Annotated in this window: 102 protein-coding genes and 1 other RNA gene (2 of these 103 cut by a window edge); 7 read left to right on the forward strand and 96 right to left on the reverse strand. The window is 55.2% G+C overall.

The genetic code is table 11. The annotated features are described in order from the left end of the window. The 37 genes from ileS to EH198_RS11515 form a co-directional block, all read right to left on the reverse strand. A protein-coding gene (ileS, locus tag EH198_RS11340) for an isoleucine--tRNA ligase (RefSeq protein WP_124695655.1) crosses the window boundary here: on the reverse strand, nucleotides 1-1,559 show its 5' portion. 1,531 nt of this gene lie to the left of the window's left edge; only the first 1,559 of its 3,090 coding nucleotides appear in the window; its start codon is at nucleotides 1,557-1,559; the stop codon falls past the left edge of the window. Nucleotides 1,560-2,553: 994 nt separating this feature from the next. After that, nucleotides 2,554-3,039 (reverse strand): DivIVA domain-containing protein, encoded by a 486-nt coding sequence (locus EH198_RS11345; protein WP_124695656.1) that lies wholly within the window; start codon nucleotides 3,037-3,039, stop codon nucleotides 2,554-2,556. Nucleotides 3,040-3,275: 236 nt separating this feature from the next. After that, nucleotides 3,276-4,058 carry a YlmH family RNA-binding protein gene (locus tag EH198_RS11350; protein WP_124695657.1) on the reverse strand — a complete coding sequence of 261 codons (783 nt, stop codon included), beginning with the start codon at nucleotides 4,056-4,058 and terminating at the stop codon, nucleotides 3,276-3,278. Nucleotides 4,059-4,061: 3 nt separating this feature from the next. Beyond that, nucleotides 4,062-4,331 (reverse strand): YggT family protein, encoded by a 270-nt coding sequence (locus EH198_RS11355; protein ID WP_124695658.1) that lies wholly within the window; start codon nucleotides 4,329-4,331, stop codon nucleotides 4,062-4,064. Between the two features lie 7 nt (nucleotides 4,332-4,338). Next, nucleotides 4,339-4,788, reverse strand: a complete 450-nt coding sequence (locus tag EH198_RS11360) for a cell division protein SepF (RefSeq protein WP_124695659.1) — start codon at nucleotides 4,786-4,788, stop codon at nucleotides 4,339-4,341. After that, a complete protein-coding gene (locus EH198_RS11365; protein ID WP_124695660.1) occupies nucleotides 4,788-5,486 on the reverse strand; it encodes a YggS family pyridoxal phosphate-dependent enzyme in 699 nt (232 codons plus the stop codon). The genes EH198_RS11360 and EH198_RS11365 overlap by 1 nt, the downstream gene beginning before the upstream one ends. 95 nt (nucleotides 5,487-5,581) lie before the next feature. Next, nucleotides 5,582-6,433 carry a peptidoglycan editing factor PgeF gene (gene pgeF / locus EH198_RS11370; protein ID WP_124695661.1) on the reverse strand — a complete coding sequence of 284 codons (852 nt, stop codon included), beginning with the start codon at nucleotides 6,431-6,433 and terminating at the stop codon, nucleotides 5,582-5,584. 134 nt (nucleotides 6,434-6,567) lie between these two features. Further along, on the reverse strand, nucleotides 6,568-6,912 hold the full coding sequence (locus tag EH198_RS11375; protein ID WP_232101558.1) for a YlmC/YmxH family sporulation protein: 345 nt from the start codon (nucleotides 6,910-6,912) through the stop codon (nucleotides 6,568-6,570). Nucleotides 6,913-7,059: 147 nt separating this feature from the next. Continuing rightward, entirely contained in the window at nucleotides 7,060-7,842 is a 783-nt protein-coding gene (gene sigG, locus EH198_RS11380; RefSeq protein WP_124695662.1) for an RNA polymerase sporulation sigma factor SigG, read from the reverse strand. A 101-nt stretch (nucleotides 7,843-7,943) separates the two neighbouring features. Continuing rightward, nucleotides 7,944-8,663 (reverse strand): RNA polymerase sporulation sigma factor SigE, encoded by a 720-nt coding sequence (sigE, locus tag EH198_RS11385; protein WP_124695663.1) that lies wholly within the window; start codon nucleotides 8,661-8,663, stop codon nucleotides 7,944-7,946. Nucleotides 8,664-8,758: 95 nt separating this feature from the next. Continuing rightward, a complete protein-coding gene (gene spoIIGA, locus EH198_RS11390) occupies nucleotides 8,759-9,706 on the reverse strand; it encodes a sigma-E processing peptidase SpoIIGA (RefSeq protein ID WP_124695664.1) in 948 nt (315 codons plus the stop codon). 311 nt (nucleotides 9,707-10,017) lie between these two features. Next, nucleotides 10,018-11,130, reverse strand: a complete 1,113-nt coding sequence (gene ftsZ, locus EH198_RS11395; protein WP_124695665.1) for a cell division protein FtsZ — start codon at nucleotides 11,128-11,130, stop codon at nucleotides 10,018-10,020. 60 nt (nucleotides 11,131-11,190) lie between these two features. Continuing rightward, entirely contained in the window at nucleotides 11,191-12,453 is a 1,263-nt protein-coding gene (ftsA, locus tag EH198_RS11400; RefSeq protein WP_124695666.1) for a cell division protein FtsA, read from the reverse strand. Between the two features lie 271 nt (nucleotides 12,454-12,724). Then, the gene (locus EH198_RS11405) at nucleotides 12,725-13,480 is read right to left on the reverse strand and encodes a cell division protein FtsQ/DivIB (RefSeq protein ID WP_124695667.1); all 756 of its coding nucleotides are present in this window, start codon (nucleotides 13,478-13,480) and stop codon (nucleotides 12,725-12,727) included. Nucleotides 13,481-13,543: 63 nt separating this feature from the next. After that, nucleotides 13,544-14,827 (reverse strand): UDP-N-acetylglucosamine 1-carboxyvinyltransferase, encoded by a 1,284-nt coding sequence (gene murA / locus EH198_RS11410; protein ID WP_124695668.1) that lies wholly within the window; start codon nucleotides 14,825-14,827, stop codon nucleotides 13,544-13,546. A 287-nt stretch (nucleotides 14,828-15,114) separates the two neighbouring features. Next, complete coding sequence (gene murG, locus EH198_RS11415) at nucleotides 15,115-16,224, reverse strand: undecaprenyldiphospho-muramoylpentapeptide beta-N-acetylglucosaminyltransferase (RefSeq protein ID WP_124695669.1); 1,110 nt, start codon at nucleotides 16,222-16,224, stop codon at nucleotides 15,115-15,117. 5 nt (nucleotides 16,225-16,229) lie between these two features. Beyond that, a complete protein-coding gene (spoVE, locus tag EH198_RS11420; RefSeq protein ID WP_124695670.1) occupies nucleotides 16,230-17,327 on the reverse strand; it encodes a stage V sporulation protein E in 1,098 nt (365 codons plus the stop codon). A gap of 52 nt (nucleotides 17,328-17,379) precedes the next feature. Beyond that, nucleotides 17,380-18,801, reverse strand: coding sequence for a UDP-N-acetylmuramoyl-L-alanine--D-glutamate ligase (murD, locus tag EH198_RS11425; protein WP_124695671.1), 1,422 nt, complete (start codon nucleotides 18,799-18,801; stop codon nucleotides 17,380-17,382). A gap of 3 nt (nucleotides 18,802-18,804) precedes the next feature. Continuing rightward, entirely contained in the window at nucleotides 18,805-19,770 is a 966-nt protein-coding gene (mraY, locus tag EH198_RS11430; protein WP_124695672.1) for a phospho-N-acetylmuramoyl-pentapeptide-transferase, read from the reverse strand. Nucleotides 19,771-19,791: 21 nt separating this feature from the next. Then, complete coding sequence (locus EH198_RS11435) at nucleotides 19,792-21,195, reverse strand: UDP-N-acetylmuramoyl-tripeptide--D-alanyl-D-alanine ligase (RefSeq protein WP_124695673.1); 1,404 nt, start codon at nucleotides 21,193-21,195, stop codon at nucleotides 19,792-19,794. Next, the gene (locus EH198_RS11440; protein WP_124695674.1) at nucleotides 21,192-22,679 is read right to left on the reverse strand and encodes a UDP-N-acetylmuramoyl-L-alanyl-D-glutamate--2,6-diaminopimelate ligase; all 1,488 of its coding nucleotides are present in this window, start codon (nucleotides 22,677-22,679) and stop codon (nucleotides 21,192-21,194) included. The genes EH198_RS11435 and EH198_RS11440 overlap by 4 nt, the downstream gene beginning before the upstream one ends. A 41-nt stretch (nucleotides 22,680-22,720) precedes the next feature. Then, nucleotides 22,721-24,646 carry a stage V sporulation protein D gene (locus EH198_RS11445; RefSeq protein ID WP_124695816.1) on the reverse strand — a complete coding sequence of 642 codons (1,926 nt, stop codon included), beginning with the start codon at nucleotides 24,644-24,646 and terminating at the stop codon, nucleotides 22,721-22,723. An 82-nt stretch (nucleotides 24,647-24,728) separates the two neighbouring features. After that, the gene (locus EH198_RS11450) at nucleotides 24,729-27,002 is read right to left on the reverse strand and encodes a penicillin-binding transpeptidase domain-containing protein (protein WP_124695675.1); all 2,274 of its coding nucleotides are present in this window, start codon (nucleotides 27,000-27,002) and stop codon (nucleotides 24,729-24,731) included. 71 nt (nucleotides 27,003-27,073) lie between these two features. Beyond that, on the reverse strand, nucleotides 27,074-27,439 hold the full coding sequence (locus EH198_RS11455; RefSeq protein WP_124695676.1) for a hypothetical protein: 366 nt from the start codon (nucleotides 27,437-27,439) through the stop codon (nucleotides 27,074-27,076). Nucleotides 27,440-27,463: 24 nt separating this feature from the next. Continuing rightward, nucleotides 27,464-28,417, reverse strand: a complete 954-nt coding sequence (gene rsmH, locus EH198_RS11460) for a 16S rRNA (cytosine(1402)-N(4))-methyltransferase RsmH (protein WP_124695677.1) — start codon at nucleotides 28,415-28,417, stop codon at nucleotides 27,464-27,466. A 33-nt stretch (nucleotides 28,418-28,450) separates the two neighbouring features. Beyond that, nucleotides 28,451-28,888, reverse strand: coding sequence for a division/cell wall cluster transcriptional repressor MraZ (mraZ, locus tag EH198_RS11465; protein WP_124695678.1), 438 nt, complete (start codon nucleotides 28,886-28,888; stop codon nucleotides 28,451-28,453). Between the two features lie 55 nt (nucleotides 28,889-28,943). Beyond that, nucleotides 28,944-29,135 (reverse strand): hypothetical protein, encoded by a 192-nt coding sequence (locus EH198_RS24890; RefSeq protein WP_148091499.1) that lies wholly within the window; start codon nucleotides 29,133-29,135, stop codon nucleotides 28,944-28,946. Nucleotides 29,136-29,352: 217 nt separating this feature from the next. Beyond that, nucleotides 29,353-30,624 (reverse strand): adenosylhomocysteinase, encoded by a 1,272-nt coding sequence (locus EH198_RS11470; RefSeq protein ID WP_124695679.1) that lies wholly within the window; start codon nucleotides 30,622-30,624, stop codon nucleotides 29,353-29,355. Between the two features lie 37 nt (nucleotides 30,625-30,661). Further along, complete coding sequence (gene bshC, locus EH198_RS11475; protein ID WP_124695680.1) at nucleotides 30,662-32,290, reverse strand: bacillithiol biosynthesis cysteine-adding enzyme BshC; 1,629 nt, start codon at nucleotides 32,288-32,290, stop codon at nucleotides 30,662-30,664. Between the two features lie 216 nt (nucleotides 32,291-32,506). Beyond that, on the reverse strand, nucleotides 32,507-33,427 hold the full coding sequence (locus EH198_RS11480; protein ID WP_124695681.1) for an ABC transporter ATP-binding protein: 921 nt from the start codon (nucleotides 33,425-33,427) through the stop codon (nucleotides 32,507-32,509). Continuing rightward, nucleotides 33,424-34,419 (reverse strand): ABC transporter ATP-binding protein, encoded by a 996-nt coding sequence (locus EH198_RS11485; RefSeq protein WP_124695682.1) that lies wholly within the window; start codon nucleotides 34,417-34,419, stop codon nucleotides 33,424-33,426. Before EH198_RS11485 ends, EH198_RS11480 begins: the two co-directional genes overlap by 4 nt. A gap of 13 nt (nucleotides 34,420-34,432) precedes the next feature. After that, nucleotides 34,433-35,380 (reverse strand): ABC transporter permease, encoded by a 948-nt coding sequence (locus EH198_RS11490; RefSeq protein ID WP_124695683.1) that lies wholly within the window; start codon nucleotides 35,378-35,380, stop codon nucleotides 34,433-34,435. A 3-nt stretch (nucleotides 35,381-35,383) separates the two neighbouring features. Further along, nucleotides 35,384-36,316 carry an ABC transporter permease gene (locus tag EH198_RS11495; RefSeq protein WP_124695684.1) on the reverse strand — a complete coding sequence of 311 codons (933 nt, stop codon included), beginning with the start codon at nucleotides 36,314-36,316 and terminating at the stop codon, nucleotides 35,384-35,386. A gap of 424 nt (nucleotides 36,317-36,740) precedes the next feature. Further along, nucleotides 36,741-38,450 carry a peptide ABC transporter substrate-binding protein gene (locus EH198_RS11500; protein ID WP_124695685.1) on the reverse strand — a complete coding sequence of 570 codons (1,710 nt, stop codon included), beginning with the start codon at nucleotides 38,448-38,450 and terminating at the stop codon, nucleotides 36,741-36,743. A gap of 150 nt (nucleotides 38,451-38,600) precedes the next feature. Further along, nucleotides 38,601-38,987, reverse strand: coding sequence for a DUF3397 domain-containing protein (locus EH198_RS11505; protein WP_246014209.1), 387 nt, complete (start codon nucleotides 38,985-38,987; stop codon nucleotides 38,601-38,603). A 6-nt stretch (nucleotides 38,988-38,993) separates the two neighbouring features. Next, nucleotides 38,994-39,962, reverse strand: a complete 969-nt coding sequence (locus EH198_RS11510) for a ketopantoate reductase family protein (protein WP_124695686.1) — start codon at nucleotides 39,960-39,962, stop codon at nucleotides 38,994-38,996. Nucleotides 39,963-40,143: 181 nt separating this feature from the next. Beyond that, nucleotides 40,144-40,788 carry an RsfA family transcriptional regulator gene (locus EH198_RS11515; protein WP_124695687.1) on the reverse strand — a complete coding sequence of 215 codons (645 nt, stop codon included), beginning with the start codon at nucleotides 40,786-40,788 and terminating at the stop codon, nucleotides 40,144-40,146. Between the two features lie 341 nt (nucleotides 40,789-41,129). On the opposite strand from EH198_RS11515, the gene EH198_RS11520 reads away from it, so the two are divergent. Both EH198_RS11520 and EH198_RS11525 read left to right on the forward strand, forming a co-directional pair. Further along, complete coding sequence (locus EH198_RS11520) at nucleotides 41,130-41,366, forward strand: DUF2626 family protein (protein WP_124695688.1); 237 nt, start codon at nucleotides 41,130-41,132, stop codon at nucleotides 41,364-41,366. Between the two features lie 175 nt (nucleotides 41,367-41,541). Beyond that, entirely contained in the window at nucleotides 41,542-42,693 is a 1,152-nt protein-coding gene (locus tag EH198_RS11525) for a coiled-coil domain-containing protein (RefSeq protein WP_246014211.1), read from the forward strand. Nucleotides 42,694-42,715: 22 nt separating this feature from the next. Here EH198_RS11525 and EH198_RS11530 read toward each other — a convergent pair whose 3' ends face one another. Next, nucleotides 42,716-43,957: an extracellular solute-binding protein gene (locus tag EH198_RS11530; RefSeq protein ID WP_124695689.1), complete on the reverse strand. Its 1,242-nt coding sequence runs from the start codon at nucleotides 43,955-43,957 to the stop codon at nucleotides 42,716-42,718. Nucleotides 43,958-44,116: 159 nt separating this feature from the next. Next, nucleotides 44,117-45,448: a PhoH family protein gene (locus tag EH198_RS11535; RefSeq protein WP_124695690.1), complete on the reverse strand. Its 1,332-nt coding sequence runs from the start codon at nucleotides 45,446-45,448 to the stop codon at nucleotides 44,117-44,119. Between the two features lie 105 nt (nucleotides 45,449-45,553). Here EH198_RS11535 and EH198_RS11540 point away from each other — a divergent pair, with 105 nt between their 5' ends. After that, entirely contained in the window at nucleotides 45,554-46,123 is a 570-nt protein-coding gene (locus tag EH198_RS11540) for a YhcN/YlaJ family sporulation lipoprotein (protein WP_124695691.1), read from the forward strand. A 70-nt stretch (nucleotides 46,124-46,193) separates the two neighbouring features. Here EH198_RS11540 and EH198_RS11545 read toward each other — a convergent pair whose 3' ends face one another. The 6 genes from EH198_RS11545 to EH198_RS11570 form a co-directional block, all read right to left on the reverse strand. Next, on the reverse strand, nucleotides 46,194-46,646 hold the full coding sequence (locus tag EH198_RS11545) for a pyridoxamine 5'-phosphate oxidase family protein (protein WP_124695692.1): 453 nt from the start codon (nucleotides 46,644-46,646) through the stop codon (nucleotides 46,194-46,196). Nucleotides 46,647-46,758: 112 nt separating this feature from the next. Beyond that, complete coding sequence (locus tag EH198_RS11550; protein ID WP_124695693.1) at nucleotides 46,759-47,844, reverse strand: LCP family protein; 1,086 nt, start codon at nucleotides 47,842-47,844, stop codon at nucleotides 46,759-46,761. Between the two features lie 84 nt (nucleotides 47,845-47,928). Further along, a complete protein-coding gene (locus EH198_RS11555; RefSeq protein ID WP_124695694.1) occupies nucleotides 47,929-48,228 on the reverse strand; it encodes a YlaH-like family protein in 300 nt (99 codons plus the stop codon). A gap of 195 nt (nucleotides 48,229-48,423) precedes the next feature. Further along, on the reverse strand, nucleotides 48,424-50,265 hold the full coding sequence (gene typA, locus EH198_RS11560) for a translational GTPase TypA (protein WP_124695695.1): 1,842 nt from the start codon (nucleotides 50,263-50,265) through the stop codon (nucleotides 48,424-48,426). A 188-nt stretch (nucleotides 50,266-50,453) separates the two neighbouring features. Further along, a complete protein-coding gene (locus EH198_RS11565; RefSeq protein ID WP_124695696.1) occupies nucleotides 50,454-50,960 on the reverse strand; it encodes a hypothetical protein in 507 nt (168 codons plus the stop codon). 236 nt (nucleotides 50,961-51,196) lie between these two features. Beyond that, the gene (locus EH198_RS11570; RefSeq protein ID WP_124695697.1) at nucleotides 51,197-51,856 is read right to left on the reverse strand and encodes a TerC family protein; all 660 of its coding nucleotides are present in this window, start codon (nucleotides 51,854-51,856) and stop codon (nucleotides 51,197-51,199) included. Nucleotides 51,857-52,018: 162 nt separating this feature from the next. Here EH198_RS11570 and EH198_RS11575 point away from each other — a divergent pair, with 162 nt between their 5' ends. Next, nucleotides 52,019-52,705 (forward strand): TerC family protein, encoded by a 687-nt coding sequence (locus EH198_RS11575; protein WP_185702856.1) that lies wholly within the window; start codon nucleotides 52,019-52,021, stop codon nucleotides 52,703-52,705. A gap of 167 nt (nucleotides 52,706-52,872) precedes the next feature. On the opposite strand, the gene thiI is transcribed toward EH198_RS11575, so the two are convergent. From thiI to EH198_RS11605, 6 genes are all read right to left on the reverse strand, one after another. Beyond that, complete coding sequence (gene thiI / locus EH198_RS11580; protein WP_124695699.1) at nucleotides 52,873-54,153, reverse strand: tRNA uracil 4-sulfurtransferase ThiI; 1,281 nt, start codon at nucleotides 54,151-54,153, stop codon at nucleotides 52,873-52,875. 1 nt (nucleotide 54,154) lies between these two features. Further along, entirely contained in the window at nucleotides 54,155-55,306 is a 1,152-nt protein-coding gene (locus EH198_RS11585; protein ID WP_124695700.1) for a cysteine desulfurase family protein, read from the reverse strand. A 110-nt stretch (nucleotides 55,307-55,416) separates the two neighbouring features. After that, nucleotides 55,417-56,121, reverse strand: coding sequence for a lytic transglycosylase domain-containing protein (locus tag EH198_RS11590; RefSeq protein ID WP_124695701.1), 705 nt, complete (start codon nucleotides 56,119-56,121; stop codon nucleotides 55,417-55,419). 153 nt (nucleotides 56,122-56,274) lie between these two features. Further along, nucleotides 56,275-56,670 carry a hypothetical protein gene (locus tag EH198_RS11595; protein ID WP_246014212.1) on the reverse strand — a complete coding sequence of 132 codons (396 nt, stop codon included), beginning with the start codon at nucleotides 56,668-56,670 and terminating at the stop codon, nucleotides 56,275-56,277. Between the two features lie 10 nt (nucleotides 56,671-56,680). Next, nucleotides 56,681-56,905, reverse strand: a complete 225-nt coding sequence (locus EH198_RS11600; RefSeq protein ID WP_124695702.1) for a DUF1540 domain-containing protein — start codon at nucleotides 56,903-56,905, stop codon at nucleotides 56,681-56,683. Nucleotides 56,906-57,069: 164 nt separating this feature from the next. After that, entirely contained in the window at nucleotides 57,070-57,564 is a 495-nt protein-coding gene (locus EH198_RS11605; RefSeq protein ID WP_124695703.1) for a YpuI family protein, read from the reverse strand. 190 nt (nucleotides 57,565-57,754) lie between these two features. Here EH198_RS11605 and EH198_RS11610 point away from each other — a divergent pair, with 190 nt between their 5' ends. Beyond that, entirely contained in the window at nucleotides 57,755-59,644 is a 1,890-nt protein-coding gene (locus tag EH198_RS11610; protein ID WP_124695704.1) for a S8 family peptidase, read from the forward strand. 11 nt (nucleotides 59,645-59,655) lie between these two features. Here EH198_RS11610 and pdxR read toward each other — a convergent pair whose 3' ends face one another. Next, nucleotides 59,656-61,245 (reverse strand): MocR-like pyridoxine biosynthesis transcription factor PdxR, encoded by a 1,590-nt coding sequence (pdxR, locus tag EH198_RS11615; protein ID WP_246014214.1) that lies wholly within the window; start codon nucleotides 61,243-61,245, stop codon nucleotides 59,656-59,658. 95 nt (nucleotides 61,246-61,340) lie between these two features. On the opposite strand from pdxR, the gene EH198_RS11620 reads away from it, so the two are divergent. Further along, a complete protein-coding gene (locus EH198_RS11620) occupies nucleotides 61,341-62,561 on the forward strand; it encodes an aminotransferase-like domain-containing protein (RefSeq protein WP_124695705.1) in 1,221 nt (406 codons plus the stop codon). Nucleotides 62,562-62,692: 131 nt separating this feature from the next. On the opposite strand, the gene rnpB is transcribed toward EH198_RS11620, so the two are convergent. The 31 genes from rnpB to EH198_RS11775 all read right to left on the reverse strand — a co-directional run bounded on the left by rnpB (nucleotide 62,693) and on the right by EH198_RS11775 (nucleotide 101,412). After that, nucleotides 62,693-63,107, reverse strand: an RNA gene (gene rnpB / locus EH198_RS11625) — RNase P RNA component class A. A gap of 98 nt (nucleotides 63,108-63,205) precedes the next feature. Further along, nucleotides 63,206-64,321: a Nif3-like dinuclear metal center hexameric protein gene (locus EH198_RS11630; RefSeq protein ID WP_124695706.1), complete on the reverse strand. Its 1,116-nt coding sequence runs from the start codon at nucleotides 64,319-64,321 to the stop codon at nucleotides 63,206-63,208. Continuing rightward, nucleotides 64,297-65,076 carry a tRNA (adenine(22)-N(1))-methyltransferase gene (locus tag EH198_RS11635; RefSeq protein ID WP_124695707.1) on the reverse strand — a complete coding sequence of 260 codons (780 nt, stop codon included), beginning with the start codon at nucleotides 65,074-65,076 and terminating at the stop codon, nucleotides 64,297-64,299. Before EH198_RS11635 ends, EH198_RS11630 begins: the two co-directional genes overlap by 25 nt. Further along, entirely contained in the window at nucleotides 65,073-65,891 is an 819-nt protein-coding gene (locus tag EH198_RS11640) for an NfeD family protein (RefSeq protein WP_417629351.1), read from the reverse strand. The genes EH198_RS11635 and EH198_RS11640 overlap by 4 nt, the downstream gene beginning before the upstream one ends. 96 nt (nucleotides 65,892-65,987) lie before the next feature. Further along, a complete protein-coding gene (gene rpoD / locus EH198_RS11645) occupies nucleotides 65,988-67,118 on the reverse strand; it encodes an RNA polymerase sigma factor RpoD (RefSeq protein WP_124695709.1) in 1,131 nt (376 codons plus the stop codon). 40 nt (nucleotides 67,119-67,158) lie between these two features. Further along, nucleotides 67,159-68,979 (reverse strand): DNA primase, encoded by a 1,821-nt coding sequence (dnaG, locus tag EH198_RS11650; RefSeq protein ID WP_124695710.1) that lies wholly within the window; start codon nucleotides 68,977-68,979, stop codon nucleotides 67,159-67,161. A gap of 40 nt (nucleotides 68,980-69,019) precedes the next feature. Beyond that, nucleotides 69,020-69,499, reverse strand: coding sequence for a YaiI/YqxD family protein (locus EH198_RS11655; RefSeq protein WP_124695711.1), 480 nt, complete (start codon nucleotides 69,497-69,499; stop codon nucleotides 69,020-69,022). A 215-nt stretch (nucleotides 69,500-69,714) separates the two neighbouring features. After that, the gene (gene glyS / locus EH198_RS11660; protein ID WP_124695712.1) at nucleotides 69,715-71,790 is read right to left on the reverse strand and encodes a glycine--tRNA ligase subunit beta; all 2,076 of its coding nucleotides are present in this window, start codon (nucleotides 71,788-71,790) and stop codon (nucleotides 69,715-69,717) included. Then, on the reverse strand, nucleotides 71,783-72,670 hold the full coding sequence (glyQ, locus tag EH198_RS11665; RefSeq protein WP_124695713.1) for a glycine--tRNA ligase subunit alpha: 888 nt from the start codon (nucleotides 72,668-72,670) through the stop codon (nucleotides 71,783-71,785). Before glyQ ends, glyS begins: the two co-directional genes overlap by 8 nt. A gap of 487 nt (nucleotides 72,671-73,157) precedes the next feature. After that, the gene (gene recO, locus EH198_RS11670; protein WP_124695714.1) at nucleotides 73,158-73,913 is read right to left on the reverse strand and encodes a DNA repair protein RecO; all 756 of its coding nucleotides are present in this window, start codon (nucleotides 73,911-73,913) and stop codon (nucleotides 73,158-73,160) included. A 36-nt stretch (nucleotides 73,914-73,949) separates the two neighbouring features. Next, complete coding sequence (locus tag EH198_RS11675) at nucleotides 73,950-74,093, reverse strand: YqzL family protein (protein WP_124695715.1); 144 nt, start codon at nucleotides 74,091-74,093, stop codon at nucleotides 73,950-73,952. Between the two features lie 103 nt (nucleotides 74,094-74,196). After that, complete coding sequence (gene era, locus EH198_RS11680; protein ID WP_124695716.1) at nucleotides 74,197-75,090, reverse strand: GTPase Era; 894 nt, start codon at nucleotides 75,088-75,090, stop codon at nucleotides 74,197-74,199. Between the two features lie 373 nt (nucleotides 75,091-75,463). After that, nucleotides 75,464-75,883, reverse strand: coding sequence for a cytidine deaminase (locus tag EH198_RS11685; RefSeq protein WP_124695717.1), 420 nt, complete (start codon nucleotides 75,881-75,883; stop codon nucleotides 75,464-75,466). A 408-nt stretch (nucleotides 75,884-76,291) separates the two neighbouring features. After that, the gene (locus EH198_RS11690; protein ID WP_124695718.1) at nucleotides 76,292-76,687 is read right to left on the reverse strand and encodes a diacylglycerol kinase; all 396 of its coding nucleotides are present in this window, start codon (nucleotides 76,685-76,687) and stop codon (nucleotides 76,292-76,294) included. Then, complete coding sequence (gene ybeY / locus EH198_RS11695) at nucleotides 76,687-77,181, reverse strand: rRNA maturation RNase YbeY (protein WP_124695719.1); 495 nt, start codon at nucleotides 77,179-77,181, stop codon at nucleotides 76,687-76,689. The genes EH198_RS11690 and ybeY overlap by 1 nt, the downstream gene beginning before the upstream one ends. Further along, nucleotides 77,178-79,439, reverse strand: coding sequence for an HD family phosphohydrolase (locus EH198_RS11700; protein ID WP_124695720.1), 2,262 nt, complete (start codon nucleotides 79,437-79,439; stop codon nucleotides 77,178-77,180). Before EH198_RS11700 ends, ybeY begins: the two co-directional genes overlap by 4 nt. Nucleotides 79,440-79,453: 14 nt before the next feature. Continuing rightward, nucleotides 79,454-80,425 carry a PhoH family protein gene (locus tag EH198_RS11705; RefSeq protein WP_124695721.1) on the reverse strand — a complete coding sequence of 324 codons (972 nt, stop codon included), beginning with the start codon at nucleotides 80,423-80,425 and terminating at the stop codon, nucleotides 79,454-79,456. Between the two features lie 6 nt (nucleotides 80,426-80,431). Continuing rightward, entirely contained in the window at nucleotides 80,432-81,622 is a 1,191-nt protein-coding gene (gene yqfD / locus EH198_RS11710; RefSeq protein ID WP_124695722.1) for a sporulation protein YqfD, read from the reverse strand. Then, nucleotides 81,619-81,912, reverse strand: coding sequence for a sporulation protein YqfC (gene yqfC / locus EH198_RS11715; protein WP_124695723.1), 294 nt, complete (start codon nucleotides 81,910-81,912; stop codon nucleotides 81,619-81,621). The genes yqfD and yqfC overlap by 4 nt, the downstream gene beginning before the upstream one ends. Nucleotides 81,913-82,156: 244 nt before the next feature. Further along, nucleotides 82,157-82,765 (reverse strand): hypothetical protein, encoded by a 609-nt coding sequence (locus tag EH198_RS11720; RefSeq protein WP_124695724.1) that lies wholly within the window; start codon nucleotides 82,763-82,765, stop codon nucleotides 82,157-82,159. 31 nt (nucleotides 82,766-82,796) lie between these two features. Further along, nucleotides 82,797-83,795, reverse strand: coding sequence for a flotillin-like protein FloA (floA, locus tag EH198_RS11725; protein ID WP_124695725.1), 999 nt, complete (start codon nucleotides 83,793-83,795; stop codon nucleotides 82,797-82,799). A 62-nt stretch (nucleotides 83,796-83,857) separates the two neighbouring features. Beyond that, nucleotides 83,858-85,216, reverse strand: a complete 1,359-nt coding sequence (locus EH198_RS11730; protein ID WP_124695821.1) for an NfeD family protein — start codon at nucleotides 85,214-85,216, stop codon at nucleotides 83,858-83,860. A gap of 229 nt (nucleotides 85,217-85,445) precedes the next feature. Further along, complete coding sequence (locus EH198_RS11735) at nucleotides 85,446-85,889, reverse strand: GatB/YqeY domain-containing protein (protein WP_124695726.1); 444 nt, start codon at nucleotides 85,887-85,889, stop codon at nucleotides 85,446-85,448. Between the two features lie 15 nt (nucleotides 85,890-85,904). Next, entirely contained in the window at nucleotides 85,905-86,078 is a 174-nt protein-coding gene (rpsU, locus tag EH198_RS11740; protein ID WP_005547957.1) for a 30S ribosomal protein S21, read from the reverse strand. Nucleotides 86,079-86,217: 139 nt separating this feature from the next. Then, complete coding sequence (locus EH198_RS11745; RefSeq protein WP_124695727.1) at nucleotides 86,218-86,577, reverse strand: histidine triad nucleotide-binding protein; 360 nt, start codon at nucleotides 86,575-86,577, stop codon at nucleotides 86,218-86,220. A 133-nt stretch (nucleotides 86,578-86,710) separates the two neighbouring features. Further along, entirely contained in the window at nucleotides 86,711-87,040 is a 330-nt protein-coding gene (locus EH198_RS11750) for a hypothetical protein (RefSeq protein WP_124695728.1), read from the reverse strand. Further along, complete coding sequence (locus EH198_RS11755; RefSeq protein WP_124695729.1) at nucleotides 87,027-90,557, reverse strand: AAA family ATPase; 3,531 nt, start codon at nucleotides 90,555-90,557, stop codon at nucleotides 87,027-87,029. Before EH198_RS11755 ends, EH198_RS11750 begins: the two co-directional genes overlap by 14 nt. Beyond that, a complete protein-coding gene (locus tag EH198_RS11760) occupies nucleotides 90,554-91,735 on the reverse strand; it encodes an exonuclease SbcCD subunit D (protein WP_124695730.1) in 1,182 nt (393 codons plus the stop codon). Before EH198_RS11760 ends, EH198_RS11755 begins: the two co-directional genes overlap by 4 nt. A gap of 242 nt (nucleotides 91,736-91,977) precedes the next feature. Further along, complete coding sequence (locus tag EH198_RS11765) at nucleotides 91,978-96,141, reverse strand: UvrD-helicase domain-containing protein (protein ID WP_124695822.1); 4,164 nt, start codon at nucleotides 96,139-96,141, stop codon at nucleotides 91,978-91,980. 2 nt (nucleotides 96,142-96,143) lie between these two features. Next, entirely contained in the window at nucleotides 96,144-99,647 is a 3,504-nt protein-coding gene (gene addB / locus EH198_RS11770; RefSeq protein ID WP_124695731.1) for a helicase-exonuclease AddAB subunit AddB, read from the reverse strand. 340 nt (nucleotides 99,648-99,987) lie between these two features. Beyond that, nucleotides 99,988-101,412 carry a class I SAM-dependent rRNA methyltransferase gene (locus tag EH198_RS11775; RefSeq protein WP_124695732.1) on the reverse strand — a complete coding sequence of 475 codons (1,425 nt, stop codon included), beginning with the start codon at nucleotides 101,410-101,412 and terminating at the stop codon, nucleotides 99,988-99,990. Between the two features lie 211 nt (nucleotides 101,413-101,623). Between EH198_RS11775 and EH198_RS11780 the strand changes: the two genes are divergently transcribed. Continuing rightward, a complete protein-coding gene (locus EH198_RS11780) occupies nucleotides 101,624-102,610 on the forward strand; it encodes a Na/Pi cotransporter family protein (protein WP_124695733.1) in 987 nt (328 codons plus the stop codon). 46 nt (nucleotides 102,611-102,656) lie between these two features. Here EH198_RS11780 and mtaB read toward each other — a convergent pair whose 3' ends face one another. The 13 genes from mtaB to grpE form a co-directional block, all read right to left on the reverse strand. Continuing rightward, the gene (gene mtaB / locus EH198_RS11785; protein WP_124695734.1) at nucleotides 102,657-103,994 is read right to left on the reverse strand and encodes a tRNA (N(6)-L-threonylcarbamoyladenosine(37)-C(2))-methylthiotransferase MtaB; all 1,338 of its coding nucleotides are present in this window, start codon (nucleotides 103,992-103,994) and stop codon (nucleotides 102,657-102,659) included. A 3-nt stretch (nucleotides 103,995-103,997) separates the two neighbouring features. Further along, a complete protein-coding gene (locus tag EH198_RS11790; RefSeq protein WP_124695735.1) occupies nucleotides 103,998-104,762 on the reverse strand; it encodes a 16S rRNA (uracil(1498)-N(3))-methyltransferase in 765 nt (254 codons plus the stop codon). A gap of 159 nt (nucleotides 104,763-104,921) precedes the next feature. After that, on the reverse strand, nucleotides 104,922-105,602 hold the full coding sequence (locus EH198_RS11795; protein WP_124695736.1) for a site-2 protease family protein: 681 nt from the start codon (nucleotides 105,600-105,602) through the stop codon (nucleotides 104,922-104,924). 2 nt (nucleotides 105,603-105,604) lie between these two features. Continuing rightward, complete coding sequence (prmA, locus tag EH198_RS11800; RefSeq protein ID WP_124695737.1) at nucleotides 105,605-106,747, reverse strand: 50S ribosomal protein L11 methyltransferase; 1,143 nt, start codon at nucleotides 106,745-106,747, stop codon at nucleotides 105,605-105,607. Between the two features lie 149 nt (nucleotides 106,748-106,896). Further along, complete coding sequence (locus tag EH198_RS11805) at nucleotides 106,897-107,472, reverse strand: DNA-3-methyladenine glycosylase I (RefSeq protein ID WP_124695738.1); 576 nt, start codon at nucleotides 107,470-107,472, stop codon at nucleotides 106,897-106,899. A gap of 190 nt (nucleotides 107,473-107,662) precedes the next feature. Next, complete coding sequence (locus EH198_RS11810) at nucleotides 107,663-109,309, reverse strand: DUF4179 domain-containing protein (protein ID WP_124695739.1); 1,647 nt, start codon at nucleotides 109,307-109,309, stop codon at nucleotides 107,663-107,665. Further along, a complete protein-coding gene (locus EH198_RS11815) occupies nucleotides 109,269-109,817 on the reverse strand; it encodes an RNA polymerase sigma factor (protein ID WP_124695740.1) in 549 nt (182 codons plus the stop codon). Before EH198_RS11815 ends, EH198_RS11810 begins: the two co-directional genes overlap by 41 nt. A gap of 131 nt (nucleotides 109,818-109,948) precedes the next feature. Next, on the reverse strand, nucleotides 109,949-110,401 hold the full coding sequence (locus EH198_RS11820) for a hypothetical protein (RefSeq protein ID WP_124695741.1): 453 nt from the start codon (nucleotides 110,399-110,401) through the stop codon (nucleotides 109,949-109,951). A 164-nt stretch (nucleotides 110,402-110,565) separates the two neighbouring features. After that, entirely contained in the window at nucleotides 110,566-110,745 is a 180-nt protein-coding gene (locus EH198_RS11825) for a YfhD family protein (protein ID WP_124695742.1), read from the reverse strand. A gap of 55 nt (nucleotides 110,746-110,800) precedes the next feature. Further along, a complete protein-coding gene (locus EH198_RS11830; RefSeq protein ID WP_124695743.1) occupies nucleotides 110,801-111,157 on the reverse strand; it encodes a hypothetical protein in 357 nt (118 codons plus the stop codon). A gap of 346 nt (nucleotides 111,158-111,503) precedes the next feature. Next, the gene (dnaJ, locus tag EH198_RS11835; protein ID WP_124695744.1) at nucleotides 111,504-112,625 is read right to left on the reverse strand and encodes a molecular chaperone DnaJ; all 1,122 of its coding nucleotides are present in this window, start codon (nucleotides 112,623-112,625) and stop codon (nucleotides 111,504-111,506) included. Nucleotides 112,626-112,742: 117 nt separating this feature from the next. Then, nucleotides 112,743-114,587, reverse strand: coding sequence for a molecular chaperone DnaK (gene dnaK / locus EH198_RS11840; protein WP_124695745.1), 1,845 nt, complete (start codon nucleotides 114,585-114,587; stop codon nucleotides 112,743-112,745). Nucleotides 114,588-114,811: 224 nt separating this feature from the next. Then, on the reverse strand, nucleotides 114,812-115,343 hold the 3' portion of the coding sequence (gene grpE, locus EH198_RS11845; RefSeq protein WP_124695746.1) for a nucleotide exchange factor GrpE. The gene runs 59 nt beyond the window's last position; only the last 532 of its 591 coding nucleotides appear in the window; its start codon lies off the right edge, out of view — the gene reads right to left on this strand; the stop codon is at nucleotides 114,812-114,814.

Here is a 115,343-nt window from a genome sequence, read left to right on the forward strand (position 1 = left end):
CTGTCGAACCATACGTCGATCACTTCGGAGGTGCGCACCATCTCCGCGCCTTCCTTGAACGGGCTGCGAAGGCGGATGTTATCCACATACGGCTTATGCAGCTCGATGTCTTCCGGCACATCGCCGACCGCCATTTCTCTCAGTTCGGCGATGCTGTGCGGCGCAAACTCCTTGCCCGTCTCCTGGCAGACCCATACGTTCAGCGGAGTGCCCCAGTAGCGGTTGCGGCTGATATTCCAGTCCACCAGCTCGTCGAGGAACTTGCCGAACCGGCCTTCGCGGACATGGCCCGGATACCAGTCGACGCCATTATTGTTGGCAATCAGCTGATCCTTGATGGCCGTTGTGTTGATGAACCAGCTGTCCGTTGCGTAGTACAGCAGCGGTGTATCGCAGCGCCAGCAGAACGGATAGCTGTGCTCGTATTTCTCCTTGCCGTACAGAAGGCCCTTCTCCGACAGCATCTTGACGATATCAAGGTCGCAGTCTTTCACAAAGCGTCCGGCAAAATCGGTTACCGTATCGGTATATTTACCCGACGTATCCACCACGTTCACGAAGCTGATGCCGTTCTCGCGGCCGGTTTTGTAGTCGTCCTCGCCATGGGCCGGGGCCATATGCACGATCCCCGTACCGCTGGCATCCGTAACGAAGGAAGCGCCGACGATGACATTGCTTCTCTCCGCCTGAATGTAGCTGAACGGAGGCTGGTACGTCTTGCCGACCAGATCGGAGCCTTTCAGCTCTGACAGCACCGTGTGTTCGCCTTTCGCCACTTCTTCCACCAGATTTTTCGCCATGATATAGACGCCATCCTCTTGCTGCACCCGCACATAATCCATATCCGGATTGACCGCAAGGGCCATATGCGCCGGAAGCGTCCAAGGCGTCGTCGTCCAGGCCAGAACATATTCGCCGCTGTCATCCAGCTTGAATTTGGCCGTGGCGCTGAGATCTTTAACCGTCTTGTACCCTTGAGCCACTTCATGCGAGCTGAGTGTTGTCTGGCAGCTCGGACAGTAAGGGCTGACGCGGTGTCCGCGGTACAGCAGCCCTTTCTCATGAACCGTTGCGAGAATGTTCCACACGCTCTCGATGTATGTGTTATTCAGCGTGACGTACGGGTTGTCAAGATCGGTCCAGTACCCGATTGCTTCCGTAAATTCGCGCCACTGTTTCTCGTAGCCGAAGACGCTGTCTTTACACTTTTTGATGAACTTCTCTACGCCGTAGGCTTCGATTTCCTGCTTGCCCGAGATGCCGAGCTGCTTCTCCACGCCAAGCTCGACCGGCAGGCCGTGGGTATCCCATCCGGCCTTGCGCACAACGCGGTAGCCCTTCATCGTCTGATAACGGCCGATGAAGTCCTTGATGACGCGGCCGAGCACATGCCCGATATGCGGAGCGCCGTTAGCAGTCGGCGGTCCTTCGTAGAAGACATAGTTCGGCTTGCCTTCGCGATACTCGATCGATTTGCGGAACGTATTCTCCTCGTTCCACTTCTTTAAGATGCGGACGTCTCTGTCCCGCGCTTTTTCTTTGATGTCTACTTTATGCATATATTCCATTCCTCTCGTGGTTTTGTCTTAAAACCGTTTTCGATCCCCCTAAATCCCCCTTAGCCAAGGGGGACCCCGAGGGCCCGCCCTCTGGACACCCGGAAATTTGTCGAGGCCCAGGGCAGCGGCGGTTTTTTAGCTACTGTCGGCGGGATGCCCGCTTGCCGCAAGCGGCCGCTCTACGTTGGCACCCGAGCCGCGATCCCGTTAGGGCAGCACTCGCGAGGGGCCTCGGCGGGCGGGGCGAAGCCCGCTCGCACTGGGTCTCCCCCAGGCGCCCGAGCCGCGATCCCGTTAGGGCAGCACTCGCGAGGGGCCTCGGCGAGCGGGGCGAAGCCCGCTCGCACTGGGTCTCCCCCAGGCGCCCGAGCCGCGATCCCGTTAGGGCAGCACTCGCGAGGGGCCTCCGGCGGGCGGGGCGCAGCCGCCCGCGTCCATGCGTCGCTGTAAAGGCCCCTCGCGGCGTCCCCGCAAAGGGATGCCGCGAGGAAGGGCCGCTCCGCCGCCAAACCCCGCTCCCTACCCGCCAAGCCCCCCACACCTCGCCAACCCTTGCGGGTGTCCAGAGGGTGCAACCCTTGGGGTCCCCCTTGAGAAAGGGGGATTTAGGGGGATCGCCCTCCAAAAACAAATAAACGCCCCGCCCCCAAAGGGGCGAGGCGACGCTCGCGATACCACCCTAATTCCGCGCAGATTCCCTCCCGTATAGACGGCCAAAGATCATACGCGATCTCAGCTCCCGCGCAAAGACGCGGGTCCGGTGTAACGTCCGGGAGACGGCTCGCCCTACGCACGACACAAAGTTCGTTTCAGGTTCGCTTCTTGGGGAGGATATTCCGGCATGGTTTGAACATCGGCTTTCAGCAGTCGCCGACTCTCTGGGGATCGTTGCCATGACGTACTGGTCCCGTCATCGAATACTTATGGAATGTTGCAGATATGTTCTATTTATAGCCTCTTTAACGATAAAAGTCAACAAGCCAAGACAATGGCCTCAAAATACTTCTTCGCGGACCTCGCGGCTCTCCAGCGCGTCCCAATCGTCCTGGGACAACAGCTCGAGCTGAGCTTCAACCAGCGTCCGGAACCGTGTACGGTAAATGGAGGCCTGCTTGCGGAGCTCTTCGGTTTCGATGGCTACTTTGCGGGATTTGGAAAGCGCCTCATTGATAATGCGGTCGGCGTTCTTCTCCGCTTCCTTGATGATGAGCTGCGATTCTTTCTTGGCGTTATTCTTCACTTCGTCGGCAGCTTCCTGGGCAACAATGATGGTCTTTGACAAAGTCTCTTCGATGTTTGTAAAATGGTCCAGACGCTCCTGCAGGGCCAGAAGCTGATTGTGCAGCTCCTTGTTCTCTCGGATGACGCTCTCGTAATCCTTGATGATCTGATCCAGAAATTCATTGACCTCGTCTTCATCATAACCTCGGAGCCGCCGGGCAAACTCCTTGTTATGTATATCGAGCGGCGTTAATGGCATGCTGTGCACCTCCTAGAAATTTCGGGCCTCTTCCGCCCAGCCGTCACTTCATCTTTTCGGACGAAGAAGGAAATCTGAACAATAAGCTAGCTTAGGACAAGGCAAGCGGCCCATTTTTTCCGTGACTGTCTGAGATTTCGCCTCTTTTAAAACTATCGGCGTCCAGCTCCACAAATGTTAGCTGCCCTATAGAGTTAATCAATTTCGACAAGCGGACTGAAATTCCTGCAAGAAATTTATATAAATTTGCCGACCCGAATCCGATATCGGGCTTTTTTTGTCAGTCCGCCGACCTCGAGCACTTTAAAACGCCCAAAGCCCTGAACGGAGACGACATCGCCTTCGTTCAGATGGCAGGAAGGGTCTTCCTCCACCTTCCAGTTAACCCGGACGCGTCCAGCCTTGATGGGAACGAGAATTTTTGCCCGGCTAAGCCGGCACACATCCGCCGCGATGCCGTCCAGCCTCAGGGAAGACACGGTAAGCTCCATCGTATCCAGCTTGACCTCGGCACGCCGCAGCTCCGATACCGGCAGTATCTCCACGCTGACGGGAGCACGGCCGACGCTGCTCATGTGGAGGGCCAAATAATCGGCGATATCCGACGTCACGACGGCATGGCAGCCGTCCTCCAGAACGTGGATATCGCCGATTTTGCTTCGCTTAATCCCCAAACCGAGCAGGGAACCCATATAATCCCCGTGCTCCAGTTCCGGAAGTTTCTGCTCCGCCGGTGTTATATTCAGCACCTTCAGTGACATATCTTCATCTTCCAAATCACGGTAATCAGGAGCAATCAGCGCTCTCCGCCGCTCCGCTTCTTCATGCCCGCCCCCCCATTTGACTTTCACATCCGGTTGACGGTTCACCAAAGATTGCAGAATATACCCCTGCCGCGGATCGAGGAAATCCGTCAGCTTCAGTTCATGATAACGGGCCGCATTCTCCACCCATTCATAGGCCCGGTCCACAAACGGCCGCTCATCTGGCTGAAAATGACCGTAAATTTCGTTCTTCATATTTTATCCTACCAGATAAAACAGTACGGACCGCAATCCGTTCGCTGCAAGCTCAAGCACGAGCAGCGCTACGACCGGCGAAAAGTCGATCGTTCCGAACAAGGGAGGAATAATCTTGCGGAACGGCGTCAAATAAGGCTCCACCAGCTTTCCAAGCAACTCTCCGATGAAGTTGTCCCGGACATTGGGCAGCCAGGACATCAGCACGTAGAAAATAATCATGTAAAAGTAAATATTAAACAGGATATCGATAATGGAATTGATTTGGGACAAAGCCCGTTCACCTCATTCTGTTATAGTCTTGATCGTCTGCGAGAATTTCCGAAATGTTGCCTTGAATTTCAACGGTATCGGGCGTGCAGAGAAAGATATTCCCGCCAATTTTAGAGATGCCGCCCCCCAAGGCGTACACCGTTCCGCTCAAAAAATCGATAATCCGCATCGCCTGATCGTTGCGGACCCGCTGCAGATTGACGACGACGGTGCGGTGCGAGCGGAGATGGTCGGCGATTTCCTGAGCTTCGTCGTACGACCGGGGTTCGTACAGCACGACCTTGACATTCTTTTGAGAATGGATGCTGACGACATTCCCGACCCGCTGGTTTTTGCGCGTTTCTACAGGACCCGGAACATCATCTTCCTCATCATGCTGACCCAGCGGTTCATGCTCAACGATCTCCTCTTGTTCCTGTAATCCCAAAAAGCTCATAAAGCGGTTCATGACACCCATTATGATTCCTCCTCATGGCCTACCAGTACCGTCCCCAGGCGAACCCAGGTGGCTCCTTCTTCAATCGCCACTTCAAAATCATTCGACATGCCCATCGACAGTTCTGTCATCGGCTCCGCCGTCAGCCCCAAGCCGTTAAGCTTGTCCCGCAGTTCGCGAAGGCCGCGAAACACCGGACGGGTAAACTCCGGATCTTCCTCATGCGGCGCCATTGTCATCAGTCCGATGACCTTGAGCCGGTCAAATTTCGAAATCTCCTGCAAAAAATCCGGAACGCCATCCGGATTCAGACCGAACTTTGTTTCTTCCCCGGAGATATTCACCTGAAGCAATACATTGACGTCCAGACCGGCCACTTCCGCCTTCCGGTGAAGTTCTCGGGCCAGCGACAGACGGTCCAGTGAATGGATATATTGAAATTTGCCGATGATATCCTTCACCTTATTGGTCTGTAAATGCCCGATAAAATGCCATATCCCTTGACTTCCAAGCGCTTCCCACTTGCTCTCCGCATTCTGCCAGCGGTTCTCGCCGATATCTCTAAGACCGGAAGCCAGCACGGCTGAGGTTGTCTCCAGCGACACATATTTGGTCACCGCGATAATCTTGACGTCCCGGGTGTCCCGTCCGCCTTTGACGCACGCGCGTTCAATGCGCCGGCTGACTTCGGCTATTCGTTCCTGCAATGTCGAGGACAACAGTCAACTCTCCTTTTTTACTCAAAACAGACTTAATAAGTTTCCGAAGGTTCCCCGCATTGTTCCTGAGTAAACCTCGAAGTCTAGGCCCCACCTTATGGGGATGTTATTCCGATCCAGCTCGCCATTCTTCCCGTAACCCCATTTTCCTTGCGGTAAGAGAAGAACAAATCATGACTGCAGCTTGTACACCAAGTTGTACATTCGATATGAGTCGGCAATATTCCTGCTTTTATCATAATGCGTCGGTTCAATTCTTTCAAGTTGAGCATCATTTTGCCAATATGTGCTGTCGAAGGGCTGTACAGGCTCGCCGCTGATTCCTGTTCCCTGTCCAGACTGTCCTCCAGCCTGCGGACACGGTCCATCACGAAATCGTCCACCTCGTAACAGCAGGCTCCGATGCTTGGCCCGATGGCTCCCCGGATATTTTCCTTGCGGCTTCCGTAAACGTCTTCCATCCGCCTTACCATAGCCAAAGCGATTTCGGCCACTGTTCCTTTCCAGCCCGCATGGGCCAGACCGACGGCTCCCGCCACCGGATCATGAAAGAAGAGCGGCACGCAATCCGCGTAAAAAGAAACGAGGAGCACGCCGGGCACATTGGTCAAAAGTCCGTCCGTATCCGCAAAAGCCGAAGAGCGGTCAAGACTGCCCCGCCCCTTGTCGTCTGCCGTTACAACAGCGATTTCCGCGCCGTGCACCTGCTCCCCGCATGTCCAGTCTTCGAGCGAAAAGCCGAGGCTTTCGGCGACCATTTTGCGGTTCTTGATGACATCCTCCGGAATGTCGCCTACATGAAAAGCGCAGTTCAGGCTTTCGTAAGGCGCGCGTCCGGCGCCCCCGGCCCGCCCGGTAAATCCGGCAGTTATTTTCGAATACGGGCCAGTCCACGGCTCTAGGCTGAATAATGCCGGACTGCCGCTTTTTTGAACAAACGGTTCCATTCTCTCACCCCGCCTTTAAGTGTACCACAAGACAGACCTATAAAGTGGAGGACGGCCTTTGATGCGGTTTCCCAAGGTGTCCGGCTTGGACTTGCTTGCACATTTTCTTCTTCGCAAAAAAGACAGCGCAGCGTTCAGTACGTGCGCCGTTCATTCCTTTCTTCCCGCTGAAGCACCAGGATTTCACGCTCTTCCGCCTCCAGCGAAGGCCGGGGCTCCTCCATTTTGACGAGCACGACATCCGAACCGATCTTCACAATATTCCGCCAAGGAATGACGAGGTCGGCTCCGCCGCCGAACAGTCCCAGAAACCGCGTATATCCCGGAACGATAATGGCATCGATAACCCCGCGCCGCAAATCCAGCTCCAGGTCGCTGATCTGCCCGAGACGCCTCCCGTCGACAATATTGATGACATCCTTAGCCTGGAAATCGGAAATTTTCATTTTTTTGCCCGAAGCCAATGTTTCCTGATTCATGTCCGCCACCTCTGTAAGTTCAAACGTACACCTAAGTATATGTGCCGGCGGCTTGGTCAAATGCCTCTAATTACAGCTTTTCAAAAAAACAACCCCACCTTGAGGCCGGGCCCTCGGGTGGGATTGGTTGTCCTATTTTCTTCTAGGTTATGACTTCACATGCTTTTGCATCTGCTGAATGGCCGATTTCTCAAGCCGGGACACCTGCGCCTGGGAAATGCCGATCTCCTCGGCGACTTCCATTTGCGTCTTGCCCTCGAAAAACCGCATCGACAGGATGCGTTTTTCCCGCTGCCCCAGCCTCTGCATCGCCTCCCGCAGCGCAATTTCCTCAATCCAGGAGACGTCTTTATTTTTGTCGTCGCTGATCTGGTCCATGACGTAAATCGGATCGCCCCCGTCGTGGTAGATCGGCTCGAATAAGGAAACGGGGTCCTGAATGGCATCGAGTGCGAACACGACATCCTCTTTCGGAACACCCAGCGCCTCGGATATTTCAAAAATCGTGGGCTCCCGCGAGTTCTGGTTGGTCAGACTGTCTCTCACCTGCAGCGCCTTGTAGGCGATATCCCTGAGCGAGCGGGAGACGCGTATCGGATTGTTGTCCCGTAAGTAGCGGCGGATTTCGCCGATAATCATCGGCACCGCATAGGTGGAAAATTTTACGTTCTGCGACAGGTCGAAGTTATCAATGGCTTTCATCAGCCCGATGCAGCCCACCTGAAACAAGTCATCAACGAATTCTCCGCGGTTGTTGAACCGCTGGATTACGCTCAGCACCAGTCTCAGATTGCCGTTGACCAATTTCTCTCTGGCGGATTTTTCGCCCTTCTGCTGCAGCGAAGTGAACAGCTCCCGCATCTCCACGTTCGTCAGAACGGGCAGCTTGGCGGTATCCACACCGCATATCTCGACTTTATTTCGGGTCATGATGATTAACCTCCCAAGGAGAAACATTACTGTACATTATCTCCCCGGTCGGCCATTTTATTCCTTGGCCATTCGTCCGCTTGGCCGCTCTTTAAGAAGGACTAAACCATCTTGTTGAACTCCTTGCGCAGCCGTTTGATTATTCTTTTTTCCAGCCGGGAAATATAGGATTGGGAGATGCCGAGCAGATCGGCGACGTCTTTCTGCGTCTTCTCCTCGCCGCCGCGCAGTCCGAACCGAAGCTCCATAATGAGCCGTTCCCGCTCGCTCAGCTTTTCCAGCGCCTTTTGCAGCAGCTTGCGGTCCACCTGTTCCTCTATATTGCGGTAGATGGTGTCATTCTCCGTCCCGAGCACGTCCGACAGCAGCAGCTCATTGCCGTCCCAATCGATATTAAGCGGCTCGTCGAAGGATACCTCGCTGCGCGTTTTGCTGTTGCGGCGCAGATACATGAGGATTTCGTTCTCAATACAGCGCGACGCGTACGTGGCCAGCTTGATTTTTTTCTCGGGGTCGAACGTGTTGACCGCCTTGATCAGACCGATTGCGCCGATAGACACCAGGTCCTCGATATTGATGCCGGTATTTTCGAATTTGCGGGCTATGTACACGACAAGGCGCAGATTGCGCTCGATCAGCATTGCGCGTACGGCCGCGTCGCCCGAGGGGAGCCGCTGGAGCAAATAATCCTCCTCCTCCCGCGTCAGCGGCGGGGGAAGCGCCTCGCTGCCTCCGATATAATAAATTTCCTGGCTTTTCAAACCCAGCAGAAACAGCACTCGGTAATACTGGAGCTGCAGCGTCAGTTTCCATTTGATCATCGTTGTTCCTCCTTCCAGAAGTTAGCACTGAAAGCTGCCGCATCCGCTTCTACCATCCGTATGCCAGGGCCTGCACAATTCCGGACGGAAATGCGTCAGGCAACTCCTCCCGGATGAACGGCAGGCTCTCCCTGCGCCAAGTCGGGATGAATAATCGCCCGGTAGGCCCCATCCCCGGACAGCGTGCCGCCGTCTAGGCCAATTAATACTTTCCTGTGCTCGGTTGTCTCTTCGCCAAGCGTTACGGCAACATGATCGGGCTTCAGCGCAAGCATAAAGGACGCTCCCCTGTTCACTCCACGGTAGGGTACAAGTCTTAGCCGGTCCTGCCATACAAAGGACTGCCCGTCCGTTTCCAAAAGCAGCTGATCCGCCCCTTCCTGCGATAAGCGCCCTTTCCAGCTCTCCGGCAAATAGTCCTCCCACAGCGAAGCTTCCATCACCATAACGGGGGTTTTGGTCAAAGGGTCGTACAGTCGGTTGCCCGTATCGAGCAATCCGGAGCAGGTGACCGTCACGCCTTCAATTTCCACTTGTACGGTGCCGATATAAGCTTCAAGTTTCTCTCTTCGCAGGCGGGAAGAATGAACGGCTTTGTAACAGCCCAGCACAGGCAGCAGTATGAACAGCACGAACCAAAATCCGATTTTTAGCCGGTAAGCATAACCTCCAGCCGCCGTATACAGAATTCCGTTCCAGATATCCCCGGAGCTCTGAAGCAGGTAATGAATGCCCAGAATGCCACCCGCCGCAGCAAAATTAATGATATAGAAGGCCCCTATGCTCCGGAAAAAACCCTGCAGACTGGAAAAACCAAAAGCGACCCAAATCATAATGACCGACAAGCCGAACTTGATCAGAAAGGTATACATAAACGAAAGCTCCGGCACAAACATCATGACGACATACGTTGCGCCAACCAAGGCGGAAAGCCAAAGCCTCCACCACTTGGTCCTGACCTTGATCATCCATCCGGTAAGCCACAGCAGCACCGCGTCGATCAGCAAGTTGGCGGCAAAGATCAAGTCGATATAAACTACCATAAAATTCACCTGCCTAAGGCCGATATTGGTAGCCACTAGATGCTTGGCTTCAGGTCTTTTTGCTGCGATAGGAATAGTATAGAAAGTCTGAAGTCCAAAGTCTGTCTAAACCTGGTAGGCGTTAGCGGGCTATTTTTGTCGAGTTTTCTTGTATCTCACCTATCCAGAAAGCCTATGCTTGGATGCCGGTTTTCAGTACATGCATTTCTTCTGCCACATAAAAAAAACGGAAGCCTTCCTTTTCTGGATGGCTTCCGTTGGATCTTGCAACTATGCAATTGGATTATAGCAGAAACTTAAAACCGGCAGGATCAGTCGTGATTGCCCCGTGAGCGGTTGCGCAGAAAGGTCGGAATGTCCAGCTGGTCGGAGCTCGTTTGGTTGCCGAACGGGCGAAGGTTGTTCGCCTTGTCCGGCGCAGGCTCGGTCTGATTCGAAGCCGGACGGCGTCCGGGCGCTGCAGGAGCTCCCTTATGCTCGAAGCCGGTAGCGATTACCGTTACCTTGATCTCATCCTTCATGGTCTCTTCGATAATCGCACCAAAGATCATGTTGACTTCGGGGTCAGAGGCAGAGGTGACGATCTCGGCCGCTTCATTGACTTCATACAGCGACAGATTGGAACCACCGGTGATGTTCATAATGACCCCTCGCGCGCCCTCGATGGAAGTCTCAAGCAGCGGACTCATAATCGCCTTGCGTGCCGCTTCGGAAGCCCGGTTCTCACCGGTCGCGATTCCGATACCCATCAGCGCGGAGCCGCGTTCCGTCATGATCGTCTTCACATCGGCGAAGTCAAGGTTGATCAGGCCGGGAACGGCGATCAGGTCGGAAATGCCCTGTACCGCCTGTCTCAGCACGTTATCCGCTTCGCGGAACGCCTCCAGCATCGGAGTCTTCTTATCAACGATTTCGAGGAGACGGTCATTGGGAATGACGATAAGCGTATCGACTTTTTCCTTCAGCGCCTCGATGCCAAGCTCAGCTTGCGTAGAACGCTTGCGGCCTTCAAAGGTAAAAGGGCGGGTAACTACGCCAACCGTGAGCGCTCCGCATTCTTTGGCGATTTCAGCAATCACCGGCGCAGCGCCTGTGCCGGTACCGCCGCCCATGCCTGCGGTAACGAACACCATGTCGGCTCCCTTCAAAGTATTCGAAATCAGATCGCGGGATTCTTCGGCCGCCTTCTTTCCAACCTCCGGATTGGCGCCTGCGCCCAAGCCACGGGTCAGCTTGTCCCCGATTTGCAATTTATGTTCCGATTTGGCCATATGCAGCGCCTGGGCGTCCGTATTAACCGTGATGAACTCTACGCCCTGCACGCCATTTTCGATCATCCGGTTGACAGCATTGCTGCCGCCGCCGCCAACGCCGATGACCTTAATTTGCGCCAGGCTCTCCATTTCAAAATCAAATTCCAACATATTGTTCCCTCTCCCCCTCAATGTGCTTGGATGGCCGGTCCAAGTGTATCTGGACGTTCACTATATGAAATCGCTGAAAATATTTTTGAGTCGCTCCACGAATCCTTGCTTCTGGACGGCCTCCTGGCTTGGCGCGGCATTCGGCTTGCTGCGGCTGACCGTTTTCTTGTTCGCGCTAGCAGAGCTGCCGCGTCCCCGAAAGCTGCGGACGATGTGGTGCAAAATGCCGACGCCGCTTGTAAATCCGGGGTCTCTCACCCCGATGTAGTCGGGAACCGCAATCCGGACGGACGCGGATAATTCCGCTTGCGCCGCCTTCAAAACGCCCGGCATCGATACAGTGCCACCCGTTAGTATATAACCTCCCGGAAGGTCGCTGTAACCAAGCCGTTTCACTTCTTGAAGAATCAGGTGGAAAATCTCTTGGACCCGAGGCTCGATAATGGCCGCCAAATCCTCCTGATTGAACTCCTTCTCCACATTGCTGCCGATTCTCAGCACCTTGAACACAACTTCGGAGGATGCGTCGTCGATCCAGGCGCATCCATATTTAAGCTTTACTTTCTCCGCCTGGTCGGTTAGCGTACGCAGTCCGTAGGCAATATCATTCGTAACAAATTCTCCGCCGATCGGTATCGTTGAGGTTGCAATAAGGGAACCTTCTTCATATACGGCTATCGTCGTTGCGCCAGCACCGATATCCACCAGTACCGCTCCCATTGATTTTTCGTCTTTGGAAAGCGCTAACCCGCCGGCTCCAAGAGACATCAGCACAAGATCCTTGATCTTCAGTCCCGATTTCTCCACACAGCGCAGCAGGTTATGTATTGGCGTCTTGGCTCCGGTAACGATGGTGGCTTCCACTTCCAAGCGAACACCGATCATTCCGCGCGGGTCCTGAATGCCTTCAAGACCATCGACGATATATTGCTTAGCGACGACATCGATCACCTCACGTTCAGGAGGCAGAGCGATGACTTCCGCAGCCTTGAGAACGCGCAGGATATCCTCCTCGCCGATTTCGCGATCTTCATTCTGGACGGCAACTACGCCATGGCTGGATTGCAGGCCGATATGATTGCCGGAAATGCCGACATACACTTCGGATATTTGAATGCCCACCATCTGCTCGGCGTGCTCAACGGCGCTTTTGATGGATTGGACCGTCTGGTCGATGTCTACAATCGCGCCCTTGCGTATGCCCTCCGAGTCGGCAGATCCGACACCGATAATATTCAAGGTTCCATTGGTAACTTCCCCGATAATTGCCCGAACTTTGGATGTACCGATGTCCAAACTAACAATGATGTCATTGTTGCTCAAGCCCTATGGCACCTCCTGATTGATCGTAATGGTTTCCAGCCGCTTTCCAGAGACGGGAAACGTCTTTCTACATATTCCACATACCTATTCCTTTCCCTCTTTTTTCTACAAATTTTTTGACCGGAAATAAAGAACTTTTCTTGGAAATGAAAGCAATAAATGGATGAAAAAGAGTTTGCTCAAATTTCAAAAAATCCGGAGAAAAAAGAGGGATGAAATTTTATTGCCCATAAAACCGATTGTAGCATTTTTTGCTCTCTGTGAGTAGTGGCTATTTATCTTCGGCGCCCTCTTGAGCACTGTCGCTCTGGAAGGGAACATAGGAATCCGCCTCAAGCATGGTGATCATTCCCGGTTCTTTCGTTTCAATGACCTGGTTCAAATACTCCACTTTGTCTTTCAGCAGCGAAACGGCCGTAGTCACTTCAAAGTGCGAACGGGTATAAAGCTTGATCCGGTCCGGAAAAGAGAGCGTCGGCGACGGCACGATTTCGGAGATGTCGCTGGTCAGTTCATTCGGTATCCCTGCCAGCGCCCCGCACAGCTTCGCCTTATAAGGGTCTGAAGCCTTCCAGCCCGTCAGGATCGGCTTCTCCACGGCGATTCCGCTCTCATCAATGGATACCGTCGCGCCGCTGGAAAGGATGGCCTTCAAGCTGCCGCTCGGATCAAGCTCATAGGCTACCGCCGGAAATTCCGTAATCTGAACGGAAACGACGCCGGGAAAACGCTTGTCCACCGTTACCTTTTGCACCGTCTTCAGTTCAAGCAGCGACTGCTCCACTCCACTTTTCGATACGGCAAAAAACTGCCCACCTTTTTTGAGACCGCTTTGCTGAAGGAGCTCTTCCGAGGTGGAGTATTTGCTGCCGCGGAAGTCGATTTCCGTAATGCGGCTGGCCGGCGAACGAAAAAAAATGACGCCAAGCAGCGCGATAAACAGCAGCATCAGGATCGCCGTTACTTTGCGGCTTCTTTTTTTCTTGGGCTTGTCCTCTTGGAGAACAGGCAGTCGGGTATTTGGCATTCTATAGTCTCCGTAGTAAGGCCCTGCCTCCCCCCGTCTTTCAATTGGAGGAGACAGGGGAGTTTAATTGGCCAGATCGATGGGTCCCGGAACAGGCATCTTGCGGCTGATGCGGGCGCCCAGCTTCTGAAACAGCAGTTCAATGCCGTCGTATCCTCTGTCAATATGATGAGCCTGCTCGACAACGGTGGTGCCTTGGGCGGCCAGCCCCGCAATGACAAGCGCCGCGCCGGCCCGCAAATCGGTCGCTTCCACCGTTGCCCCGTAGAGCCGCTTGACGCCGCGGATGAACGCACGGTTCAAATGGGTGGAAATATCGGCGCCCATGCGGGCCATTTCTTCCACATGCTTGAATCTGCCTTCAAATACAGTCTCCTTGATGACGCTAAATCCGTCAGCCAATGCGAGCAGCACCATGATCTGGGACTGAAGATCCGTCGGAAAAGACGGATAAGGCGAAGTTACAATGCGTTCTACGGACCGGGGGCGCCCCATACAACTAATATTAATTATATCATTGCAAACTGTGATTTGAACACCGGCGCGCTTCAGGACGTGAATCAGCGAATTCAGATGACCCACATTGGTATGCGTGAGCGTGACGTCTCCCCGGGTCGCCGCGGCGGCGATCATGACGGTGCCCGCGACAATCCGGTCTGGAATGACTTCATAGCTGCAGGACTGCAGCTTCTGTACGCCCTGGATCGTAATCGTATCGGTGCCCGCTCCGATAATGGAGGCGCCCATCCGGTTCAAGAAGTTCTGAAGATCCTGTATCTCCGGCTCCCGGGCCGCTCCGGAAACTGTCGTGGTGCCCTCCGCGGTCGCGGCGGCCATCATAATATTTTCCGTCGCACCAACGCTCGGATAATCCAGATGAATGTCACAGCCCCTCAGCCGTTCCGCACTGCAGTAAATTTTCCCGTTTCCTTCTTCGATCTCCGCCCCAAGAGCCTGCAGTCCCCGCAGATGCAGATCGATCTTGCGTTCGCCGATTGCACAGCCTCCCGGCTGATAGATGGTTACCTCCCCGAATCTGGCCAGCAGCGGCCCCATCAGGAAGATGGAAGATCTCATTTGCTTCATCAAGTCTTCCGGAACATGGGATGAACAGGCGGGCGCAGTATCCACCGTTACCGTATCCCCGTCATGTCCGGCCCTGCAGCCAAGCCGCTCCATAATCGCGAGCATCGTTTCGATGTCCAGCAGATTCGGCACATTATGCAGCGAGTGAACGCCTTCGGCCAGCAGGCTAGCCGCCAGAATGGGCAGCGCCGCGTTTTTTGCTCCATGGATGCGTATGGTGCCTGACAGGGGAATTCCACCCTCAATCACCAATTTGTCCAATGTATCACCTCCGAGATTACCGCTCACCCCCCGCTTGATGCCGTCGGCGCTTTGTAATAAAAGCACGCTTAAGCCGGCAAGGGCAGCCGCTTCCGTCTACGTTAGGCAGGCGAAAAATCTCTCATCGGACGCAAGTTGCACGCCCTCCGCCCTTCCGGTAAGCAGCCCTAGGTGATAGTCACGATTTATACGATATCGTATGTAGTTTCCCTCGGGTGTGTGACAGGATGGAGCACAGGAACGCGGGATGCTGCCGCCCACCTGCTCCGTGCCTGGCGGACAAGCGGTCACTTGCCGCCAGTAAGCCTCCGAAGCTCCTGAAGGACAAGTGCGGCGGAATCCCGCTTGCCCAGTTTAAGCGAAGCTTCGGACATTGTCTTCCGGACGGCCGGATCGCCCGTAATGGAGCGGACCGCCTTGTACAGCGACTGTCCCGTTAAATCCTTCTCCAGGATCACAACGGCCGCTCCCGCGCGCTCCAACTGCCTAGCATTCGCTTCCTGATGGTTGTTTGTGACATTGGGAGAAGGAATAAGAACGGATGGGATGCCCAGCGCCGTAATTTCGGCGATAAAAGAAGCTCCCGCACGGTTCACAATCAGGGAAGTGCAGGCGAGCACCTCCGGCATATTATGAACATAGGGAAGCACATGCAGCCAGTTCGGAAGGCTTCCCAGCTTCTCGCGCAAGCTTTTACGTGTCTCCTCGTAATAAGGCTCGCCCGTGACGTATACGTAATGGACCTGCGGTTCCTTGACGGCAAGTGAAGCCATTTCGATCATCGCCTCATTGATCGCTTTCGCTCCCCGGCTGCCGCCGACCACCAGCACGACCGTGCTTTCCTCGGGAATGCCGAGGGAAGCGAAGCCCCGCTCCGGGTTCGCCTTGCTCACCGTTGTTGCGCGCGGATTCCCGGTGTAGATCACGCGCTTGCTTCCCGGAAAAGCCGATTCGGTTCCCTCGAAGCTGACCGCAACTGTACTCGCATACCGGCTTAGAAAACGGTTGGTCAAACCCGGAATGGCGTTCTGCTCATGGATCAGTGTGGGGATGCCGAGCTTGGAGGCGGCATAAACGACAGGGCCGCAGACATATCCGCCCGTCCCGACGACAACGTCGGGTTTGAACTCCTTCAGCATCCGCTTGGACTCCTTCACGCCTTTCAGGAAACGCATAACCGTCTTCACATTGTCCAGGGACAGCTTCCGCCGGAACCCGGTAATATCGATCGAGCGGAACGGAAGGTTTTCCTGGGGAACCAGCTTGCTCTCGAGCCCGCGCGTCCCGCCGATATATAAAAATGCGGAGTTGTCTTCCTCCGCCTCCAGCTGCCTTGCCACGGCGACAGCGGGATAAATATGCCCTCCCGTGCCGCCGCCGCTTAATACGATACGCATTGCCTTCACCTCGCATAACGGGATAAATTAAGTAAAATGCCGAGCGCCGTAAGCATCAGCGTCAGCGATGAGCCGCCGTAGCTGATCAGCGGCAGCGTAATGCCCGTGACCGGCATCATGCCGATGACCACGCCGATGTTAATGACGACCTGCACCGCCACCATACAGACGATTCCAACGGCCAGATAGCTGCCGAAGCGGTCCGGCAGGCTCATGGCCACCCTCATTCCCCGCCAGATCAGGATAAGGAACAGAGTCAGCACCGCAAGTCCGCCGATAAAGCCCAGTTCTTCGGCCAAAATGGAAAAAATAAAGTCCGTCTGCGGCTCTGGCACATAGCTGTATTTCTGCCGGCTCATGCCGAGCCCGAGTCCCCCAAGTCCGCCGGGGCCGATCGCATACAGCGACTGGATGATCTGGTATCCCTTGCCGAGCGGATCGGACCAGGGATCAAGGAACGCGGTAATCCGCTGGATCCGGTAAGGAGCGGCTGCGACCAGCGCGGCAAATCCGGCGACTCCCGCCGCGCCGAGTCCCAGAAGATGCTTCATACTCGCCCCGGCGGTAAAGACCATCATTAGGGTGGCCCCCATCATCACCGTTCCTGTACCCAGATCGGGCTGAAGCATGATCAGTCCGAAGGCTGTCCCGATCAGGGCCAGCGGAGGCAGAAGCCCCCGCGTGAACGAAGTGATGTTGTAATCCTCGCGGCTCATCCAATTCGCCAGATAGAGAATCATCCCCATCTTCATGAACTCGGAGGGCTGGATGCCGAAAGAGCTGATGCCCAGCCAACTGCGCGCGCCGCCGCGCACAACCCCGATTCCGGGGATCAATACAATCACAAGGAGAACGAAGCAGACGATAAGCGCCGGCCTGGACAGCCTCTTCAAGACACGATAATCCACGTTCGCCGTAAAGAACATTGCGGCAAGACCCAGGACGGCAAAGAGCAGCTGTCTTTTGACAAAATAAAAAGAATCGCCATAATTTCGAAAGCCCAGCACGGAGCCCGCACTGTAAACCATAATCATGCCTATGGCCAGCAGCGCCAGAATCGGAATCAGCAGCCAGATATCCGGCGCGGGACGGGTCTTGTTCATGAGGAGCACACCTCTTGCATCGTAGTGGAGGCTTATCCAATCGCCCCCCTACTTACAGATTATGCACCGCCTCTTTAAAAATACGCCCGCGCTCTTCATAGGATGTGAACATGTCCCAACTGGCGCAGGCGGGCGACAGCAGTACCACATCCCCCTCTTCGGCGAGGGCGGCGGCTTCCCGCACGGCCTTTTGCAGCACCGAGGCGGCGCTGTCTTCATTATCGACCGTGACAACCGTCTTTAACCCGGCGAGCTTCGCGACATGCGCGAGCTTGTCCTTCGTCTGCCCTAGGACCACCATCGCTTTGACGCGCCCTTCAAGGACCGGAACCAGCTCCAAGTAATCGGAGCCGCGGTCAAGCCCTCCGGCGATCAGCACGATCGGCTGGCGGAACGAGGTGAGCGCCATCGACGTCGCCTTGGAGTTGGTCGCTTTGGAATTGTTGTAATACGCCGCGCCGCCCTTGCCCGCGACGTATTCCAGCCGGTGCTCCACGCCGCGGAAGGAAGCCAGCGTTTCGGCGAGTCCTGCAGGGTCCGCCCCGGCGGCAATCGCGACGGCGCAGGCCGCCAGCGCGTTCTCCACGTTAAAGCGGCCGGGAAGTCCGATGGAGGCCACCTCGGCGATCACCGTATCGCTCTCCGTATAGTCGCGGTAGACAATGACCCGGTTCAGATCGTCCTCGGTACCCGGCACGAAGGAGGGACGGACAAACACGCCCTGCACCAGTTCTTCCGTCATCGAAAACGGCAGAATAACCCCCTTGATATAGGGCACAAGCTCTCTGCAATATGAATCGTCCCAATTAAGCACTGCCGTATCGCCCGCTCCCTGATTGGCGAACAGCTTCGCTTTGGAAGCCACGTAATCGCTCATATCGCCGTGGTAGTCGAGGTGAGTCTCGGCCACATTCAGCAGACAGCCCACTTTGGGCCGGAATTCTTCCGTCCCTTTAAGCTGAAAGCTGCTCAGTTCCACGACCATCCAGTTGTCCGGGGAAGCTTCCTGAGCCGCCTGGCAGAGCGGAGTGCCGATATTTCCGGCCACAATCGGCTTCATACCGGCGGCTTCCAGCATTTTTCCTACCCAGGTTGTTGTGGTCGTCTTGCCATTGGACCCGGTAATGCCGATGATCGGCGCCGCGCACAGATGATAGGCTACCTCAACCTCCGTCACCACCTCGATGCCCAGCTCCAGCGCTTTGCGGACCGGCGCAACGCTGTACGGAATGCCTGGATTCTTCACGACGAGCCGCACGCCTTCGTGAATGAGTCCGTCCGGATGGCCACCGCATATAACAGAAATTCCCAAAGACTCCAGTTCGGAAGCTTCGGGACATTGTTCTCTCTCTTTTTTGTCGTTCACCGTGACGACGGCGCCGCGCTCATGCAGCACCTTGGCCACCTGAACGCCGCTCTTCGCAAGCCCTAGAACGATCGTCTCTTCACCGCGGTACTTATCCGGATGTTTCATTTTCTACAACCCCTTGCTGATATAAAGTCCCAGGCCGGCCAGCACAATGCCTACCGCCCAGAAGGTAATGACGACACGCCATTCCGACCAGCCGCCAAGCTCGTAGTGATGATGGATCGGGCTCATTCTGAAAATACGCTTGCCGCGTGTCTTGAAAGACGCGACCTGCAAAACGACGGACAGCATCTCAATGACAAAGACGCCGCCGATTACTACAAACAGAAGCTCTGTTTTGGTGACAATGGCAATAGCGCCGAGAGCGCCGCCAATGCCGAAGGAGCCGAAATCTCCCATAAACACCTTGGCAGGATGGGCATTGAACACCAGAAAGCCTAGTACCGCACCAATCATCGCCGCCGCACATACTCCAGCCGCAATTGAAGTGGCCTGCATGGCCACTACGGCAAAAGCAGCGAGCGCAATGGCGCTGACGCCCGATAACAATCCATCTACTCCATCGGTAAAATTGACCGCATTGGTTACAGCCATCATCATGAGGATAATAAACGGATAGTAGAACCAGCCGCCCCAGTCAAAGCTGATGGCTGTGCCCGGGATGCTGATGCTTGTATTGTGTCCGGCGGAAATCAGCAGGCCGCATATAACGGCGCCCACCAATAACTGTCCAAACAGCTTTTGCCGCGGCGTCAGTCCGAGGGAGCGTTTAAAGACGATTTTGATATAATCATCCAGGAAACCGACCAGGCCATAGCCAAGCGCGGATACCAGAAGGACATAAAAGTCCGTATTTACAACTGAAAATTTCAGAAAAGACAAGGCGAACGCCAGCATGATGATGATTCCGCCCATCGTAGGCGTTCCTGCTTTTTTTAAATGAGTTTGAGGCCCGTCGTCGCGGACCTGCTGTCCGAATTTCATGCGGCGCAGCAGCGGAATGATGAGCGGAGCGGCAATCACCGCAAGGATAAAGGATACAGCGATAGTCAGAAGCAGCAGTTGATAATCCACGGGTTCACCCTCTCCAAATCTTTAACTTTGATCAAAATGGGCATGCAGACGCTGAAGCGATTCTTCCAGCCTCATTCCTCTGGATGCCTTAAACAGCACGATATCTTTAGGATCTGTCTTCTTAAGAAGGAGATCGGTCATTTCGGACTTGTCGGTAAAAGCGTACACCCGGTCCGGACCGAACCGCAGCGCAGCAGCCTCGGCCAGATGTGCGGAGAGCGGCCCGTATGCAAAGACAAGGTCGACTTTCTCCGGGTCCAGATAGGCCCCGACTTCCGCATGGAAGGCGGCTTCGTCCGGCCCAAGCTCAAGCATGTCCCCCAGTACCGCAATTTTGGCGCCTGCACCCTTCATAGACTGAAGCACATCGATCGCGGCTTTCATCGACGTTGGACTGGCATTGTACGCATCGTTCAGCAGCGTAAGGCCGGAGGATGCGTGGATCAACTCGATCCGCATTCCGGTCAGCTTGAGCCTGCCGAGGCCGGCAGCCATCTCCACTTCGTTCACTCCGTAATGGCTTGCCACCGCCATCGCAGCCAGACTGTTCACGACATTATGCCTGCCGGGCAGCGGGAGCGTGAAGACATGCTCGCCGTGAAGGCTTGAAGTGAACGTCGTTCCGCTCTCATGCGCCATAATTCCTGTCGGATAATCGTCATTGCCGGTCCCAAGTCCGAAACGGAACGTCCGCAGATCTTCCGGCGCCGCAAACCCCGGCTCGCCCATCACCTCGGCAAGCAGCGGCTCATCCCCGTTATAAATGAGCAGGCCGCCGGGTTTAAGCCCTTCGGCGATTTCCAGCTTCGCCCGCGCGATTTCCTTGCGCGAGCCCAGCTGGAGAAGATGCGATTCGCCCACATTGGTAATGACGGCCGTGTCGGGCTGAGCCAGGGACGAAAGCAGGGAGATTTCCCCCCGCGAGCTCATGCCCATCTCCAGCACGGCGATTTCCGTATTGGCCGCCATGGACAGGACGGTGAGCGGCAGGCCGATATGGTTATTGAAATTCCCCTGCGTCTTGTGTACTTTGAACCGCGTCTCAAGCAGAGCGGTAATGATATCCTTGGTCGTCGTCTTCCCGTTGCTGCCGGTGACGGCGACAACGCGCGGAGCCACTTCCTTAAGATAAGCGGATGCCAGGCGCTGCAGCGCGTCCAGCGTGTCGTCCACCAGAACCGCATTTCCTTGCGGAGCAGCGCCTTTATTCCGCGTCCACAGCGTTGCGGCTGCTCCTACTTTCAGAGCGGACTCGCTGTAATCATGTCCGTCAAAGCTGTCGCCGACCAGAGGCACGAACAGGCAGCCGGGCGTAATTTTACGGGAGTCGGTAACAACTCCCGTAGCTTCCGCATCGGCTGCGCTGCCTGGGGACAGCTCGCCCCCGCACATGGCGGCAATGCTTTGCAGTGTTCTTGTAATCAATGGCTTCTACCCCTTATGGCTTCTTTGGCGACGATGCGGTCATCGAAATCGAGAACGGCGCCGCCAATCAGTTGGTAGGTCTCATGACCTTTCCCCGCAATCAATACTACATCGCCGGGGCTTGCCACATCAATAGCTTTCCCGATTGCTTCGCGCCGGTCAACAATCAGCTCATACCGGCTGCGGTCCACACCGTCATCGATCAACCCTGCTTCGATGTCCTTCAAAATGGTCTCCGGATCTTCGGTCCGCGGGTTATCGGAAGTGACAAGAATGTGATCGCTGTAATTGGCGGCGATTTTGCCCATCAGCGGCCGTTTCGTCCGGTCGCGGTCGCCGCCGCAGCCGAAGACGGTCAGCACTTTCCCCTCCGCAAATTCCCGGACCGTGCGAAGCACATTTTCCAGTCCGTCCGGAGTATGCGCATAATCCACAACGACCGCGTACGGCTGGCCTTCGTCCACCGACTCCACGCGACCGCTCACGCCCGGCACCGCTTCAAGGCTTGCCTTGATATCCGCAAGCGGAACTTCCTCCAGCAGGGCGGCCGTTATGGCGGCAAGCGCGTTGTACACATTGAATTTGCCTACCATTTTCAGCGAAATATCGGCTTCTCCCTTAAAGGTATCCACGTGAAATGAGGTGCCTTTGGCCGTAATGGAAATTTGCGAAGCGCGGACGTTGGCGTCATTGTCTATCCCGTATGTAATGATTTCCGCCGCTGTCTGGGCCGCAAAGTAAGAGCTAGCCGCGTCGTCCGCATTCAGTACGGCGTATTTGCGTTCTTCTTTCCAGGGGGAAATTGCATTTCCGAGTCTGGAGAAGAACAGTCCCTTCGCCGCACGATACTCTTCCATCGTATGATGATAATCCAAATGATCCTGTGTCAAATTGGTGAAAATAGCGGTGCGGAAATCCGTCCCTTTTACCCGCCCCTGTTCGAGCGCATGCGAGGAAACCTCCATCACGCAGCACTGCACGCCCTTGGAAACCATGTCGTTCAGCGAACGCTGAAGCTCAAGAGACTCCGGCGTCGTACGGGGCATCGGATAGCTGACCCCGCCGTAACGCATTTGAATCGTCCCGATGAGCCCCGTCTTTACACCGTGATCCTCCAAAATGCGTTCGATCAGATAGGTTGTCGTCGTCTTTCCGTTTGTTCCGGTAACACCGATCATTTTCATCCGGCTGCTGGGCGACCCGAAGAACGCACCCGCCAGAACGGACATCGCAAACCGGCTGTCATCGACTACGATCTGCGGCAGATTGATATCGAGCTTGCGTTCCACAACAAGCGCCGCCGCACCGCTTGATGCCGCCTGCGGCGCAAATTCATGCCCATCTACGGTAAAGCCGGGGAGGCAGATGAACAAATCTCCGGGCTTTACCTTCCGGGAATCAGCCTGCAAATCGGTAATCTCGGTTTCGCCGTTCCCAAATAAATGCGAAACCGCCAGACAAGAAGACAGTTCTTCAAGTTTCATCTCAATCCCTCGCTCTATTGTATCGAATAATCTCTTTATCATTATGGACTGGAAGAGCCCATATAAATCCTGATCGTCGATCCCCGTTCCACTCTTGTTCCCGGTTTGGGAGCCTGATTGATGACCGTATCTCCGGTGCCGGAACGGACAAGGTTGAAATTCATATTCATATCCTCGTAAATATCCTGTACCGTGGCGCCTACGAGGTCCGGTACGGTGTCGATCGGCGTCTCCCCGAGCTTGTAGGCTTTGGGCAGTTGGTCCGCCCGCTTAGGCACCTTCATATAATGCAGGGAATCCTCCAGAATGTTCTGCACAATCGGCGCGGCCACGACGCCGCCAAACTGAATTCCTTTCGGATTGTCCACCGCGGTGTAAACGACAATTTGCGGATCATCCGCCGGCGCGAAGCCGATAAATGAAACGATATGCTCCGTCGCGGAATACCGTCCGTTAATGACTTTTTGCGCGGTCCCCGTCTTGCCGCCGACACGGTAGCCGTCAATGAACGCCGGCCGGCCGGTTCCTTTGGCGACGACACTCTCCAGCGCCTCGCGCACCTTCCGGGACGTTTCTTCCGTGATGACCTGCCGTTCCATCTCGGGCTTGATCTCGGATACGGTCTGACCGGTATCCGGATTGATCCACGCTTTGGCGACATGCGGTTTATACAGCTTCCCGCCGTTGATGGCCGCCGATACCGCCGCGATCTGCTGGATCGGCGTCACCGATACGCCCTGTCCGAAGGCCGTGGTCGCCAGTTCGACCGGACCGACCTGCTTTGGCTTGAACAGGATGCCGTTCTCCTCGCCGTTTAAGTCGATTCCCGTTTTGCTGCCGAAGCCGAAATTGCGGATATATTGGAACAGCGTATCTTTTCCGAGCCTCTGTCCGAGGGCGACAAAACCGGGATTGCAGGAATTTTCGACCACCTGCAGGAATGTCTCGCTGCCGTGGCCGCCTTTTTTCCAGCAGCGCAGCTTCGCTCCGCCCACCTCAATAAAGCCGGGATCATAGAAGCGTTCATTCTTCAAATCAACCTTATTCTCGTTGAGCGCAGCCGCGAGCGTAATGATTTTGAACGTCGAACCGGGCTCGTATGTCATCCATATCGGCAGGTTCCGGTTATATATCGCGGAATCATACTCCTTGTACTGCCCCGGCTCATATCCCGGGCGGCTTGCCATCGCGAGGATCTCCCCGTTCTTCGGATTCATGGCGATCGCCCAGCTCGCATTGGCCTGATATTTGACCATGGCCTGATCGAGTTCCCTCTCCATGATGGATTGAATCTGCTTGTCGATGGTCAATTCCAGATTCAGACCGTCCTGCGGCTTTGCGTATTTCTCGGAAGAGCCGGGCATCAGCCGTCCGCCCGCATCGGACAAATACGAAATGTTTCCGCCGATTCCTTTCAGCAGCTTCTCATAAACGCTTTCGATCCCCGTAATCCCCTGATTGTCAATGCCGGTGAATCCGAGGATATGCGCCGCCAGATCTCCATAAGGGTAAAACCGTTTGCTGTCCTCAGCCACAACGATGCCCGGCAGCTGCAAATCACGAATGTCCCCGGCAAGCTCCATCGTAATTTTGCGTCCGCCGGGCTGCAGTCTCACCGTGGATTCACGTTTTGATAACAAGGTCACCAGCTTATCCTGCGTCATTCCCAGAAGAGGGGCCAGCTTCATCGCTGTCCCTTCCTTGTCCTTAACCTGCACCGGAATAGCGTACACGGTCGGCGAGCTGATGTTATAGGCCAGCGGAATCCCTTCGCGGTCCAGGATTTCGCCGCGTTTGGCCGTAAAAGGGATGTTCCGGCGCCACGAATCCTCCGCCTTGGCCGACAGTTCTTCGCCCTTGGACAGCTGTACATAGGCAAGACGCAAGACCAGAGCTATAAACAACACGGCAAGCCCCAGCAAAGTCCACAACATCCGCCGCCGCGACACGACTTTCGAAACTTTCATTTCCGTCATCCCCGCTTTCCCTGCAATAGACATGTTCTCTTTCCTTCATGACTATTCAGGACAAACAGGGCTTAGAACAAGCCTAATTCGAGGAAGCGGCATTCTCTCCGGTATTCAAATCCGAAGTTGATTCGGAAGCTGATTCGGAAGTCGGTTGGGTGCTTGGGTCGCCCGCTTCAGTTGACACTGTATCGGATTCTTCCCCCATTTGCTCATCGGGCTTCAGGGTCAGGGTGACTTTCGTTTTGCCGTTATTTACGGACTCCTGCTGCTTCGAGACGTACCCTTCTCCATCGACCTGGATACCCACCTTCAGCAAGGTTAGCACTTCAAGCGCATCCCGAAGCGATTCGCCGCGCAGATCGGGGATGGTCGGCTTATCCCCCTGCTCGCTGAGCAGGTATACCTTCTGCCCGGAGGACAGCGCCGTTCCTGCTGCGGGATACTGGCTGACCACGGACGGACCGCCGCCGACGCTTTCGAAGTCAAATCCCTGGTCGATAAGCAGTTCTTTGGCCGACTTCATCGTCTGGCCGACCAGGTTTGGAGCAGTCCGCGCAGACACCGCATTATCTCCGGACTTCTTTCCGTTCTTGTCCGTTTCCGCGTACACTTTGGGGACACCCATATATTCCAAAGACTGGGAGACAATCTTCTGGAACACCGGCGCCGCCGCCGTGCCCCCTCCGACGTCTCCTTTCGGCTCGTCCATAATGACGATGACCGAAATCTTGGGATCATTGACCGGAGCATAACCTATGAAGGAGACTAAATTCTTGGTGCGATCATACTCTCCATTGGCACCCACTTTGATCGCCGTACCGGTCTTGCCGGCCACCCGGTAGCCTTCAATATAAGCGTGTCGGCCGGTTCCGATTTTCTGGTCGGCGACAACCTGCTCCAGATAACTCCCCGTTTTCCTGGCGCTATCTGCCGATATGACCTGACGAATAACTTCCGGCTTCGTAACGGTCGTCTTCCCGGTATTGGGGTCTTCGATTTCCTTCACCATATGCGGTTTCATTAACTTACCGCCGTTGGCGACGGCCGATACCGCTGCAAGCTGCTGAATCGGCGTAACCTGAACTTTCCCGTGACCATAGGCTAGAGTAGCGAATTCAACCGGCCACTCTGGGGTAATTCTTCCTTTGACCTCTCCGGGAAGGTCGATGCCGGTCTTGTCATCAAAACCGAAATTATCGATATATTGTATAAGCTTGTCTCTTCCCAGCATTTCATAGCCCAGCTTAACAAAGCCTACGTTACTGGAATGCTTCACGCCATCCAGGTAAGTAATTTCCCCCCAGCCTCCGCGCAAATCATTAAGACGCCGTTTGCCGATCATGATATAGCCTGACTGAAATGTCGCATTTGGATCGAACAGCTTCTCCTGCACCGTCCCGGCCAGCGTGACTATTTTGAATGTCGACCCCGGCTCGTAAATGGACTTGATCGCATGGTTATAGAAGTCTCCCTGATCCTGAGTCTCCCAGTATTCATTAGGATTGAAGGTAGGCAGATTGGCCATGCCCAGAATCTCCATCGTGTTCGGATCGGCGGCGATTACCGTCATGCTCTTCGGTTGGTATTTCTCGTAGGCTTCCTTCATCGCATCTTCGATGTAATATTGAATCGTACTGTCGATCGTCAGCTTGAAATTGTCGCCGTTGACGACCGGCTTATACGTTTCCGCGGCATCGGGAAGTTTGACGCCTTTGCCGTCGCTCTGGTAATCGAGATAGCCGTCACTGCCCTTAAGCAGTTTGTCGTAGAAGTATTCCAGTCCGGCTACGGCATTGCCATCACGGTCCGTATACCCGAGAACATGGGCGGCCAGCGAGTTTTTGGGATAGTACCGTTTCTGGTCCTTAACCCAACCGATGCCGGTTTCGCGGATATCATGCTCCTTCTCCAACTTCTTCTCGAACTCGGTAATCTTGTTGGCAACTTCCTGATCGACCTTCCAGCCTTCGTTGCGGACCTCGCGATTCTTGTATAAATTGCCGTCCTTGTCCTTGGCATCGATCAGATCTTCAAGTTCCGGTACCGGCTTGTTCAAGATCCCATGCAGTCCCTCTACTACCTCGTCCCGGATGCCCAGCTCCTGAATTACGTCTGGCTCCACGACTACCGTATAGGCGGGCACGTCGCTGGCAAGCATGCTGCCGTTGCGGTCGGTAATTTGTCCGCGCTGTGCTTTGATGATCGTCGTATGCGCCCAAGTGTCCGCGGCCCTTTTTTGCCAGAAGTCCCCCTGCAGCACCTGAATCCAGAATACCCGTCCGACCAGAACAAGAAAAAAGAGGGTAATACATCCCCCTATGAACAGTGAACGAAGCTTTATTCTTTTTATCATACGCGAACCTCACAACCTCTATTTTACAATCCTGACGGCCGCTACCGGCTCATTTCAAACCCGGCTGGGCATTAGTTGTTCCGGGAAACGGTGATGCTGTCTTCCGGCACACTGTAACCCTGTTCCCGGGCTTTCATCGCCACCTGCTGCTCAAGATCCTGCTTCTCTTTCTGAAAGACGGCAATCTGCTTCTTGGCCTTTGAAATTTCCGCATCCAAATCTTGCGCCTGCTTGTTCAAATCGTAAATGTGGACATAGCGCCATACCAGAACGCTGGACACAAGGACGAATAAGGCAAGAGTCAGCAGATACAGAAGCTTTTCCTGCATAGGGAGCGTCGTTCGCCTTGTAACTACTTTAGTCTTTTCGCGGTAGCGCGGATTAACTTTCTGTTCCCTTTGTTGCTGCACTGCCAAATTGCCGCGGGTATACGCCATCTCTGACTCTCCTTTTATCGTCTTTTACAATTTCTCCGCAATGCGCAGCTTGGCAGAACGGGCACGAGGATTGAGTTTAAGTTCCTCTTCGCCGGGTATAAGCGGCTTGCGATTGATCAGTTTCACCTGGCCTTTCCCGCCGCACACACACAGCGGAAAATCCGGCGGGCACGTACAGCGGCCCACATAGCCGTTCAGGATTTGCTTGCAAATCCGGTCCTCCAGGGAATGGAACGTAATCACGGAAACTCTGCCTCCGGGAGCCAGACACCGCACAGACGCATGCAAGGCCTCTTCAAAAGCGCCCAATTCGTCGTTAACGGCAATGCGCAGCCCCTGAAAGCTTCGTTTGGCGGGATGTCCGCCCGTCCTGCGCGTCGCGGCCGGAATTGCCTCCTTGATTATATCGGCTAATTCCCCCGTACTTTCAATAGGGTTCACCGCTCTTCGCTCCACAATTTTTCCCGCGATCCGTCTGGAGAACTTCTCCTCTCCGTATTGGAACAGCACGCGCGCGATTTCCCGCTCCGGCCAAGTGTTGACGATTTCGGCAGCAGTCAATTCGGCGCTCCGGTCCATCCGCATATCGAGCGGAGCGTCATGGTTGTAACTGAAACCGCGCTCTCCTTCGTCAAACTGCGGGGAGGAAACACCGAGATCGAACAGAATTCCGTCCACCTGGGGGACGCCGTCTTTCTGCGGAACCGCCTGCAAAGACCCCAGCACTTCCTCCAAATCCCGAAAATTCGTCTTGACCAAAATGACTTTGTCTCCGAATGCGGCCAGCTTTTCCCTGGCGTTATCCAACGCCCAATCATCCTGATCGAGCGCGATCAGCCGTCCCTTGCTGCCCAAGCGGGAAGCGATCAGGGCACTGTGCCCGGCTCCTCCGAGCGTACAATCCACATAGATGCCGTCTTCTCTGACGCGCAAGCCTTCCGTCGCTTCTTCCTTTAGAACCGTGATGTGATGAAACAAGTTGCAGCCCTCCAAACAGTATTCGGTAAATAATTATAAATCAAAGTTGAAATCCACCAGCTTCTCGGCGATTTCGTTGAACGACTCCTCCGACTGCCCGAAGTACTGTTCCCAAAGCTCCTTGTTCCAGATTTCCACCCGGTTCGATACGCCCAGAATGACACATTCCTTGTCCAGCTTCGCATACTCTCGCAGATTGGCCGGCAGAGTCACCCTGCCCTGCTTGTCCCACTGGCATTCCGTCGCTCCCGAGAAAAAGAAGCGGCTGAACGCGCGGGCGTCGGACTTCATCAGCGGCAGACTTTTCAGCTTTTGTTCCATGATTCCCCATTCATCCATGGGATAAACGAAAAGACAGGAGTCGAGTCCGCGGGTCGCCACAAAAGAGGCTCCGAGCAGTTCACGAAATTTAGCCGGTATAATGATACGGCCTTTATCGTCAATGCTATGCTGGTATTCCCCCATAAACATTGGCTGCCCACTCCTTAATCCCCTCGGGTCCCCACTTCCCCCCACTTTTCACCACTTAAGCATAATAGATTCGTCGCCAAAAATCAAAAACCTTTTTCCGTTTTAAGGTATTTTCTTCCTGCGGCAAACTCTCCTCCAGCATGTCTATATTTGGCGGAAAATACGTTGGCAAGCGCCATGCGACATCAAACGGGGCATACCCTATCGAACCCGGATGAAAGACCTCTGGCGAAAAACCGCCGGTCACCGCTCAGGAGGGAGTTTCAGGGGCTAATTTATCAAAGCAGATGACGGAACCGAGCTTTATGTCGAAGAGACCGGTCAGGGGTTTCCTGTCACGAAAATCCGAAAAAATAAATGGTTCGAGTTTCCAGACCTCCACCCGGCCGCAAAAAAGCACCTCGCGCCAATGCAGGATTGGCCAAGGTGCAGTTGCTCGTTAAAGCTATTATTTTCGCCTCAAATTAATCGTTCAGGTTCCAGCTGTCGAGATAAGCGATCTGCTCCGGAGTCAGGGAGTCGATGCCCAGCCCCATGCTTTCCAGCTTGTAGCGGGCCACCTGCTCGTCCAGTTCATAAGGAACATTTTCGACTTTGACGCCGATCTCGCGGTAGCTGTCATTCACGTATTTTAGCGAGAGTGCCTGAAGCGCAAAGGTCATATCCATGATTTCCGCGGGATGCCCGTCCGCCGCGCCCAGATTAACGAGCCGCCCTTCGGCCAGCAGATACAGCTTGCGACCGTCCTTCAGCTGATACTCCTCGATATTTTTACGGACAACACGCTGCACTGCCGCTCTTTCCGCAAGCTCCGGCTTGTTGACCTCCACATCAAAATGGCCGGCGTTGCACATAATGGCTCCATCCTTCATCACATCGTAGTGCTCACCGCGGATGACGTAGCGGTTGCCCGTTACGGTAACGAAGAAATCGCCCAGCTTGGCTGCTTCCACCATCGGCATGACATGGAAACCGTCCATATGCGCCTCAACCGCCTTGATCGCGTCGACTTCCGTGACGACAACGTTGGCGCCGAGCCCTTTGGCCCGCATCGCCACGCCTTTGCCGCACCAGCCGTAACCGACTACAACGACCGTTTTGCCCGCCACCATCAGGTTGGTCGTGCGGATGATGCCGTCCCAGGCCGACTGTCCGGTGCCATAGCGGTTATCGAACAGATGCTTGCAGTAGGCATCGTTGACGGCAACCATCGGGAACTTCAGCACTCCTTGCTTCTGCAGAGCCTTCAGCCGAATGATGCCGGTCGTCGTCTCCTCCGCCCCGCCGCGGATATTCTCCATCAGGTCGGGCCGTTCGGAATGCAGCAGCGTCGCAAAATCGCCGCCATCATCGATAATGAGGTCAGGCTTACTTTCCAGCGCCTTGATGTTGAGCGCCTTAAATTCCTCGGGGGTCGGATTATACTTGGCAAATACGGTAATGCCGTCTTCCACAAGCGCGGCGCATACATCGTCCTGAGTGGAGAGGGGATTCGAGCCGGTAATCGTTACCTCCGCTCCGCCGGCCTGAACGACTTTGGCCAAATAAGCGGTTTTCGCTTCCAAATGCAGCGTGATCGATACTTTCAGCCCTTTGAACGGCTGCTCCGCTTCGAATTGCTCTCGGATACGGTTCAATACGGGCATATGCTGGCGAACCCAATCGATTTTGAGATGCCCCTCGGGAGCGAGCGACATATCGGCTACGATACTTTTTTGCCGGGATAAAGAACTCATTAAATAACCTCCTGATTATCGTATGTTGTTATTTCGCTTACATATATATAATGCGATGCGTTCCACTGTAATCCGCCGGAATCTCCATCAATTCGTCCAGCCAGGAAAGGCCGTACCGGTTCAAATAATACATGATATTGTAAACTCGTTCCTGGAGTCTGCCCAGAGGCATCAGCGAACGTTCAATCCGCTCCCACTGCCGCAGCGCGGCTTCGCTCTGCTTGGCCATCGCATCCTCTACTTTACCTTGCAAAAAGGAAATCTGATCCAGTATTTTTTCTTTATTGCTTCCGCCCAGCTTGATCAGACCGGCCTGGACCGTGCCGATTTGTTCAATAAGGGGATCGTACATGGCGGCAAAAGCAGCCTTGGTCTCTTCAAACCGTCTGCCAAGCTCCAGCTCATCCTGAGCCTCCAGCCACCGGCGCTTCTTCTCTTCGAGGCCTTCCAGAACATCGCCGAAAGCCAGCCCGTATTTCTCCAAATGCTTGTGCAGCGTACCTTCTACAATGGTAAAAGACATGCGGGGAATGATCAGCGGCATCCGCATTCCCATCTGACCAAAAGCCCGGCCCGTAATCCCCCAATACGATATCTCGCCCTGTCCCAGCACGGTTGCCAGTACAGGCAGAAGATAATCCTGCATAAGCGGACGGGTCAGCACGTTATTACTGAAGCGTTCGGGATGGCGGTCCAGAAGGTCCAGCAGTTCCTCGCGGGAAAAAGAAACCGTCCCCTTGCGGTCCGTGAATACGCCGTCCTTCTTGATTAGCAGCAGCCGCGCGCCTTCATGAATGTAAAAAAGGTTCGCTCCGCCTTCCGTCACATCAGCCTGAAGCTGAAATCCCCCAGCCTTAATATCGGCTGCCGTCCTGTGGTAGTCCGCTTCGAGAACCTCATTGTTCTCGATCAGCGAGCGGAAGAACGGCTGCTCCAGCCGCCGCAGCTCCGGGTCCGCCGAATCCAGCAGCACAAGACCGAACTTGCCGAACAGCGAGCCCATGATTTCCGCAAAAGCTGCGCTCATACTGCCGGTGCGGGCGGAGGTCCGCATAAGCTCCATCATTTCCGCCTTAAATTCGCTTTCTTGAAGCAGCTCTTCGAGCTGTTCAAGAGGCTGTCCCCAAGCCTCTTGCCCTACTTCAATATGGCTGACCGAGGAACGTCCCGTTTCCGGGGCCTCGATTTTCAATTTCGTTACTTCCCCCGAACGGTTCAGCACATACGTATGATTGACCTCGTCCCAGTCGTGGTCCTCTCCAGCAATCCAAAATAGCGGAACGACCGGCCGGTCCAGCTCCCGGCTCGCTTCTCTAGCGGCAAGGATGGCTGTGACCGCTTTATAGATGACAAGCAGCGGTCCCGTAAACAGGCCGCTTTGCTGCCCTCCGGCTACGACCAGCGTCTCCGGCCGTTCAAGCAGGTCAAGCGATTGCCTTACCGCTTCGTGGTTATTGTATTTTGCGTTATAGGCCCGCAGGACTTGCGTTAGCCTGCCACGGTCAGCCCGGGCGCCTGCGCTTTCATCCAGCCAGGCGGCTCGCTGCCGCTTGTTGTGGGGCATATGAAAATGACCGCCGTAGAAATGCGCCGCCGCCTCGTCGTTATCCATGAACCCGCGGGCGAGCGCCGGTCCGCCAGGCAGCGGCTCCGGTACAACATTCATCTCAGGTAGCCTCCTGTTCTCAAACTTCTTAAATGATTGTATCCAAAGGAACACGCCGCGTCAAAGCTCGTCCCCGAATTTCTTCATTAATATAAGAAGTCCAGCTTATGAATTCTAAAAAAACAAGGTTTCCGGCAGCTCTCTCAGAGAGGCCGGAAACCCCGGTGCTTTCATGCGTTTAACCTTTGGAACAAGAGACATTAACTGTACGGAGATTTATGCGAATGCCTTGGCTACCCAGTGGCCTTTCGAAACCTCAACCAGCTTCGTCTCTTCATCATTAGTCTTCTCGTCAGCCGCATAAATCGGGCTGGCAAGCTCGTCATGCATATGCAGCCGCTTCTTGTTGACCTCGATTTCCGGATCGGGAATCGGAATGGCCGACAGCAGCGTTTTCGTATACGGATGAAGCGGGTTGGCGTACAGCTCTTCACTTTCGGCCAGCTCGACCATTTTGCCCAAGTACATAACTGCTACACGGTCGCTGATATGCTTAACCATGGACAAATCATGCGCAATGAACAGATAAGTCAGACCCAGACGGTTTTGAAGCTCTTTCAGCAGGTTGACAACCTGGGCCTGGATCGAAACGTCAAGCGCCGAGATCGGTTCGTCGCAGACGATGAATTTCGGATTTACCGCAAGGGCGCGGGCAATTCCGATCCGCTGGCGCTGCCCGCCGGAGAATTCATGCGGATACCGGGTCGCATGGTCATGATTAAGGCCGACCATGTCGAGCAGCTCTTCGATCCGTTTTTTCCGTTCTGCGCGGCTTCCGGCCATGTTATGAATGTCCAGCGCTTCGCCGATGATGTCCTGTACCGTAAAGCGCGGGTTGAGCGACGCATACGGGTCCTGGAAAATCATCTGCATATCGCGGCGCATGGCTTTCATTTTGCCGGGAGACAGATTGTAAATATCCGTGCCGTTAAACTTGACGCTTCCTGCAGTCGGTTCGTACAGACGCAGGACCGTGCGGCCTGCCGTCGTCTTGCCGCAGCCGGACTCGCCAACCATACCCAGTGTCTCGCCTTCCCGAATCGAGAAGCTGATGTTATCAACCGCTTTGAGCACTTTGCCTTTGCCTACATTGAAATATTTCTTAAGGCCATCGACCTCAATCAATTGCTTGCTCAAGAGCGTTGCACCTCCTTGGCCATCGCATGCAGATTCCAGCAGCGCGCGGAATGCGTGTCGCTGAATTCCGTAGCGTCCGGATCAATTCTTTCACAGATCGCCATCGCTTCGCTGCAGCGCGCGGTGAACGGGCAGCCGATCGGCGGTTTAATCAGATCGGGCGGCGTGCCGACGATCGGAATTAGAGGCTCGCCTTTCTTTTGATCCAGACGCGGCATCGAACGAAGAAGACCCTTCGTGTACGGATGCTGCGGATTCTTAAAGATTTCCCATCTTGTACCCGTCTCTACCACTTCACCCGCATACATGACGATAACCCGGTCGCACATGCCTGCGACAACCCCGAGGTCATGCGTGATCAGAATAATGGAGGTGCCGAGCTTTTGCTGCATATCCTTCATAACGTCCATGATCTGAGCCTGGATCGTAACGTCGAGAGCCGTTGTCGGCTCGTCCGCAATGAGCAGCGCCGGACGGCAGGCAAGCGCAATCGCGATCATGACACGCTGGCGCATACCGCCGGAAAATTCATGGGGATATTGATAAAAGCGGGCCTCGGCATTCTTGATGCCGACAAGCTTCAACATATCGATGCCTTGCTTGGTAGCTTCGGCCGCTGACATTTTCTGATGTTTGATCAATACTTCCGTGATTTGCTTGCCTACTTTAATCGTAGGGTTCAGTGAGGTCATCGGGTCTTGAAATATCATGCCAATGTCTTTGCCGCGAATAGCTTCCATTTCTTTCATACTCTTCTTCAGAAGATCTTGTCCCTGGAAAATAATTTCGCCCTTCTTCACTTTGGACGGCGGCGAAGGAATCAGCCGCATAATTGATTGGGCGGTAACGCTTTTTCCGCTGCCGGACTCACCGACGATCGCTACCGTTTCCCCTTTGCCAATCTCGAAATTCATACCGCGGACGGCCTGTACTTCACCGCCCTTTACAAAAAACGAAACATGCAAATCTTTAACCTCTAAAATCGGGTCCATTATCGTTCACCTCCTATTTCTTCAATTTAGGATCAAGGGCGTCGCGAAGACCGTCGCCGAAAATGTTAAAGGCCAGCATAGTGATACTGATCAGAATTGCCGGGAACAGCATGCGCCACGGGAATGCCAGCCAGCCGGTCAATGCATCGCTGATCATCGAGCCGAGCGAGGCTTTAGGGGCCTGCACGCCGAGTCCGAGGAAGCTCAGGAAAGCTTCGGCAAAAATCGCGTTCGGAACGGACAGGGTAACCGTTACAATGATAGGCCCAACAGCGTTCGGCAGCAAATGCTTGAACAGCAACCGCTTGGAACCGGCGCCCATCGAGCGGGAAGCCAGCACGAACTCGCGGTTCTTAAGCTGCATAATCTCGCCGCGCACAATCCATGCCATGTTAATCCAGCCCGTAATCGTCAGCGCCAGAATAATCGTCCAAAGGCTTGGCTCCAGTACGACCAGCAGCAGGATAACGGTCAGCAGATAAGGAATGGAATACAGAACTTCGGAAATCTTGTTCATGATGCTGTCCGTACGACCGCCGAAGAATCCCATAATTCCACCGTAAATTACACCGATTAGAAGGTCGATCAAGGCTGCGGCCAGACCTACGATCAAGGAAATACGAGCACCGTACCAGGTGCGGACGAATACATCGCGGCCCAGATCATCGGTGCCGAACCAATGCTCGCCGTTTGGAGGCTGGTTCGTGTTCAGCAAATCATTGGAATAATAATTGAACTTGGTAATATGCGGTCCGATAATTGCGCCAATAATAACCAATACCAGCAGTCCGAGCGAAGCCATTGCCATTTTGTTCTGGCGCAGCCGCTGCCAGGCATCCTGCCAAGCTGACAAGCTCTCGCGCTGAATGACTTCCGCCTGCTTCTCGTCCACGCCGATCTTGCGGAAATCTTCGGGCTTCAGATTGACGCCCTGCGGAACCCTATGTTGTTCAGTTGCCACTCTTTAGCCCTCCTTTCCTCCGGTCAGTTTAATGCGCGGATCTACGAAGACATACGCAACGTCCGTAATAAAGCGCGCAACCATCAACAGAAGTCCGTAAAATATCGTAATCCCCATAATAATCGGATAATCGCGTACACTTATCGCTTCGACGAACTGCTTACCAATGCCCCCGATCCCGAAAATCTGCTCGATTACGACGGACCCGGTAACAATGTTGGCCGTCATCGGTCCCATATAAGTTACGACCGGCATAATACCGTTGCGGAGTACGTGGCGGAACAGGATGACTCCCCAGCTAAGGCCTTTGGCCTTCGCCGTCTTGATATAATCCGCATGCAGCACTTCAAGCATGCTTGAACGGGTCAGCCTCGCGATGAACGCAATCGGCTGCGCCGACAGCGCTGCTACCGGAAGAACATAATCCAGCGGATCATTAAAGCCCATAACATCAACCCAGCCCAGCTTGGAAGCAAAAACATACTGCAGCACCGTTGCAAGCACAAAGCTTGGCACCGCAATCCCGAGCACTGCGAGAACCATCGCCGCGGTGTCGATAAATTTCCGGTGGTACAGCGCAGCAAGCATTCCGAGCAGTATGCCGACAATAACCGACACGATAATGGCGACAAGCCCCAGCTTGAGCGAAGCGGAGAACGTCTGACCGATAATGTGCGACACGTCTTGGTTCATTCGTTTCATGGAAACTCCAAAATCACCCTGAATGATGTTACCCAAATATTTGATATACTGCTGGGAGACGGGCTTGTCCAGACCGTATTGTTCATACAGCCGCTGGCGGATTTCGTCCGGAATTTTCTTCTCGGATGTAAACGGATCACCCGGAATGGCTTTCATCAGGAAAAACGTGGCCGAGATCAGCACAAATAGCGAAACCAGCATATAAAAAAACTTATTGGCAACATAGCGTACCATGCCCGTCAACACCTCCTTCGACAAATTTTTCACACCTAATAAGATTTTATGAAAAAATTAACCAGTTGTCCATTTTCTATATTTGTAAATTACCCATAATATTCACAAGTCAACTGACACATAAGAAAAGCACCGATAGGTGCCCTTTCGAGATGTCGTCGAATCCTTCATTACCGGTATCTTTTCTTGCGATCAAAGAATGGTTCAGCTTCGCTGGACACTTATACATTCTTTAATCTTAAGAAAAACGGCTGCGCCTTCTTATAGGGACGGCATCCGTTTCTCGTAAAAATATAAGATAGAAGGATAATCGCGCAGCTTATAAAAATTTATATTTCAAAAAAAAAGGGATATATATGGAGTTCCACATATATATCCCGAAGTGCAAGAACATCTTCAGATATTTAATTATTCAATTAAAATCTTAGTGCTCGAGCAGGTAAGCGTGAGTCAGGTCAACCGCACCGCTGAAGTCATGAGTAATGCCTTTCAGGTAAGTCTTCATCAGCGTGTTGTTTGTGTAGTAGTAGATCGGAATCAGGATCATATCGTCTTGAATGATCATTTTCTCGGCTGCGGCGAATTTCTCTTGACGAACAGCCATATCGTCTGTTGCTTTCGCGTCGGCAATCAGCTTGTCGTATGCAGGGTTGGCATAGCCGGTATCGTTGTTGCCGCCTTTCGTTACCCACATATCGAGGAAGGTCATCGGGTCGTTATAGTCCGCTGTCCAACCTGCGCGGGCAACCTGGAAGTTCTGATGCTGACGGTTTTCAATAAATACGGCCCATTCTTGGTTTTCCAGCTTCACATCAATACCCAGAGCGTTCTTCCACATGTCAGCGATAGCCAGGGCAATTTTCTTGTGGCCTTCACTTGTGTTGTAAGACAGGGTGAACGCTGGGAGCTTAGTCAGGCCTTCTTCTTTCAGACCTTGTTCAAGCAATGTTTTGGCTTGTGCATCATCTTCTGTAAAGTAGCTGTCTTTAATAGCCGTACGGTATTCACCGTTAGCGCCGGCAATGCCCGGAGGAACAAATCCGAATGCAGGCAATTGTCCGCCCAGTGTAACCTTGTCGATCAGCGTTTGACGGTCGATCGTCATGGCAAGCGCCTTACGGATCTTGACGTTGCTGAAAGGTTTTTCGGTTACGTTAAACTCGTAGTAGTACACACTTGCAATACCTTTTCTTACGAACTCATCCGGATATTTTTGCTGTACGATCGGAAGTTGTTCAGTCGGAATTTCCCCGTTAGGATTACCAGCATAATCTAATTGGCCGCTTTCGTAAGCTTGCAGCTCGGTAGCGCTGCTGTTCACGAGCGAGAAGTCGATTTTGCTCAGCTTAATGGAATCTTTATCCCAGTAGTTATCGTTCTTCGAAACTTGCAGCGATTGGCCGGTCGTCCATTCGGTCAGTGTGAAAGGACCATCAACAACCATCGTATCTTTGCTTGTTGCCCATTTTGCGTTGCCTTCAACCGATTTGTGAACCGGATAGTAAGTATAGAAGGAGAGCAGACCCAGGAAGTAAGGAGTCGGCGCTTTCAGCGTCACTTCGAGTGTCTTGTCGTCAACCGCTTTAACGCCTACTTGGTTGAAGTCGGTAATTTTCTTGTCATAGTAGTCTTGAGCGTTCTTAAGGTAGTACAATTGGTATGCATAAGGCGCTGCCTCTGCAGCGGCTGGATCAAGGACCCGTTTCCAAGCGCGGACAAAGTCGCCGGCTACCACAGGGTCACCATTGCTCCATTTAGCGTCGCGAAGGTGGAACGTATATACTAATCCGTCAGCGGAAATATCCCATTTTTCAGCGATGGCCGGCTCAGCTTGTCCGGTTTCATCGTTCATGCGGGTCAAGCCTTCATACATAGTCTTCAGTACCGTGTTGGCTTGGCTGTCTTGCGCCAGTGCCGGATCGAATGTCGGAGGCTCGGCACTCAGGTTAATTTTAAGCGTTTGATCGGCGGCAAGTTTCTCGCCCGATGCGCTACCGTCAGTAGCTGCCGGAGTGTTGCCCGCAGTGTTGCCAGTGTTCGTGGCAGCATTATTGCCACCGCCGCATCCTGCAAGCACAGTTCCGATGACTAAAACGAGTGCGAACAGGAGCAAAAGACTTTTACTCTTCTTCATCTAGCAGTTCCCCCTAAATAGAATGTGGTATATGGTTTATGATTATACAACCAGTGGTCAAAAAAATCTAGAGGAATGTCCTCCGAATATGATTTTTTTTAATTTTTTTAACGTTATGTGACAACCGATCTCCTTTTATGTTAGATTACATCACATAACCCGCATGATATACTTGATCATTCCAAAGACCATGAAGATCACATAGCCAGTCCCCATAACCAAAAAGCCGAGTCTCCAGACCGCCCGCAGCAGTCTTTTTCCATCCACTCTCCCCTTGATGCGATTCTGTGCGCCGCCAATCAGTCCGGCCGCAATCAGCACCAGGATGAGAATCAAATAGAATCCGAAGCCCGATTGAAAAAGGTTGTTAAACAGCGCCGATACGGAAAAAAGAAGAAAAACGGTCGTCACGTCCATAGCCAGCTGAAGTGCCGGCTTCTTGCCCCGACCCAGGGAAACGGAGATATAATAAACAAGAAAAAAAGGAAGCACAGGCATAAAGCTTAATGCAGTCAGCGAATTGCGGAGCCATTCCAATCGGCTTCACCTCTCCTTTACAAACATGCCTTCGACCATCCGGATTACCCATCGGTGCGCGGCGGCATCCACGCCCGCCCGTTCCGCCATCGCCACCAGACTGCCGTTGATCCAGCGGATTTCCGTCTCCCTAGATGACAGTACATCCGCCAGCATGGACGAATGATTGCCCGACGTCGCCCGGCATACCTCCAGTATGTCGTCCCACAGGCTGTCTTCATGGGAAATTCCGCAAGCATCGTAGACAGCCGCCGCTTCCTCGTACAGCTCTCTCATCATGCGAACGCGCAGATCCGTACACAGCAGCTCACCGTTCGGAATACGCCATATGGCGGTCAGGGGATTGATTACCGCATTGATTACAAGCTTCCGGAAAATCATGGTATTCACTTCATTCGACAGAAGAACGGAAAATCCTGCTGAAATAAGCGTATCCGCCAACCGGACAGCCACATTGTTCCGAACGGTCTCGCCTCCGCCCCACAAGCCGATGGACGTCTGCCCGCCCCCGGCGTGAACGACCCGTACCGGAGACTCCCGTTTCGCTCCCTCCGTCGTAACGGCGGCGTATAAAGAAGCCGCAGGCAGCAGCTTCTGCAGCAGTTCCATATGCCCCCAGCCGTTCTGCAAGCATAAAAGATTCAGATTGGTCTCCCGAAGAGGTCCAAGAAGCTCCGGCAATATACGGTGCAGCACCCCCTGTTTAACGGTGAGCACGAGCCAATCTCCGGGCGTTTCCGGATAGCGCTGCGAAAATTCGCGTATAGGCACCGCTTCGATCTCGCTTCCCGGAATGATGATCGGCTGCCTTCCGTCAATATGGCTTATCGTCAAGCCGGTTTCTGAAAGCGCCGCGCACTGCTCATCGCTTCTGCACCACAGCCGGATGCTTGTTCCGGAACAGATGAGCTTCCCTGCCAGCAAAAGCCCCAGCGAGCCCGCTCCGATAATATCGATTTTCACCGCGCCAGTCACCGCCCGTTAATCTTTAGATTATTAGTTTCAGAGGTCCCCGCGAAGCATCTTAGCATGCTCGAAACCACGGCCGGCTTTGCGGGGTTACTGGTCTAGTATAACGCGCCGATGACAAAAGGAAAATCCCGCCATCACGGCATTTTTCATGCCGATAGCGGGATTTCTTCAAGCTTGCGAGACTTCATTCGATCCGTTCCAGATTTCCGTTGGCGTCCATCTTGAACCGGTTCTTGATTTCCTCTTCTTCTTCGCTTAAAAAGGCCAGCCTGCGGGCACGGTCCATGATCTGAATCAGCGCCTTGTAATCGTCGTTAACTACACGGTAATCGCTTTGGGCCGTATTGACTTCTTTGGACAATCTCTCATTTTCCGCTCTCAGCTCCGCCAGTTCCTCTTCCTTATCACGAAGATCCCTCTCCAGCATTTTCAACTGACGGCCGGCTTCCTGGTAAGTGCCTTTCCACTGCCTTAAGAACCGGATGACAGCGTCGATGGAGAGGGAGTTCTGGGCCTCTTCACTTCCGTAGTCGTCTTCGCCGTCACCGATGATGAAACCGGCTACCTGCGCCCCTCTGGATAAGGTCTGTTTTTTCAGATAGCTCCTTTTCTGACGCTGTCCTTTCGCAATGGCAATCGCTTCCTCGTAGCTCTTGCGCACACAGCTGTTCCAGCGAAATCCGCAGGCTGCCGATGTCCTGCCGATTTTTTCGCCCACTTCCTCAAAAGCGGCCAGCTGCGTGCTTCCTTCCCGGATATGCCGCAGGGTAACCTCCGCCAAAATGAGATCGTCTTCCTCGCTCCAGGCATCTTGTCTAATGGCTGTCATAGAGCCAAACCTCCTAGTAACATCTTGAAATAACCATCTTCGTAACCGGCGGTGCCGCCGGCAAGTGAATGGGGATAAAAGCTGCTTACTTCATTCCTATGCCTCTCATAGAGTTCATAGAATCTATTTGATACTCATTTGTATTTCCATTTTGCCTTCCGCTCATACGCAAAACGGGAAATAATCCCTTCTCAGCGCCCATTATCTCCGTCAATAACACAGGTCACATTCCCAGTGAAATCGGTTTCTTTTTTTATTGAATTCGTTTACACTATTTTATTCACCGGGTATAATGGATTAGAGGTATTCCGTTCGTTCTAACCTAAGGAGGGGATGGTAACGTGGCTCGGATGTTTCGGGTTCTGGGATTCTTTACGCTGGTAATCGGCCTGATGGCCTTTGCGGGAAAAATGGTCGAGATGGCTTTGCTGTTCTTTTTGCAGACCGCATTTTTCGTTATCCTGGGGTATATGAAATTCACCGAAAGAACGTATATCCTTCTGTTTTGGGGTTATATGATCGTCACTTTTACAGGTTTCAGCTATTGGACGATCTTCGAGATGGGCCTTCCCCTGTAAGCCGCAAGTCACTGCAGTACATCTGAACAACTTAGTAAGTTGAAGCCCCACGTCATGTGGGGTTATTTTGTGTCCCGTGATATAGGCCGAAGCCCTGAAAAGGGGTATGATATTTTTACAGGGTCAAACATATTATACCTACATAAACGTTTAAATCTTGCAAGGAGGTGAGACGGTGCTCTCCCCCAAACGACTGGCTGCCGCCCTGACTATACCGCTCTTCTGTTCGCTGCTGCTGATCCAGCCGGCACCGTATCTGTCCGCCGATCCGCTGCCAAGCGAGCTGTCCCCCGCTCCTTCCGTTTCCTCCCCTTCTTCCATGTCGTCTTTTCCGGATAATGCCGAGACCCGCAGGCTCATGCAGCAAACGTTGTCCGCGGCTGAAATACAAAAGGAAATCGAACGCATAGGAACTGAGCAAAGCACATTGAAGCAAACCACGGCGGCATTGACACGGCAGGCTGCTGAGAAAAAGAAGGGTATCGCGGAAAAAGAAAAGCGGGCAGGCGCGGTTGTGCGCGCTTACTATACGGGAGACAGGGACCCTCTGCTTACGGCCTTTCTGTCGGCAAAAACCTTAAGCAAATGGTTTATTCTGCTCGATTACTACGAGATGATAATGGGACGTGACAAGGAAATTCTGGCGGAGTATGAGCAGCAATATAAAAACTTACAGACCACGCTGGCTGCGGCGGAGCGTTCTTCGAAGGAACTGGCGGAGCTAAAGAGCGCTTTAGAGGAACAGAAGCTTCGGATCGAGGCTTTGCATAAAGATATTGAAGGCGGCATTCAGAGCAGCGGCGATCCGCAGAATATGACGGCGCTGCTGGAGGAGTTTACGGCATACTGGCAAAACATCGGGATGCATGAAGTCAAAACCTATTTCAAAGCGCTGTCTTCGGCGATGGATCATCTGCCGGAGTTCGTCGAGAGCCGTGACGGTGTTCTCACACGCCGGGGGACGACTTACGATTTGAATTTGAAAGAAGAGGACTTAAACGAATTTTTATATTCGCAGAACAAACTGTTCAATAATTTCTCCTTTACGTTCGAGAACGGTTCGGTTATCGCCGCCGGTAAGAATGGGGACTTATCGCTTCGTCTGCAGGGTCATTACACGATACAGGAGGAGCCCCTCAACGGGCTGATGTTTCATGTGGACAGCATCATCTTCAACGGCCTTGAGCTGCCGGATACGACACGCGCATCGCTGGAAAAGGAATTCGATCTCGGCTTCTATCCGTCCAAGATCGTCTCTTTCCTTCACGCCACTGAAGTGGACAGCAAGGACGGCGTTCTTCATGTGAGGCTTAGGCTATCGTTCTGATAAGGATAGGCCAAAAGCACGGTCACGGCTTGTCTTCCTCCGCCCCGGTTGAAGACAAAATCGCTGCGATATAGCCTGCTGAGTCCACTTTGCCGGCCAGCAGCAAACCCGCTGCCGACGTGATTTCGTTCCATTCCGCCTCTGGCTCCCCTTCAAGAGTATCTCCATCCGCCAGCAGACTGACGGTATTAAACGGAAGACTCCCGCCGCCGGGCAATCCCGAGCGATACGGCTCCTCCGCCCCCGGCAGCCGTCCGGTATTCTCAAGCCAATCGTGCTGCGCCTTCTCCGAGGTTACATAGGTCAGCCAGTCGGCCGCGGCCTCCGGACTTCGGGACTGCGCGGAGAGGGCAAAGCTGCGGCTGTACAGCGTCCGCTCCCCCACTCCGTCTCCCATCCACGGCAGTTCCGCCGTCAGGGCTCCGCCTCCGTTCTTCTCCCACTCGGACAGGCGAACAATAGCTGCGGCGATGTTCCCCTCCCGCAGCATATTCCAGATTCCTCCGTCCAATCCATCCGTCAGAAAGAGGGAGCCGCGGTTCTGTACAATCCAGTCGAGCGCCTTGCGGCTCGCCGGAAACAGAGCGCTCCCGGCGCTTTCCATAAAGGCGGACAAGCCATAAGCATTGTTCGCGTCCATTGCGAGCACGTACTTCTTGGGCTCTTTGCGGATCTGCTCCAACAGCCGGTTCCATTGATCAAGTGATCTCGGAAGCGCCTCCGCTTCAAGCTCCTTCATCCGCTGGGGCGAATAAACGAAGACATAAGGATCGATATCCAGCGGCACGCCCCAAGCGTACCCGTTCCATTGCAGCAGCGGCAGCAAAGGGGCGAGCGGCGTTCCCCCGGCCGAGCTTTCATATACGTCTACGGGAAGCAAATATCCTTGCTGCGCCAGTCCCCTGATATGATGGGCGTCAGTCATAACGATGTCGGATCTGTCTCCGACCGTCAGTTCCTTCATCAAAGCGTCTTCTCCGGCTGCCTCCCCGAGATTGTTCAGTTCGATGGTCACACCGCTGAACAGTGTGTAGTTTCCGCTTATTTTTTTCAGTTCCCGCAGCTCATTATCGCTGAGCGATACCGATATGCGCAGATGGACAGGCTCGCCTTTTTGCCGGGATGAGTAGTCTTGTACCTGCGACTGATATTTGTTCAGGGGAGGCGGCCCGTCCAGCCGGTTCAGATCCATGCTGGGAGACAAGCTCGTCAGCGACAGCAGCAAAATTGCAAACAGAAGCCAATAATTTTTGCGTCTCAGCATGTTCTCCTCCTTGTCCGTTACAAGCCCGTCCTTCCCATTGTACCAGCCTGCGGCTCATTTGTCTGCCTGTTAATGACAGCGCTTTCCTTCTGTTATATATGCAGGAAGGGCCGGGAGTTGGCCCCCCGGCCCTTCCTGTTATCTGAGATACGAACGTCCTTACAGCAAATCCGCAGCCAATTGGGCCAGACGGGAACGTTCGCCTTTTTCCAGCGTAATGTGGCCGCTGATGCCCTGCTGTTTGAACTTTTCAACGATATAGCTAAGTCCGTTACTGGCGGCATCGAGATAAGGATGATCAATCTGCTCGGGGTCTCCCATCAGAATGACCTTACTTCCCTCGCCCGCTCTGGAGACGATCGTCTTCACTTCGTGACGCGACAGGTTCTGCGCTTCATCAATGATGATGAACTGCCCCGGAATGGAGCGTCCGCGGATATAGGTCAACGCTTCTACCTGAATGCTTCCGAGCCCCATCAGAATTTTGTCGATGTCTCCGGCTTTCTTCGTGTCGAAGAGGAATTCCAGATTATCGTATATCGGCTGCATCCACGGCCGGAGCTTCTCGTCCTTTTCTCCAGGCAGATAGCCGATGTCCTTGCCCATCGGAACGACAGGCCGGGCAATTAGCAGTTTCTTGTATTTATGCTCATCCTCCACCTTGAACAGTCCGGCGGCCAACGCAAGAAGCGTCTTGCCTGTACCTGCTTTGCCGGTGATGGTGACAAGCGGAATGTCTTCGTTAAGGAGCAGTTCCAGAGCCATCCGCTGCTGCGCATTGCGGGCGCTGATCCCCCATACGGGATCGTTCCCGAGGTACAGCGGCTCCAGGCGGCTGCCGTCGCCGCTCACCTTGAGCAGTGCCGATTTGCCGCTGCCGATCTCGTCCTTCAGAATGATGAATTCGTGGGGGTAGAGAGGATAGGACAGCTGCAGCTGCTTGACGGAAAGGGAGCGAGTGCTGTAATACTCGTCAATCAGCGCCGGGTGAACGGGCAGCGTCTGGTAACCGGCATACAGTTCATTTAAATCGCCTGTTCGGTCGGACAAATAGTCCTCCGGTGTAATACCAAGCACATCAGCTTTAATGCGGACCAGAACATCTTTACTTACAAGTACGACCGGCCGGGGATCGGCCTTCTCGTTCTCCTCCTGCAAATAATTAAGCGCCACAGCCAAAATCCGATTGTCAGTGGATACCTCGCCGAACATTTCCTGCACCTTGATAAAGCTGCGGTGATTCAGTTCGACCTTCAGCTTGCCCCCATGCTCAAGCTCCACGCCGCTGTGCAGATGGCCCCGCTCGCGAAGCCCGTCGAGCAGGCGGGACACCGTGCGGGCATTGCGTCCGATTTCATCGGCGTTCCGCTTCTTATTATCGATCTCCTCCAGCACCACGGCGGGAATGATGACTTCATTCTCCTTAAACGAAAAAATCGAATTGGGGTCGTGAAGCAGTACATTGGTATCCAGTACAAAGATCTTTTTCATGTTATCCCCTCCACAGCGCCTGGTTTGTCTTAAAGATACATAACTCTTTCCGCCCCTGGTAAAGATAAAACCAGAACGTATATTGGACGAAAGGAGCAAGCATCCATGAGAAAATCAATGTGTCTGTTGCTGGTCCTTACGCTGCTGCTGACAAGCTGCGGTATGGTCAAAAAACAGTCATCACCCTCTCCTCAGGATAAACAATCGGCAATGAATGGCATAAATAACAGGGAACGCGGGGTAAGACCGCTGGCAGACGAGGGAACGGAAACGCCTCAGGCTTCTGCACCGAACGGAACGGGCGTTGTTACGCTTAGCGACGCCGAGCTGAAAGACCATCTGGAACGGTTGGCTAAAAGAGTCCCCGGCGTAAAGGGAGCACACTGCGTCGTGATGGGCAAAACCGCCGTTGTCGGCATCGACGTGGACGGATCGCTCAGCCGTTCCAGAGTGGGTACGGTCAAATACTCGGTTGCCGAGGCTTTGCGCAAAGACCACGTGGGCGTTAACTCGCTCGTGACCGCGGACGCCGATGTGGCGGCGCGTATCGCCGAGCTGAGCCGACACTTCCGCCAAGGCCGCCCCGTCTCCGGATTTGCCGCTGAAATGGCCGATATCATCGGGCGGATTATTCCTCAGCTTCCCGAAGATACGACGCCACGGGGCCAGCAATAACCTTTATATCGTCAGTTTCACCCGCAAATTAAATGATGACAAGGTCAAAAAAAGCCCAGTGAACTCCTCACTAGGCTTTTTGCATTGCGGCAAACACTTGTCCATCGAGCTTTTCCGCCGCACGCTGGTCGTAGGTTTTGGCATATTTTGGAGCCGATTCCAGCTGTGCGCCATAAAAGAGCGCATTCCGCACCGCCGAGATTTGCACATCAAAGCAACACATCTCGAACGGAACCTCGGGAAGCGGATCGATCTTGACAACGGAACGGCCGTTAATGGCATGAACCGTCCCCTCCCCAAAGATGGTCAGCGTGACCAGAGGGTTCTCCTTCATGTTTCTGACCAGCCGGGAACGGTGGTCGATCGCCAGCCGGAGCGTGGTAGCATTCACCGCATACACCCACGAAATAGCCGTGGAGGTAGGGCCGCCGCTTTCCGCATCGACGGTATTAAGCAGCACGAATGTTTCGTTTTGCAGCATCTTCAGCAGAGATTCGGTAAGCTGGGCAACGGATTCGGACATGATGACAGGCCCCCTTGTGCGGCATAGTAGAGCTTAGTTAATTATATTATACCATAAGCCCAAACTTGCATTCAATTTGGGAAAGCTGCGGCTATTGTCAGATGCGGCGCTTCTAAGGGGCTGCGGATGCCGCTGGAGCGGCTCCGGCCAGCCGGTCTTTCAGACTCCGCTTCGCGGCGTCAAGCTCTTCTTCGTTAATATATACATAAGGGCTGCGCCAGGTGCCGGTTACCGGCTTGAATTCCACGTTATTTTTGGACATTTGCCAATACGCCGCGATCATATTCTTGATTTGGTCCTTCTCAAGGTCGGTCTGCATATTATCGTTGATCGCATCCAGCACGCCGCCGATTTTGACAACTCCGCCAAGCGACTGCATCTGATCCATGAGCGAATGCAGCACTTCGCTTTGCCGCCGGTTGCGGTCGAAATCGTCGGAGGCTTTCGTCTTCGGATCGCAGTTGGATTTGCGATAACGGACATAGTCGAGCGCCTTGTCGCCGTTCAGCTCGGCGGGACCCTTTTTCAAATTGATGTCGGTGCCGTCCGCGCTGTCCGTATAACACATATCTTCGCTGATGTTAACCTTGACGCCCCCAAGCTCGTCGACCGCCCCGCGGAAGCCTTGGAAATTAAGGACCGATACATAGTCGATTTTAACGTCAAGATACTTGCCCATCATGGTCTTCATTTCATCCTCGGCCGAGATGCCTGAAGTATCTTCCTTACTCTTGAACCTCGAATAGAATTCGTTGATCTTCGTCCTCTTGTAGCCGGCCAGCTCCATATACGTATCGCGGGGAAGCGAAACGATCGTCGCCGATTCCGTCTCCGGATTGAGCGCGACCACCATGATAACATCCGTCAGATACGATTTATGCTTCGGCCGGTAATCCGTTCCGAGCAGCAGCATGGTCAGCGGCTTGACCTTAGCCGAGCTATCGGCGGCCACCGGTCTGTCAACGCCCGTATCCAGCACTCCGCTGTCCAGCTTATAGTATAAATACAGGAAGTAACCTACCACGACGAGCGCCGACAGCATCATGAGAATTAAAATCAATTTTCCGAGCCGGGCCATAAAGCCAGGTTTCTTGTTCTTCTTGCGGATCCCATTCTTGGAAGCTTGCCCAGCGGGCCTTCTGTTTCCGCCCCCCTGTCCTCTGGACCTTGGAGGCAAACTGCCGTTACTTGTGCTCATAATTAAATAAAGTCCTTTTCTTCATTGGGAATAAGTAAAATGTTACTAAAATATCAGACGTACCTTTTGCTCAAAAGTTGCGTTTCACCGCCGCTTTGCGGTGTCTGCCGCCGCCTTGCGTTTCTGCCTTGCCTCGACGAAATAACGGACCCGTACGAGCAGCATCAGGCCGACCGCGACCAGCAGGCACTGAATAATCGGCAGCTTGTCATGCTGAAAAACGAGCAAAATACCCGCACCGATGGCCATCATCGCATAAAGCAATATTTCCTTCAGCAGAGGCAGCTTCTGATTCACCCGAAATACCCGGTTATACACATAAGTAAGCAAAATGAAAATAACGACATAGGCAATTAAGGGGTGCTCCGCAAACCAGATTTGCAAGGGTACAGTCACTCCTTCCGGGTAATGGATACTGCATCCATTATATCATCGAAGGGTACTCTGCCGCCTTAAAAACATTCGGATGCCTATAGCCAAATAATGCCGTTCTGCTTTTATCATATATGTCCGCAAGGACAAATCAGCCGCCGGAATAAATTCCGGCGGCTGATTCCATTATAGGCGGATTGCCCTTGATTACATATTGGCCTCAGCCATTTTGCGGTGTTTCTCCGCGCGCTCGCGTTCGCTCTTGTTCAGAATTTTCTTGCGCAGGCGAACAGATTTTGGCGTTATCTCGCAATATTCGTCATCGTTCAAATATTCAAGCGCCTGCTCCAGGGAGAACAGGACCGGAGTCTTCAGCTTAACGGTGTCGTCCTTCGTTGCGGAACGGACGTTGGTCAACGCTTTTTCCTTACAGATATTCACGACGATATCGTTGTCGCGCGTATGCTCGCCCACGATCATGCCTTCGTAAATGTCGGTGCCCGGCTCGAGGAACAGCGTACCGCGGTCTTCCACACCCATCATGCCGTAGAAGGTGGAAGTTCCGGTCTCGGTCGAGACAAGCACGCCCTGGTGGCGTCCGCCAACCTGGCCGCCGATCAGCGGGGCATAGCTGTCGAACGCATGGTTCATAACGCCGTAGCCGCGTGTCAGTGTCAGGAAATGCGTGTTGTAGCCGATCAGACCACGCGCTGGAATCAGGAATTCAAGACGGACCTGACCGTTGCCGTTGTTGATCATATTGACCATTTCGGCCTTACGGCTGCCCAGGCTTTCCATAACGGAGCCCGTGCTGTCTTCCGGCACGTCGATAAGAAGGCGCTCCAGCGGTTCCATCTTGGCTCCGTCAATTTCCTTGACGATAACTTCAGGCTTGGAAACCTGCATTTCATATCCTTCACGGCGCATGTTCTCGATCAGAATGCCGAGATGCAGCTCGCCGCGGCCGGAGACGATAAAGGCGTCCGGACTGTCGGTTTCGTTCACACGCAGGGAGACGTCGGTTTCCAGCTCCTTGAACAGACGCTCGCGCAGTTTGCGGGAGGTTACCCACTTGCCTTCCTTGCCGGCGAATGGAGAATTGTTGACCAGGAAGGTCATCTGCATTGTCGGCTCGTCGATCTTCAGAACAGGCAGCGCTTCAGGGTTCGCCGGATCGGCAATCGTCTCGCCGATGTTGATGTCCTTGATGCCGGCAATCGCCACGATGTCGCCCGCGCCGGCTTCTTCGGTCTCCACACGCTTCAGGCCTTGGAAACCGAACAGCTTCTCGATGCGAGCCGACTTGTGCTTGCCGTCGCGCTGGATAACCGTTATGGCCTGACCTTGACGGATAATTCCGCGGTTGACGCGGCCGATGGCGATACGGCCCAAATACTCGTTATAGTCCATCAGGGTAACAAGGAATTGCAGCGGCTCTTCAACGCTCTCCGTCGGAGACGGGATATGCTCGATGATGGTTTCATACAGGGCAAGCATGTTGTCGTCCTGCTTCTCCGGATCAAGGCTGGACGTTCCGTTCAGCGCGGAGGCGTATACGACAGGGAATTCAAGCTGATCGTCGCTAGCTTCCAGCTCGATGAACAGATCCAGCACTTCGTCGATTACTTCGCTCGGCCGGGCGGCCGGACGGTCGATTTTGTTGACGACGACGATTGGCGTCAGATTTTGTTCAAGCGCCTTGCGCAGCACGAATTTCGTCTGCGGCATGCAGCCCTCGTAGGCGTCGACGACAAGCAGAACGCCGTCAACCATCTTCATAATCCGTTCTACTTCTCCGCCGAAGTCGGCGTGTCCGGGCGTGTCCACAATGTTGATGAGAAAATCTTTATAGGTAATGGCTGTGTTCTTGGCCAGAATCGTAATGCCGCGTTCCCGTTCCAGATCGTTGGAATCCATGGCGCGCTCCTGTACCGTCTCGTGCTCGCGGAAAATACCCGACTGCTGCAGCAACTGGTCGACGAGCGTAGTTTTGCCATGGTCAACGTGGGCAATGATCGCTATGTTGCGAATTTGTTCTCTTGAATGCATGATTTGTATCCAAATCCTTTCATTTATCAAATAAAAACTTTAAAAATTTGCAAAGGGAATCGAAGGCTTCATAAAAGAAGCGCCGGACGCTAAACCCGACGCTTCAACATTATTTTCAATTGTATCGTGAAAGCACAGTGAAAAGCAAGTCTTTTCATGAAAAAACAATTTTCCAAGAAGAAAGAAACTTACCAGCCCCTGTTCCATTTGTTCCGGCCGCCGCTCCGTCTCACGATCAGCCATATTCCTCCCAGAACGAGAACCGCTCCGAGAATATACATGATCCCTGTACCGAGCAGGCTGAAAAACATTAAAACAAGACTGATCACGCCAAGAATGACAGCACCGGCAGTCAGTCCGCCGCTCCTCGGAGAAACGAACAGCGAATACTCGTACAAGCCGACCGCCACGCCAAGCGGCAGCACCGGCCAGAGATAAGCCATCAGCCCCCAGCCCCACGTATTGCAGAGTCCAAACAGCAGACCGTACACAGTGAGAATACCGGCAGGTATAAGGGCGGCAGGCGTCAAGCGTCTGCCAAAGACAAGAACATGCAGGAACAATCCCGGCAGGAGGATTATAAGCGGCCACAACGCCCGTCCCAAAAATCCGAACACTCCCAGTTTTCCCAGCAAAATAACGAGACCGGCGCACACGATGAACAGACCCAGCTTCATGTCGTTTTTAGAGGACATCCTACCACTCATCCCTTCAACAATCGCATCTCTTTCCCACCGCATCGGCATGTCCGACGCTTCGGGATTCTTCATTATTTTATCCGAAAAACGCAAAAAGCGCCAATATGCGCCACGTTGCGTGAAGCTTCTACTTTTTATATTTCAAAAAAATACCCCATAAATGGGGCCTCTCTTGAAGGTTTGTTCCGATGCCTGATTATTATATCAACAATTGGAGCGCACAGTTACTTATTCTATCCCGCCTTCGGTGTGTGCCGTTTAATCCCTCCAGCCGCAACGACGGCGACGCCCAGCGCAACGGGCAGCAGAGTATGCATAGTCGGAAGCAGGATGGACAGCACCGCACCCAGCTTGGCGTCATGCAGCAGCATCTCCCCGGCGGTATAGGCGAGAATGTATGCCCCTATGTAGATAAGCACCGGAAAACGGTGCAGCCAGCCGACGATAATGCCGCTGCCCCATACAACAATCGGAATACTGAGCGCAATCCCGATGACTATAAGAGCCAGATCGCCTTTCGCCAGACCGGCAATGGCAAGCACGTTGTCCAAGCTCATAATGAAATCGGCGGCCAAAATAGTCCGGATCGCTTTCCACACCGTGGAGCCTTCGCTCACGCGGATTTGGTCTTCTTCCTCCAGCAGCAGCTTAAATGAAATCCACAGCAGCAAGATTCCGCCGCCCGCTTGAATGTAAGGAATCTTAAGCAGCAGCACCGCCGCCAGCGTCAATATGCAGCGCAAAAGGACAGCTCCCGCCGACCCCCACCATACCGCCTTTTTGCGCTGTTCTTCCGGCAGGTTTTTGCTCGCCATCGCGATAACCATCGCATTGTCTCCGCTGAGAACGAGATTCACCATTAATATTTCTCCAAGCAGCCATATCGAATCCATCGCACATACCTCCCGAACCGGCATGTAACTACTTGTATGCTCGGAGGCGACAAGCTATGCTTCCCGTCCCATTTTCACTGTATGGAAGAATGTCCCCATGAGATTCTGCGTATACAATATTAGGAGATATCTGGGCTTTGCATAGGAGTGAATAGTGTGAACATGCTCGGGGAATTTATGCTGGGATTGCTGAATATCATCTTCCTGGATCTTGTGCTGGCCGGAGACAATGCGATTGTTATCGGCCTGGCCGCTCGGAATCTGCATCCCGCTACACAGAAAAAGGCTATTGTCCTCGGGACGGCGGGAGCCGTGGTGCTGCGTATTGCCGCCACGCTGCTCGTCGTCTGGCTGCTGGAAATCCCCTGGCTGCGGCTGGCGGGCGGACTGCTGCTGCTCTGGATCGCTTACAAGCTGCTGACCGATGGCGGCGGCCCCGCCGAAGTAAAAGCGGGAGACAACATCGGGTCGGCGGTAAGGACCATTATTGTTGCGGATGCCGCCATGGGCCTGGATAACGTAATCGCCATTGCCGGTGCGGCGCGGCACAATACGGTTCTGGTCGCCCTAGGTCTTCTCATCAGCGTGCCCATCGTCGTCTGGGGCAGTACGCTGTTCATCCGACTGCTGTCCAACTTTCCCTGGATTATCTATGCGGGGGCTGCGGTCCTGGGATATACGGCTGCCGGAATGATCGCCGAGGAGCGGGAGATGGAATCTTTTTTTGCTTCGCATCCCCTGCTTCGCGCCCTGTTCTACGGGCTTGTCATTACCGTCATCCTTGCCGCAGGGTACCGCAAGCGCCGGTCCGGCAGCGCGGATGAAGGACAGGAGAAAGCAGCCGGTTAAGCCGCAGACATCGGATGCCGGATGCCGTGTGGTGCACACGAAAATGGCCGTACTCCGGAGGATTCAGAAGGCTTCGCGAGCCGCCGGCAAGCTTGGAGCGACCGGTCGCCGAAGTCTACGCGGATAGAACGAAAGACCCGCCCAAGCAATCGCAGGGCGGGTCTTTTTCAGAACCAGTCTTCCTTGGCGGAAGAGATTAAATCGGCTTCATCGTCAGGGCTCTCATTTCCGTACGGAGTAATATCTACCGTAACAGCCGCCTCAACCGCCTCGGCAAGCCGCTCCGCATAACCAGGGAGTGTCGCTTCGATCTTCTCGATGATCCGCAGATTCGGGTTAGTCGTCGGCGACTTTGGCATGAACAGCGTACAGCAGTCCTCATAGGGGAGAATCGATAAATCGTAGGTGCCGATTTGCTTCGCAAGCTCCACAATATCGGCTTTGTCCATCATGACGAGCGGCCGCAGCAGCGGCAAATCGGTTGCCCGGCCGATGACGTTCATGCTCGGCAGTGTCTGACTGGCGACCTGGCCCAGACTTTCGCCGGTGACCAGTGCCAGAGCGCCTTCTCGTTCGGCCAGCTTCGTCGTAATCCTCAGCATTGCCCTTCGCATCAGTGTGATCATCAGATTGTCCTGGCCGATTCCGGCAAACGAGGTCTGCACTTCAGTAAACGGAACCAGGTGCAGCCGGATTCTTCCGGCGTACCGCGACAGCACCCTGGCCAAATCGATGACCTTTTGCCTCGCTTCCCGGCTTGTATAGGGATAACTGAAGAAATGAACGCACTCCACCTCCAGCCCCCGACGCATGGAAGACCAGGCCGCCACCGGGCTGTCGATTCCTCCCGAAAGAAGGAGCATCGCCTTACCGTTGGTACCGAGCGGAAAGCCGCCAACCGCGGGAATATTCTCGCAGAAAATATATGCATACTGCTCCCGGACTTCCACCCGAAGCTCCAGCATCGGTGTTCTGACGTCGACGGACAGCGCCGGAAAGGTCTTCAGCAGCGGAGCGGACACCAGACGGTTCATTTCCTGGGAGCCATGCGGGAAGTCCTTCCACACCCGCCGGGCGTTCACCTTAAAGGTCGTGCCCGGTTCGGGGTTGACCTTTTCGATAAATCGAAGGCTTGCCTCCACGATTTCTTCAAGCTCGGGCTTAACGGCCTTTACCGGACTGATCGATGAAATGCCGAACACTTTGGCGAGCGCTTCCACCATTTCTCCAGCCGGTTCTCCGTTCAATTCCACGTAGATTCGCCCATATTCCTTGATCAATCTGGCCATCGGATAAGGCTTGACTATTTCCTTGACATGCCGCAGCATCGTTTTCTCGAAACGGCTGCGGTTCTTGCCTTTGAGCGTAAACTCCCCGAAACGCAGCAGCAGCATGTCGGCGTATTCTGTGCTTTTTCCCGCCAAACGCGCGGGTTCTATCGTTTTCATGTTACCGCATGCCTCCTTCCGCAATCTTTAAAGCTTTAACCGCGCCCAGCAGCGCCTGTTCCAAAGCGTCGACATCGGCCGGGGTATGCTCATCCCCGAAGCTGATGCGGATGCCGCCAAGCGCCGTACTTTCATCCCGGCCGATCGCCAGCAGCACACGGCTCGGTTCGGCCAGCCGCGACGAACAGGCGGAGCGGGTGGATACCTGCATGCCGAGCTGCTCCAACTGACGCGCCATAACTTCGCCCTTCATGCCGGGATAAGAAAAATGCACGATATGCGGCGCACCCGACTCGCTGCTATTTACAGTAAATTCAGGTATTTCCCGCAAAAATGCGAGCAATCTGTTCCGGAGCGGCAGGATGCGGGAGACGAAGTCACCGCGCCGCTCGGCAGCCATTCTTACGGCCTTCGCCCCCGCGACGATCGCCGGCACATTTTCCGTTCCGGCGCGGAGTCCCCCCTCATGGGAGCCTCCGCTCAGCAGCGGAAACAATTGAATCCCTTCTTTGACATACAGCAGGCCGACTCCGCGGGGACCGCGGATTTTATGCGGAGACAGGCTGTATAAGTCCGCTCCGAAATCCCCGGGACTAGCGGGAAGCTTGCCGAAGCCCTGAACCCCGTCCACATGAAACAGCGTCCGGGGATTGGCCGCCTTGACGGCGCGGCCGATCTCCGGCAGCGGCTGCACTGATCCGATTTCATTATTGACATGCATTACACTCACAAGCACCGTATCTCGGCGCACGGCGGCGCCAACATCCTCGGGATTAACCGCTCCGGCCGCGTCAGGCCGGACGAAGGTTACCTCCCAGCCCATTTTTTGCAGCTGCAGACAGCTTTCATAGACGGAAGGATGCTCCAGTTCTGTCGTTACGATATGGCGTCCCCTGCCCGCATAATGCAGGGCTGCGCCTTTGATGGCCAGATTGTTGCTCTCGGTCGCCCCGGAGGTGAACTTGATTTCCCCCGGAAGAACGCCAAGCGCCGCGGCGCATACTTCCCGGGCGCGCTCGATCAGAGCCGCGGCCTCGGCTCCGGCGCGGTGCAGCGAGGAGGGATTCGCATAATGCAGCCTCATCAGCTGCTCCACTGTCCGCGCGACCTCATCATAGGGCGGCGCTGCGGCGGCATAATCCCAGTAAATCATATATGGCAAAACTCCTTTGCTGGCAATAAAGTGAAAGGATCAAACAGAGAATCCGGCGTCCGAAACACGGCGCGGACGGAATGTCCCGTTTGACCCTTTCTATTATACCGCTATACCGCGTATTTGGCGCGGGCGCGTTCAATTTTGGCAATATAGGCCTGAGTCTCTTCCGGCAGCTTGTCCAGCTGCCCGAACATCTCTTCATCCGTGCTGACTCCAAGCTTGAGCACACGGCCCGGGCCGGCGTTATAGGCGGCAAGCGCCATATTTTCCTGTCCGTTGAACCTCTTAAGCTGATACGATAAGTAGCGGACGCCTCCGTCGATGCTTTGGGCCGGATTGAACGGATCGGAAACGCCCAAGCCTTCGGCGGTGCCGTCCATCAGCTGCATAAGCCCTTTGGCGCCCGCAGAGGAAACGACATTTGGATTGAATGAGGACTCCGTATCGATGACCGCCTTAATCAGGTCGACAGGCACTCCGTATTTGGAAGAAGCCGCCTGGATTAAATCGTCATATTCAGTCGGCTCTGCCGCTGTATGCGCAGCGCCGTTAATCGCCGAATCCGTCATTTCCCCGGAAATAGCGCCTGCCGATACGGCACCGACTCTCTGCCACAGCAGCCCGATTCCGGACGAAGAAACCCGAGATGGTACTTTATCCGCTTCTGTTCCTCCAAGAATTTCCTCAAACCGGGAAGATCCCGATGTTGAACTTTCATTATTTTTTGCCGAAACGCCCGGATCGGCTGAACTTCTCAAGTTAATCCACTTCAATTGGCCAGACTGGCTGGCAACGGCGGGGTTAATCTCCATGCTGCCGCATTCCCTCTTCCCATGATTTCATACTATATCCTCTATATCGGTATTTGGATTTAAATTGTTAAATTTGCCTTCAAAAAAGGCTTTCAGCCCCTTTTTTCCAGGTCTGAAAGCCTTTTTCGCGAACCGTACTTGCTCTTTCTGATCTTACCGTGCGAAAGGAATCATAACAAAATAGCTCAGCGTCGCAACAATGCCAAGACCGATCGCCCAAGCACCGGCTGTCTTGCGGCCTTTATTGTAGGCATAATAGCCCACCACTGCCGCGGACGGCCCCAAAATAACCGGCCAAATGAACAGAGAAGCAATCCCTAAGACTAGTCCGACATAGCCAACCGTCTTATACGCTTCTCCTTCCCTGTCCGCCGACCTCACAGCCGAACCGGTTGAAGGATTGGAACGGACCGGAAGCGGACTTACCTCGGCAGCGTATTCCTCACGATGCTCAGGCGCTTTCCGAGGGTAATCGACTCTGCGCGGGCGCAGCGTGATTTTTTTACGTCTGGAACCTTTCGGTCCCGAACCCTTTTGTCCACTGTTCATAGGGCGCCTCCTATGATTTCGGCTTGAAGGTCAGACAGCAGGTTGCGGAAGAGTTGTTGGCGACATCGCGATGATCCGCGAAGGTCATTTCTTCGGCGAACTCTTCCTTCGCTCGGCTGCCCGAGTGCTTGTCGATTTCGATAATGATCGAATCGGCCCGGCAAATGTTGCTTTCTCCCCAATAATTACAGTTGCTTACACTGCAGTTAACTACCGTTTTTGCGGTATTATTCATTATTTATCACCTCGGGTTCATTATGTCCTTCCGGCTGCGCCGCTATACGGCTTGGGAGCTCCCAAATGTGGACAGTCCGGAAGCAGCATTGAAATCCAAGGATGTGATATGAGAATGAAAAAAGCCTCCCGTGCACTCTCATGCAACCGGGAGACTTTGGAGAGTTATACTTGATTTTGCATACGTCGTTCGGTCAAATAATCGTTCTCGTAATACGTAAGGTCATCCCGCAGTTCTTCATACACCTTGGTAATATCCAAAATGATATCGCGCGCCGGACGAACCGGCTTTTTGCGGAAGCGAATGGCATCTTGTCCGGTATAGGCATATCGGCCGTCTTCCGAGTAGCTTTCATTCTTCGGATAAAAGAAGTTGTTGACGCCGAAATGATAAACGTTATAAAGCGCTTTTTGCGCAAAATCCTCATTAAACGTGGCGCGGCGGAGCGCAACTCCCAGCTTCTCGTACGACATCTCGGAGAATACCAGCAAATGGCGGAGATCGGACAGGAATCCTTGGTAAAAATGCGTCAATTCTTCATCCTGCTCGGGCGAGAGCTGCGGCAAAGCGTAGTGGTTCAGGAACGCCTCCATTTTCTCGATGGCATATTTAAGCTTTTCTCTCGTCGTTTCGCACAATTTCTGAACATTGGCTGACATGGCGGTAGCTCCCCCTTATTGTCGTTGGCTTTAATTTCATTTGACTGCTGTTACATTCCTTGCAATTCAATCGTTTTCATGTCTATCCTATCACAAAATAATGAACGGCGGTATCCTTTTTAAGCATGCATAAATCCGGCTGCTGTCTCCCATTCTAACCTTATTACATTGCCAGGGAGGAGCGGAAATTATGTCGCGTAAAAATATTGCCATCGCCGGTCTGCTCACCGCGGTCTGCGCTTCCGTGCTGGTGCTGAGCCTGACTTCGCGTCCGGAAACGAGTCCAATCGGGCGGCATCAAGGAAACGTGCGTCCCCCACAGGAGCATTCCCTGAAAAAGACCGCCTTGGTACAGGATGTGTACGCCACGGAGAAGCTGAACCGCGTCGACGCGGGCAGAGATTTGCGCGCGATGCTCACGGGAACGGCAGGAAAGTCGCCGCGTGATGTTGCATTATATGCGGGAAGCTTGCAGCGCAGCCACGGGCATATTGCCATGCTGATGTGGATTGATTTTTCTTCGGGAACAGTCAAAACGTTCAAATCGGTTCCGCCGGACGGCACCCGCGAGCAGCAGCAGCGGCTTCGTCAGTATCTGAATGCCGCCAAGTCGGCTGTGAAAAAGCATCAAGCCTACGAATCGCCTTCTTTTGCTGTCGGTGAGCGCAAATACTTCATTATGAGCCAGCGGAGCCCGGATGGAAAGATCGGCGTTCTCGCCCTGATTGACCAGACCGTGCTGAACCGGGTGGCGGAACATCAGCGCAAGAATCTGCGCCTCATTCCCTACCCCAAGGAAGGCAAATTCCACATCGAGTCCGTGCATGCCGACACGCTGCGGGACATCACCGTCAAGACCGGGCATGACAACGAGAACGCGAGCCATTATTACGAGAATGAAATCGTTGTCCGGTTCAGGGACGGGCATCCGAGGTCAAGCCAGCTTAAGACGATATCCGCAGACATTCACTGCGCTGCGCCCCGCAAGCTGGGCTACTCTTACATTTTCCGCTCCTCCGATATGACCTACTCTCAGCTAAAGACGTATTTTTACTATAAGTGGCAGCCGCTGTATACGGAACCGCACTATATGTACTTAACCAATGATGCGGAGGGTGAAAATACAGCCGAGGTGGTTACGCCGAACGATCTGCTGTTCTCCGCCTATCAATGGAATCTGCCGGCAATCGAAACGAGCCGGGGATGGAATTTGTCCAAAGGGAGCAACAAAGTCACAGTCGCGGTAGTCGACACCGGCGTTCAGGCAGACCATCCTGACCTAAAAGGACAACTGCTCCCCGGATATAATGCCATTACCCCAAAAGGGAAACCGGATGACGATGTAGGCCACGGCACCCATGTCTGCGGCATTATCGGAGCCTTGGTCAACAATAGTGAGGGTGTGGCGGGCATCAGCTGGTACAACAAAATTTTGCCCGTCAAAGTGCTGGACAGCTCCGGAGCCGGCACTACTTATTCCGTAGCCGAGGGCATTATCTGGGCGGCGGATCACGGGGCCAAGGTCATTAACCTCAGCCTGGGCAATTATGCCGATTCGCAGTTCCTGCACGATGCAATCAAGTACGCCTACGACCGGGACGTCCTGCTCGTATCCGCCTCCGGCAACGACAACACGGAACGCCCCGGTTACCCTGCGGCATACCCCGAGGTGCTGGCTGTCGCCGCGACGAACGCTTCGGGTGAGAGAGCGTCCTTTTCCAACTACGGCGATTATATCGATGTTTCCGCGCCCGGCGAAAGCATTGCCAGTACGTATATGGGCAGCCAGTACGCCGCGCTGTCGGGGACTTCTATGGCCAGCCCGCATGCCGCCGCCCTCGCCGGTCTGGTTCGTTCGCTGAACCCGGATTTGTCGAACAAAGAGGTAATGGATCTCATGACCAAGAACACCGTCGATCTTGGCACCCCGGGCCATGACAAATATTTCGGCTGGGGGCAGGTGGATATCTACAAAACGCTGCAGGCTGCATCCGGCGGCGAGGTTCCTCTGGAGCTGTGGCCGCAGCATGTCAAGGAGAAAATTAACTTGCTGGAACGCAGACTGAAAGCCAACCCGTAAATAGCGGCCGGTCATCTCTTTGTTCCGGTCATGGATTCCTTCAGCAGCGGCATCAGAAGCAGCAGTCCGCGTTCCATTTGCTCTTCCTCCATTTGCGCATAGCAGAGCCGGATATAGTTTGTCGAAGGTTCGCCGACATGGCATACATTTCCGGTCAGAAAAGAGATGCCCAGGCGAGACGCCCTTCTGTACAGCTCCCCGACATGGACGGAATGCGGCAGCTCCAGCCACAAATTGAGTCCGCCTTCGGGGAGTCTCCATTTTACCCCCTGAGGCGCATGACGTTTCAGGAGCTTTGCCGCTCTTTCCATCCGGGACCGCAGCGCGGACCGCAATCCCTTCATATAGGCGTCATATCGGTCCGAAATGAACGGGAGCACCGCAAGTTGGATCAGCAGCGGACCGCCAAGATCGCTGGCCGCCTTGGCGGCGGTCAGCCGTTCGAGGATATCGCCTTCGGCGGCGACGCAGGCCATCCGGCAGCCCGGGGCAAGCACTTTGCTGAAGCTTTTCATGTAGACGACATGCCCATCCCTGTCCATACTCTTGATGGATGGCGGAGGGGGAGAATGAAAATACAGATCGGAAAAAGGATCGTCCTCCACAATGAGACAGCGGTAGCTGCGGGCAAGTTCCAGCAGCCGCTGTCTTCTTTCCATGCTCATCGTTGCCCCGCTCGGATTCTGGAACGTAGGCACCGTATAAATCAATTTGGGCGGACGCCGGTCGCACAGCTTCGTCAGCAGGTCGATGCGCATGCCGTCTTCATCCATGGGAACGGATATCATCTCAGCCCCCCTTCCCGCAAACACGTCGATGGCTCCCGTATAGCTGGGCTCTTCCAGGTATACCGCATCGCCGGGACCAATAAATGTTCGGGCCACCAGATCGATTCCCTGCTGGGTTCCGCTTGTAATCATCAGACTTGCGGCGGACAGCGAAATGCCGCGCGTCCGCAGATGCTTGGTCATCACTTCCCGCAGCTCCAGATCCCCTTGAAAATTACCGTAGGCCGACATCAGCTCCGGCCGCTTCGCCACAAGCATCGTCATCGCCTCGCCGATTTCCTTCAAGGGAAGCAGTCCGGAATGAATGGCTGCCAGATGGAAGGAATATTCCGCCTCTGAATAATCAAAATTCCGCCAGAGCTGCGCTCTCGGCAAATAATCTTCAAAGTCTTCCTGCCATCCGAATCTTTTCCTTGTTCCAGTCTTGTCCTGTCCAGTGTTCCTTCCCGGAATCCGGCTTTGGCCGCGCTCGCCCTCCCCGTTATTCCCGTAATTGCTGCCAGCGTCCCGTTTCCAGTCTCCCGTCCGTCCGCCGTTACCTGTACCGAACTCCTCATCCTCGCGATTTCCGTCTTTCGCCGGGGAGACAAAGCAGCCGAGGCCGTGGCGGCGAACGATCCGCCCTCGCCGTTCCAGGTCGGCATACGCCTTGCTGACCGTCACCTGGCTTACGGCGAGCGAGACCGCCAGCTTCCTTACGGAGGGCAGCCTCATTCCCGGCTGAAGCAGTCCGGAAGCTATGCGCTGTCCAAGCGCCTCGCTGATCTGCAGCGGGAGCGGCTTGCCGCCGGTGCGGCTCAATTCGATATGCATCGTCAGGTCGCCTCCACTGTTATATTCGTATCTTTACTGTTATACTGCTCTGCCGCTATGATACCATCAAATCACAGGGTAAGGAGCAAAATAGCATGAATATTGTTTATTCCACTATGGCGCAACATCTCGGCTCGTCGGCCGTACGCGATATTCTTAAGCTGACTCAAGGGAGTGATGTCATCTCATTGGCCGGCGGACTGCCGGCGGAGGATTTGTTTCCCCTCGAAGCGGTTCGTGAAGCTTACAACCGGGTTCTTTCCGGACACACCTCCGTACTGCAATACGGCTTGACCGAAGGCTATGCTCCGCTCCGCGAAAAAGTCGCGGCAAGACTTTCCCGGCAGGGAATCGCGGTATCTTCGACGGAAGTGCTGCTGACCACCGGCTCCCAGCAGTCTATCGATCTGTTCTGCCGAATGCTGCTCGACCCCGGCGACACCGTTCTCGTAGAATCTCCGACCTATCTGGCCGCTCTACAAGTGCTGGGGTCCTACCGCGCAAACATCGTCGCTGTAGCCAGCGACAAGGACGGCATGCTGCCGGACGATCTGGAGCATAAGCTCCGGCTACACCGCCCCAAGCTGCTGTATGCCGTTCCGACCTTCGGCAACCCCACGGGAGCGACCTGGAGCGAAAGCCGCAGACGCAGTGTTGTAGAGCTGTGCCGACGCTCCAGCACGCTCATTCTGGAGGATAACCCCTACGGCGAAATCGCGTTTGCCGGGGGCGACAGAACCGGACTTCTGCCGCTCGCAGCCATCGACGGCGAAATGGGAGGCGGCGCCGTCGTGTACACCGGCACCTTCTCCAAGATTGTCGCCCCGGCCCTGCGCACAGGCTGGATCGCGGGCAGCCGGGAGCTTGTCTCCACGGTCGCAAGAGCCAAGCAGGCGGCCGACCTGCATTCCAGCACCATCGACCAGCGCGCCCTGGATGAGCTGCTGTCGGGATATGACCTTGACGGTCATATCGCCGCCATTTCCCGCGAGTACGCAGCTCGGATGAAGGCACTCTCTTCCGAGCTGCGGTCCCGGAATTGGAAAGGCGCCCATTGGGAAGAGCCTCAGGGAGGCATGTTCCTGTGGCTGACGCTGGACAAGACCGTCAATACGGCGGAGCTGCTGCCGCTTGCCGTCGCCCGCGGCGTTGCCTTCGTGCCGGGTGAGGTGTTTTATCCTGGTGAACCGGATCGCAGCACTATGCGGCTCAACTTCACCCATACGCCGCCGCATCTGCTGCCGCTGGCCGTGAAACGGCTGGGAGAAGCGCTGGAAGAATGGAGCGGCAGACAGCTGGAATCATTGCTCCCCTGAAGCCTCTGTTAAGGACCTTTTCTATATGCATTTCAAGTAGATATTTAAAAAGCGGCGGCGCTTCCGGTTTCCCGGATGCGCCGCCGCTTATGACGTGCGATAGACTTGTCTGATATTAGGTGTTGCCAGTTTAGGAAAGTTTGCCGTAAGCCGGGTTCTGTGCTCTTTGTGGTATTGACGGGAACTACCCTCCCACTGTGAGCGACAATCATCTATCTAGGCCGTACATTGCTGCACAGCTCCAGCGACCAACCCGAACGCGCCTCAGGCGAAGGCTGCCTCCTCCTTGCGGAATCGGCCGCGTTCCATTAGGTCTTGCTCCAGGTGGGGTTTACCAGGAACGAAGTCACCAGCGTTCCTCGGGGTCTCTTACACCTCGGTTCCACCCTTGCCTGTGCCGCCTGCAAGCAAGCGGCCATCGGCGGTCCATTTCTGTGGCACTATCCTTCGGCTCGCGCCGACTGGACGTTATCCAGCACCCTGCCTTATGGAGCCCGGACTTTCCTCCCGCGGCTCAAGGCCGCCGGCGATTGTCTGTCAAACTTTCCGAACAACATTGTATATTATACAGATTGCACAGTCTCAGTACAAGTGTAAAGATTACCCTTTTTCCGGTGAAGTGCTCTCAGAATTCTCTTAGCTAATTAGGTAAATTGGAACGGTTCCGTATTCACTTCGGAAGCGTAAGCAAGAGTTCCGTATTTATGCTCCGCCAGCTTGGCCTTGATCCATTCAGCCACCTTTTCCTTCATAATCTTCTCGGCGTTATGGCCGGGATCGATCAGCGCGACGCCGGCCATCAGCGCATCCTGCGCGGTATGGTAGTCGATATCGCCCGTGACCAGCACATCGGCGCCGCGGAAGATGGCGCTGCCAAGGAATTTTCCGCCCGATCCGCCAAGCACGGCGGCTTTGCGGACAGGCCGCTCCAAGTCCCCCACCACGCGCACCTTTTCCACGTTCAGACCGGTTTTCACGGTTTCCACGAACTGCCCCAGAGTTGTCGGCTCTTTAAGCTTGCCAACCCGGCCCAGTCCGAAGCTGCGGCCTTTGAGATCCATGGAATAGAGGTCATAGGCGACTTCCTCGTAAGGATGGGCCTTTAGCATTGCCTGAATGACCTTGCTGCGGATGCCAAGCGGGACGATCGTCTCAATCCGGATTTCCTCCGCCCGCTCCATTTTGCCCTGTTCTCCGATGTAAGGGTCGGTTCCTTCGCGGGGAACGAACGTGCCGTAGCCCTCGATGTTGAAGCTGCAGTGGCTGTAATTGCCGATCCAGCCCGCCCCGGCGTTCAATACGGCATCCAGCACCTTCTGATGATGGTCCTTCGGTACGAAAACGACGAGCTTGGACAGCTGTTCGGTATGAATATCCTTCAGCGGAGCGGCATTCTCGATACCGAGCGCCTCGGCCATCCAGTCATTCATACCGCCCTCGGTCACATCCAGGTTCGTATGGCTGATATAGACGGCGATATCGTTCTTGATCAGCTTCTCGTACAGCCGTCCCATAGGCGTATCCGTCTGCAGCTGCTGCAGCGGCCGGAAAATAATCGCGTGATGCGCAATAATGAGATTGCAGCCCCGGGATATCGCTTCCTCCACGACCGCGTCGTTCACATCGAGTGCAACCAGAACGCCGGTGATTTCTTTTTGAAGGCTGCCGAGCTGCAGGCCGATTTTGTCGCCTTCCTCCGCTACATGCTTCGGAGCAAGCTGCTCCATGTATTGAATTACGGTTTGTCCTTTGGCAAGCATGCCAACACCTCCGTGATCTCTTGGATGAATTCCCCGATCTCCGAGCGTTTGCTTTCGGCAGATTCCTGCTCCGAGTGCGAGAGCGACTTTCGGATACGCTCCAGCTTCGATATTTCGTCCTGCCATTTGGCAAAAAAGACCGGGTTTGGCTGCCTGATCAGCCAAGGCCCCATATTCAGCAGCATATCCATGCGGTACGGGCGTTCCCCTCCGGCCTTTGCCGCATCGGCATACAGGCTTTCGTTGGTTACGCCCGTATCCTTATCTTCCGGCACGGCGGTTAGGACTTCATACCGTTTGCCGTCCTCTTCAAGAAGAGCTTCCGCGGTCAGCACCCAGCCGTTATCCAGCAGCCACCGGCGAAGGATATCCTCGCCGACGTTCGGCTGAAGCAGCAGAGTCCTTACACCCCCCAGCTTGCCTTCCAATGAGCCCCGGTTAAGAATCGAGGCAATGAGAGCGCCGCCCATGCCCGCAATTGTGATACAGTCCGCTTCTTCCGGCCGCAGCACCTCCAGCCCGTCCCCGCGGCGGACGGATATACGACCCGTTAGTCCCGCATCCTGCACAGCCTTTTGAGCCGCGCGGAACGGTCCGGGGTTCACCTCCCCGGCCACTGCGCTTGCGGCTCGTCCGGTCTGCACAGCGGCCAAAGGCAGCAGCGCATGGTCCGAGCCGATATCGGCCAATTTTGAACCGCGTGGAATTTGTTCCAGCAGCAGTCCCAGTCTTTGCGATAATTTGACGTTGTTCATGTAGCCACCCACGCAATCCATTTTTTTCGAAAAAGAAATAGCGCCGTAAGTTCGGCTGCGATTTTGCCGATCAACAGCAGAGAAATCCACGCCGGGTAATCCCACCGCAGCAACAAGCTGTCTATTTCGGGCATGAGCCACAGCAACACGCCGACTCCGAAATAGACGCCGGAAACGCCTTTTACCCTATGGTACAGCAGCCAGCTCAGCCAGATCATCAGCACGCACAGCGGTAGCCAGAGCATTTGCAGTTCCCAAACCCCCGCCTCCGGACGAACCCTGCCCGCGAAACCCGCGTACAGCAGACAGAGTGCTCCGTATCCGCTGAAATGAAGCAGGCCGATCCGAAGCACAAAGCCAAGAATGATCCAGAGCAGCCCGCAAGCTCCCACGAAAATCGGAATCCAAATCCCATCATCCAAATTATGGAGAAAGAGCATCCATAAGCCGAAGCCCAGTGTCAGAAAACTGCCGATTCCCGCCAGAGACAGGCCGATTACCGGCATTTTGTTCCTCAATAAACCGGCATATCCATAGCATACCACAAGCACCGAGACTGCTGTCGCAAGTTGCAAACCCCAGGGAAAAACGCTAAAATAAAAACCAATTAACAAAATCAAGGAAATAATTCCAAAAGAAAACATCCATATTTTAATATTTCCCTGCTGCAAATTTTGCAGCGTTATCGGATTTCTATTGTTTACCGTGCCTTCATCATTGTATAGATTGGTCAGAAAATCGCAGTACTGCTCCGGAAGGAGCTTGGTGCGGCGCCAGTACTGAATTTCTTTTAAAATAATGTCACGCTTCTCCACATTCAACGGCTCTTATCCCTCTTTTCAGGCGGTACCTATGGCAAATAGACAAAAGGACCTCCTGCCGCATGCAGCAGAAGGTCCTTGAAAAGCCGGTTATTCCAGAAAATCCTTAAGCCGTTTGCTGCGGCTCGGATGGCGCAGTTTGCGCAAAGCCTTGGCTTCGATCTGGCGAATCCGTTCCCGGGTAACGCCGAATACTTTGCCGACTTCCTCCAGCGTTCTCGTCCGGCCGTCGTCAAGGCCAAAGCGCAGGCGAAGCACATTCTCCTCACGCTCGGTCAGCGTATCGAGCACATCCTCCAGCTGCTCCTTAAGCAGTTCGTAAGCGGCTGCGTCCGCAGGAGCGAGCGCCTCCTGATCTTCGATAAAATCGCCCAAATGGGAATCGTCTTCCTCCCCGATCGGGGTTTCCAGCGATACCGGCTCCTGGGCAATCTTCATGATTTCCCGTACCTTCTCTACGCTAAGCTCCATCTCGGCCGCAATTTCTTCCGGCGTGGGTTCGCGCCCCAGCTCTTGAAGCAGCTGACGGGACACGCGGATCAGCTTGTTAATCGTTTCCACCATATGAACGGGAATACGAATGGTCCGCGCTTGGTCGGCAATGGCCCGAGTGATGGCCTGCCGGATCCACCAGGTTGCGTACGTACTGAATTTGAAGCCTTTGTTGTGGTCGAATTTCTCTACCGCTTTGATTAGGCCCATATTGCCTTCCTGGATGAGATCGAGGAAGAGCATACCCCGGCCCACATAACGCTTCGCGATGCTGACCACCAGCCGCAAATTCGCCTCGGCCAAACGGCGCTTCGCTTCTTCGTCGCCGTTCTTGATCCGCATGGCCAGTTCAACCTCGTCGTCGGCCGACAACAGCGGCACCCGTCCGATTTCCTTCAGGTACATGCGGACGGGGTCGTTAATCTTGATTCCGGGCGGAAGCGACAAATCATCGTCAAAGCTGAAATCGTCGCTGTCCCCACTCTCATTCTCGTCATTCGGACGAAGCGTCACTTCCTCGTCGTTGTCGTTAACGACTTCAATCCCCAAATCGCTGAGCTGCTCATAAAATTCATCCATTTGCTCGGGGTCCTGATCAAATGGCGACAGTTTCTCCATAATATCTTTAATATTCAGTGAAGATCTTTTCTTGCCAGACTCAATAAGCTGATCTTTAACCTGGTCGAGCGTAAATTCCGTCTCCAGTTCGGTATGCTGTTCGTTCGCCATTATTCGACTCCCTCCTCCCTAGGTACATCCTGTCAAACATTCACTGTCTGTCTAGGGCTATAATCTCACTTGCTATTTGTGCCGCACGCAAAAAATCACCGGCTTTTTCCGCCTCAATCATTTCTTCCCGTTTCTTATCCATCATGCGCTGTACGGGGTATTTCCGCACTTCACGGATATAATCGTCCAGCACCTGCGGACTCCAGTCCGGCGGGGATTCCATCATTGAAATGGAGGCCGCGACCTTCTCCAGCCGGTCGTCCTGCAGCGAGGACAGAAACCGGCTGATATCCGGCTGCTTGCCTTGCGCGTAATAGGCGTATAGATAAGCGGCAATTGCCGCATGATCATCGATGTTGAAATCTTCTCCCAGATGTTCATTAACATAGGTGGCTGCGTCACCATCCTGAAACATCAGGGACAGCAGACTCCGTTCCGCTGAGTGGTAAGCCGGAAGCAGGGCTCTTGCCTGGATCCGCCCTTTTTTATGCCTACCATTATTCCACCTTTTATCGTTATTATCCCCTTCGGGAATGTTTTTTTGCATCGAAGCCCTGAGCAAATTGCAATCCTGCTTCAAGCTGTCATAGCTGAGTTCCAGCTCGGAGGCAATTTCCTTCAGATATACTTCTCTTTCCGTAGAGGAATGAAGGGATGCGATTACTTGCAGCGCCTCCTTGACATAGGCGATTTTGCCGTCTTCCTCTAGGAGTATATGGTTTTTTTTCAGATATATAAGCTTAAATTTCACGGTCGAAACCGCAGACTCAATGATCTGTTCCCTGAAGCGCTCTCCCCCGTACTCCGACACGAACTCGTCTGGGTCCATGCCGCCGGGCAGCACCGCCACCTTGACGCGCAAGTCCACGGCTTCGAGCATCGAAAGGGTCTTCATCGCCGCAGCTTGTCCCGCCCGGTCTCCATCATAAGCGATTACGACTTCGTCGGCCAATGCCTTTATCATCGACGCATGGTTCTCCGTAAGCGAAGTCCCCATAGTCGCTACGCCGTTATGCACACCCGATTCCCAAGCCGAAATGACATCCCCGTATCCTTCAAAAAGAACGATTTGCCGCGTTTTGCGGATGGATGCTTTGGATTGGTGCAGATTGTACAGAATCCGGCTTTTGTTAAAGAGCTTGCTCTCCGGGGAATTTATATACTTCGGCTGTCCTTCCCCAAGAATTCTACCGGCAAAAGCCACTACTTTACCGGCACGGTTCGCAATCGGAAAAATAATCCGGCCGCGAAAACGGTCGATATAACCTTTGCCCTCGCTTCTGGCCGACAGCAGGCCGCCTCTCTCCATTTCGGCGAGGTCAAAATTACGTCTTTCCAGAAACTGCAGAAGCGTATCCCAGCGGTCCGGGGCAAATCCGATCTGGAATTGGTCGATCATTTTATCGCTGAATTTCCGGGATCTTAAATAATCCATGGCGGCTTTGCCGTGTTCCGTATTCTTCAGAAGATAATGATAGAACTTCGCAGACCATTCATACGCCTGGAGCAGCCGGTCGATTTCCGGGTTGTGCGCAGACTGAATGCCTCCCGCGCCTTCCGGCACCGGAATGTCACTTTCTTCGGCCATGATTTTAACGGCTTCGGGAAAGGATAACCCTTCGATTTCCATCCTGAATTTGATGGCATTTCCACCCATGCCGCAGCCGAAGCAATGAAACACTCCACGATCCGGAGTTACTGTGAAGGAAGGGGTGCTTTCCGAATGGAACGGGCAGAGGCCCCATAAATATTTCCCCCGCTTGGTCAGATGGACAACCTTTCCTACGGTATCGACAATATCATGCCGCGACAGCACGCTTTCGATAACTTCCTCGGGAATATTGCCGTGTCCGCTTGCCACTTACAACCACCTTCATCTCTTGACAAATAAATAGTATTCGCTACAGCTGAACATTCTCCTGCAATAAATTCAAAAGTTTTGTCAGTTTATGTTGAAAAAAATTTCGGTCCTCCGCAGAAAACGGTTTTGGGCCTTTGGAGTGACGGCCCCTTCTGCGCTCTTTCGCCCTTGCATGCCTTCCTTCCAGCATCATATCCATGTTGGTCTCGTCGTATGTCTGTCCCCTGAAGGATAGGACATGGCATCCTTTCGCAAGCGCCAGAGCCGCCAGGCCGTAGTCGCCTGTCAGCACGACATCCCCGGGCTTGATATGATTGGCGATGTAAAGATCGGCGCTTTGATCGCTGTTGTCCACACGGACGACCGCGACGCCTTCCCCGCCGCGAAGCTCATGGGCGTAAGACGACACCATCATTACCGGAACGCCGCAAGCACGGGCGACATCCGCCGTTTCCTTCTTGACCGGACAGGCGTCCGCGTCGACCACTATGGTCCTTCCCCGAGCATCCGAGCTGTTCATAGGCTGTCACCGTTTCCCGTGTAATATATATACGCGCCTATCCCCAAAAATCCTTCCGTCTTCTTCCGAATCTTTAAAAAGCATAAAATACGGAACGAAAGCCGCAAGCTTACGCTTTTGGCGCCGTTCCGTATATTTATACCCTAAACCGGCGTTCTATACCACCAGGCTGATATTTTCTTCATGAATAGCCCTATTATCGGCTAAATGACAAGCTACCAGACCAGTTTGCTGAAGTCAGCAAAGTTCTTCAAATCAGCGTCAATGTTTGCCAGCAGCGAAAGCCGGTTCGCCCGCACCCGCTCATCCTCGGCCATGACCATGACGGAATCGAAGAAGACGGTTATCGCATCGCTGAGACCAGCCAGCAGCGTGAGCGCCTGAACCGCATCATCGTCTTCCAGCGCTTTTTGGTACGGCTTGTGCAGCGACTGCCAGGTTTCGTACAGCGCGCTTTCGGCCGCTTCACCCAGGAGCGCGGAATCCAGAACGGCACCAGTAGCTTTGGCCGCCAGATTGCTGACCCGGTTGAAAGAATCAACCGTATTCTTGAAATTCTCCTTGGACTCTACAGCATCCGCGAGCGCCTGGCTTCTGGCGACAACGGCAACAATATCGTCGTATCCCGCAGCCATGACCGCGTCGACCACATCATAGCGAACATTGTCCGACAGAAGACGCTTTACGCGCAGTCCGAAGAACTCATACAGGTTTCTACGCAGTTCATCCACTGAAAGTTTCAATTTTCGAGTATTTTCATGAACCTGAACGGCAATTTCGAAAATTTCGTTCAAGCCGACCGGAAGCCCCCGCTCCAGTACGATCTGTACAATGCCCGCGGTCTGGCGGCGCAGCGCATAAGGGTCCTGAGAGCCGGTAGGAATAATGCCGATGGAGAAGCAGCCGACGATCGTATCAATTTTGTCGGCAATGCTCACAATCGCGCCGGCTTCCGTAGACGGAATGGCATCTCCGGCAAAACGCGGCTGATAGTGCTCGAAGATCGCCTTGGCCACCTGCTCGTCCTCACCCGATTTGCGCGCATAATCCTCGCCCATCGTTCCCTGAAGCTCCGGAAATTCGTACACCATCTGCGTAACGAGATCGAATTTGCAGATATCCGCTGCACGGCTAACTTGAGCGGCCGCCTCCGATGCCGTCTGAAGCTTGCCGGCCAGGCTGTCCGCGATTTGGCGGATGCGGCGGACCTTGTCGGCGACGCTGCCGAGTTCTTCGTGGTAAACAATGTTTTCGAGCTTGGCGAGCGCATACTCAATCTTAAGCTTCTGATCTTCTTCATAGAAGAACTTCGCATCCGACAGACGGGCGCGCAGCACCTTCTCGTTTCCTTTGGCGATGGTCTCCAGATGTTCAGCATTTCCGTTGCGCACAGTGACGAAATATGGAAGTAGTTTGCCGCCCTCGTCCAGTACGGGGAAGTACCGCTGATGCTCCCGCATCGAAGTGATCAGCACTTCCTGCGGAATATTCAGGAAAGCCGGATCGAACGTTCCGAACAGCACCGTCGGCGTTTCCACCAGGAACAGCACTTCTTCCAGCAGGTCGTCCTTGATCGCAATCGTCCAGCTTTTATCGGCAGCAAGTTTGTTGAGTTGTTCAAGTATCAGGGCCTCTCGTTCCTTGACATCGGCAATGACATGCTGGGACCGCAGGCTTTCTACATAATCGGCAGGCTGTCCGATGACGGCTTCCTGCCCGAGGAACCGGTGGCCACGGCTGACATTGCCGGTTTTGACGCCCGTAATTTCAAAGTTGATAGGGTCGCTGCCGAACAGCGCAACCAGCCAGCGGATCGGACGAACGAACTTGAAATCATACGCTCCCCAGCGCATATTCTTCGGGAACGTCATCGCGTTTACAATTCCGGTTAGCCCTTCGGCAAGCAGGGAAGAAGTGTCTATACCTTCGCTGTTCTTGGTAGCATAAATATATTCGACTCCGCCCACTTCCTTAAAAGTGAACTGTTCGGGTGAAACGCCCTGGCTGCGGGCGAATCCAAGGGCCGCTTTGCTCCACTCGCCGGCCGTGTCAAGGGCGATTTTGCGGGAAGGCCCTTTGACTTCTTCGCTGACATCCGCTTGTCTTTCGGCTACATCCCTTACGAGAACGGCCAGACGCCGCGGCGTTGCGAACGACTTCACTTCTCCGTGCTCAAGGCGGGAAGCATCCAGCCATTTTGTCATTCTGTCCTGAAGCTGCTCCATCGCCGCCCGGATAAACCGCGCGGGGATTTCTTCCAGCCCGATTTCAAACAGCAAATCCTTAGCCAAGCTGAACACCTTCTTTCTTCAGCAGCGGGAAGCCGAGCTTCTCGCGCTCCTCCACGTAAGTCGCCGCCACCTGGCGGGCCAGATTGCGCACTCTTGTAATAAAACCTGTTCGCTCCGTCACGCTGATTGCGCCCCGGGCATCCAGCAGGTTGAATGTATGCGAGCATTTCAGCACATAGTCATAGGCGGGGAATACGAGATGGCGGTCCATCGCCCGGCGCGCTTCCGCTTCATACGTATTGAAGAGACCAAACAGCATGCTCACGTCCGAAACTTCAAAGGTGTAAGTGGAATGCTCCACCTCCGGCTGATGGAACACGTCGCCATATGTCAAGCCGTCCACCCATTCCAGTTCGAACACGTTCTCCTTCTCCTGAATATAAGAAGCGAGACGCTCCATGCCATAGGTGATTTCAACCGAAACCGGACTGGTCTCGATGCCGCCCACCTGCTGAAAATAGGTAAACTGCGTAATTTCCATTCCATCCAGCCATACTTCCCAGCCGAGTCCCGCGCAGCCAAGCGACGGATTCTCCCAGTTATCCTCGACGAACCGGATATCATGCTGCAGCGGATCAACGCCAAGCGCCTTCAAGCTGTCCAGATAAATCTCCTGAATGTTATCCGGGGACGGTTTGATAATGACCTGATATTGATGATGCTGATACAGACGGTTCGGGTTCTCTCCGTAACGTCCGTCGGAAGGACGGCGGGACGGCTCGACATAGGCGACCTTCCACGGCTCGGGTCCGAGCGAACGCAGGAATGTCATCGGGTTCATCGTGCCTGCGCCTTTTTCCGTGTCGTACGGCTGAACGATAATACAGTTCTGTTTCGACCAGAACTCATTCAGCGTCAAAATCATCTGCTGAAAATTCATGTTACCGACTCCTTCGCTTTAAGTTTGAGAACTGCCGCAATTCGCGGTTTTTGGGACCGGCGAACTTAACGCCCGGCAAAACGTCTTGCGATGGAGGCGGTGTTTCTATGCCGGAAGAGAAAAGATTTCCTCTTTCCAGACCAAAAAGCTCCCGCCCCCATGCCTGAAATTCAGACATAGGGACGAGAGCCAATCTATTCTCCCGCGGTTCCACCCTACTTGATTCCGTTCTTCACTGACTGCTGCCGGTGCTGACGAAATCCACTTTTCATGCTGCCGCTCCGCACTCCCGGGTGCCGTTTCATGATCGCTGCTTTACCGGGCTCTCACCGTCCCCGGCTCGCTAATTCAAGCAATCGCTCACTACTTTCCCGTTCTACATGCGTGCCGGCTCAGCCGGCGGCGGCCTTCTCGTTATTTGCCTTTGGTAAGGCATATTTCAACAAGAAGAAACTGTTCCCTATATTAACGGAAAATCCGGCGTTCGTCAAATATTGTATTTATCGAGCTGATCCAGAAAATTTTGCGACTTCAGCCGCAGACCCAGCTGGGTATCCATGAACGCCCGCATGATTTTCTTCAACTCTGTCCGCGTACTCTCCTTGACGTCGACATTGCCCAGACGGGTGAGATCCAGGGCAGCGAACAGACGGAGGAGCTTTAATGCGCGGGGCGAAACCTCCATTGCCGGCGGATCATTGTGGCGGCAGCTTCGGCACAAAGCGCCGCCCAGCCGGGGACTGAGCAGCAACTCATCTTCCGCCTTCTCCCGCCCGCAGGCAACACATGAATCAAGTTGCGGTGCGTAGCCGGCGGCCTGGAGTATTTTCATCTCGAATACATTGATAATAACTCCCGGCTCCTTCCCCTCTTCCAGCGCGTCCAAGCAGGCTGACAACTGCCGGAACCAAAAGCTTCCCGTCTCCTCATCATGCAGCACCCGATCCAGCAGCTCGCAGGCATAAGAGCCGTAAGCTGCTTTAATCAGATCTTCCCTGATGGGATGATGGGAGTTCATAATCTCGCCGGAATTCAGCGTACCAAGCCCTCCGTTATTCCTAAAAAAAACATATTGCCCCAACGTAAACGGCTGGACCAGGGCAGCATGGCGGCTTTTTACTTTTTTGGCTCCCCGGACGAGAACACCTACTTTACCCGCGTTTTCGGTGCAAAGCGTAATGATTGCATTCCCTTCGCCGTAGTCCATACTGCGGATGACGATCCCTTCCACCCTGTGTAGCATGCCTCTTCCCCCAACCACTCGGCAAGCAACCAGTCTTTATTGCGCTTCTTCGTCATAGACCTGCTCTTCTTCCGCCGGGCTCTCGGCCGCCAGATTCAGCGGTTCTCCCGCTTCCCGGTACAGCAGATAAGCATCGACATCACCAGTCATTGCAAAATACTTCCACGAAAAATCTCGCATTCGTATTTATCCCCCTTCGCAAAACACGATGTCTTCACAAAGTAGGATGTGCGATGGAACGGGTTCTATCCTTGCAATTACTGGCAGTCGATTGTGATGAAGATCACAGGTCTTTATGGAAGCCCAAATCGCGCAGTACGCGTTCATGGTTGCGCCAGTCTTTTTTCACCTTTACCCAAAGCTCCAGAAACGTCTTGGACCCGAGCAGATTCTCAATATCGGTACGGGCCCTTCTGCCGACTTCCTTCAGCATAGCGCCTTGTTTGCCGATGATAATCCCTTTTTGCGAATCCCGTTCGACAAAAATTACAGCGGAGATATGCACCACTCCGTTCGGCTCTGCGCGCATATCCTCAATGGCCACCGCAATGGAATGCGGCACCTCCTCACGGGTCATGTGCAGAATCTTCTCGCGGATCAGCTCGGCGATAACGAACTGCTCCGGATGGTCGGTCACCTGATCCTCTGGATAATACTGCGGGCCTTCCGGCAGGTATTTCTGCAATTGGTCCAGCAGTGTATTTACATTGCTCCCTACCTTGGCTGAAATTGGAACGATCTCGGCAAAATCATGCAGCTTGCTGTACTCCGTGATCAGCGGAAGCAGCGCCTCGGGCTCCAGCTTGTCGATTTTGTTCATCACCAGAATAACAGGCGTCTTGAGTCCCTGAAGCTGCTCGGCAATAAAACGGTCGCCTCCGCCAAGTCCCTCGGCGGCGTCAATCAGAAACAGCACCGCCTCAACCTCGCCGAGTGTGCTCATCGCCGTCTGGTTCATGTAATCCCCCAGCTTGGACTGGCGTTTATGGATGCCGGGCGTATCAAGGAAGACGATTTGCGAACCGTTTGTCGTGTAGACTCCGTGAATCTTGTTGCGGGTCGTCTGCGGCTTATCCGACATGATGGCGATTTTCTGCCCGATGACCTGATTCATCAGCGTCGATTTCCCTACATTGGGTCTGCCGATAATGGCGACAAAACCCGATTTGAATGACATATAATCTCAACCTTTCTAAAATCGTTTTCGATCCTACCTTTCGATCCCCCTAAATCCCCCTTAGCCAAGGGGGACCCCAAGGGCCCGCCCTCTGGACACCCGGAAATGGGCGTGCCTGCGGCGGTTGGAGTGTAAAAGGGGCATGCCGCGAATGACACGCGTACGTTCCCTGCGGTCACCCGCTCCGGTTTGCGCCGGAAAGAGCGGTGCGTAGAGTAACGAGCGAGTGTGTACGGAGAGACTCCATGCGGGCAACCGCTGGCGGCTTCGCCGCTTCGCTTACGCTTGCGCAAACACGTGCGAGCTACTGCGGCGGGGTTCCTTCTACTGCCTGCGGGTAAGCGCTGGCGGCTTCGCCGCTTCGCTTACGCACTTACTCCGGAGCTTGTCCCTGCTTTAGCTCGTCTGGGCCGAAAGCGCCGGGGAGCAGCTCGCGAACCGTTGTCTCACGGATGTCCCCTTTCATATTGCCCAAGATAACCTTCATATCAGGATCGCACAGCTCCACGATTACCTGCCGGCACGCACCGCAAGGTGTAATCGGCAGGTCGGTGTCACCTACAACGGCAAGCGCTTTAAAGGTACCGCGTTTATGGCCTTGGCCCACGGCGCTGAAGAGAGCGGTGCGCTCGGCGCAATTGGTGACGCTGTATGCGGCGTTCTCGATGTTGCAGCCGTGATGAACGTGTCCGTCCTGATCCAGCAGAGCGGCGCCGACACCGAATCGGGAGTAAGGGATATAAGCTTTGGCTCGGGCTTTGATCGCCTCTTGCAGCAGCGTGATGGAATCCATAGTTGTCCTCCTAAAAGTTTTGTTAGCATAGGCTCCCTTGAGTATTCTTCGACAAAACTTGCTTCGGAAGCGTTACTTAGTTTTGTTAGCATAGGCTCCCTTGAGTATTCTTCGACAAAACTTGCTTCGGAAGCGTTACTTAGTTTTGTTCGCATAGACCTCTTGAGTATTCTTCGACAAAACTTGCTTCGGAAGCGTTACTTAGTTTTGTTAGCATAGGCACCCTTGATTATTCTTCGGCAAAACTTGCTTCGGAAGCATTACTTAGTTTTGTTAGCATCAGCTTCTCAAATAATCTTCGCAAAACTTGCTTCGGATTTGCCGTACTAAAAAAGCGGAACAAAGACAAAGATGGCGGAACCGCCCAACGGCTTATCCGCCTTTTCCGCCTGTAAAGTTGTAGTTCGATTATGACATAAGTGCTGCAATCCAGTCTATCACCGGATGGTAAAAAACATAAATACCCGCGATAACGGCAAACGCCGCTGTCAGGAAAACGGCTCCCGCAGCGGTGTCCTTGGCCGCCTTGGCCAAGGGGTGGATTTCCGGAGACACAAGGTCGACTACCGACTCGATCGCCGTATTCAGCAGTTCGGCCGCCAGTACAAGCGTGATGGCCAGCAGAAGCAGCATCCAATCGCCCGGCGGGACTCGAAAGAGCGCGGCGAGCAGCAGAACGAGGACGGCGAAGCCGGAATGCACTCTCATATTCTGTTCGGTCCGGAAGGCCTGTCTGATCCCCTGGGCCGCATACCAAAAGGACTTCCAAAATCGTTTGGGGCCTGCCGCCGTATTTTTGGGCATCAGCGGGTCAACCCTACCTGTGACAGCACCTGCTCCTGCTTGCCCATCATTTCTGCCTCGGATGCCTCATCCTGATGGTCGTATCCCAGCAAGTGCAGAAATCCGTGCACGAACAAAAAACCCAGCTCCCGCTCCAGCGAGTGGCCGTAATCGTCCGCCTGCTCCTTGGCACGGGTGACGGAAATAATGATATCGCCGAGCATATCGGGAATTCCCTCCGACTCCTCCTCGTCCACCTCATAGACGATTTCAGGCTCGTCCTCTCCGGATTCGTTCAGTGCGAAGGACAGCACATCGGTGGGGCGATCGATGCCGCGGTACTCCCTGTTCAGCTCATGAATCCGTTCATTGTCGACAAAAGTCAGATCCACCTCGCCGCTGCCGACTCCTTCCAGCTTGCCCGCTTTTTCCAGAATGTCTTCCAGCAGCGAGATCAGCCGATCGTCGATTTCCATTTCATCTTGCTCATTGTTCCAAACCAGCTGCAGGCTCATGCGTTAACGGCCCCTTCCTCTTTTTTCGGCTTTTTCGCTTCCTCCGGATATTCGATACGCGAATGGAAGATGCCCATCACTGTTTCTTTCAGTGTCCGGGCGATAATGTCCAGCTCTTTCAGCGTCAGATCGCATTCGTCGAATTGATGATCGTCCAGCCGGCTCTTGATAATTTTCTCGATCATCGTCTCCACCTGGTTAACCGTAGGGCTGCGCAAGGAACGGACGGCGGCCTCCACGCTGTCGGCTATGCCGATTACCGCGGATTCCTTGGACTGCGCCTTCGGACCGGGGTAGCGGAAATCGTCTTCGGTGAAATCGGGTTCGATGCCTTTTTCCTCCGCCTGTTTCAGCGCCTTATGGTAAAAATAATGCAGGAACGTAGTGCCGTGATGCTGCTCCGCGATATCTCTAATCGGCTTGGGCAGCTTGTATTCCTTCAGCATCTCCACTCCGTCGCGAGCATGGGCGATAATAATCGATTTGCTCAGCTTCGGTTCGATGGAATCATGCGGATTCTCCATATTGTTCTGGTTCTCGATAAAATAGAACGGGCGCTTCGTCTTGCCGATATCGTGATAATACGAACCGACCCGGCAGAGCAGGCCGTCCGCTCCGATCGCCTCGGCCGCCGCCTCCGACAGATTGCCGACCATTACGCTGTGATGATACGTGCCCGGCGTTTCCGTCAGCAGCTTGCGCAGCAGCGGATGGTTCGGGTTGGACAGCTCAACAAGCTTGAGCGCAGACAGAATACCGAATGTCGATTCAAAAAAGGGCATAAGACCGATAACCAGCACAACCGTCAGCAGACCGCCGGCAAAAGCGAAACCGATGGCGTACAACGTATGAATCTGCTGCCATGCGCCGCCCCCGAGCAAATTGATCATAAAGACAACGAGTGAACCGAACAGGCAGACCATGATGCCGCCCTTAAGCAGCGTCGTGCGATGCCCTGCCCGATGAGTAGCGAATACGGCCACATACGATACAACCAGCGCAAAGAAACCAAAATTGAAATCAAAAATCGTATTCTGCTGCACATTCAAAATAATGCTGGCCAATGCGGCAAACAGAATGGAGCAGAAGTAGGCAAGCGTAATATCCAACAGCAGCGCGACCAGCATCGCCCCGATGGCTACCGGCGCCAGAAACCCCATAAACGGCCGCGTATCGGTCTGCAGGAACGCCGCCAACCGCAAAGAGATAATCGTAATCAGAAAGACAATCACCAGCATCAGAAGCTGAGAGTTGTTGTATTTGAAGCCGGAAGAGCCGGAGGTGCCGGACTGCCGGATAAACATCAGCAGGCCAACCGACAGGATTCCCGCGAGCATGAGCAGTCCGAGCTGCGGCCAGTAGTTGATATTGTTGCGCAAAAGGCCATTTTCGTCCAGCAGCTGATACAGCTCCGGCGTGATGCGTTGGCCTTTGGCCACAAGCACTTCACCCTGCTCAATATATACAGGAGGTGTATTCTCACGGGCCTGCACTTCCGCTTCCTTCGTCGCGTCCTCGTCATAGAATTTATTGACCGTAATAGCGGCGCGCGCCAGCTCCTGAACCACTTCCCGGGCCGTGCGCTGGGTGAGTGAGCTGATGCTGACCTGCTCCGCCACCTTGGCGCGGGCGGCGTTGGCATCGGAAATCTGGTCATTCATCAGCCGGCTGACGATATCCCGGGCCACGGGCTTCATCTCGATGATGTCCTGCGAGGTCAGCCGGGGTATTTTGATATACGTCTCTTCCGGGATGGAATAGGCCTGCTCCTTGATTACCTTCTGCATTTCATTCAACAAATTGTCCGAGTAAGCTCCGTTGCTTCGGCTCGACGCTACAAAACCAAGAACGAAATCATTCGCCCTCTGCGGAATCTCTTCCCGGTAAATGGAAGTCTTGTCGCTTTGGGAAATGGTATCGTCCTGATTGAGGCGGTCGATGCGATCCAGCAGAGAGGTGACGAGGTTCTCCGACCGGAGCGGGATAATTTGATATTTGGGCTGAACGTTCTCGGCGGCTTGTTCCTGCGCCTTCAGCGTCGCCTTTTTATCCAGAATTTGCATCGGCGCCACAATTTCCTTGGCACTGTTCGTTTCTTCTTTGATGTCATACCGTTTAGGGAGCAGATCCGGAGACAGACTGAAATAAACCAGAATGCCCAGCAGCAGAAATAGAGCATAGCGCGTAACGGCGCTATACTTCCATCCGCTCACATTGTATGAGAATCCGCTGAATTTCGACGGTTGATTTGAAGCCATGGTGACAGTCCCCTTTATTCAAGGTTTTCGGCTGAATGTTCATAAGCAACGATGATTTTCTGCACCAGGGAATGCCGCACTACATCCTGCTCCGCAAAATAAACGAACCCGATATCCTCAATGGAAGACAAAATCGTATTCGCCTCGATGAGGCCCGATTTCTTTCCCCGGGGCAGGTCGATTTGAGTCACGTCGCCCGTGATTACCATTTTCGAGCCGAAGCCGAGCCGGGTCAAGAACATCTTCATCTGTTCCGGCGTCGTATTCTGGGCTTCATCGAGAATAATAAACGAGTCGTCAAGCGTGCGGCCGCGCATATATGCCAGAGGCGCAATCTCGATCAGTCCGCGCTCCAGCGCCTTGGCTACCTGATCGGGACCCATTACGTCATATAGGGCGTCGTACAGAGGCCGAAGATACGGGTCCACCTTCTCCTGCAGATCTCCCGGCAGAAACCCGAGGCTTTCTCCTGCTTCAACGGCCGGGCGGGTCAGGACAATGCGCTTGACCGATCCTTCCTTCAGGGCGGAGACGGCCAGCACGACCGCAAGATACGTCTTCCCCGTGCCTGCCGGGCCGATGCCGAATACGATGTCCCGTTTCTTGATCGTCGTTACATAATGTTTCTGTCCGATCGTCTTGACCCGGATCGGCTTGCCGCGGAATGTCGTGGTGATTTCACCCTTGAACAGATCCAGCAGCTGATCGGCGCGGAAATCCTTAGCCAGCTCTACGGCATACTGCACATCCCGCTCGCTCAGGATATAACCGCTCCGGACAAGGGAGAGCAGCGAATGAAACAGCTGCGCCAGCATGTCCACTTCCCTTTCCCCGCCGCGCACCGTCAGCTCGGCTTCGCGCGAGTCTATACGAGCGGGAATTTCTCTCTCGATCAGCTTTAAGAATCCGTCCTGCGGGCCGAAAAGCGCCAGCGCTTCTCCCGCATTTTGCAAAGATATGCTTATACTTGCAGTCTTATCTGACAAATAGCCTCATTCTCCTCGGTTGTATACTATCGGAAGCTCTTCCGTGATTCTTTCTTCCACCTCAAAAAGCACTTTCATATAAACTTTACCATTCTCTTTCTTCTCATGCAAAATTTTTTGGCTTTTAATGACACTGTCGCTGCCGTAACGGGTTGCAATATCGGCCTCCGCGCGGGCCAGCCCTTCTTGTTTTGCCGCCTGCGGCGTCAGCGTCTCCTCGGTTTCCCTGACTTCCATTTCTTTCTCCGTCATCCAGCCGAACGGCAGCCGGGTGTCCCGCCAGGTCAGCGGATCAAGCTCAGTCAGCGTGCGAGACTCTTCAAAAGGCGATTTGCCGTAACCCCACAGTTGGACCGCCCAGTTGCCGAGAACGAGGAAGCTTCTGTCCTTCCGCTCCCCGGTATAGACGGTATTCTTTTTTTGCAGCGGAACCTCAATATTGTACTCGTGCCATACAAGTCCCTTGACTTCTCCTTTGGCAACAACCGCCTGCATATTTGCCTCATCGCCAATAATCCCGGAAATGAGAATATCCCCTTTCTTCACTCTCGCGTTGCGCTGGACCACAGGCCTGCCCTGCTCGGCGTAGATGTCAGAAATCACCGCATCGGTGCGGCTGATGAGATGGCGCGGACTGTTCAGCGGTTTTGCCTCAGGGAGGGCGGCTTCGACAATCTGGATTTTCACCGCCGTTCCGTTCCGTTCGACTCCGACCCAGGATACGCCCGGAAGCCGCGCCGCCAGGTGCTTGGAGAGCTTGTCCGGAGAATCCATGCGCCAAATCCACTGATAGGGATAAATCCCTTCCTGCCGGGCGGCATCCAGCACGTCCTCCGATGCCAGGCGGTTATTCCCCTCTACCCGGACGGTCCAGACCAGGGAGCACAGCAAAACCAAAACAATGCCGAACAGCAGCAGGCCCGCGGCAAAAAAACTCCGTTTCCACAGCCTGGCCGCCACGAACGGCAGTCCGATCCGTCCCGTAATATGCATCCTGCAGCCTGTCTGCTTCAGAAGCGGCCGGAGAGCGTAGAAATCGTTCAGCAGCAGCCGGAGACTGACTCCGCTTTCAGTCGCTTTGACATTCCATATAACAATCCCGGCTTCGGTGACGGCATTGATCAGCCCTTCCGTCCGATCACCGGATATATGCAGCGCAACAGCCCCCCGAAGCCATGACAGTGGCGGTTCCTTCATCGGTTCTCCCCGCTTTCCTTATATCTGATTTCCCCGATCACGCCCTCCACCGCCAGCTCCCTTCCAAGAATGGAAGTGATGACTAGCCCTTCTCCGGCAATTTCCAGCGATCCCTTCGCAAGCTTAAGCGTCAGCTGTCCGGGGGAAAAATTCAGTACGCCTTTATGATTCTCTATAACCATTTCCTTGTTTCCGATGAGGGTGATCCGGGGCATGTCGCTCAGCAGGTCCTGCGGCAAATCCAGCATCCCGTTTGTCCATCCCCGCAGACTGCGGCCAATCCGGGTCATATGTAGACGCTCCCCCTTCCTGTACTGTACACCTTATGCGGGAAGACGCTGTTTTATGAAAGCCGGGAGGCTTGAAATCACTTGGAAAGGAGTCCGTCAAAAAAGAAAAACGGGTGACCGCCGCACTCAAGAAACCGCCATCCTTTGAGAGATGAACGAATTCTATTTTGAGGACGATACACCCGTTATGAGACACCTTTGTACATTCGGTTGTAATTTAAAAAGAGGCGGAAAGGCGCGCTTCTCACAATCCGCCGGGACGGCGGGAGCCCAAGGACCTGCGGGAGCGCGGAGGACCGAGAATTTCCGCCCAGATAAGCCCGCTGCGCAGATCGCCGCCAATAGCCTCCGGCTTGCGTGCAGACGAAGCCGAAGCGCTGCCGGATGATGCCTGCCCGGTTCCGCCGCTTCCCATATCATCGGAAATCCGGTCCAGCGCGCGGTGTACGCGTTCCAGTTCGCGCCGCATGCGCTCCTGCCGGACCTCGACTCCGTCCTCTTCTTCGGGCTGCTCCAGCGATGTCCCTTCGCCCGACTCGTAATCCGGAGTCGGAAAGAAGGCCGGCTCGGGGAACGCCGGCGCCGTGTCGGACTCACGGCCTTCATCCATCCGTTCCGACTGCCGGGATGAAGGTGCGGGAACAGGGAAGCCGCTGCCATGCGATTCCGCCGCCCCGCCCCTTTCGGGCAGTCCGGAACCTTGACGGCGCAGGGGACCATCGCCCGAACCGCTGCCAAAAGGCGGCATTCCGCCGCGTGGCAATCTTCCGTTTTTATTTTTATTTTTGTTCGCCTTATTGGCCTGGGACACAATCGCAAAAATAATGACCGCAATGACATAGATCCAGCTCATGGGGCCTCATCTCCCCTGCTTGTTGTGTTCATTACTTATCGCTCTTGGAACCGTCGTTATCCTGATCGCCCATTTTGCCGAGCGAACCGCGCATCTGCGTGTCGGCTTCGATATTTTTCAGATTCATATAATCCATGACGCCGATTTGGCCTCCGCGCAGCGCTTCCGCCATGGCCAGCGGCACCTGGGATTCCGATTCGACGACCAGGGCTTTCATCTCGACGACGCGGGCTTTCATTTCCTGCTCCTGGGCCACGGCCATCGCTCTGCGCTCCTCGGCCTTTGCCTGGGCAATCCGCTTGTCGGCCTCGGCCTGTTCCGTTTGCAGATAAGCGCCGATATTTTTACCTACATCCACGTCCGCGATGTCGATGGACAATATTTCAAACGCCGTTCCGGCGTCAAGCCCTTTCTGCAGCACGGTCCGGGAGATGGAATCTGGATTCTCGAGCACGTCCTTATGCGAGTTGCTTGATCCGACTGTTGTAACGATCCCTTCGCCGACGCGGGCGATGATCGTCTCCTCGCCGGCGCCGCCGACGAGCCGGTCGATATTGGCGCGAACGGTGACCCGCGCCTTGACCTTTACTTCAATACCGTCGCGGGCAACCGCGGCCACGGTTGGCGTCTCGATTACACGCGGGTTAACGCTCATCTGAACGGCCAGGAGCACGTCGCGTCCGGCCAGATCAATGGCGGCCGCCCGGGTGAATTCCAGCGGAATATCGGCCCGCTGCGCGGCGATCAGCGCGTTGACGACACGGTCGACATTGCCCCCCGCCAAATAGTGGCTTTCCAGCTGGTTGATGTTCAAGCCAAGGCCCGCCTTGGTCGCTTTAATCAGCGGATTGACGATCCGGCTTGGCGTGACGCGGCGCAGCCGCATGGCGACCAGCGTAATAATGCTGATCTTGACACCTGAGGCCAGAGCCGAAATCCACAGCATGACCGGAAAGAAGCTGAGAAAGACGCTTAAGACAATAATCACTACGACTGCGATCAGCAAGACGGTTATTAGGGATGCTTCCATTTTTACATCTGCCCTTTCTGCATAACAAATTGGTTAATTATCAAACACTTCCACAGTTTACCTTATTCCCGCGCTTCCTTCACTACAATCCTGCCGCCTTCCACTTTAACGACGGTGACGGGAGTATTCACGCTGATAAATCCGCCTTCGGTCACGACATCCAGACGCTCATCCGCAATAAGCGCCGTTCCCGACGGGCGAAGCGGGGTAATGCTAATCCCACTCCGGCCTACGAGTTCCGGTTTCTCGGGAACCGGTATAAACCCCTGCTCCTTACCCAGACTGTCGCTGAGTATGAATCGATTCCATATTCCCCGCTCCTTGAATGCGATCAGGACGCAGATAATGACCACCACGGCAGCCCCAAAAGCGATGCCCAGACTGAACAGCGCATGTGTAAAGCTGTGGGCGGCCCGCACGACGCCCGCAATTAGACTGACGGAGCCCAGAATACCCAGAATGCCGAAGCTTGGAACGAACAGTTCAAGCACCATCAGAACCAGACCGATGATAAACAGCAGCCAGGTCTCCGCTCCGGCGAATCCCGCCACATAATTGCCGAAGAAATACAGCACAAAAGCCAAAGTCCCCAGGATGCCCGGAACCCCGAAGCCGGGGACAAGCAGTTCTATGACCACCCCGGCGATCCCGATGAACAGCAGTATGGTCATAACGGCGGGATGGGTCAGAAATTGCGACAGCTTCTCCGCGCCGGTATGCTGCACGCGAAAGATATCATCGGTGGAATAGCCCATCCAGGCAACCGCCTCCTCCGGCGAATCCCCGGTGGCATCGGCGTAGCCCGCCTTCAACGCTTGTTCGCTGGTCAGCGCGATAATCTCGCCCTTGCTCTTGTGAACGCCCAGTTCAGGCTTGTCGACGACCAAATTGATGTCTGTCATTCCTGCAGCAATATCCGGATCGCGCCCGTTCAGAGCCGCTGCGCCCGCCATTTTGGATTTCCAGAACGACACCAGCTTGGCGTCGTCCACCCTTTTGCCGCTCATATCGACAAGCGAAGCCGAACCGATCATGCTTCCGGGCTTCATTACAATCTTCTTCGCGTTAAGGGCGATATAGCTGCCGGCGGAAGCCGCGTCTCCTTTGATAAAGGCCAGCGTCGGAATTTTGCTCTCCCTTACCATGATGCCGATCTGCTCCGCGCTGTCCACCCGTCCGCCCGGCGTGTCGATCTCCAGCACAATTAGCGAAGCGCCGTATTTCTCTGCTTCCTCAAAGCCCCGTTTCAAGAAGCTCTCAAGTCCCCGTTCGATTTCCTGGTCCACAGGCAGAATAAATACCGGGCCCTTTTTCAGTCCGCTGCCAGCATCGGGCGAGCCCGGGCTGCCGGAAGCCTGAACCGTCAAGGCTCCAAACGGCACCAACAGGAGCAGGAACAGGGCGCAGACGGCCAGCATCATTTTCCGCAAACCCGTCACATCATATCCCTCCAATCCACTTAGATTAGTTTCGATCATTATTCCGGATAATATAATTGGCGGATATAAATGTTATTACGGGGTAGACGGATCGGCGTTTCATCAATCACCAGATGCGCGTGGCTTCCTGCCCACTCATCTATCTTACATCATAGGTTTTAGGCTTATAAAAAAAGAAAAACACCCCTTAAAAAGGGGTGTTCACCTTATGTTATTGCAGAAATTTCAGAACCGCCTGGTTCACGAGTTTACCGTCGGCGCGGCCTTTGACTTTCGGCAGCAGCGCGCTCATCACCTTGCCCATTTCACTTTTCGAAGAAGCACCGGTTTCCTGGATGGTCTGCTGTACAATAACCTGAATTTCTTCTTCGGAAAGCTGTTCGGGAAGATATTGCTGAATAATCTCGATTTCTGCTTTATTGCTTGCAGCAAGCTCGTCACGACCCGCTTTTTCAAATTCTTGGAGGGCATCTTTGCGCTGTTTGATCTCACGACTAAGGATATCAAGCACTTCGTTGTCGTCTAATGTTCTTTTCAAATCTATCTCAAGATTCTTGATCGTAGAACGAACCATTCGAATCGTGGAGAGTTTGAACTTGTCCTTACTCTTCATCGCCTGCTTCATATCTTCGTTCAATCGTTCGCTAAGATTCATGCTTGGGTAATCCTCCTAAAACTTTCTCTTACGAGCAGCCTCGGACTTTTTCTTGCGCTTAACGCTTGGCTTTTCATAATGCTTGCGTTTCTTCACCTCAGCCAAGACGCCATCTTTAGCGATGGAACGTTTAAAGCGACGAAGTGCAGCATCAATTGTCTCGTTTTTGCGAACTTTCGTTTCAGACACCAGTTTTCCCTCCCTCCGACCAGACCGTCCAAGAGCATAACACGGTTCATCAAACTTCATTATAGGTCAAACCGAAATAGGGTGTCAACCTTCAAGCCCATTCTTTTTTCGGAAGAGCTATATTTCCCGGTCACTCTCTTTAGGCGTGAGATTTGGAATTGCCGATCAGCGCGCCCAGTTTCGCTCCACCGATAAGATGATAGTGCAGATGTTGAACCGCCTGGCCGCTGTCCGGTCCGCAGTTGTTGATCAGACGGTACCCGGTTTCCGCAATGCCCAGTTCTTTGGCGATTTGCTGCGCCACGCTGTGCAACTCTCCAATCAGCGGCAGATCCTCGGGCGCCACTTCGTTCATCGACGGAATCGGTTTCTTGGGAATAATCAGCACATGCACCGGCGCGGCGGGCTCGATATCGTAAAATGCCAAAATCCGTTCATTCTCAAACACTTTGTTGCAGGGAATGCTTCCCTCAATAATTTTGCTAAAAATGGTTTCCATACCGCAGCTTCCTCCTAAAGGATATTTGAAGCGCCCTTTCCCGCTTGTGGTTCGGGCCGTCCCTGACAACAATCGGACTCTCGGATCACCGGCAAAAATAACCCCGGTAGAGGCCGTCGTCATTATTCATTTATCATACAGGAAATTGTCCTTTTTCGAAAGCGAAGGGACGCGCTGCCGAAAATATACGGCTTACCCATTGCCGAATTGCGGTTGCTGCAGCTGTACCAGATACAGTGATATAAAATTTCATTCCCTCCGGAAAATAGGCAAAAAAAAAAGAAACACCCTTCACAGCTGATAAAGCTGATTCGGCGGCGGACGTATGAAAAGGAAGGATTTCCCAGTCATACGTCCGCCGAGGTGTTTCAAATGATGTCGGCTTAGCTGTATTATAACAGGGGGGTGTTGCTGTCTCTGTGACAGTTATCACAACCCCCTGCCCGATTTTAATTTTTTTCAAAAAGTATGCGGGAACCCTCTCCGCCCGGCAAAGCAGGAACCACAATCAGCTTGCGGGCAAGCCTTGCCCGAAGCTCGGGAACGTGGCTGATAATGCCGACAGACAGCCTGTCGTTATGCAGCCGTTCAAGCGATGTGATCACGGTATCCAGCAGTTCGGGGTCCAGCGTGCCAAAGCCCTCGTCCAGGAAGAAAAATTGCAGCGGATACTGACCCCGAAGCTGAATCTGCGCGGACAATGCAAGCGCAAGCGACAGAGAGGTCAGGAACGTCTCGCCGCCCGACAAAGTCGATACCGGCCGCTTAACTCCTCCGTTTCCGTCGTCGCGGATGACAAAGCCGCCGCCGGAATCGACCTCCAGCGCATAGCGCTGTCTGCTCAAGAAGCGCAGACGCTGCGAAGCCGCCTGGCATACCTGCATCAGCTGCTCTTCCGCGATATATTCGACGAAAGCGTTGCCGCGCAGACAGGACTGCAGCTTGGACAGACGGCTCTGCAGGCTCTCGTGCTCATCCCGCAAGTTCTCTAGCACTGTCCACCGGATATGCCTTTGGCGCAAATCCTCCAGATCCCGTTCTCCCCGGGCCTTGGCCTGCAGCGCCGCTTCGTCATCCTCCTTGCACCGCCGAAGATTCGTCTCGCATTCCCGCCACTCGTCCTCGGTCAGCGAGGCTCCGCCAAGCTTCTCATCGATGTGGCGAAGCTGAACCTTGACTTCCGCCTCGCCGTCGCGGTGCGTCCGCACACGCGCGAATGCCGCTTCGCGTTCTCCGTCATCCAGCGCTGCCGCTTCTGCTTCATCAGCCGAAGCGAACGGCGAAGAAGCAAGGCATTCTTCCCAGTTCGCAGCCGCGGCATCGCAGTGCTCGCGGGCCGAATCCGCCGCCTGGCGGGCGATCGCCGCCTCTCTGGCATCCTGCTGCGCCCGGTCCGCAGCGGCCCGGTGACGGCGTCTGCCTTCCTCTGCGGCTGTCTGAAGCTCCTGCAGGCGCCGCTCGCATTCGGCCATGAGGGTACCGGCGGAACGGCCTTCGGTCCACTGCTGCAGCCGCCGCTCTTTCTCGCCCAGCAGTTCCTCTTTGCCCGTATGCTGAGCCGTCCAAGCGGCAAGCTCCTTATCCAGCCCAGCTATTCTTTCCTGCAGCATCTGGGCGGAGGCGCTCTTCTCTTCCAGAAACTTCACGCTGATGTCCAGTCTGCCCCGGATTTTCTCGGCTTCTTCGTCCTTGCGACGCAGACCGCCGTAGGCATACTCAGCTTCCCCCGGCGCAAGCTGCGGAAACCGCCGCTCCCATTCCTGGCGCAAAGCCGAGAACTGCCGCTTCAATTCCTCCGCCTTGGCAGCTGTCTGCTCCTCCCAGCTCCGTGCGGCTTCGGCTTCGGCCGCTTCTTTCAAGAGACGCTGCTGCGACCGGCGGTCTTCCTCCTGCCACTGCGCAGCCTCGCGGCGCAGCTCCTTAGAGCGGCTCTGCAAACCGGCAAGCTGTTCTTCCAGCTCCGCCACGCCGGATGCTGCCGGCCATGCGGAAGCAGCTTCGCCTCCGGCTGCCGCCGCGCCAAAGACAGGCTTCCGGTCCGTGTCCGGAGCAGATTCAGTTAAGCCGGAGACAGCCTCCCGGCTCAGGGCCGCAGCAGCTTGGCTTGAGCCGGATACGCCTTGCCCGGTTCCGGCCAGTGAAGCGCCTGCCGCCGCGGGAATCCCGGAGAAAGAGCCGGATTCACCGTACGCCTGCTCCAGCCAGGCGCGGTCCTGCTCCCGCAGGCTCCGCAGCCCGGCCCGCGCTTCAAGCGCACGGCCCGCCAGCACCTTCGCCTCCTGCAGCTTTCGCTCCTCAGCCGGATCTTCTCCCCCGTCCCGCAGCGACGCCGGGGCCGGATGGTGGCTGCTGCCGCAAACGGGGCACGGAGCCCCGTCCTGCAGCTCGCGGGAGAGCGATAGCGACAGCCGGTGCAACTCCCGCTCCCGGAGCGCGGCTTCCAGCTCCGCGCAATGCTGTTCCAGCCGCCCGGCAATGGCGGCTGCGGCATCCTCCGCGGACGCCGCCCGCTCTAGATGCAGGGCGGCGTCCCTCACGGCGGCTGCGCGCGCTTCGGCCAGCCGTACCCCGGCCGCCTCGGCCTCCGCGAGGCGGCTGCGGACCGCGCCGAGCGCAGCGGCGCGCTCAAGCCGTTCCCGCTCCGCCTGCTCCCATTGGGACTCGGCGGAGCGCAATCCCTGCAGGCTCTGCATCGCTTCCTGCAGAGCCTGCCGCTCCTGGGAGCGGACCTCGAGCGGCAGGAGGCTGCGCTGCAGCTCCTGCTGCCGCTTTTGGCCCTTGGCCAAAAGCTCACGCTCCCGCGCCAGCGTCTCCCGCGAGGCTTCCAGCCCGCGGGACGCCTCGCCCTTGCGCTCGGCAAGCGCCGCGAGCTCGCGCCGCAGCCCGGCGAGCTCGGCTTCCAGCTCGAGCGCCTGGCGCAGCCGGCCTTCGCGTTCCCGCAGGGCCGGCTCTTCCGCCGCGAGCGCTCCATGCGCCTGCTGCTCGGCCTCTCCGGCCCGGGCGGCTTCCTGCTCGGACGCCGCAAGATGCGTCTCCAGCCGATCCGCCGCCGCGGCCCGGGTGCGCCAGGTCTCCTCCGCGCTTCTCCATGCCTTCAGCGCGGGAGCGATCTTCGTGGCTTCGTCGCCTTTAAGAAGCCGCGACTCAAGGGAGGCTATCTGCTCCTCCCGCGCCCGTAACTCCAGCAGCTGCACCTCCCGACGGGTGCGTTCCTCCTGCAGCTCGCGGATTCTGCCGAACCGCTCGAAGCGGCCGGTCGCCGCCTCCAATCGCTCTCGGCATTCGGCGGCATGGCGGACAGCCTCAGCAAGACGCTCCTCGGCTGCCTGCACATCCTCCGCTCCGGCGCTGCCCAGACCCTGCTGCTCTGCCTCCACAGCGCGCAGCGCCGCTTCGTTCTCCTTGACCCGGCGGCTGAGCTTCAGCGCCAGCTGGTCGCCATACTGCTCCAAATGGAACAGACGCTGAAGCATCTGTCTGCGGTCTACGCCGCGAAGGGACAGAAACTCGGCGAACTTGCCCTGAGGAAGGACGACGGCCCGGGTGAAATCGTCCATCTTTAGCCCGATTTTGTCCTCGACGCAGCGCGTCACCTCCGCGAGCTTGTCCGCCACTACGGTCTCTCCGTCCGGGCCAATCTCGATGAAGCGGCTCACCGAATTGCTGACGGACTGTTCTCCTGTCCGTTTGAATCTTCGCTCTACCCGGTAGCGGTGCGACCCTTCGGAGGAAGCCAGCTCGAAGGTAAACGCCACGGCAAGGGAATCCTCGGAATGATTCATGATCCCCTGCGTCCCGTTCACTGCCCGTTCCACCTTGCCGTACATCGCCAGGGTAATCGCGTCGAGCAGGCTTGATTTACCGCTGCCCGTCGGTCCGAAGATGCCGAACAGCCCGGTCTCGCACAAGCCCAAAAAATCGATCTCCTGACTTTCGCGGTAGCTCTGCAGCCCGCTTACTTTCAATAGTATCGGCTTCATCTCGTATCGTCCGCCTCCTGTCCGTCACGATCTTCCTCCGCCAGTTCCAGAAACAGCTCCACAAGGCTGTCCTCAGGCTCCGCTCCCCCGGTCTGGCGTTGATAGAACTTTCTGAACAGCTCCTGCACCGGCATCCGGGAGCGGAGGGACGCTTCCAGTTCCTTCTCCATCTCCGGGTATACCGGCCGGATATGTACGATACCTTCCCGCGACTTGCGCAGCCGCTGAATATCTCCCATCGACAGCGCCTCGCTCAGGCGGATTCTCAGATCGATGAACGCATTGGCGTCTCTGCCCTCGTCCAGCCACCGGTACACTTCATCCAATCCGTCTGCACAATCCCACTCCACCAGGGGACGGCCGCACCGGAGCAGAATTTCTTCCGGCTTCGCCTCCGCTCCCGGCGAGAGATCCAGCATCGTCACGGACTTGGCTTGACCCGCCTCCGAAAAGCTGTACGCCAGCGGAGAACCGCTGTAGCGGATCATCCCTTCTCCCTTGACCTTCTGAGGCCGGTGGAGGTGGCCGAGCGCCGTATACTGCGCCCCGCATGCCAACGCTGAAGGATCGACGGTATACGCCCCGCCGACCTGGATCGGACGCTCGGAGTCGCTCTCCACGCCGCCCAGCACATAAATGTGGCTCATCGCCAGATTAACCGTGTCAGGCGTGAATTCCCGGGACAGAAGCTGCATCAGGCGGCCTACGCGCGCGCTGTAAGCGAGCCGCAGTCCGGCTTCGTCGCTGTCTTCGGCCAGGAGCTCGCCAAGGCGGGCTTCGGAAGGATACGGAAGAGCCGCGATACGCGCGGTTTCTCCAGTACGGGCCACCCGGACCGTCACCGGATTGCTTGCGGGCAGGCCGACAAGCGTGATGCCGTGTCCGAAGACAAGCGGGGACACGGAGGATACCCGCTCGGGCTGGTCATGGTTGCCGGCAATTACGACCAGCTGCCTTCCGCCGGAGGCAAGTCTTGAGGCCGCTTCGTAGAACAGCTGCTCGGCCGCAGCCGGAGGGTTGACCGAGTCGTAGACGTCCCCTGCCATCATTATGAGGTCCACCCGTTCCTCCTCGGCAATGGCGACCAACTCATCAATAAACGCCTCCTGCTCCTTCTGCCTGCTTCTTCCCTCCAGCGTACGGCCCAAATGCCAGTCGCCCGTATGCAAAATCCGCATGTTCCCGCCTCTTTCCCGCCCCTGCCGGGCGAATTTAAATATCATAAATTGCCAAATAGCATAAACCTGAAGTCAATTGCCCCTTGCCGCAGATCCTTGTTTAATGGTGCGAGTTCACGGTTATGGGTGGTTCAAGGTATAGCCGATTCATGGCATAGCCAATTCACCGTATAGCCGATTCACCGTATAGCAGGTTCACGGTATAGCCGGGACTGGTCCACTGTCGTCTGGCAGCGTCAACCTTATACTCGGACGGCATGGCCGCCGTCAAAGAAATACAGCCATGCCTCAGCGATCTCTTCACCCAAAATATCACCCAGCGCCTCTGAATACAGACTGAGCTGGTAGCGGTATTTCTCTTCCAGAGCTTCCAGTCCGCCTCTATGCTCAAGAACCGCGTCGCTCTTGTAATCCAGCAAGATCAACCGCCCTTCCTCTCGGAACAGACAGTCGATAACCCCTTGGATTAATACGGAAGGAGAGGCTGTGCCGCTCTCTCCAGGCAGCTCCGAGGATGCCTTGTCCAGAGCCTGAAGACCCCGGTAGGCTTCGGAAGCGGGCACCATATAGCTGAAAGGCATTTCCCTTCTCTTCCACGGAGAAGCGAGCAGCCTGCGACCGAGCGGATGGTCGTAAAAAGCCGCTGCTTTATCCGGCTCGACCGCCGCCGCTTGTTCTTCCGTCAAAATACAAAGCTGCACCAGCCTTTCCAGCGTCTCCTGCACTTCGGCAAGGCCAACCTCGCCCTCCAACGGAATATGCTGCATGACGGTATGGTATACCGTCCCGCGTTCCGCCGGGGTTACGCCGCGCTGTTCCATGAACCTCGGACGCCGCAAATGCAGGCTGTCGGCGGCGCCGGAGCTGCGCTCCCGCGCTCTGGGAAGTTGTTCTTCCAATAGGTCGAACGAAGGTTGATCTTGCAAAGACAACAGGGATTTCAATTCTGTAACGGAAGTCTTGGCCGGAATACCGGCAGCCGCCTCATAAGGGTAACGCCATGACAGCCGCTCGGCCGCTCCGGCCTTTATCCCGTCATAAGCCTTAACCGGAACCCCCCGTCTCAGTTCATGAAGCGCCGTTCTTCTCGCTTCTTCTCCGTCTTCGCCGCCCTCCTTGACTGTTAGCGCGCCCGCTTCCAGTTCGGAGGATGGCAGGACGCTGACGCTCCAGTTGGACAGATCGCCACGCAAGGTAAGCGGAGCCGCTCCTTCCTTACCGGCGATTTTCCGCAGAATCGCCGCCCCGGGGTGCCGGATCAACGCCGGGCCCACCCAATCCAGATAGCTGCGTCCCCGGGCGAGTAGATGATCGGGCAGCAGTTGATCTTCTCCGGCGCCCGACGACATCCAGTTCGCCGCTTTGCCCGCAAGATCCCGGACGGTTCCGACGAGAATCATCTTGTCGCGCGGGCGTGTAAGCCCCACATACAGCACCCGCATTTCCTCCGCCAACAGCTCCAGCCGCGAACGGCGGCCGATGGCGAGATAGGGCAGCGTCGGATAGCTGACCCGGGTCTCCCGTTCCAGAAAGCGCGGGCCGAAGCCGAGCTCCTTGTGCATCAGAAACGGCGCATAAAGATCCTGCCGGTTGAAGCCCTTGGACATTCCGGCAAGAAAAACGACCGGAAACTCAAGACCTTTGCTCTTATGGATCGTCATGATCCGGACGCCTTCGCCCTGTTCGCCGCTTCCGCCGGCCGCGCCCAAATCTCCGCCGTTCTCCCGGAGCCGGGATATGAACACCAGGAACCGGAACAAGCCGCGGGCCGAGGTATCGTTCTCGAATTGAACCGCCCGGTCGTATAGCGCTTTAAGATTGCTCTGACGCTGGGCGCCCCCGGGTAGCCCGCCGATCCATTCCAGATATCCGCTCTCTCGGTAAATGCGCCAGATCAGGCCGCTTACGTCGCCTTGGCGCGCCTCGTCGCGCCAGCCCTCGAGCTGTTCGAGAAACCGGTTCAGCTTATTTCGGAGACTGACGGAAATGGATGGACCGGCGGTTTCCGACTCACCGGACACCGTCAGCTCAGCGTTTACCATCTCACCGGCAGCCGCCGTCTCCGCCGCGTTTTCGGCGCCGCCCCGAACGTCGAATGCTCCGCCGACTTCGTTTCCGATTACGCTCCCGAAGCCGGCCGTAATCTCGTCTGCCTTCACGGCAGCATGAGCAGCTTCCTGCCCTGCGCTTCCCGCGCCGCCCGCCGTTAGGCCTCCCGAGACCGCCGCGATTACCGCGTCATAAAACGAGCCTACGCCGCACAGGCGCACCTTCGCCAATTCTTCTTCGGTCAGACCGACGACAGGCGAGCGCAGCGTTCCGGCCAGCGGGATGTCCTGCTGAGGATTGTCGACGACTTTCAGCAGGGAGAGAATGACCTCGACTTCGGTCGCCTGAAAATAGCCCCTATTCTGGTCGCCATAGGCCGGAATGCCCTCCAGCCTTAGCTCTTCCATCATCAGCGGCGCCCACAGGCTTGCGGAACGGAGCAAAATCACAATGTCGCCGTAAGCAACCGGGCGCATCGTTCCAAGTCCCTTGTCATAAATCTGCAGCGGCTCGCCGCCATCCATGCCCGTCATACGGATAATCCGCCGGGCGATGGCGCGGGCTTCCAGCTGAGCCGTTTCGCTTTCGATCAATTCGCTTTCAGCCGTCTCCGCTTCCCCGTCTTCGGCCCTTTCCTCCGGCAGGCCTTTGGAGCTGCCCCGGTCGATCAGCAGCAGTTCCGGAGCAAAATACGTATCCGGCCCCTTGTCTGCCGCGCCGGGAAAGTTAGCGCCGTATACAAGCTCCGCCCGCTCATCGTAGGCGATTTCGGCCACCGTTTCGTTCATAATCTGGCGGAACAGCATATTGACGGCGTTAACGACCTCCATCCGGCTGCGAAAATTTCGCGACAGATCGATGACAATTCCTTTTTTCTCTCCGGTTTCAGCCTCGCTTACCGCTGTGCTGCCAGATTCGTCCGTTCCCAGACTTTCCCGCTTGTGTTCCTCTTTGAATCCGCTCTTGCCATAGCTGCGGTACTTGTCCAGGAACAATCCCGGCTCCGCGAGGCGAAAGCGGTAAATGCTCTGCTTCATATCGCCTACCATGAACCGGTTGCCCGGATCTTCTCTCGAAATCAGCCGCACAATTTCTTCTTGGACACTGTTCGTATCCTGATATTCGTCAAGCAGCACCTCGTCGAACTGTGCCCGGTACTCCAGTGCGGCATCCGAAGGCATGGAATAGCCCGCCGCCGAATCAGTGTGGCGCAGAATTGCCAGGCAGTAATGCTCCAGGTCACTGAAATCGACCAGCCCTTTGCCCGCTTTCTCCGCACGGTAACGCTCACCGAACAGGATCACCGTTTCCGCCAGTTCCGTCATCAGCGGAGCCGCTTCATGCAGCTCCCGGAGGAACGCGTCCGCCGGACGTCCGAACAGCGAGTTCTGCAGCTCGCCGATGATCTTCTTGACTTCGTCCCGCAGACCCTTGACGGTCTCCTGCAGAGCGGGATCGGTCGCGTCTTTCTTGCACGGCTTCAGCTTTCCAAATGAGGCGCCGCTGAACAGGTCGTAGAGCTCGGCCCAAGGCCTCTCTTCCACGGCCTGCCGCAGCCCTTCAACCATATCCAAATCCGCCGCCAGATTATCGGCGTATGGCGTGGGTCCGCCGGGCTGAAGGGCGATTTGCCGTCCCCGCTCCAGTTGGCTGGCTGCGGCAGACAGCGCCAGCCCCGCCTCCTCGAGTATGCTCCGCACCCAGGGGGTGCGGGACAAGGCTTCGGTATCCGGCAGCGAGAAGCCCGCAGCCGTTTCTCGCAGCCACTCCTCCGGCCACGGATGGCTTCGCGCAAAATCATGCAGCCGCTGAACGAGCGCATGCACGGCGTCATCGGTGCGCTCCCCGCTGAACCAGTCCGCCAATTGCACGAACACGCCGTCTTCGCCGGCCTCTTCATATTTTTCCTCGAACAGCTCCTCAAGGATTTCCTGGCGCATGATCTCCGCTTCATGTTCATTCAGAATGCGGAAACCGGGGTCCAGCGGAATCAGTTGATAATAGCGCCGGATGACCTCAAGGCAGAAGGAGTGCAGCGTCGTGATCGAGGCTCTGCCAAGCAGCGCCAGCTGGCGCCGCAAATGGGCGTTGTCCGGATCTTGCTCCAGCTTACGGTCCAGCGCCTCACGGATGCGCTGCCGCATCTCGGACGCGGCCGCTTTGGTAAAAGTCGCCACCAGCAGCCGGTCCACTCTGAAGCCGCTGCTTTCGTCGCCGATTTTGCGGATGATCCGCTCGACGAGCACAGCGGTCTTGCCGGAGCCGGCCGCAGCCGCCACAAGAATGTCGTCCCCGCTCTCCGCGATGGCCCGCCATTGATCGTCGCTCCATATGCTTCCTTCCGGTTTTGCCGGCATGATCACGGTCTGTTTCCTCCTTCGTCTTTGCGGGACAGCATCTCCCAGATTGCGTCTTTGCCCGGCTTGCCCAAATGCTTGTATCCGTTGCCCTCCACGGCCTCGTCGAACTGGCACACCGCCCTGTACGAACAGAACGTGCACGCAGTCTCCTGCTGAATCCTGTAAGGCGTGATAGCCACGTCCCCTTCCGTAATACGGGTTCCGATCTCCGTGATCGTCCCTCTTACTGAAGACAGCAGGCGGTCCCACTGCTCGGGCGTGGCAACGGAGGCGCTGCTGTAGAAGCTGCCGTCGCTCTTCAATGCAACCGGCACGATGCTGGAATGCCCCTTGTCCAGACTCGTATCCATGAGTGAGACGACCTCTCGGTCCGCCATGAGCAGACCCTTCATCTTGAACCGCTTCAGCAGCTCCTGCTGCGCCTGCTCCCGGTTCATGCCGTTAGGCGACGATAGCAGCGGATCATGGACGTGAAAATACAGTGTTCCCGCCGGGAATGCGGGCTCTCCAAGCCACTCCTCGGCATAGGTCAGCAGCACGTCCAGGTAGGTCAGCATCTGCAGCGACAACCCGTAGTACACTTCATGCAGCTTAAGGTCCTTGCGGCTTGATTTATAATCGATGACCCGGAGCAATATCCCGTTCTCGCCCTCCGCGGTATCGACGCGGTCGATCCTTCCTACAACTTCCATCAGGCAGCCGTTCGGCAGCTGGATGCGCAGGGGCGGCAGCGACTTGCCCGGACCGAAATCCAGCTCTAGAAAAGCGGTGTCGAAGCTGCCCCGGCGCGCATGCTCCCCGAGAATAACGGAAGCCCGCCCGACAATATTCTTAAGCTTGCGCGAAATATAGCCGTAACGCTTGGAACTCATCAAAATCTCTCCCTGAAGCATCGGAGACAGCATATCCACCGTCTTTCCGGCTTCATTCCGGCATTCCTCGGGGGTCATAGCGCCCCAGCTTCGTCCCTCGTCCCGCAGCTTTGTCGCCATGGTGCTCAACGCGGCGTGAAACAGCTGCCCGATATCGGGAGCCTGAAGCTTATATAGCTGGCGCTCCTTGAGACGCAAGCCGTAGGAGGCGAAATGAGAGAACGGACAGGAGACGAATTTCTCCATGCGCGAGACGCTTCCACGCAGTGTAGAGCCGCCATATAACCGCAGACTCGTTTCCCGCCTGAGGGGAACTCCGGGATTGCGGTAAAACAGCGAGCTTATCAACGTCTGCATGCGCGGGCGCCATTCCTCGCTCTCCGCAAACCAGTTGTAGACCTCCCACCAGATTTGCGGGATATCCTGTCCCTGCTTCCATTGGCGCAGCTGTACGATCAGCATGCGCAGGCTCTGCTCCGGATGGCCGATGAAGTCATGGTGCTCCTCGGGCGGAGCCGATGCCGGAAGGCTCTGCAGAGGATGCTCGGCAACCGCCGGATACATCCGGCGTAAATGGCGGATGACCTCCGACGGAAGCAGCGACTTGCCCTCATCGTCCGTACACGCATAGCTGATCCACAGCTTGCGGGAAGCCGCCGTCAGCGAGTTGTAGATCAGGAAGCGCTCGTCCAGCAATTTTCGCGAAGCACCCGGGGCCAGTTCCATGCCCGCGCCTTCCAGAAGGGACCGCTCCGACTCGGACAGCACCCCGTCCTCCTGGAACTGAGCCGGTACGACACCTTCATTGAAGCCGAGCAAAAAGGCATATTTGACTCCCGACGTCCGGGTCCGGTCCATCGTCCCGACAAGCACCTGATCGAGCGAAGGAGGAACAAGCCCCATCCGCAGTTCGGCAAGTCCCGTTTCCAAAATGCCGGCGAACATGTCGAAGCTTAATGCCTCTTCGCCCATCATCTCCACAATCTGATCCAACAGATCGAGGACGGCTCGCCACAGCTGCCGGTGCTCCCGGGCGTCCTGCGTTCTTCCTTCTTCCAATGCCGCTGCGCCCATGTATTCCAGCTTCCGGGCTGCGGCGGTGTCTTCCAGCAGTTCGAATACCGCTCTGCATAAGTCCTCGCCGCTGCGGCTCTTCTTGATTCGCTGTTCAAAAGCTTTCAGCGGCCCGGTCACCGCCTCCCGGCATGCTTCCATCAGCGGCACCAGTCTGTCGTCAGTCTTTCCTCCGCCTTCCAGCGACAGGCTCGGGATCGCCTTCCATTTGTAATTCTTGTCGGTCCAGCGGTAGCCTTGAATGCCGCAGGCAAGAACGTAGTTTTCCAGGGTATCCATATCGTCCCTGGTCAAGCTGCCGTCCGGCGGAAGCAGAAAATCCGTCTTTATGCACCGGAACACATCCTCATACCGCCAGCGGCGGCGGACGATGTCCAGCGACGAACGGATAAACTCCACCAGCGGATGATGCAGCTCGCCTGCCTTGCGGTCCAGGAAGAACGGTACGCTGTAATCACGGAAAAGCGCAGGCACGAGGTAATCGTAATCCTCCAGCTTGCGGACGAACACGGCCATTTCGCCGTACTTCGCTCCTTCTTCGCGCGCCAGCCTCATCATCTCTCGCAGCGCGCCTTCAATCTCCGCCCGTTTGTTCACGCCCGCCCGGATCGTAATTGCCCCCTCCACGGACTCCGGTCCCCGGTACACCAGCCTGCGGTCAAAGCCCCGCTCCAGATGCGCCAAAGCGGGAGCCTCTGCAAAGCGCGGCAGCGCCGCAGGCGCCAGCACTTCGTCCCTGACATCCCCGCCGAGTTCTTCCGCCATTCCTCTCAGCTTGATGTAAGCGGAGGCCGAAGGATGGAACAGATCCAGCTCATGGGGCCGGTTTACGCCTAGAAAAGGCCGGTCGAGCGTCAGCGCGATCGTTATATCGGCGGCATGCAGCATCAATTGGCGCAGCACCATAAACTCGCGGGCCGTAAACCCCCGGAAGCCGTCTACGAAAATGGACGAGCCCCTAACAAAAGAGGAGGAAGGAATCAACTCCGCAAGTTCGGCCAGCCGGTCTTCTTCGTCCATATACAGCTTGGACATTTCCTTCTCCAGATCGTCGAATACAAGCTGCAAATCCTCAAGCTTACCGGTAAGGATCGGACTTCCGCCCGCAGACTCCCGCAGCCGGGACATCTGCTCCTCCAGATCGGATGCGCCGAGACAGCAGCGCTTCAGTTCGGAATGCAGCCGGCTCAACCGGTCCACAAATCCCGGACGGTCCGACGAAGCTCCGAACAGCTTCAGCTCTTCCTTGCGCCGGCTCAAAATCTTGTAAAGAAGCATCTTCTTGCCTTCATCGCCGATCGGAACACCACCCTGGCCGCCGGTTTCCTGTTTCACCCGGTAGGAGAGGCGCGGAAAGCTCAGCGTCTGCGCCCGCAGGCTTCCCCGAGCGTCGCAGGCACTCAGGAGACCTTGCTCGGCGCTAAAGGACCCCTGCTCCGGAACCAGCTGAATAATCGGAGGGCCGAGCGGGTCTTCGCGCAGAGCGGAACAGATCGCATTCCATATTTTCGTGGTCTTACCGCTTCCCGAGCGGCCGATCAGAAACGTTACCGACATGCTTCATAAACTCCTTCCGCAAAAAAACTGCAATTCGGGCGTTCTGACAGCAGAGTCTGCCGCTTCGAAGCGAACAGAGGCTGTCATTCGTTCTATCATTATATCATACGAAAATGAATCGGAACATACGTTTGCAGTTCTTCCAATACTTAGCGCGAAAACAAAGCCCACACAAAAAGAAACGAACGCCGTCCCTATAAGACAGCGCTCGTTTCTCGCAGATATATGACCAAAGATATGCGCCCAACAGGCTGGCTCACTAGACGTTGTAAAAAGAGGATGAACGAAAACACCGACCGATCACGGCGCGTTCAATCCCTTGACGCCTATACTGTGGCGCTTACTTGGAAGTCACCTCAAAAATGGCAAACTTCAGGTAATGCCCCTCGTCCACGCCCAGAATTTGCGGATGATCCTTGCCGGCTGCTCGCCACTCGATCAGCCGCAGCAACTTGCCTGCATCTTCGGCGGCTTCGGCGATCGTCTGCAGAAACAGCTCCGGACGCATGTGATAGGAACAGCTTGCGGTAACCAGATAGCCGCCTTCATTCACAAGCTTCATACCGTGCAGGTTGATGTCCTTGTAACCGCGGCAAGCCCCTTTAACCGCGCTCTTTGTCTTGGCAAAAGCAGGCGGATCAAGAATGACGACATCCCAGGTACGTCCTCCTCCGGCTGTCATCGGCTTGGAGGTATCCGTCTTTGAGGCGGATTTGTTCCCTCCCGCTTTGGCTGCGGATTGTTCCGGAGAAGTTTCAACAGCGTTTGCGGCTGCGCGTTCCGCCCGTTCCTCCAGCCCTTTCACCTGGCTGCGCAAATACTGGAAAGCATCGTCCACGACGAACTCTACCCGGTCCCCGAAGCCGTTCAGCTCCACGTTCGCCTTGGCGCTTTCAATCGCATGCGCGGAAACGTCGAGACAGGTGACCTTTTTCGCTCCGTATTTGCAGGCGTTCAGCGTAAAGCTGCCCGTATGCGAGAAGCATTCGAGCACGGTGGCGCCGTCCCAATAAGGAAAAGAGACTTCTTTGCCGCTCTTGTTGACGGGAACCTTCCGTCTTAAACCGTCCTCACCCGCAACCTCCTGCAGTGTAATGCCGCTGCGCGCTCCCCAGCCTGTCATCAGCGGAGCGATGGACGCGCGGTTCTCCCGCTGATCGAAGAAATACCCCGTCTTCTGGCCCTGCTCGATGTCGACAATCAGCTTTAGTCCGTTCTCGGTCACGGTAACATGACGAGGGCATTCGCCGTACAGAACCCCCGTCTTCTGCTCCAGCCCCTCAAGCTCGCGCACGCCGACATCGCTGCGCTCGTAGATGCCGTTCGGCTCCAGAACTTGCACTAACGCTTCGACGATTTCGGCGCGGCGCTTGTCCATTCCAAGCGTCAGCAGCTGCACGACGAGCACGTCGCCGAAGCGGTCGACAATCAGTCCCGGCAGAAAATCGGCCTCCCCATACACCAGCCTATAGGCGTTCTCCCCGCCAAGAAACCGCTCGCGGTGATTCAGACAGCGGGCAAACCGCTCCGCGAAAAAGGCCGTATCCATCGCCGCAAGCGGCTTGTGCGACACGACTCTGATCCGGATCTGCGATGCCGGATTGTAATATCCGGTTGCCAAATATTTTCTTTGATGGCTGAGGACGTCCACCAGCCCTCCTTCTTCGGGATTTCCCTCCACCGTTTCCACTTCGTTGCCGAAAATCCACGGATGTCCCGCTTCCAGCCTTTTTTTGCGGCCGCGCTGTAAAATAACCGATGCCACTAACCTCAACTCCCAGTTGTTTGTTTAATATAGGACCCTGACCTCAGTCATGTCCCGGTTGCTTCATTCATATATTGGTGTACAACCTGCCAAGAAGAAACGGCTTCACCGTCCTTTTAAGGACGGCATCGTTTCTCGTAGAATTACAAGGTCTTTGATAAGCGTGAAACTTATAAATTCTTGTATTTTAAAAAAAAGGAGAACCGCTGCCATGATTCGCGAAGTGCTGTTCCCTGTATTATACGGCATTGTTATTTTCCTTGCCGGGATGAAGCTGATGGAGACCGCGCTCTCCAAGCTGGCCGGTCCGCTGCTTACCGGCTTCCTGAATAAGGCGACGGCCACACCCCTTATGGGCGTGGCCTCCAGCACCCTGCTCACTGCCGTTCTTCAAAGCAGCACCGCCGTAACGGTTCTGTCGATCGGCATGGTCAACGCCGGCCTGCTGACCTACGCCCGGACGCTTGGGATTATACTCGGCAGCAATATCGGAACCTGCCTGACGACGGAGCTCATCGGCCTGCAAATCGGCCGGTTCGCCGCTCCGCTACTGGCGGCCTCGCTCGCCATATGGGCCGCAGCCGTTACGCTTGGCGAGCTTCCGCCATATAACTCGCGTCTCGCGGAAGCAGGACGCAAATTCGCCCTGCCTCTTCAGTTCGCCAGTCTGGCGATCGCCGGTTTCGCGCTCGTGCTGTGGGGCATCTCCGTCATGCAGTCCATCGGCCCTGCGCTGCAGGAGAGCGGCCTCTTCGGCTGGTTCCTGGGCCGGGCGGCGGAGAACGTCCTGTGGGGCTTTGCCGCCGGGGCCTGCCTGACGGCGCTTCTGCACAGCAGCAGCGCCGTCATCGGCATGGCTATGGGCGTCGCCGCTTCCGGGGCGCTGCCTCCCGAGCTCGGCATCGCCATCGTACTGGGCGCCAATGTTGGCACCTGCGTCACCGCGGTCATCGCTTCCATCGGCGGCAGCCCGTCCGGCGTCTTCGTCGCATGGTCGCATGTTGCGCTCAATGTCGGCGGCGCGGCTCTGTTCCTGCCCCTGACCGGTCTGCTCCAGGAGACCGCCGCGTGGATCGGCGGGGGACCCGCCGCTCAAATCGCGCACGCGCAGACCCTGTTCAACGTCGCCTGCTCGCTGCTGGCGCTTCCCTTATGTTATCTGCCTGTATGGTCAAGGCTGGAAAGGCGGCTGCAATAAGCAGGCCGCCTTGTATGGATCTATTTTACCGTCGGCGGCTTCCCGGCTAAATCGAACGCAAAGCTTCTCCGGCAACGCCGACCAGCTCGCCCCTGCACTCGTTCACGCCGGCTTCTGTCAGCTTAACGCGGCACAGCTGGCCTTGCAGCTCATCGCCGCCTTCAAACAGCACCTGCAGATAGTTGTCGCTGAAGCCGTGCTGGATATCCCGGCCGGGCGCATCTTTCGCCGATCTCTCCGTGATCACGCCGACCGTCTGTCCGACGAATCTGCGGGCATAGGCCAGCTGCATCTCCTCGGACAAGTCGATCAGCTGCTGCACGCGGTCGTTCTTAATCTCCTCGTCAACCTGATCCTCCATACGGGCCGCGGGCGTGCCTGTACGCTTCGAATAAGGGAACACATGCATTTCCGAATAATCGACCGCCTTCATGAAGTCGTAACCCGCGCGGAACATCTCATCCGTCTCTCCCGGGAAGCCCACGATGACGTCGGTGGTGATGGCAACGTCGGGCATCGCCTGGCGGATCAGCTGCATTTTGGCAAAATATTCTTCGGTCGTATATTTCCGGCGCATCCGTTTCAGCACTTCGTTGTGTCCGGCCTGCAGCGGAATATGCAGATGACGGCACATTTTCGACGAACGGTTCAGAACGTCCAGCAGCTTCTCGTCGATCTGGCTCGCTTCAATCGAGCTGATGCGCACGCGCTCCATTCCGTCCACCTTGTCCAGCTCCCAGAGCAGGTCGGCGAGGCGGTAATTGTCAAGATCGTCGCCGTAGCCGCCGGTATGAATGCCGGTCAGCACAAATTCCTTGTACCCGGCCTCCACCAGCTGATGCGCCTGTTTTATAATACTCTTCGGATCACGGCTGCGGGACAGCCCCCGGGACCACGGAATGATGCAGAAGGTGCAGAAGTTGTTGCAGCCGTCCTGAATTTTGAGAAAAGCTCTCGTCCGTTCAGCAAAGCCCGGCACGTCCAGCTCCTCGAACTCCCGCGTCTTCATTATGTTGCGTACGGCGTTGACTGGCTGCCGCGACTCGCGGATGCCGTTCACATGCCGGATGATCTGATCGCGGTCCTGGTTGCCGATGACCAAATCGACGCCGGGGATATCAAGAATCTCGCCCGGAGAAGTCTGCGCGTAGCAGCCGGTAACGGCCACAATCGCTTCCGGATTGCGCCGGACGGCGCGGCGGATCATTTGCCGGCTTTTTTTATCTCCCGTATTGGTGACTGTGCATGTATTTATGACGTAAACATCGGCCTGTCCCTCGAAATCCACCTGCTCGTAGCCTTCCTGTTTGAACAGCTGCCAGATGGCTTCGGTATCGTAAAAGTTGACTTTACAACCTAAAGTATAAAAAGCAACGGATGGCATTTTTCAAGCTTCCCCCATTTCTCCGGTTTCATATAAAATGCAGGCGGCGGCCACCATTCCGGCCGTCTCGCAGCGCAGAATGCGCTTGCCCAGGCCGACAGACACCGCGCCCGCCGCTTCGGCCTCCCCGCACTCACCCTCGCTGAAGCCTCCCTCGGGTCCGACAATAACCAATACGGAGGCTTTACTTGCGTCTCCGAGCTGCGCCGCCCACGGCGCAACCGCGGAGCGCAGCTGGAGACCTTCTTCCTTCTCATAGCAGAAATAGACCGCATCATAGCGATCGACCGATTTCAGCAGCTGCTTCCATGTCTGCGGCGCGGCGACTTCCGGCACAATGTTCCGGTGGGCCTGCTCCGCGGCTTCCTTGGCGATCTTACGCCAGCGGTCCAGCCGCTTGCTCTCCTTGCGCTCATCGTACTGAACAATAGTACGCTCCGATAGAAACGGCTGGAATGAGGCCGCCCCGATCTCGGTGCATTTTTGAATGACGATTTCCATCTTGTCGCCCTTAGGCAGACTCTGGGCCACCGTAATTTTGACACGGGCCTCCTGCGTCATCGGCATGTTCTCTATAATGGAGACGGTGACGATTCCTTCGCCGATCGACGCAATTTCGGCCAGAGCCTCGCGGGACACGCCGTCGCTTACAATCAGCTTGTCCCCGGCCTTGCCTCGCATCACCCTGGCGATATGACGGGCATCTTCACCGCCAATGGTTACACTGTCTTCCCCGAAGTTCTCGGGGGATACGAAATATCGCTGCATGCTTATCAACATCCTGTTCTGAATTAAAAAGCATAAACATTCTTATATTTCAGGCGAAAACGGCGGCGTCCCTCGCCTGCCGGGCCCTGCCGCCGTTTCTATTCAAACACATTCCATCATACAACGTTTGTTTCATGATGAACAGTCCTACAGATTTATTTAAGTAAAAAGCTGATAGAAAAAATTAAGAGTATCCGACCGCATAATATAAGCCCACATGCTCAAAGGCGTGATCGTGTACGCCTGAAGCGCGGGAATAAACACAATCAGCAGAAACAGAAACATCGCCCACTGCTCGATCCGCTGAAGTCTTCCCCGAAGGGGACGCGGTGCGAGATCCTCGACAATCCGGTAGCCGTCCAGCGGCGGCAGAGGAATCAAATTAAACAAAAACAGGAAGAAATTCCAGAAAGTAAACACGCTGAAAAACAGCTGTCCCGCCTCCTGACCCTTGCCCGAAGGTATGGCGTCGAAGACGCCGGTCGCAATCAGCAGCGCGTAGATCAGACAGCCGATGATCGCCATCAGCAGATTGCTGATCGGTCCGGCCGCCGACACGATGATGCCCATCAGACGCGGACGGCTGAAATTGTCGCGGTTGACCGGCACCGGCCGCGCCCAGCCGAAGCCCGCAATCAACAGGAGAATAATGCCGAACACATCGAAATGCACCGCCGGATTCAGCGTCATGCGGCCCAGCAGACGGGCCGTAGGATCGCCGAACCGGTTGGCGAAATAAGCGTGGCTGAACTCATGCACTGTAAAGGCAATCAGAATGGTTACCAATAAAAACGGCAGCTGATCCAATGGCATACGAATAATGCTTTGCAAAAAATCCATCTTTACCTCTTTCCGGCTGTAAACGCCACCCAGTCTTCTTCCTTCGTCACTTCCAGGATTTCAAATCCGGAGGCCAGCAGAGCGCGCTCTACCAGCTCTTCTTTATCCTTGTAAATGCCGGAAGTGATATAAATCCCGCCGGGCTGAAGCGCCCGGTACACATCATCCGTGAACAGCACAATAATCTCCGCCAAAATATTAGCAACCACAATCTTGACCGGCAGCGTCACGCCGAGTCCTCCCGGCGTCGCACCCGAACCGGCGGCCTTGCCGGCGTCTTCGTCACGGCGGCTTCCGCCGTCCGCGCCGCTTCGTATCGGCGCATCCTCTCCGGCTGCTTCGTCGGCCGGGCCATCCCCGTCCGGCCGCTGCGCCGGTCTTGCCGAGGGCCACATCGCCCCGGCAGTCGTCTCCGCCGCTCCTTCGCCGCCGAGCAGGGACAGTAGGTCGCTCTCTTTTACCGTTATGACGTCCGAGAGACCGTTCAGATTCACATTTTCCACCGCGCTTTGAACGGCCACGGGGTCTAGATCCAATGCAAGAACGGACCGCGCTCCCAGCAGCATCGCGCCGACGGCCAGGATGCCCGAGCCCGTGCCGACGTCGATCACTTCTTCTCCGCCGGAGATCGCTTTCTCCAGCGCCCGCAGACAGAGGGCGGTTGTCGGATGGGTGCCGGTGCCGAAGGCCATGCCGGGGTCCAGCTCGATGATTTTCTCCTCCGGACTTGCGGGATCGTACTCTTCCCACACCGGCTTGATCGTCAGCCGCTCACTTACCCGAAGCGGCTTGAAATACTGCTTCCAGGCATGTGCCCAGTCCTCCTCGTCAACCGTCTTCCAGCTAATCTCGGCCTTCCCGGGATCGATGCCGAATTCCCGCAGCTCCTCGATGCGGGGCGTAAGTTCCGCGCAAATGCCGTCCATCGGCGATCCTTCCGTGAAATAGCCCTTGATCACCGCTTCCCCTTCGGGGATATCGTTCAGCGGCTCGTCGTAAAGCTCGCCGTAGCGCGTGTCGCGCGCCTTGTTCAGCGTGCCGGATTCTTCAATAGAAACGCCGCCTGCTCCCGCTTCATGAAGCAGCGCGGATATCATCTCCTGCGCTTCTTCGGTTGTATGTATCGTCATTTCATGCCATAGCATTGCTGTCCCGTGCCTCCTACAAGTTTTGCTTCCGCACTTTCCAAACGGAAGTCGTAGTTATTATACCTTACCGCCGTGCCATGCGCCAAACACGAACCCCCACATGCGCTAAATCCGCGGCTGAACGAGCCGGCTTGACAAAGGCCGCGCTAGCTTTTGAGGGCGCCTTCCTTTCGGCAAAAACAGTCCCTCACATGGTCGTCCACCATTCCCGAAGCCTGCATAAACGCATAGCAGATCGTGGAGCCGACGAACTTCATGCCTTTCTTTTTCAGCGCTTTGCTCATGGCGTCCGACTGCGGCGTCGATGCGGGAACGTCCTTAAGGCTCTCCCTGTCGTAAGCGACCGGCGCGCCGCCGGCAAAGCTCCACAAATAACGGCCGAAGCTTCCCTCATCCCGGGAAATTTCGCCGTAAACACGCGCATTATTCATGATGGCCTTGATTTTGAGACGGTTGCGTATAATCCCCGCATTGTTCATCAGCTCCTCGATTTTTGCGTCGTCATACCGGATAATTTTCTCCGGATCGAATCCGTCGAAGGCCTCGCGGTAGTTCTCTCTTTTTTTCAAAATCGTGTACCAGCTCAAGCCCGCCTGCATCCCTTCCAGCATCAGCAGTTCGAACAGCTTAAGGTCATCGTACACCGGCTTTCCCCATTCTTCGTCGTGATAGGCTATATACAGCGGATCGCTGTTTACCCAGCCGCATCGGGTTACATTCATGGCTCATTCTCCTTTTCGCCGCCCGCTTAAACGCTCGTTACACATTCACGCAGACGGCCATATATCCGTTCAATAACTGTATACGAAAAAAAGGGAGGGGCACAAGGCCCGCTCCCAAAAAAACTGAAGCAACACTTCTTCACTTTTGCCGCATCCGGCGATCCTCACCAACCCTATCTATCCCTCTCCATCAAGGCTGCAGCGAAACCCTTGCTTCCCTCTCCGGTTCATCAGTCGAGTAAAAAAACATATAGACGGATGCTTCCGTTCCCTCGAAATTCTTATACATGTCGATCGCTTTGTTATTGCCGTCACCGATGAAGTTCACCGTCACCGGCTTGCCGATCTTCCGGTTTTTCCCCGTGCCGATGTACGTTTGATTGACACCGCCGAAAACGGGGCTTTCGCTCTCTGATTCAACATACAGGTTCCCGTTCTGCTTGTAATACGTCCATTTCACTGGATACCCGGAGATATTCGTAGTCAGCGTTTGCTTTTGCGTACCGATTCCGGTCAGCAGGACCGGAGTATCGCCCCCGCTATGAGACGTAACCTTGTACCTGCAGACCAGAACGATCGGCGTGTCCGGGGTTATGACCAGATCCGCAGGCCGATCAAAACGGAAAGTTTCGGTTCGCGGCTTGCGGCCTTCGCTGGACCATAGTCTCCCTTCCAAAGTTTTGCCTCCAACCAGCAGTTCATATTTTTGATAAGGCATGATCCCCAACTTGCCGGAGTTTTCTATCGCCACACGGATTTGCATGGGAGTGATCACCATTTTCTTCAACTGGGAGTTTTCTTCCAGCGGCGTATTCAGCGTCCGGATAACCGTACCACTCTTCATTTTCTTCTTGCTGAGTTTAAGATCAAAGGTCCACGGGCCGTCCAGCGATTGCTCCAGCTTCGTGTAGAGAAGCCTATAGGACACGGACCCGTCCGTAAGATCGCTGCGGTTAAAATATTGCTGCATCGTGTATTCCCCATGCTCTCCGGGAGTCCCGAACGTTCCGCCGGACAGACTGCGGACCTCGGCCCCGTTCCGGTATACGGCAATGCGCGGATAAGCCCAGTCTTTCGTTTCAGGCCGGTCGAAAACGACGGATGAAGCCAGCAGCACTTTGTCCTCGCCCTGCTCGAAAGCCTGCACCGCTACCGATTTCAGTCCGTCCTGGCTAATTGCGGTTTCCTGGAGCTTCGGCGAACCGGTGTCCAATTCAAGCCCCTTCTCCTGTTGGCTGTACGCCTGCAGGCCGTGCGCGGACAATTCAACCTCCGCCGTACCGCTGGAAGGCGTCCAGTCGGTCTGCAAATAGCCCGTAAACCGGCCGCTCTTGTCATCCCACACTTGGAAGCCTTTTTCCAGATCGACGACTTTCCCCTCTTTATCCTTCAGGCTGACCCCGGCAAAGCTCCAAAGCTCTTCTTTGTTGTGTTTGCCGATGTCAAGACTATACAAAATAACCGTCTGGTTCTCGTCAACAACCGCCGTGTGGAGCGTCAGCGTAACTCCGTCCCGGGTGATGGACTGCCCCAGCTCCTGGCCAAGATTCTGCTCCAAGGCGCTCTGCACGCCGCTGTTCCACCGCAGAAGAGTGTCCCAGTCATAATGAATGGCGGCATAGACGGGGGCGGCGGCAAGCAGCGCTCCGAGGGTTGCGGCAACCGCGATTCTCTTCATCTTCCGCTTTCGGACGAAAGGAACGGAATGGGTCATCATCCTTTCCGGACCGGCCTGATCCGGCTGCTCCATCCGTTCCCACATTGCACCGAAGTCGGGATAAGGCACCTGTTCATCGTCATTTAACCGAAGCCTGAGCTCGTCTTCCAGCCTCTTCATAGTTTCCCCCCTTTTCTGCCTGTCCTTCCTTTTCAAGCATCTTCTTCATTAGCCTCAGTCCTTTATGCAGTCTCGATTTAGCCGTTCCCACCGGAACGGACAGCATTTTCGAAATGTCGGACAGACTGAAATCATGCATATACCTCAGGGTGATGGCCGCCCTGATCTTGATAGGCAAACATTCCAGATAAACGGCCCATTCCCCCGCCGTCTCCCGGTCCTCCACAATCCGGTCCACTGGCTTGTTCGCCTCTCCGGCAAGAAGATGCCGGTTGTCCTCGACCTTCAGCTTCAATTTGCGTCTGCGGCTCAGATGGTTCAGACAATGATTGACGGCGATTTTTAAAATCCATGCCTTTGGGTTCCCGATCTCTTCCCGGCGGCTGCTGAAAGCGGCAATAAAGACGTCCTGGCATAAATCTTCGGCGTCCGCCGCGTTATGCACCATATAATAGCAGGTTCTGTACACATCCCGGTTGTAAGTCTCGAACAGCTCACGGTCATCCAATACAAGGCCCTCCTTTCCTGTCGGTTTCGTCTATATAACAATCGGCGAGGCAAAAAGGTTCATTTTTAGGGTACGCAGCATAAAAAAAGGGGCCGGCTCCAGGCCGTCCCCAAACAAGATATTTTCATTTCTTATACAAACCATTTCAGCAGGTGGTACGGCAAATAATTGCCAATCCCGACCGTCCCCTCCGGGCTGACCTTAACTCCAATTCCTCCGCCGAACTTGGTGTTGTCCGCTTCCAGCTTGCCGGCCTGAATTTTATCCCCGGAAAAGCGAACTTCCAGCTCGCTTCCATCCTCCAGCGTCAACGCGGCTCTGGCCTCGGCGCCGATTTGCAGCTGATAGACAGGCCGCCCGGTATTGTCTTTAACCGCAAACACGCCGGGAACCGAATTAACGATATTCGAATGCGGACTGCCGACGGGTTCATTCTTCAAAATATCGAATACCGGCGCTTCCTCCAGGTCGAGCAGAACGCTGACCTTGAGACCATCCGGGGCCGATTCAAGAATAAAATAGCGGTTCGCAAAAGACAGCGGTATTGAATACTCCTCAAATTGATAGCCTAAAATGAGTGTCATTTTATGTATCCCTCCCAAACATTCTCAATTCGACGCCGGGAGGCGGAACCCTGCCAGGCGGATCCGCCAAAATTCAAAAAGTCCCTGGATCAGAGCCTATACCGAGGGCTGGGCAACCAGGGACAATCCGTTATTTAATTCATACAACGCGGCTAAAATATCTTCTATTCCTCTTCTTCAATAATCTCGTGAAGCTGTCTGCGGTCCGCTGCCTGCGCCCGGTCCAAAGCCTCTATGTCGTCCCGGTCCGCTTCCACCGCGGAAAATTCCACGTCTTCATTCTTGGCTTCGAACAGCTTCTTCATCTTCTCGTTCTTGGACAGCACTTTTGAATTTCTGACCATTCCGCACAACATCCCCTTTTCTTATTCATATAGAACCATTTTCTGGCAGAGACAATCAGATCATGCCGCCGGCTTCCTCGATGATGGACAGAGCCTGATGGAAGGAGGCCTCATCAACCACGACGGTCAGCAGAATATCCCGTCCCGTCGGCCCTCCCGACCCTCCATGGCTCATTCCGCTCGCACTCGGATCGGCGGCGGCCATAACGCCGGCGTCGGGATATCCGGCAGCAGCCGTTCCCAGGCTTGAAATTAAGCCGCTGGCCGGATCGGCATGGGAGGTGAAGCCTCCGCCGTAACGGCTGAAACGGTCGATGGATAAATCGACAACCCGCAGCGACTGCAGCTTGCGTGAGACGCCCTCCGCTTCCTCCGGACTTTTGAAATAAGCGAGTATACTTTTTTCAGACATAAACCTTTCGCACGCTCCTCTTCGAATGCGGATAACTGCCCGCCGGGATTTCAGGCTTAGAGTGTGCAGGTATGCATTAATTTATCCTGTTCGCCGCCCTCTGTGCAAAAAACGGACATCGCGTGCAACCGCGCCATCCGCATTGGGGAATGATCATTCTAATACTTCAATAACAGCTTTTTTCCGTCTCAGGCATTATGGTCTTCATCCTTCGGCTCCTTGCTGCATTTTGCCGGCATTCGCCGCGCACTTACACTCCAATATACAACAAACGGCAGCCGCTCCGGTAAAGGAGGGACTGCCGTTTGTAACAACATGGATCAAATACGGGCTGACTCAGCTTGAACTAATCTCCGCGGAATGCGCGTTTCATGCGGTCAAAAAATGACTGCCCCTGTTCATGCGTATTCTCGCCGTCGAAGGAAGAGAACTGGCGAAGCAGTTCTTTCTGTTCTTCACTCAGCTTGCTTGGCGTCACCACGATGACTCTGACATGCTGGTCACCGATACCATTACCCCGCAGCCGGGGAACGCCTTTGCCCTTAAGTCGGAAGAACGTCCCGGTCTGGGTGCCGGCGGGGATTTTGAGCTTGACCTTCTCGGTCAGGGTCGGGATCTCGATCTCATCTCCAAGCGCCGCCTGGGCGAAGGTCAGCGGGACCTCGCACAGGATGTCGTCGTTCTCACGAACGAAGAAATCATGCGACTTGACACGGATGACAATATATAGATCGCCCGCAGGACCGCCGCGAAGGCCGCCTTCGCCTTCGCCGCTCATGCGCAGCTGCGCGCCGTCGTCCACGCCCGCCGGAATCCGGACATGGATTTTGCGCTGCTTCTTCACACGGCCATTGCCGGAGCAGGTCGGACATTTCTCCTTGATAATCTTGCCCGTGCCTCCGCAATTCGAGCACGGTCTGCGGTTGACCATCCGGCCAAGCGGCGTGTTCTGCACAACCTCCTGCTGCCCGCTGCCATGGCAGACGGAGCAGGTATGCGGCTTCGTGCCGGGCTTTGCGCCGGAGCCAAAGCAGGTATCGCAGGTTTCCGTCCGCGGAATCGTGATGTCGGTTTCTTTGCCGAACACCGCTTCCTTGAATTCAATGGTCATCGTATACTGCAAATCATTCCCGCGCTGGGGAGCGTTCGGATCGCGTCGTCCTCCGCCACCAAAGAACATATCAAAGATGTCGCCCAGGCCGCCTCCGAAATCGCCGCCGCCAAAGCCGCCGCCCATTCCCTGGTTCGGATCAATATGGCCGTACTGGTCATACCGCGCCCGAGCCTGAGGGTCACTCAGAACGTCGTACGCTTCTTTAACTTCCTTGAATTTGGCCTCGGCGTCGCTGGCCTTGTTCACATCCGGATGATACTGACGGGCAAGCTTGCGGTACGCTTTTTTTACCTCGTCTTCCGCAGCGTTCTTGCTTACGCCAAGCACCTCGTAATAATCGCGTTTATCTGCCAATGCCTTCACCTCCGTACAGGAACGTATCCCTATTTCCCTTATACATATTAAAAGGAAAGCCAAAACTCGGGATGCCCCGGTTTTGACCTTCCCCTGACTTTGAGCTATCGTTTAACTTTATCCTTGATTCTTCTCGTCGTCAACCACTTCGTAATCCGCGTCGACCACGTTATCTCTCTTTGCGCCTTCGCCTGCGTCAGCCGCGCCTTCAGCGCCTTGTTGAGCTTGCGCCGCTTGCTCATACAGCTTCACGGACAGCTGCTGCACAACTTCGTTCAGCTCGTCGGTAGCCGCCTTGATCTCTTCCAAATTGTCGGTTTCCAGCGCGGACTTTACTTTGTCCTTGGCCTGGTTCGCCTTTTCAATCTCGGATGCGTCCACTTTATCGCCAAGGTCCTTGATGACCTTATCCGTAGAATAGACAAGCTGGTCGGCATTGTTTTTCGCTTCTACCAGTTCCTTGCGGATGCGGTCCTCTTCGGCGTGAAGCTCCGCGTCCTTCATCATTTGCTCGATATCGGATTCGCTCAGGCCGCCGGAGGATGTAATGGTAATCTTCTGGCTCTTGTTCGTGCCTTTATCCGTTGCCGACACGTTCACGATGCCGTTGGCGTCGATGTCGAAGGTAACTTCGATTTGCGGCACGCCGCGCGGTGCCGGCGGAATCTCGCTCAGCATGAAGCGTCCCAGCGTTTTGTTGCCGTTCGCCATTTGGCGTTCACCTTGCAGAACATGAATTTCAACGCTCGGCTGGCTGTCGGCAAAGGTCGAGAAGATTTGCGATTTGCTGGTTGGGATTGTCGTGTTGCGGTCGATCATCTTCGTGAATACGCCGCCTGCGGTTTCAATACCCAGGGACAGCGGGGTTACGTCCAGCAGAACCACGTCTTTTACGTCGCCGGTCAATACGCCCGCTTGAACCGCTGCGCCAAGAGCAACGACTTCGTCCGGGTTAACGCCTTTATGCGGCTCTTTGCCGGTCAGCTTCTTGATGGCTTCCTGTACGGCCGGAATCCGGGTGGAACCGCCGACAAGAACGATTTTGTCCAGATCAGCTGGAGTCATGCCGGCGTCGTTCAGAGCCTGGCGTGTAGGTCCGAGCGTGCGTTCAACGAGATCGGATGTCAGCTCGTCGAATTTAGCGCGGGTCAGGTTGACCTCCAAATGCTGCGGTACGCCGTCTACAACGGTGATGAACGGCAGGGAGACCGTAGTGGTCAGTACGCCGGACAGCTCTTTCTTCGCTTTTTCGGCTGCGTCCTTCAAACGTTGAACAGCCGCCTTGTCCTTGCTCAGGTCGATGCCCTGTTCTTTTTTGAACTCGGCTACGAGATAGTCGATGACTTTTTGGTCAAAGTCGTCGCCGCCGAGGCGGTTGTCACCGCTCGTCGCCTTAACTTCGAAGAAGCCGTCGCCCAGTTCCAGGATGGAAACGTCGAACGTGCCGCCGCCAAGGTCATAGACGAGGATCGTATGGTCTTCGGATTTTTCCATACCGTACGCCAGGGCTGCCGCCGTAGGCTCGTTCACGATACGCAGAACGTCAAGACCGGCAATTTTTCCTGCATCCTTGGTCGCCTGGCGCTGACCGTCGTTGAAATAGGCCGGAACGGTAATAACCGCCTGCGTAACCGACTGGCCGAGGTAAGCTTCAGCGTCGGATTTCAGCTTTTGCAGAATCATTGCGGAAATTTCCTGCGGCGAATACTCTTTGCCGTCGATGGTTTCTTTATGGTTCGTCCCCATATGGCGTTTGATCGAAATGATCGTGCGGTCCGGGTTCGTGATCGCTTGGCGCTTCGCCGTTTCGCCGACAATGCGCTCCCCGTCTTTCTTAAAGCCTACAACCGAAGGGGTAGTGCGCGCGCCTTCCGGGTTGGGGATGACGACGGCCTCGCCGCCTTCCATTACGGCCACGCATGAGTTCGTGGTTCCAAGGTCGATACCGATAACTTTACTCACAGTAATTTGCCTCCTTAAAAGTTTTACGAATGTGATTCAATCAAGAATAAGCTTCAAGTAAAACTCGCTTCGTAAGCTTTCGCTTAAGTTTTACGATTGAGATACTGCCCGTGACTGATGTGCCCCGGCTGAGAAGCCGCCGCATTATGCGTCCGGAGTTCGGACAGGCGCACGGCAATATCGCCGGAATACAGTTCCGGCGATCCATGCGTCTATATCCAAGACTACATGCTGACTTTAACCATAGCGGGACGAAGCACCTTGTTTTTCAGAAGATAGCCCTTCTGGACTTCCTCCGTAACAATGCCCTCTTCGTACTCGTCGCTCTCCACCTGCATGATGGCCTGATGGAATTCCGGGTTGAACGGCTGTCCCACCGATTCCATTGGTGTAAGTCCCTCAGACTTCAATACCCCATCCAACTGGCGAAAAATCATATTTACGCCTTTGGCGAAAGCATCGCTGTCCGATCCGGCCGGCGCCGTAGCCAGCGCGCGTTCGAAATTGTCCAGCACCGGCAGCAATTCCGTAACCAGCTTGGAGGTGGCGTACTGAGCCAGTTCCTCTTTCTCCTTCAAGGTGCGGCGGCGGAAATTGTCATAGTCGGCCTGCACCCGCAGCACACGACCTTGATAATCGTCCGCAAGCTCCTGCAGACGCTTGATTTCATCGCTGTCGCCGGAAGTCGCCTGTACGGCTTCATCGGCCTCTTCGCTATGGTTATCCGAGACGGCTTCGGCCTGATCGGCCGCGCTC

The sequence above is a fragment of the Paenibacillus rhizophilus genome (genome assembly GCF_003854965.1).
GTDB lineage: Bacteria > Bacillota > Bacilli > Paenibacillales > Paenibacillaceae > Paenibacillus_AQ > Paenibacillus_AQ rhizophilus.

Coding starts and splice junctions, on each gene's coding strand:
- EH198_RS11730 (WP_124695821.1), bottom strand. CDS start 85,216: ATGATGCTGGCCGTCTGCGCCCTGTTCCTGCTCCTGTTGGTGCCGTTT.
- rpoD (WP_124695709.1), bottom strand. CDS start 67,118: ATGGCGAACGAACAGCATACCGAACTGGAGACGGAATTTACGCTCGAC.
- EH198_RS11585 (WP_124695700.1), bottom strand. CDS start 55,306: ATGATTTACTGGGATTATGCCGCCGCAGCGCCGCCCTATGATGAGGTC.
- EH198_RS11440 (WP_124695674.1), bottom strand. CDS start 22,679: ATGAAACTTGAAGAACTGTCTTCTTGTCTGGCGGTTTCGCATTTATTT.
- yqfC (WP_124695723.1), bottom strand. CDS start 81,912: ATGACCCGGATTGGCCGCAGTCTGCGGGGATGGACAAACGGGATGCTG.
- EH198_RS11735 (WP_124695726.1), bottom strand. CDS start 85,889: ATGAATCTTAGCGAACGATTGAACGAAGATATGAAGCAGGCGATGAAG.
- EH198_RS11795 (WP_124695736.1), bottom strand. CDS start 105,602: ATGGATTTTTTGCAAAGCATTATTCGTATGCCATTGGATCAGCTGCCG.
- EH198_RS11620 (WP_124695705.1), top strand. CDS start 61,341: ATGAATATTGTTTATTCCACTATGGCGCAACATCTCGGCTCGTCGGCC.
- EH198_RS11375 (WP_232101558.1), bottom strand. CDS start 6,912: ATGAATCAGGAAACATTGGCTTCGGGCAAAAAAATGAAAATTTCCGAT.
- EH198_RS11675 (WP_124695715.1), bottom strand. CDS start 74,093: ATGCGAGATTTTTCGTGGAAGTATTTTGCAATGACTGGTGATGTCGAT.
- ftsZ (WP_124695665.1), bottom strand. CDS start 11,130: ATGTTGGAATTTGATTTTGAAATGGAGAGCCTGGCGCAAATTAAGGTC.
- mtaB (WP_124695734.1), bottom strand. CDS start 103,994: ATGCCATCCGTTGCTTTTTATACTTTAGGTTGTAAAGTCAACTTTTAC.
- EH198_RS11630 (WP_124695706.1), bottom strand. CDS start 64,321: ATGCTTGCCAAAGGACAAACCGTAATTCAATACATGGAGCAGCTTGCT.
- EH198_RS11445 (WP_124695816.1), bottom strand. CDS start 24,646: ATGAAAGTTTCGAAAGTCGTGTCGCGGCGGCGGATGTTGTGGACTTTG.
- recO (WP_124695714.1), bottom strand. CDS start 73,913: ATGCTACACAGGGTGGAAGGGATCGTCATCCGCAGTATGGACTACGGC.
- addB (WP_124695731.1), bottom strand. CDS start 99,647: ATGTCGGTAACGTTTCTGATCGGCCGCTCGGGAAGCGGTAAGACCACG.
- EH198_RS11755 (WP_124695729.1), bottom strand. CDS start 90,557: ATGAAGCCGATACTATTGAAAGTAAGCGGGCTGCAGAGCTACCGCGAA.
- EH198_RS11550 (WP_124695693.1), bottom strand. CDS start 47,844: ATGAGCACAAGTAACGGCAGTTTGCCTCCAAGGTCCAGAGGACAGGGG.
- EH198_RS11720 (WP_124695724.1), bottom strand. CDS start 82,765: ATGAGCTGGATCTATGTCATTGCGGTCATTATTTTTGCGATTGTGTCC.
- EH198_RS11745 (WP_124695727.1), bottom strand. CDS start 86,577: ATGGAAACCATTTTTAGCAAAATTATTGAGGGAAGCATTCCCTGCAAC.
- EH198_RS11600 (WP_124695702.1), bottom strand. CDS start 56,905: ATGAATAATACCGCAAAAACGGTAGTTAACTGCAGTGTAAGCAACTGT.
- typA (WP_124695695.1), bottom strand. CDS start 50,265: ATGCATTCAAGAGAACAAATTCGCAACATAGCGATCATTGCCCACGTT.
- EH198_RS11530 (WP_124695689.1), bottom strand. CDS start 43,957: ATGCTGAGACGCAAAAATTATTGGCTTCTGTTTGCAATTTTGCTGCTG.
- EH198_RS11685 (WP_124695717.1), bottom strand. CDS start 75,883: ATGGATTCCATCACGCTGCTGCAAGAGGCGATCAAAGCCCGAGCCAAA.
- spoVE (WP_124695670.1), bottom strand. CDS start 17,327: ATGAACAAGACCCGTCCCGCGCCGGATATCTGGCTGCTGATTCCGATT.
- EH198_RS11595 (WP_246014212.1), bottom strand. CDS start 56,670: ATGAACAGTGGACAAAAGGGTTCGGGACCGAAAGGTTCCAGACGTAAA.
- EH198_RS11485 (WP_124695682.1), bottom strand. CDS start 34,419: ATGGACCCGATTTTAGAGGTTAAAGATTTGCATGTTTCGTTTTTTGTA.
- EH198_RS11495 (WP_124695684.1), bottom strand. CDS start 36,316: ATGGTACGCTATGTTGCCAATAAGTTTTTTTATATGCTGGTTTCGCTA.
- EH198_RS11605 (WP_124695703.1), bottom strand. CDS start 57,564: ATGTCAGCCAATGTTCAGAAATTGTGCGAAACGACGAGAGAAAAGCTT.
- EH198_RS11515 (WP_124695687.1), bottom strand. CDS start 40,788: ATGACAGCCATTAGACAAGATGCCTGGAGCGAGGAAGACGATCTCATT.
- EH198_RS11780 (WP_124695733.1), top strand. CDS start 101,624: ATGATTCGCGAAGTGCTGTTCCCTGTATTATACGGCATTGTTATTTTC.
- EH198_RS11540 (WP_124695691.1), top strand. CDS start 45,554: ATGAGAAAATCAATGTGTCTGTTGCTGGTCCTTACGCTGCTGCTGACA.
- EH198_RS11545 (WP_124695692.1), bottom strand. CDS start 46,646: ATGTCCGAATCCGTTGCCCAGCTTACCGAATCTCTGCTGAAGATGCTG.
- murG (WP_124695669.1), bottom strand. CDS start 16,224: ATGCGTATCGTATTAAGCGGCGGCGGCACGGGAGGGCATATTTATCCC.
- EH198_RS11790 (WP_124695735.1), bottom strand. CDS start 104,762: ATGCAGCGATATTTCGTATCCCCCGAGAACTTCGGGGAAGACAGTGTA.
- EH198_RS11500 (WP_124695685.1), bottom strand. CDS start 38,450: ATGAAGAAGAGTAAAAGTCTTTTGCTCCTGTTCGCACTCGTTTTAGTC.
- EH198_RS11810 (WP_124695739.1), bottom strand. CDS start 109,309: ATGAAGAGGCTGGAAGACGAGCTCAGGCTTCGGTTAAATGACGATGAA.
- era (WP_124695716.1), bottom strand. CDS start 75,090: ATGTCATTCAAATCGGGTTTTGTCGCCATTATCGGCAGACCCAATGTA.
- EH198_RS11690 (WP_124695718.1), bottom strand. CDS start 76,687: ATGCCCAAAAATACGGCGGCAGGCCCCAAACGATTTTGGAAGTCCTTT.
- bshC (WP_124695680.1), bottom strand. CDS start 32,290: ATGAATGTTGTACCGGAGCCGCTGCCTGGCGGACCGGCGCTCGCCCGC.
- EH198_RS11635 (WP_124695707.1), bottom strand. CDS start 65,076: ATGAACAACGTCAAATTATCGCAAAGACTGGGACTGCTGCTGGAACAA.
- yqfD (WP_124695722.1), bottom strand. CDS start 81,622: ATGAAGGAACCGCCACTGTCATGGCTTCGGGGGGCTGTTGCGCTGCAT.
- sigG (WP_124695662.1), bottom strand. CDS start 7,842: ATGACCCGAAATAAAGTCGAGATATGCGGTGTGGATACCGCCAAGCTG.
- ybeY (WP_124695719.1), bottom strand. CDS start 77,181: ATGAGCCTGCAGCTGGTTTGGAACAATGAGCAAGATGAAATGGAAATC.
- spoIIGA (WP_124695664.1), bottom strand. CDS start 9,706: ATGGTAGTTTATATCGACTTGATCTTTGCCGCCAACTTGCTGATCGAC.
- EH198_RS11820 (WP_124695741.1), bottom strand. CDS start 110,401: ATGACACTCATTTTAGGCTATCAATTTGAGGAGTATTCAATACCGCTG.
- EH198_RS11565 (WP_124695696.1), bottom strand. CDS start 50,960: ATGTCCTCTAAAAACGACATGAAGCTGGGTCTGTTCATCGTGTGCGCC.
- EH198_RS11655 (WP_124695711.1), bottom strand. CDS start 69,499: ATGAACAGCTCGGATGCTCGGGGAAGGACCATAGTGGTCGACGCGGAC.
- EH198_RS11450 (WP_124695675.1), bottom strand. CDS start 27,002: ATGATAAAAAGAATAAAGCTTCGTTCACTGTTCATAGGGGGATGTATT.
- mraZ (WP_124695678.1), bottom strand. CDS start 28,888: ATGTTTATGGGGGAATACCAGCATAGCATTGACGATAAAGGCCGTATC.
- thiI (WP_124695699.1), bottom strand. CDS start 54,153: ATGAAAACGATAGAACCCGCGCGTTTGGCGGGAAAAAGCACAGAATAC.
- EH198_RS11825 (WP_124695742.1), bottom strand. CDS start 110,745: ATGGTCAGAAATTCAAAAGTGCTGTCCAAGAACGAGAAGATGAAGAAG.
- prmA (WP_124695737.1), bottom strand. CDS start 106,747: ATGCTATGGCATGAAATGACGATACATACAACCGAAGAAGCGCAGGAG.
- pgeF (WP_124695661.1), bottom strand. CDS start 6,433: ATGGAACCGTTTGTTCAAAAAAGCGGCAGTCCGGCATTATTCAGCCTA.
- glyQ (WP_124695713.1), bottom strand. CDS start 72,670: ATGAATTTTCAGCAGATGATTTTGACGCTGAATGAGTTCTGGTCGAAA.
- EH198_RS11570 (WP_124695697.1), bottom strand. CDS start 51,856: ATGGATTCGATATGGCTGCTTGGAGAAATATTAATGGTGAATCTCGTT.
- EH198_RS11610 (WP_124695704.1), top strand. CDS start 57,755: ATGTCGCGTAAAAATATTGCCATCGCCGGTCTGCTCACCGCGGTCTGC.
- EH198_RS11535 (WP_124695690.1), bottom strand. CDS start 45,448: ATGAAAAAGATCTTTGTACTGGATACCAATGTACTGCTTCACGACCCC.
- EH198_RS11360 (WP_124695659.1), bottom strand. CDS start 4,788: ATGGGTGTCATGAACCGCTTTATGAGCTTTTTGGGATTACAGGAACAA.
- floA (WP_124695725.1), bottom strand. CDS start 83,795: ATGGAAGCATCCCTAATAACCGTCTTGCTGATCGCAGTCGTAGTGATT.
- EH198_RS11830 (WP_124695743.1), bottom strand. CDS start 111,157: ATGTCTGAAAAAAGTATACTCGCTTATTTCAAAAGTCCGGAGGAAGCG.
- pdxR (WP_246014214.1), bottom strand. CDS start 61,245: ATGCATATCGAATTGAGCCGCACCGGCGGCAAGCCGCTCCCGCTGCAG.
- EH198_RS11765 (WP_124695822.1), bottom strand. CDS start 96,141: ATGCCGGCAAAACCGGAAGGAAGCATATGGAGCGACGATCAATGGCGG.
- EH198_RS11590 (WP_124695701.1), bottom strand. CDS start 56,121: ATGGAGATTAACCCCGCCGTTGCCAGCCAGTCTGGCCAATTGAAGTGG.
- EH198_RS11575 (WP_185702856.1), top strand. CDS start 52,019: ATGCTCGGGGAATTTATGCTGGGATTGCTGAATATCATCTTCCTGGAT.
- EH198_RS11805 (WP_124695738.1), bottom strand. CDS start 107,472: ATGAATGTAACCCGATGCGGCTGGGTAAACAGCGATCCGCTGTATATA.
- EH198_RS11470 (WP_124695679.1), bottom strand. CDS start 30,624: ATGAGTTCTTTATCCCGGCAAAAAAGTATCGTAGCCGATATGTCGCTC.
- sigE (WP_124695663.1), bottom strand. CDS start 8,663: ATGATCAAATGGAAACTGACGCTGCAGCTCCAGTATTACCGAGTGCTG.
- EH198_RS11345 (WP_124695656.1), bottom strand. CDS start 3,039: ATGCCATTAACGCCGCTCGATATACATAACAAGGAGTTTGCCCGGCGG.
- murD (WP_124695671.1), bottom strand. CDS start 18,801: ATGAAACATCCGGATAAGTACCGCGGTGAAGAGACGATCGTTCTAGGG.
- EH198_RS11760 (WP_124695730.1), bottom strand. CDS start 91,735: ATGCGGATTTTGCATACGGGCGACTGGCATTTGGGCCGTACGCTGGAG.
- EH198_RS11455 (WP_124695676.1), bottom strand. CDS start 27,439: ATGGCGTATACCCGCGGCAATTTGGCAGTGCAGCAACAAAGGGAACAG.
- EH198_RS11350 (WP_124695657.1), bottom strand. CDS start 4,058: ATGAAGAACGAAATTTACGGTCATTTTCAGCCAGATGAGCGGCCGTTT.
- EH198_RS11405 (WP_124695667.1), bottom strand. CDS start 13,480: ATGCCAAATACCCGACTGCCTGTTCTCCAAGAGGACAAGCCCAAGAAA.
- EH198_RS11700 (WP_124695720.1), bottom strand. CDS start 79,439: ATGGCTTCAAATCAACCGTCGAAATTCAGCGGATTCTCATACAATGTG.